The organism is Polyangium jinanense (genome assembly GCF_028435365.1).
Genome location: NZ_JAGTJJ010000027.1, coordinates 1 through 115,343, shown reverse-complemented (window position 1 = coordinate 115,343; position 115,343 = coordinate 1). Strand labels below are relative to the sequence as shown.

The window sequence follows — 115,343 nt, the reverse complement described above, 5'->3', positions numbered from 1 at the left end:
GGCGCTGGCAGCGCGGGCAGAAGGGGCTCGTGCGGCCGGCGATCGTGAGGGTGCGGATCGGAGTGCCGCAGCGTGGACAAGGTTCGGAGGCGCGGCCGTAGACGAGGAACGGGTTCGGCGCGTCGGTCCGATCCGAGAGGTAGACGATCTCGTCGTCGCGTTCGTGCGCAGCGAGCGCGTGCGTGATCGTCGCGAGGATGCCGTCGGCGAGCGCTTCGACTTCGGCAGGCGTGAGCGAGTCGGCCGCGCGGGAAGGATGCACGCGGGCGCGGAAGAGGGCCTCGGTCGCATGGATGTTGCCGAGCCCGGCGAGGACGGTCTGATCGAGCAGGACGTTCTTGATCGGTCGCGGCGTACCGGCGATTCGCGCAGCGAGGCGAGACGCGTCGAGGCCGTCGCGCAGCGGATCGGGGCCGAGGGACGAGACGATCCTCGCGAACGCATCGCGGGGCACGATCTCCAGCCGTCCGAGCATCCGCATGTCGACGTAGTCGAGCACGCAGCCGTCGTGCAAAAAGAGGCGCGCGCGGCCGTGGCGCGGAGGTTCGTCGCCCACGCGAGAGCGCCACTTGCCCGTCATGCCGAGGTGGCAGGCGAGGCCCGTTCCCGCGTCGAACGAGAGCAAAAGCTGCTTGCCCACGCGCTCGATCCGTTCGAGCGAGCGACCCGCGAGGGCCTCCGCGAACGTGGCCGGCGTGGTTTTTCCTTTCAGAACGGGCGTCGCGTCGGCCTCGGCGCGCTCGATGCGCGCACCTTCGAGGATCCGGCGGAGCGCGCGCGCCTGGTGCTCGACCTCGGGCAGCTCGGGCATGGTTCGTCGGAACGAACTTAGGGACCGAGGAGCACGTAGCCAGCCGCGGAGAGGATCAAATCGAGCACGATCACCGCGAGCGAGGCGTTCACCACGGCCCGCGTGGTCGCCCAGCCGACGCCCTCGCTGCCGCCGTGCGTGGTGAGCCCCGAGTGGCCCGCGACGACCGGGATCGCGGCGCCGTAGGCCAGGCACTTCGCCAGGCCCACGACGAGGTCGCCCGTGTCGACGAGGTGCAGGTTGAAGAACGTCCTCGGGTTGACATCGAACATCATGTACGCGGTGAGCATGCCCGTCAGCATCGCCACGCCCGCCGCCCAGATGACGAGGCAGATGGTCATGACGAGGCTCGCGAGGAACCGCGGCTTGATGAGGTAGTCGATCGGGTCGGCCGCGCACATGCGCAGCGCGTCGACCTGCTCGGTGACGACCATCGAGCCGATCTCGGCCGCGATGCCCGCGCCGACGCGCGTGGCCAGCATGAGCGCGCTGATCGTGGCCGCGAGATCACGGACGAGCAGCTCCAGGTACGAGGCGCCGACCATGCTGAACTCGGGCAGGATGCGCTTCACCTGAAGGCCGCCCTGGAGGACCAGGATCATTCCGATGAAGCCCATCACCACGGTCAAGAAGACGACCGAGCGGTTGCCGATCTCGAACATCTGCCGCACGACGGCGCCGAAGTCCGGACGGCCGCGGACGCAGTAGTAGAGCGTCCGGATGAACACGGAGGCGATCTCGAGGCCCATGCCCACGAAGTGGATCGCCTGCGCGCCGACCACGGCGGCGATCGACGTGTCCGGCGCTTCGGCGGCCTGATCGATGCCACTCGGCGGCGCGGGTTCGTCGTGGGTCTTCGCCGCGCTCACGTGCCTCAGTCCAGCGTGAAGGAGACGAAGTAGTCGAGGACGAAGATGCCCGCGGCCGAGGCCACGACGGTCGCGTTGACGGCCCGTCCGACGCCCGGCGCGCCGCCCTTCACGCCGAGCCCGTACTGGCAGCTCGACAGCGCGATCACGATGCCGAAGACGATGCTCTTGATGAGGCCACTCGTGACGTCGCTCAAGCCGAGGAGGCCGCTCGTGAGGCCGTTGTAAAACGTCTTCGGCTCGACGCCGAGCAGGCCGAGGCCGCCGTATGCGGCGCCGAGCAGCGCGAGCGTGTCGGCGAAGATCGTGGACAGGAAGAGCGTGGTCACCATCGCGACGAAGCGCGGCGCGATGAGGAACGCGATGGGATCGATCGCGAGCACGCGCAGCGCGTCGATCTGCTCGGTGACGACCATGGTGCCGAGCTCGGCGGTGTTGTTCGCGCCGACGCGTCCGTTGATCATGAGCGCGGTGAGCAGCGGCGCGATCTCGCGCAGGATGCCGAAGCCCGCGCCCCAGCCGAGCAGGCCCTGCGCGCCGAGGCGCACGACGAGCGGAGCCGCCTGGATGACCATGATCGCGCCTGTGAAGAGCGCCGTGACGATCACGATCGGGATCGATTTCACGCCCATCCGGTAGAGGTTTCGGAGGGTCTCGGCGCGATCGATGCGGAAGGTGACGAGCCTGCGGAGGATCTGGTAGCCGAGCAGGCCCATGCCTCCGACGGTGGCCGCCGCGCTGAGAAAACCGCCGCCGATCTCCTCGAGGAGCCCCACGTCGGAAGGCGGAGGCGAGGACGCAGACGGGGGTTTCTTCGGGGGCATTCGCGAGGGCGAGCTTACCCCAGGCCGCCCGTCCGCGGATCACGAAGCACGGCGTCTTGTGCGTCGCACGAGCCACCCGGCGAGCGCAGTGGCGACGAACGCGAGGGTGGCGAAGGCCACGACGAGGCGGGTTTTGCCGCGAAACAGAGGCTTCTGCGTCATTTGACGCGCTGCGCGACCCGCGTCGAGGACGGCCGCGGTTTGGCGGCGATCGAGGCGCGCGTCCTCAGGAATGAGCGCGCGGAGTGCCTCGCGCGCGGCCGTGTATGCGGCGGCGTCCGTGGGAAAAGGCGTGGCTTCGTCGAGGTCGACCTCGTCGAGCGCGCGAGGAAGCAGGCGTGTGGTGATCGCATCGGCCTCGACTGGATGTGCGCTCCGCGCGAGCGCGAGGTAACCCGCGTCCTGGATGCCACGGCGCAAAAGCTTCAACCGCATCGAAGGGAAGACGCCGTCGAAGCCGGCCGAGTGGTGCGCGAAGCGGCCCATCTGTTTGCCCGGGTAGACGAGCACGCCGTCGCCGAGCGCGCTGTCGCCGTCGTCGTTGTGGAAGGTCTCGGCGACGATGAAGGGATCGATCGGGCCGCGGCCGCCGCGGTTACTGTCGTTCCAGAACGTGGTCTCCCAGAGGAACCAGCGGCCCGTGGGCCGCGTGGCCGCGATCCAGGCGTCCGCGAGCAAGCTCGTGGCGGGCGCGTCGAGCATGAGTGGTCCCGAGTGAGGGAGTTTTCCGTTGTAGACCCACACGTCGCGGCCTTGATCGCGGGTGCCGAGCGCCGCGTCTTGCTGGAAGGTCTGCGACGGCAAGAGGACGAGGTCGACCTTCTGGTGGCGCGGATCCTCGGCGCAGGAGTGCGCCACGCGCACGCGCTTCTGCGCGAGCGAGCGCGCGAGGAGCGAGCGCCACGTAGGGCCACGCGGGCTCTCGCACTGCTCGTCGATCGCGTAGAGGAAGATGTCTTCGATCACGTCCGGGATCTTCGGGACGAGGGCCTCGATCGCGCGGAGTTTGTCGGGATGCGGATCACCGAGCGTGCCGTAGGCGCCGAGCGTGACGGCCGCCTTCGGGATGCCTTCTCCCGGGCCCGTGTAGCCGTGTTCGTTCGTGTACAAAGCACCCGTGAGCGCGGGGCGGAGACGCTCGAGGTCGGCCTCGCTGCGGATCGATCCGAGCGCGTCGACGTGGTGCCGATGCAGGAGCTGGAAGAGTTGTTTCTCGGCGGGTTCGAGGGCGCCGATGCGCTGGACGAGGTTTCGTGGCTCGTAGTAGGCGAGGAAGCTCGTGGCGCGGTAGGGGAGCTCGGCGCTCGCGACGTCGAGCACCACGGGCAAACGCGAGAGAGCGCCGCCTGCGTGGGTCACGACGAGTTCGGTCGTGTAGGGGCCGGGTGGTGTGCTCGTGGGGACCTCGACGTCGATCCAGATCGCGCCGCGGGATCGAGGTTGGATCCGCAGAGGGTAGGGGAGCCAAGAAGGCGCGTGCTCCACGGGGACGAGCGCGTCGGGCACGGCGCCGAGCACGTCCTCGTCCGGAGGTCGTGACGAAGGGGTCCAGCCGAGCGACTCACCCGCGTGGCGATCGTTGCGGGATCGCGCGGTGATCTCGACGTAGGACTCGATGAAACGATCGACGCGGACCGGCGCGCGCGGCGGCGCGAGCTCCACGGTGACGGCGTCGAGTGGTGTGTCGCCGGCCTCGATGAACACCTGGATCGCGACCACCTCGCCGCGGAGCGCTGCGAGCTCGATCGGGCGATCCGCGCCGCCGAGCGCATGCCCCCGCGTGATCGCTCGATCGAGATCGGGCCCTTCGCGCCGCACGCGCACGCCGTCGTCCACCACGACGACGCGGGGCCCACCGGCCGCCGCCGCGGTCGCGAGGAAGAGGAGCGCGAGGGCCGACGCCGCGCTCGCCCCGTGCTTCATGCGTGCACCGACCTCGCGCGCTCGAGCGCCGCGAGCAGGGTCTCCGCGCTTCGATCCCAGCCGGGCGGCGCAGCACGCGTGAGCTCATCCTCGTCCCACGCGCGGCTCGTCGCTTGCTCGATCGCCGCCGCGAGCGCAGCCGCGTCGCGCGCGGGCACGAGCAGGCCCGTGCGCTCGTGCGAGACGACGTCGGGGATGCCGCCCACGCGCGTCGCGACGACAGGTCGGCCCGCGGCGAGCGCTTCGAGCACGACGTTGGGCGTGCCCTCGTTCCAGCTCGGGAGCACGAGCGCATCGGAGGCGGCGAGGAACTGCGCGACCTCCTCGGCCGGACGCGCGCCGGCGACGAGCAGGGGCAAGCCCGCGTCGCGCTTCTCTTCGAGCGTCTTGCGCATCGAGCCATCACCCACGAGCGCGACCGTGAACTGCTTCGGGGCGCGTGCTTCGAGCGACGCGAGCGCATCGCAGAGCTCGTGCAGGCCCTTCTCTTGTTCGAGCCTTCCGACGTAGACGAGCACCTTCGAACGCGGATCGAGCCCGAGCGCCGCGCGCGCCTCGGCGCGGCTTCGCGGCTGGAAGAGCGCGCGATCGACGCCGTTCGGGACGAGCGTCACACGATCGCGCGGCGCGCCGAGCGCGGCGAGGGCGTCGAGCATCGGACGGCTCACGCCGATCACCGCGCCCGCGCGGCGCAGCGTCGCGTGCACGAGCGCGCGCACGGACGGCCAGCGCGCGATCACGTTCACGTCGGTGCCGTGCGCCTTCACGGCGTACGGCAGGCCGAGGGCGCGGGCGAGGTGCTGCGCGGCCCACGCGTCGGGGAAGAGGAACGCGCCGAGCACGACGTCGAAGCGGCGGCGCAGCGCGGCGAGGTGCGGGACGAGGCCCGCGAGATAGAGCGGCCCGTTCACGCCGGAGAGCCACGGACCTGCGAGCGGCAGGTACGGCGCGCGCGGGTGCACGACGGGCAGGCCGTCGATCGTGTCCTCCGCGGGCACGCGACATAACTTTCCGACCCGGGCGCGATCGCCAATCAGCGAAGCGCCGGGCACCCAGGGCACGACGCCGAGCACCTTTACGTCCGCGAGGCGCGACAGCGCGGCGAGCTGCCTGCGCTGGAATGGGCACGCGAGCGGCTCCACCCGATTGGGGAAAATCCGCGTCACGGCGAGGACACGCAGCCGCCCGCCTTCACCAGTGGAAAAATGGGTTGTCCCGAGCAACACCTACCAGCATTGCATGCGAATTCGCGTTCGCAACTCGCATGTTCGTGAACTCGGATTCGCTGGATCCGCCCGCCCGGGGCACCCTGCAATCGGACTCGGATTTCGCCCGATTGAAAAGGAGTCACGTTGTGGGATGCTGGCCGCGTCGTGGTCTGGGGCCGGGCCTTTCGGGTTCGAGCTCTTCTCGTGGCTTTTCGGGGGGCTTTGGATGGATGATTGGGGACCCGAGTCGGGGCGCGGCGGCGTGATCCTTCGGACGCTCGCCGAACGTCCCTTCTGTTCGATCGTGATTCCGTGTTACAATGAAGAGGAGCACATCGAGCGGGTCGTGCATGCGGCGGCCGGACAACGATATCCAGCCGATCGCCTGGAGATCTTCGTCGTCGACGGCCGCTCCCTCGACAGGACGCGGGACATCGTGCGCGCGCTCGCTGACGAGGATCCCCGGATCATCCTGCTCGACAATCCCCAGCGCCTCCAGGCCGCGGCCATGAACATGGCGATCAAGCGCTCCCGCGGGGACGTGATCGTGCGCATGGACGCCCACGCCGATTACGATCCCGGCTACGTGGCCGCGTCCGTCGCGGCGCTTCGGCGGACGGGGGCGCTCAATGTGGGCGGCGCCATGCGGCCGCGGGCGAAGACCACGTTTCAGAAGGCGCTCTGCGCGGCGCTCGGGAGCCCGCTCGGCGTGGGCGGATCGGCGTCCCGCGACCCGCATCGCGAGGGATACGTCGAGAGCGTGTGGTGCGGGGCCTTCCGCCGCGAGGCCTTCGAGCTCGCGGGCCTCTTCGACCCGGACGCGCGGACGAACGAGGACGCGGAGCTGAACCAGCGGATCCTGGAGCGCGGCGGGCGCATCTACCAGTCGCGCGACATCGTGGGTCATTATTATCCGCGGTCATCGTTTCCCACGTTGTTCCAGCAATATTTCAATTACGGCGCGGGGCGCGCACGGACGATCCTCAGGCGAGGATTGCCGCCGTCGATCCGGCCCTTGATCCCGTTCGCGACGCTGGTCACGTTCACCGTGCTCGCGGCGCTCGCGGCCTTTTATCCGCCGGCGAGGCCGGTCCTCGGCGCGGCCGTGTCCGTGTATACGCTGGCCATTTTCGCGGCGGCGGCGTGGGCTTCGCGGCGCGGCGACGGGCGCCTGGTTTTCCTCGTGGCAGCGATGTTTCCCGTGATGCACCTCGCGCACGGGCTCGGCTTCGCGGTCGGGCTCGCGCGGTATGCGCAGGAGCCATTGCGGGACGCGGAGCCGGAGCGGCTGACGGCTCGATAGAGTGCCGAACGGCTCGGGACGAACAGGAGGCGCATGCTGGGTCTTTTCCCCGCAGGAGGGCTCGCCGTCACGGACGCGACGGCGTCGGTCACAGTCGAGCAAAGCGCGGTCACGGGTATCACGCCCACGGGCGGTTATGGCATCGCGCTGACGAGCGTGGACGGCGCGGCGAGGATCGTCTCGCGCGCCACCCGCGCGGCCTTTTTGCTCGACATTTCCGGGCGTTACGGGCGTGCGCTGGCGGCGACGCGGGGCGCCTTGTCCCCGCAGGACATCGCGGGCACGGCGGTGACGCGGCTCGATGTCGTGACCTCGCCCCGCACGGCCTTTTCTTTCTCCGCGGACGGCCTGCTCGCGTCGCGGCTCGGCCTCCGCGCCACGAATGATCTGACGGCGCGGGATCCTTTTCTCCAGGGAAGGGTCATTTACACGCTCGGGAGCCGCGTCGGATTCACCGCGACCACGACGCCGCGGTCATATGCGCGTTTCGAGGCGGGATACACGCAAGCGGGCGCCGTCGCCGCGGATCACCCCGAGGCCGTGGGGCTCGATAGCCACGCGGTCCTCGGGAGCGCGTCGTTTTCGTGGCTCGCCGGCCGTCGATTCCGCCTCGGGCCCATCGTGCGGGCAGGCTACACCCATTTCGAGCACGCACTGCTCGACGTGGACCTCACGCGCGGGCCGGCGGACATCACCACCGTCTCGGGCCTCGCATCCGCGACGTTCGAGATTTCCCGGCGGATCCGGGGTGCCGCTGCGCTCGGGATGACGGTCGCGAGTCCGCCGACGTTCCTCAAGGACGAGTCCTCGAGCGTGATCGCGCCGGACGCGCGGATCGACGCGCGATATGCCGGGCGCGGATACGGGATTGTCGGGACGTACGGATTTTCGTACTCGTCGCTCGGCCCGCGAATCGGGTTCGGGGCGCAGCACGCGGCGGGGCTCGAAATGTGGAGCCGGCCGCGGGGAGGGCGGGAGTTCCGGAGCGTGATCGCCCGCTGGATCCTGCGCTTCCGCCACGGAGAGGCGCCCCTCGCGACGCAGCCGAGGCTCGGATTGCCGGCGGGAACACCGCTGCCCGAGGGCAAATTCGTAACGACGGCAGTGGCCGCAGGCGGCTCACTCGGAATCCCGCTGGCGACGGGGCTCATCCTGACGGGCGGGGTCGATCTCGAGCTCATCAACATGCGCTTCGAGCCGGACCCAACGGGCGCGTCGGCGCCGACGTTCCGGACGATGGTGACGGTGGCAATCTCGGCGATCGGCTCGACGGATCCGATGCGGCGCATGCCGCGGGATCCGGACCTGCAGGACCAGGAAGCGCGGCCAGCGGTACTCGATGAGGAGGAGGCGCGCGCGGCAGGCGGGGCGGCGGGGCGGAAGGGGACGACGGAGGAGGACGAAGACGCGTTCTACGAGGAGTGACGAATATGTAGTGCAACTTGCGAAACTGGGTGGATCGAGACCTGGATCGACACAGTTGCGTGAGGCGCCGGGTGCGATCCAAGTGTCGAGTGACCCTCGCACGTGAGGCGCGAGGTGCGATCGAGGTCTAGATCGACCCAGTTGCGTGACGCGCCGGGTGCGATCGAGGTCTCGATCGACCCGGTTGCGTGAGGCGCAAGGTGCGATCCAGGCGTCGAGTGACCCCGTTGCGCGAGGCGCTAGGGGCGATCCAGGCGGGGATCGAGGCCGTCGCGCCGGGGCGCTGCCCCGGACCCCGCGGGGGCTGTCCGCCCCTCGACCCGGACCAGGCACGGCCTGGACCGAGGGTGGAAGAACTGCGCGATGCGCAGTTCTTCCAACGGGCCCGTTGGAAGACCAGGGACAGCGTTGCCGATCGAAAGGTCAGCGCGGCGGTCTCGGTTGGCAGGGCCTTCGCTGGTCTTGACTCGGCCCGTTCGATGAACTGCGCATTGCGCAGTTCATCGACCAACGGTCCAGCGCTTGCGCTGGTCCGGGTCCAGGGGCGGATAGCCCCGGTGGGGCCTGGGGCAACGCCCCAGCGCAGCGGCCCCAGCCGAGATTCAGCGCGCTCCAATCCGGAGGAGCACCACCTTCACCGTATCGAGCAAAATCGACAGGTCGAACCACACCGACAGCGTCTTGATGTAGAACAGGTCGTGCTGGAGCTTTTCGAGCTGGTCCTCGGTCGTCGCTCCGTAATGGTAGCGGACCTGGGCATAACCCGTCAGGCCCGGCTTGACGAAGAGCCGCTGCCGGAAGAAGGGAATCGCTTTTTCGAGCTCCTCCGTGAAGTTCGGCCGCTCCGGCCGCGGACCGACCAGGCTCATGTCGCCGGCGAGCACGTTCCAGAGCTGCGGCAGCTCGTCGAGACGGGTCTTGCGAATGAACCGGCCCACACGCGTCACGCGCGGATCGTCCTCCGATGCCCAGCGCGCTTTTCCATCGGCCTCCGCGTCCGTGCGCATCGAGCGGAACTTGTAAATGGTGAAGGGCCGGCCGTAGACGCCGGCACGCACCTGCGAATAAAGGACCGGGCCCGCCGAGTCGAGCTTGATCGCGAGCGCCGTGAGCAGCATCAGCGGAGAGGCGAGCACGAGGCCGAGCGAGGCGCAGACGACGTCGAGAATACGCTTGCCGAGGAGCGTCCGCTTCGCGACGCGGAACCCGTGCGCGAACACGAGCTGGCTCGGGCGTAATTCACGGACGAAGATTTTGCCCGTGATGCGCTCGTAGAACTCCACGCCTTCCTCGATCTCGATGCCCCGGAATTTGAGCTCGAGAAGCGCATCGATGGGCAATTTGCCCCGGCGATCCGCGGCGCAGACGATGATGTGCCGGACGCCGTGAGCCGCGGCGATGCGCGGCAATTCGTCGTACGTGCCGAGGACGTCGGGGGCGGCGCGGCCCGGGTCGCCCTCCTGCACGAGCCGGCCGACGAAACGCATGCCGCCGGTGTCGTGGGTCCGGGCGCCCGTGATCACCGCGTCCGCGAGCGGTCCCGAGCCGAGGACCAGGGTCCGCTTGCAGAGCCGATCACTCGCCGCGGCACGCGCGAGCCCGGTGCGAAAGAGGGGCAAGACGAGCGCGCCTGCCGCGAGCCCGAGCGCCACGGCGCCGAAGCGCTCGCCCGCGTCGTCCGAAAAACCCTGGAAGACGAGCCAGAGCAGGAGCACCGAGACGGCGAGGGCCCGCGCGACTTTCCAGGCCAGGGTACGGAGGTCGCGAATGGGCGAAGGTCCGTAAAGGCCATGGTAATAGAGCGACGCCTGCGCCACGAGCGTGATCGCCGCGGCGTCGAGCACGCGGGAGAGCGTGGCGACGTCACGATACCCCTCGATCGCCGCCGCACCCGCGCAGACGAGCGATACGAGCAGGGCCGCCTCGACGAACCATACGATGGCACGGCGTCGCGACCGAAATAGCTCGAGCATGTTGCCCCCCAGCAATGGAGGGCCCACACGCATCCGAGCCTGCGCGTCGCACCCCCCAAGCTCCCCAAAACCCCGTCAACGCTTGGGGGCTTCGCCCGGACGAGCCGAGCTACGCCCCCAAACCCCCGGGGTCCCCCGGGTGACCGGGTGAGCCCCGGCGATGCTGTGTGACAGGACTTACGTTAGCTCCTGGTCACGCGAGGTGCCAGGGGGGCGGGTTGTCACTCGGCGACGCCGTTCGTCCCGTCGTGACTCGTGCCGTTCGTGTCGTTCGTGCCATGCGCGCCGTTCGTCTCGAGCGGCGGGGGCGGGACCGTGCCTTCCTCGGCCTCGGCGAAGGCCTCGATCGCCACGACGCGCTCGTCGCCGTCGACGTTCATGAGGCGCACGCCCTGGGCATTGCGGCCGGTCTCGCGGATCTCGCTGGCCTTGGTGCGCAGGGTTTGTCCACGATCCGTCACGAGCATGATCTGATCCGCCGGCGACACCATGGCGACGCCGACGACCGGACCATTACGCTCGCTCGCGTCGATGAGGATGACGCCCTTGCCGCCGCGGCTCTGGAGGCGGAACTCCTCGAGCGGCGTGCGCTTGCCATACCCACGCTCGCAGACCGCGAGGACCCGATCACGCCCGCCGTCCGTGACGCAGAGGCCGACCACGAAATCGCCCTCGTTGAGCTCGATGCCCTTCACGCCCATGGTGGCGCGGCCCGTCGGGCGGACCTCCTCCTCGGCGAAGCGGATCGACATGCCCTTGTGCGTGGCGATGAGGAACTCGCGGCTGCCGTCGGTGATCGCCGCGGAGAGGAGCTGATCGTCCTCCTCGATGCGCACGCCGATGATGCCCTTGTCGCGGAAGTTCTCGTACTCCTCGAGCGCGGTCTTCTTGATCTGGCCGCGCCGCGTGAGCGTGACGACGAACCAGCCGGTCTCGATGCGCGGGACGGGCGTGATGGCGGTGATCTTCTCGCCCTGCTCCATCCCGACGAAGTTCACGATCGCCCGGCCCTTGGCGTTTCGCGCCGCGCTCGGGATCTCGTAGACCTTCTTGACGTAGACCTTGCCCTTGTCGCTGAAGAAGAAGACGTAGCTGTGCGTGGAGGCGACGAAGAGCTGGCTCACCCAGTCCTCGTCCCGCGCCTCCATGCCGACCATGCCCTTGCCGCCGCGGCGCTGGGCCCGGTACGTCGTGACGGGCGTGCGCTTGACGTAGCCCAGGTGGGAGATGGTGACGACCATGTCCTCCTCCTGGATGAGGTCCTCGACCTGGATCTCGGCCTCGGTCGGGACGATCTCGGTGCGGCGCACGTCGTTGTAGCGGCTCTTGATGTCCTCGAGCTCGCCCACGATGACGTCCATGAGCTTGCGCTCGTCGGCGAGGATGCCGGTGAGGCGGGTGATCTCCTCGACGATCTCGCCGTACTCGCGGGCGAGCTTTTCGCGCTCGAGGCCCGTGAGGCGCGAGAGGCGCATCTCGAGGATGGCCTTGGCCTGACGCTCGGAGAGGAAGTAGTCGCCGCGTCCGTCGGCGTCTTTGCACTCGGGCTCGGGGCGGCCCGCGCGGCGCAGGAAGTCGCCGAAGCCACGCAACGGGAGCTTCTGCAGGCGATCACGCGCCTCTTCGGGATCCTGCGAGGAGCGGATGGTGGTGACGATGACGTCGACGTCGGTCGTCGCCATGCCGAGGCCCTCGACGAGCTCGCGCTGCGCTTCGGCCTGGCGGAGCTCGTAGCGCGTGCGCCGCGTGACGACCTCGCGCCGGTGCTCGACGAAGTGCGCGAGCGTTTCCTTGAGGCCCAGGACGGCGGGGCGGCCGTTGGCGATCGAGAGGTTGATGACGCCGAACGTCGATTGCAGGTCCGTGAGGCGGTAGAGCTGGTTCTGGACGACCTGGGGGAAGACGTCCTTCTTGAGCTCGACGACGACCCGCATGCCCTCGCGGTCGCTCTCGTCGCGCACCTCGGAGATGCCCTCGATGCGCTTTTCCTTGATGCACTCGGCGATCTTGGCGACGAGCTTGGCCTTGTTGACCTGGTAGGGGATCTCGGTGACGATGATCTGCTCGCGATCGCCCTTCAAGGTCTTCTCGACGATGCAGCGGCCGCGCATGACGATGGTGCCGCGTCCCGTGCGATACGCCTGGTCGATGCCGCTCTTGCCGTAGATGAGGCCGCCCGTGGGGAAATCGGGGCCCTTCACGTGCTGCATCAGGTCATCGACGGTCGCGTCGGGGTTCCTGATGAGCAGGACCGTGGCGTCGATGATCTCGCCGAGGTTGTGCGGCGGGATGTTCGTCGCCATGCCGACCGCGATGCCGCCCGAGCCATTGACGAGGAGCTGGGGGAACTTCGCCGGCAGGACCGTGGGCTCGAGCTCGGAGTCGTCGTAGTTCGGGGCGAAATCGACGGTCTCTTTTTCGATGTCGGTGAGGAGCTCGGTCGCGACGCGGGCGAGGCGCGACTCCGTGTAGCGCATGGCCGCGGCCGAGTCGCCGTCGATGGAGCCGAAGTTTCCCTGTCCGTCGATGAGCGGATACCGGAGGCTGAACGGCTGCGCCATGCGGACGAGCGCGTCGTACACGGCCATATCCCCGTGCGGGTGATACTTGCCGAGCACGTCGCCGACGACGCGCGCGCATTTCTTGTGCGACCCGCTCGGGCCGATCTTCTGCTCGTGCATCGAGTAGAGGATCCGGCGGTGCACCGGCTTGAGCCCGTCGCGCACGTCGGGGATGGCGCGACCGATGATCACGCTCATCGCGTAATCGAGGTAGCTGTTCCTGAGCTCGTCCTGGATGCTGACGGGGATCTTCTGCTGGATGTTCGAGGTATCTTCCATACCGCCGCTCGGGCCTGGGCCTGGCGCACGCGGAGGCCCGGAAAAAGCCTCGTCTCACGCCGGCCGGAGGACGCTCTCAGGTAGTATACGACCCGTGAACCTGCAATCAGGTTCGAGGGTTTTGTGCCCAGGAATCGGTGCGTCGCGGCGCTGGCTCGGTCGGTCCGTCTGGGCCGTCCGCGAAGAGGCTCAAGGCGTGAGCGTGCAAGTGGCCGTGCTGACCGCGCCGGGGGCGATCTCGGCGGTGCACGTGGCGGTCACAGCCACAGCGCCCGCAGCGTCGCGGCCGACGAGCTTGATGTCCGCGTAGGCGCCGGGGGCGATCGGCGTGAAGCGGATGGGCTTGCTGCAATCGATGGCGTCGGCCTCGAGATCGCCGGGCGCGCCGAGGACGGCATCGTACGTCACGACGTTCTCCTTCACGCACGAGGTGCCGGCAGCCGCGAGGACGTCCGCGAGGGAGAGGTCGAGCGCGCCGTCCTTGCTCAGCGGATCGCAGAGCGCATGGACCACGAGGCCTTCCACGGCGAGCGCCGTGCAGGAGGCGCCCCACGTGACGGGTCCGCCGGCCACGGCACGCGCCTCGACGCGGAAGCCGTAGCTCTGGCCAGGCTTGATGTTCTGCGTGTACGGCGCAGGCGCAGGGCTCGTGCAGGGGAGGTTCACGAGCGGGGCGAGGGCCGGATCGGTCGGGCGCACGTCGAAGCTCGCGACGTCGCCGGTGATCACGGGGTTGCCCAGCGGATCGAGCGAGGCCTGCGTGCACGTGAGCTCGAGGCCGGGGATGGCGCTCGTGCCGGCGAGGGTGGCGCGGGGATTGACGAGAACGCCGGTCTCGGTGGAGAGCGGCGCAAGCTCCTCGCACGTCTTCGGCGTGGAGCGGACGTTCTTCTGCGCGGTGAGGTCCTCGCAGAAGGTGGACCAGACCGGCGCGACGGTGCCCGCGGCCGGCGCGGCGCGGCGGACCATGCTGCGGCTGCCGGAGGAGCTGCCGCCGATGGGCGTGAGCTCCGCGGCGGGGACGTCGTAGCCGTCGATCTGGACGCGGTAGGCGTGGCCGACGAGGATCTGCCGGAAGATGACGCTCGCCGTGCAGGTGATGGGCGGCGACGAGGGGAGCGGGAAGGGCGCGGACACGTCGGTGACGTCGAGGACGGTGGCCACGTAGCTCTGCATGGCGCCGCTCGCAGCGGAGCAAGGCACGTCGCCCAGGAAGAGGCTCGGGTCGACCACGATGCTGGTCGGCACGGTCGTCGTGGCGTCGAGATCGATGTCGGTGTCGGACGTCTCGTCGCACGCCGTGCTCGCGAGGGCGAGGGCGACGAGCGGCACGAGCGCGAGGGTCCGGCGGCGCATGGGGCCGGCGTAGCCGATGGACCGGCTCGATGCCAGGCAAAACACACGAGCTCGCCGCGCGCCCGCCCCGGGCGTCCGCCGCGACGCTCGGGGTGCGGGTGGACGGCCCGCCCCAATCGTGATCTGCTCGATCGCGGGCGCGCGCCGTGATCTCCGCGCGCGGTCCTGCCCTTTCAGGAGGAGCGATGGCGGTTCGGAGGAGCGCTACACGTGGGCTCTTCGTCGTACTTTCAGGGGCGGCCGGGTGCCAGGTTCTGGGCGGCATCCCGGACGAGCTCTCGCTCGGGGCAGGCGGCGGAGGCACGGGCGCGGCGCCGGCGATGTGCGTGCGCGACGAGATCCCCGCGCCGCCGATGGTGGCGGGCGGGAGCGGCGAGGGGGAGTTCGTCGTGGCGCTCCGCACGATCGACATGGAAAAAGGCCTGAACGACGCGCTGCCCGGGCTGAACCTCGACGGGTTGTGCTCGTGCACCGAGGACAAGCGCGGGTGCGGGTCGGTCGATCCGTCGGACGACAAAGGGTATTGCGACGACGACAGCGGTCACGACGCCGCGAGTTACGCGCTCTTCGGCGCGCTCGCGTACATCCTCAATGTGGAGAGCATGTCGAGCTTCCTGCGCGGGCTCGTCGAGTCCGGGCAGTGGAGCGTGCTCGTCCGCGTGCGAGGCTACAGCGGGGGGAGCGACGACGATCAGGTGGAGGTCGGCTGGTACGGGAGCCTCGGGCTCTCGGCGTCGCCGGCGTGGCAAGGCGCGGATGCGTGGTCGATCCGGCAGGAGTTTCTCGCGCCGATCCCGATGGATCCGTACGCGCCGCAGTTCGTCGACGGCGCTGCGTACGTGACGGGCGGCAAGCTCGTCGCCCGGCTGCCCCAAGCTCCGCTCGTGATCTCGGACGGCGCGCTCGCGTCGATGCAGGCGGCGCTGTCGAACCTGGTGCTCGTGGCGCGCATCGATCGGACGGCGGGTGGGCTGTACCAGCTGCGCGAGGGCAGGATCGGCGCGAAGTTGCCCGTGTCTGCGCTGTTCCCCACGCTCGCGAGCTTCCGCGACACGAAGGGAAACCCGCTCTGCACGGATGCGACGCTCTACCCGGCGACGCGGCAGATCACGTGTCGCGCGGCCGACGTGCTGCTCACCGACGCGACCGACAAGGACACGCCCTGCGAGGCGCTGTCGTTCGGCATGAACTTCGAGGCGGACGCGGCCATGCTCGGGCCGGTGATGCCGTCCCCGCCGAGCTCCGGTGGATGCCCGGTGGAGACCGATCCCATCACCGACGCATGCAGCAACCTGTGAACGAGCGTGTGATCAGCGGCCGGGCGTAACGAGCGTCGCGGCCGCGATCGCCTTCCAGTCGATCCCCGCGGGCAAGCGGCCCTCGGCGCGCTCGGGCCTGCCGCCGCCGCGCCCGCCCGCCGCGATCGCCGCGCGTTTCAGGAAGGCGCCGCAGTCGAAGTCGCTCGAGGGGCCACGCGCCGCGAGCACGATCGTGCCGCCGTCGGCCTCGCCCGCGAGCAGCGCGACGAGATCTCCTTCGGCCGTGATGCGCCCGGCCACCGCGCGCACGAGGTCGAGCGAAGCATCGTCGATGACGCCGATCACCGCTCGCTCGCCCCGCGCCCGCGTCTCTTTCACGAGCGCCTCGGCGATCGCCCCGGCCACGCGTCCTCGCACGCGTCCGAGCGCCTGACGCGCCTCGTCGAGCTCGCGACGCAGCTTCTCGATGCCCGCGGGCACGTCGTCCGGACCGCAGGTGAGATCGCGGGCGAGCGCGCGCACGACGTCCGCCTCGCGGGAGAGCTTCGTCCGGGCCCGCACGCCCGCGGAGAACGTGACGCGCATCTTGCCCTTGTACCGCTCGAGCCCGTCGATGCGAACGAAGCCGACCTGCGCGGTGTTCGTGCAGTGCGTGCCGCCGCAGGGGGAGACGTCGAAGTCGCCGATCGCGACGACACGCACGTTCTCGTGCACCTTGGGCTGCCTTCGCAGCGGGAGCGCGCGGAGCTCGTCCTCGGAGGGGAAAAACGCGCGGATCGGAGCGTCGTCGTCGATGACGGCGTTGACGAGAGCCTCGGCCTCGGCGACGGCGCGCTCGTCGAGGGCGGCGACGTCGAGGTCGATCGTGCACGCGCTTTCGCCGAGGCGCGAGGAGACGGTCTCGGCGCGGGCGACGTCGGCGAGCGCGCGCGAGAGCATGTGCTGCCCGGTGTGCTGCGCCATGTGGATGAGGCGGCGCGGCTTGTCGATCGAGCCCGAGACCTCGGCGCCGATCGCGGGCAGCGGGCCTTCGAGCACGTGATGGATGCGGCCCTCGTCGTCGACCTGCACGTCGACGACGGCGGCCTCGTCGAGGCGGCCGCGATCGGCCATCTGCCCGCCGGACTCGGGGTAAAACGCGGTGCGATCGAGCAGCACGCTCGGGCGGCCGGCGTGCGTCTCGTGGGCGATGACGACGCCGCGGAACGAGAAGAGCTTCGCGTCGTCGTGGTAGAGCGGCGAAGAGCGAGGTGTGGCCAAGGCCGAGGGGCTCCTACGGGCGGGACGCGGGGAGGACGTGATCACGCAGGATGTCGGGCAGGAGCCGGAGCTGGCCGCAGTGCGCGTCGCCGTCCGAGCCCGCGTATCCGCGGAGGAAGAAGTGGTTCTGATCGTGGGCGCGCGAGAGGCCGAACGGATCCTGCGCGGGCGGCGTGGCCGGGACGTCGGCGCCGATCTCGCGCAGGAGGAACGTGCCCGTCTCCAGCGTGGAGGCGTAGTCGGGCGTGGGGACGGCCGTGTGCGTGACGAAGAGGAGAGGTCCGCCGTTCGCCGCGGCGCGCGCGAAGGACGAGAAGGGCGCAAGCTCCGTGGGATCGGGCATCTTGGCGCCGGACGTGTAGCTCGCGTAGAGCGAGTCGAGCAGGATGACGGCGTCGACGTCGTCGCGACCTCCCGCGAGGATCCGCGAGATCGCGCCGTAGCCCGCGCTCCACGACGAGAGGACGATGCTGCGCGGGCGAGCGGCAGGGTTTTTCGTGGCGAGCGCGACCTCGCGGCTGATCGCCGAGAGCATCGCGTCGAACGTGCCTTCGGATTCGAACGTGCTCTTGTAGCCGCTCGACAGCGTGCCCGTGTCGAGCCCGGCGATCACGAGGCCGAGGCCGAGGGGCGCGAGCTGCTTGCGGATGGGCTCGGTGCCGTGGAAGTGGACGAGCAGATCGAAGCCGCCGTCGGGCGGGACGGTGAGGCTCGAAGGGACGAGCATGCGGCCGAGCGGGAGCGGTCGCCAGCCGAGGTAGTCGCCGAAGCCGTTGTCCGGGAAATCGCAGCCGCCGCGAGGCGCGGCCTCCGAGACGAGCGCCGCGGGCTTGCCAGGCGCGCCGCTCGGAAGCGGCGACATCGTGAGCGTGGACTCGGCGCCCTCGGACGTTTCCGTGTTCTTCGCATCCGCGCCCTCGTCCTCGCTGCGCGCGGCGGAGCCGATCACCACGATGGCGGCGCAGAGGCCGACCACCGCGAGATCGCGGAGCCAGTGGGGCGTCGTGCCCTTGCTCAGAAGCCGGGATCCGTGACTTTGGGTACCCACGTCGTGCTCGTCGGTGCCCCGGTGGGCTTTGTGGTCGCGGTCGTCGTGGCAGGGGGCTTCGTCGCGCCCGTGCCTTTCGTCGTGCCCGCGGGTTTGTCGTCTCGTTTCGTCGTCGCTTCGGGGTTCGGATCGGCGGACGGGAGATCGTTGATGTCGAGAACCGTGCCTCCGCCCGTGCTCGCCGAGGGCGCTGGAGCCGCAGCGGTCTGCGCGGCCTGCGTGGGGGCGGGCGGGCTCGGCGGCGTGGGCGACACGTTTCCGCCTGCGTTCCCCGCTGCCGCCCGCGGTTCCATCGTGGTGCGCAGGAACATGAACGTGCCCGCGAGCGAGAGCGCGGTCACCGCGCCGACGGCCATGAAGAGCCCCGCACGCTTGTTCTTTTGCGGCGGCGTCGACGGCACGAGCGAACCCGACATTGCTCCGCCCGCGTACGATTCGGGCGACGGCGGGATGATCGAGGTCGAGGAGTTCCGCGGCATGCTCGTCGGGAAGCTCGTGAGCGCCGAGTTCATCCGCGTGATCGCGATGTCCGAGACCGCCTCGTGCACGTGCGGCTGCGCGGCGCCCGGCGACATCCCGATGCCCGCGGCGCGCTCGTCGGCGGCGCGCACGGCGTCACGCAGCGCAGCACGTCGCTTCTGGCCCCGATCGCCCATCACCGAACGCGTGAACGCGCCGATGTCGTCGTCGACGACCGATGCGCCGGACAAGGCGAGGACACGCTCGAGGGCCGCGTCGAGCTCCAGCATCGTCTGGTAGCGCTCGTTCGGATCCTTCTTCAGGCAGGTGAGCAGCACGCGCTCGAGCTCGACGGGGAAGCTCGGGTTTTTCATGCGCGGCGGGAGCAGCGGGCGCGAGATGATGTTCTTCATCGTCGCGAGATCGTTCTCGCCGAGGAACGGGTGCAGGCCCGTCGTGAGCCGGTAGAGCACGATGCCCATCGCGAAGATGTCGGTGCGCCGATCGACCTTCTGCCCAAGGGCCTGCTCGGGCGACATGTACGGCACTTTGCCCTTGAGCTGCCCCGCCGTCGTCTCGCCGCCCGCGCGGCCGAGGGCCTTCGCCACGCCGAAATCGACGAGCTTCACGATGCCGTCGTACGAGACGAGGATGTTCTGCGGCGAGACGTCGCGATGCACCAGGTTGAGGAGCTGATCGTCATCGTTGCGTAGCTCGTGCGCGCCGTGCAGGCCCGCGCAGGCCTGGCGGACGATGCGGAGCGCGATGCGCTGCGGCACGGGGACGTTGCTACGCTTGGCGGTCTTCGTGATGACGCTGAGCGCCTCGCCGTCGACCCACTCCATGACGATGTAGATCGTCTCGTCCTGCTCGCCGACGTCGAGGATCTCCGCGACGTTCGGGTGATGGATGCGCGCCGCGAGCGAGGCCTCGTCGAGGAACATCTGCTCGAACTGCGGGTCGTCCGAGAGCGACGGGAGCATCGTCTTGATGGCCACCGTCTTCTGAAACCCACGCGAGCCCTTCTGCCGCGCCGCCCAGACCGTGGCCATGCCTCCCTGTGCGATCGGCAGGAGCAGCTCGTAGCGGCCGAGCACCATCCCTGGGGAGAGGTTCTCTTGTTGGGTCATCGGAAGGCCCAGCAAGCGCCATGAACACGGCGCCGATGCGTCATCCTAGCATCCAGGCCGCATTCTCCGCCACGAACGCGCAAAAGGGCCGTTCGAGGCGTTGCCGACGATCAGGGCGTGCCGAGGGGGAGGGTGCGGAGGGCCTCGCAGGATCGAGGCCCTCGAGGGCGCGGAGATCAGGAGCCGGGCGGAACGGCCATGCCGAAGAGAGCCTGGTAGATCTGGCTCAGCTTCTGATGCGACTCACCCGTGAGCATGTCCTTGCCGTAGGGGAGCGTGAAGGGCGTGACGCCGGCGGCCTTGGAGCAGGTGAACCACACCACGAGGTCGGTGTTCGGCTGGCCCGGACGAACGAACGAGACGCCCATGCCAGGCGCCGTCGTGCAATTGTTCGCGCCGGCCTGGAAGCTGTCCTCGTCGCCGAAGAGGTCGAGGAGGTCGTTCTTCATGTCCTCGTTCGTGACGGGCGTCTGGGCCACGATCGCGAGGCCGTTCCAGAGCGGGACCTGCTGCTGCGCGGCCGGCTGCTGGGTCTGGCCGCCGGGAAGGAGGCCCGGCGGGATGAGGCCCGGAGCCGCCTGGTTCAGGCCTTGAAGGAGCTGCTGCCCCGCAGCCTGCATCTCGGGCGGGATGGGCAGGCCCGGGATGCCCGGGAGCGCGCCCGGCGTCGCCGGCGTCGCGGCGACGGGCGGCGGCGGCGCGGTCAGGCGCAGCACGGTGATTTGCGCCTGGTCCATCTGATCGAAGGGCGCCGTGCGAGAGGCACAGCCCGCCGAGAGGGGGGCGACGAAGAGGGCAAGACCGAGAAAGGTGCGGAGACTCGAGTTCATCGTTTCTACCTCGCTTAGTACCACGGTTTGACGGACGGGGGGCAAGCCCAGTCGTCGGCAACGTGCTGAAACGTCGCGCGGCGCTCTCGACCTCGGACCACAGCCGGCGTATGGTCTGCCGAGCGCTCACGGGCGCCCCGACGTGATGGAACCGGAAATCGAGCTCGAACGATTCGCCGCGTTATGTGCGGAGGTCGAGGCTGGGACGCCCCTCGAGGAGGTTTTGCGCGTCGAGGCGCTGTCCGCCGAGGCGTGGGGCGTGAGCCGCAACGCCTGGATGGAGCGAATGTCGCGCGAGCCAGAGGCGACGCGCAACGCGCTGGAGGCCCGCTACAAGGCAGCCTTCGAAGCGCGGTCGCGGGCCATCGAGGCCCGCAAGGCGCGCGCCGGAGCCGGTGGCGGCGAGGACGAGCCGACGCCGCCGCGCGCGCACTCGGTGCCGCTCGGGCTCATGGACACCGTGCCCATGTTGCCGACGGCCGATCCGGAGCAGCTCCTCGCGAGGCTCCGCGCGCGAAGGGCCGCCGCCGCAGCAGCGGCCGGCGAGGGCGCGACGCCGCTGGCGCCGACGGTGACCGGCGCGCCTGCCGTGAAGGGGCCGCCGCCGCCGCCGAGAGAGAGCGCGCCGGGCGCAAAGGTGCCGCCGGACGAGCACACGCCGCCGATGCGGGCGCGCGTCGCGACGATTCCGGATCCGCTTCCGGCGCGGCAGACGCAGCCCATGCCGGCGACGCCCAGCAGGCCCGCGCTCCCGTTCCAGGCCGCGCCGCCCGCGCCGCTTCCGCCGCCTCCTCCTCCCAAGCAGTCGTCGCCGGGCATGATGGCCGCGGTCCTGCCGCCGCCCGCGCCGCCTCCCAAGCCGATCGGTGCGGCCCCGCAGCAGCCGCAGCAGCCCGCGGGGTACGGATATCCGCCGGCGCCCGGATCACCGGCCGCAGCCGGACCTGCGAGCACGGGGGCGCCGGTGTCGAGCTCGTCGTACTCGCAGCGCCCGACGCCCGTTCCCATGCCGCCGACGGTGCCGCAGCCGATGACGCTCGCGGGTTTCCCGGCGGTCGCCCAGGGCCCGCAGCTCAGCCTCGAACGGTACGCGGCGTTCGCCGCGGAGATCGCGGTGAACCCCGCGGCGCTCGCCGAGATCCGTGCGAAGTACGGGCTCACGGACACGGCGCACACGGCCGAGACCGAGGCCTGGCAGCGGCGCTTCGCGGCGGATCGCGAGACGTACGTGCGGTATGCGACGCTGTACCAGCACTACCGCGACTGGTTCGCGGCGCGCGGGCCGCGCTGAGCTAGCAGCCTGTGGAATGATCGTCGCGAGCGCCCCGAAGCTAGGGCGACACCGCGAGGAATCCTGAAGGATTTCGAGCGATGTCGACGGACGATTCGGGGCGCGCAGCAGATAAGTCCACAGGCTGCTAGCGCGCCGAGACCAGTTGACGTAGCAGGGCGCGGAGCTTCGGGAGGTCGAACGGCTTCTCGAGCTGGGGGTTTCGAACCTCCTCGAGGAAGGCCCGCATGCGCGGCGTGAACGCGCCGCCCGTCACGAAGACGAGGCGCGCGGCGACGTCGGGCGCGCGCTGGCGCAGCGCCTCGTGCACGTCCACGCCTGTCACGTCGGGCATCATCAGGTCGCAGAGGATCGCGTCGAACGACGGGTCCTTTTCGAGGAGCGCGAGCGCGTCGCGGCCGCTCGTCGAGACCACGACGTCGTGCTCGTCGGCGAGGAACATCTTGAGCGCGTTCGCGAGCGGCGCCTCGTCGTCGATCACGAGCACGCGGCCGCGGCGGGGCTTGGCCTCGGGGGGCTTTGGCTTCATGGGTGGCTTCTGGGCGAGGTTCGGCTCGTCGGCGCGGATCGCGCGCGCGCCGTCGACGGTTTTTCCGGCCGCGGCGCCGGGCGGGAGGACGACACGAAAGATCGTCTCGCCGGGTCTCGATGCAAGCTCGATCGTGCCGCCGAGGCGCGTGACGATTCCCTGGCAGATCCACAGCCCGAGGCCCGTGCCCACGCCCGCGGGCTTCGTCGTGAAGAAGGGATCAAAAATCTGCGCTTTGACATCGTCGGGGATGCCCGGCCCCGAGTCCATCACCTCGACGACCACGCGTCCTGCGTCGCCGATGTAGGTGCGCAGCCGGATCAGGTTCGCCGCCGCGTTTCCTTCGGGCAGCGCCTGCGCCGCGTTGACGAGCAGGTTCACGAAGACCTGGCCGAGCCGCGCCTCGTTGGCGTCGACGAGCGGCACGTCGTCGTACTCCTTCACGAGGCGCGCGCGGTGGCGGATCTCGCCGAAGACCATGTTGAGCGACGTGTCGAGCACGCGGCGCACGTCGGTCGGCGCGATCTCGCCGTCGTCCGCGCGGGAGAACGTTCGCAAGTCACGCACGATGCTGCGCATGCGCTCGGCTGCCTCGCGCGCGCCGTCGATCGCCGCTTCGAGCTCCACGGCGAGCTGCGTGATCTCGCCCGGGCTGAGATCCACCGCGCGCTCCAGGGCTTCGACGCGTCGCTTCAATGCGGGCAGCGCCTCCGCGGTCGCGACCGCGAGCTGCGTGAGCACGTAGGCGAGGGGGCTGTTGATCTCGTGCGCCACCCCGGCCGCGAGCGTGCCGACCGCCGCCATGCGCTCGGCTTGCACGAGGCGCGCTTGCATCTGCTTGCGCTCAGTCAGATCGCGCGCGATGCCGAGGATCGCCGGCGCGCCGTCGTAGTCGACGTGCAGGCTCACGACCTCCGCGTGCACGATGGATCCATCGCGACGGAGCAGCCGGTACTCCTGCGGCGAGACCGACGTGCCACGCTCGACCTCGGTGTGGTGTTGGTCCTGCGTGGAGCGATCCTCGGGGTGCACCGAGTCTCGCGCGAGGCGCCCGATGAGCTCGCCCGCGCGCTCGTAACCGAGGTACGTGACGAGCGCCGGGTTTGCATAGATCCACCGGCCTTGACGCACCACGCCGATGGCGTCGGGCGCGTGCTCGATCAGCGCGCGAAACCTTGCCTCCGAGCGCTTCAGCGCTTCTTCGGCGGCTTGCTTCTCCGTCACGTCCTCGACGAGGGCCGCGACGCCGATCACCACGCCCTGCGCGTCGACGAGCGCCGTGGCAGACCACTCGCCGCAGATGATCCGGCCATCCTTCCGTCGGTTCTCGTTGCGGCTCCGCTCGACGCCCGTCTGCTCGAGGAGACCGTCCCAAAGCGCGCTGACGAAAGGCCAAGCGCTGTCGGGCACGATGAAGCCCGGCTCGCGCTTGCCGATGGCCTCCTCCTCGGTGTAGCCGAAGATCCGCGTCGCCGACGGGTTCCACTCGAGCACCTCGAAGCGCGTGTTCCACACGATCACGCCGAGGGGGCTGCGCTTGACGTAGAGCGCGTGGCGCTGCTCGCTCTCGCGCAGCGCGGAGAGCGCGCGGTTTCGATCCGTGAGGTCCTCGACCACGCCCATGCCGCCGATGACGGCGCCGCTCGCATTCCGCAGCGGGCAAAGCCGCATCGAGACCCACACGACGGCGTCGCTCGTGGTCGCCTGGTAGCGGCCCTCGTACGTGCTCGACTCGCCTGCGAGGGCACGCTCGATCGAGGGCAGCACGGTGCGATCGCGCAGCCCGTGCATGTCGAGGGACGTGAGCCGCTCGTTCGTCGTCTGGAGGAGCTGCACGAAGCGCGCGTTCCACGTGGTGAGCCGGAGCTCCCGGTCGTACAGGAACACGCCGACGGGCGCCTGTTCGAAGAGCGTGCGGTAACGCTCCTCGGATTCACGCAGGGCCTCGCTGGTTTCGTTCATCTAGAACCCCGACGCGTGTGCGTCGTGCTGCGCCAGCATGCCAAAAGGCGAAGCCTTACGGACGGAAAAAGGCGTCCACCCCTCCCGTTGTGGCGAGGGGGTGACGCCTTTTCGTCTCGGATCAGCGTACGCGCGTTTTTACGCGTGCCGGCGAGGGGTCCGAACGTCCGGTCAGGACGCCTGTTCGGTCTTCGGGGCCTTCTCGGCCTTGGTCTTCTTCCGCGCCTCGGCGTCCAGCAGGCCAATACGCGCCTTCTGGCCGCGCTTGATCCGCTTCTTCTTCAGCGGCGTGGAGAGCCACTCGTGCCGCAACCGGATGTTCCACTTCGGGGTGTTCGCCATGTCTGTCCTCGGGGAGCGCGGGACGGTAGCGAAACCCCCCGCAGAGTCAAGTCCTTCTTACCTGAACGGACCCGGATCAGTCCGGGATCTTCACGAGGTCCACCTCGAGGCGGATCGGCGGATCCCCCTCGCGGGCCTCGACGAGCTTGTCCCACGGAAAAAAGCCCGGCTTCTCCACGGTGATCCGGTGCTTGCCCGGGGGCAGGGCGACGCCGCGTTTCGCCACGAACGCGAGCGCCCCGATGTACATGTCGTCGATCGTGACCGACGCGTCCGGGGCGTTGCCCTTCACCCGCAAGGAGACTGTGGCCGGCGTGCTCGGCGCGCACGCGGCTGCGAGGAGGGACCACCCGACGAGGGCCGCAAGGACCCCGCGTTTCGCGCTCGTTTGCATCATTCCCACTCGATCGTGGCCGGAGGCTTCGACGAGACATCGTACACGACGCGGTTCACGCCGCGGACCTCGTTGATGATCCGCGCGCTCGTTCGTCCGAGCACCTCGTGCGGGATCCGCGCCCAGTCGGCCGTCATGCCGTCCTTCGACTCCACGGCGCGAAGCGCGATCACCTCGTCGTACGTGCGTTCGTCGCCCATCACGCCGACGGTGCGCACGGGCAAGAGCACGCAGAAGCTCTGCCAGATCTTGTCGTAGAGCCCCGCCTCGCGGATCTCCTCCTCGAAGATCGCGTCGGCCTCGCGCAGGACATGCAAGCGCTCCTCCGTGAGCGTGCCGAGGCAACGCACGGCGAGGCCCGGGCCGGGGAAGGGGTGGCGCCAGAGCAGGTGGTGCGGGATGCCCATCGTCGCGCCGACCGCGCGCACCTCGTCCTTGAAGAGCTCGCGCAGAGGCTCGACGAGGCCGAGCTTCATGCGCTCGGGCAAGCCGCCGACGTTGTGGTGGCTCTTGATCACCGCGCTCGGGCCTTTCGCCGAGACGCTCTCGATCACATCAGGGTAGAGCGTGCCCTGCACGAGGAAGCGGCAATCCTCGATCTTCTTCGCCTCTTCCTCGAAGACCTCGATGAAGACGCGGCCGATCGTCTTGCGCTTCTGCTCGGGATCCGTGACGCCGGAGAGCGCGTCGAGGAAGCGTGCGCGCGCGTCAACATGCACGAGCCGAAGGTGGTAGTGGTCGCCGAACATCTTCACGACCTGCTCGGCCTCGCCTTTCCGGAGGAGGCCGTTGTCGACGAAGATGCAGACGAGCCGGTCGCCGAGCGCGCGGTGGCAAAGGATCGCGGCGACGGAGGAGTCGACGCCGCCCGAGAGGCCACACACGGCGCTCGCGGCGGGGCCGACTTTCTGGCGGATCACCTCGACGGACTCCTCGACGAACGAGGCCGGGGTCCACGTGGGCTCGAGGCCGCAGACGTCGAAGAGGAACGCTTCGAGCAGGTCCTTGCCGCGGCGCGTGTGCGCGACCTCGGGGTGGAACTGCAGGCCGTAGATGTGGCGCTCGTCGTCGGCGATCGCGGCGAACGGCGTCGTGTCGGTCGTGCCGAGCGTGGAGAAGCCCGGCGGGAGCTCGACGACCTTGTCGCCGTGGCTCATCCAGACATCGAGAACGTCGCCGTCGTTGAACCGGCTGAAGACGCCGGCGGCGCGGGTCGTGCGGACGAGCGCCGGCCCGTATTCGCCCTCGGTGCCGCGCTCGACCTTGCCGCCGAGCAGATGCGAGAGGAGCTGCATGCCGTAGCAGATGCCGAGGATCGGGATGCCGACGGAGAAGAGCTCGGCAGAGATGTGCGGGGCGCCTTCGCCGTAGACGCTCGAGGGGCCGCCCGAGAGGATGATGCCGCGGGGGGCGAGCTCGCGGATGCGCTCGATCGGTAGGTCGTAGCGGTAGACCTCGCAGTACACGGAGGCCTCGCGGATCCGGCGGGCGATGAGCTGGGTGTATTGCGAACCGAAATCCAGGATCAGGACGAGGTCCCGTCGGCCAGTGAGCATGGTCGCCGCGCTAGCACTTTTCGCGAGAGGGGGCGAGTCGGAGAGGGGACGAAGGAGCTAGATGGGAATGGGCGTCGGGACGAACGAGGTCATCCCCGGCGGAACGGGGACGTCGGGGTGTTTCTCCAGGACGGCCGCGAGGGCCTTGGCGAGCCGCTCGCCGTCCGCCGGATCGCTGCCGCGCGCCGAGTAGAAGACCGCGTATTTTCCGGCGAGAGCAGGCGGCGCGGGGCCGCCGTCCGCGGCGAGCGCGACGGAGAGGCGCACGACAGCGCGATCCTTTGCGCAAACGAGGGTGAGGACGCCGTCCTGAACCGCGAGGATTTCGCGCACCGTAAAGCCGTCGAGTGTGCTGCCGGGCGCGAGGGGGGCGACGAGGGCGAGCTCGGCAGGGCCGGCGGGGCGGGGCGGGGGCGCGGGTTGGGAAGAGATGACGGAGGGCGGCGAGGCGTCGGTCGGGGCGTCGCTGCCGCGGGAGCAGGCGGGGAGGGCGAGGAGCAGGGCAGGGAGGACGAGCGAGCCAGGCCGGATCACGAGGGGCGAGGGTATCATCCCGGTGTAGGCTGAAGCTCGCATGGATCGCGCGGGCTTCGTGGCTTTGCTTTTCTGTGTGTCGACCGTTTCGGCTTGCGAAAGCCCACCCGCGTCTGCGCCCGCTGCGGCGTCCGCGCCCGCTGCGGCGTCCGCGCCCGTTTCCGCTTCCGCGCCTGCTTCCGCTTCTGCGTCTGCACCCGCTCCCGCGCTCACGTCCGCCTCCGCCATCGTCGACCTGCCCATTCCCGGCCATCCCGCCGCCGTCGTCTCGCTCCCGGTCGGCACCACGTCCAAACGGCCCGTGATCATCGCGGCGCACGGCAATTACGATCGCCCCGAATGGCAATGCGACGTCTGGCGCTCGCTGCTCGGTGCCCGCGCGAATCACGTCTTCGTCCTGTGCCCGCGCGGCGTGCGCAGGCCGGATTCTCCTTCCCCCGACGACGTGCGTTTCACCTACGAAAACAATGCCGCGCTGGAGCGCGAAATCGACGCTGGCCTTGCGGCGCTTTCTGCCACGTACCCCGATTTCGTCGATCCGGGACCGGTCGTCCATGCGGGGTTTTCGCTGGGCGCGATCCAGGGCGTGGCCATCGCGGGACGACGCCCCGAACGTTCGCCGCGGCTCGTCCTGATCGAGGGCGGACACGCGGCCTGGAAGCCCGAGGTCGTGAGCGCATTCGCGAAGATCGAGGGCGCGCGTGTGCTGTTCGTGTGCTCGCAGAGCGGGTGCGCCGCGGATGCGCGGTGGGCGGCGTCGCGGCTGGAGAAAGCTGGGGCCAAGACGAAGATTGCGAAAAGCTCGGACGTGGGGCACCGCTACGATGGGCCGGTCGCGGAGACCACACGTTCCGCGCTGGAATGGGTGTTCGAGGGGGATCCGCGGTTCGAGGTCAAAGCAAAGGCCGCCGCTCCCCGGCCGTGATGTTCCACGAACAGCGTTTGGCCGCTCATCGCGCTGGTAAAACCAAGAGGGAATTGGTAGCGTGTCGCGGCCATGGGGAAGCTGACAGACAAGGTTGCTATCATCACGGGCGCTTCGGGGGGTATCGGGACGGCGACGGCCGCGCTGTTTTCGCGCGAGGGAGCCAAGCTCGTGCTGGTCGGTCGCGACGAGGCGCGGTTGCGGCAGGCCGCGGAAGGGTGTGATCCTGCGCGGACGCGCACGGTCGTGGCCGACGTCCGAAAGAACGAAGACACGGAGCGATACGTCGACACGGCGATCCAGGCGTTCGGCGGGGTCGACGTACTCTTCGCGAATGCGGGGTACGAGGGGAAGATCGCGCCGATCGTGGACCTCGACGTGTCGGTGCTCGACGACCTTCATGCGATTCACGTGCGGGGGACGTTCCTGGGCATGCAAAAGGTCATTCCGCGTATGCTGGAGCGGGGCGGGGGGAGCATCGTGGTGGTGTCGTCGACGGCGGCCATCACGTCGTTCCCGGGGTGCGCCGCGTATGCGGCGAGCAAAGCCGCGCTGCTCGCGCTCGTGCGCACGGCGGCGTCGGAGCTCGCGCCCCAGAACATCCGGGTCAATGCGATGGTCCCGGGCGGCGTCGACAACCGCATGATGATGGCGTTCACGGAGCAAATGGCCCCGGGCCACGCCGAGGAGCTGCGGGCGGGCTATCGGCAGATGATCCCGGCGCGTCGCGTCGCCACGAATGAAGAAATGTCGAAGCTCGCGCTGTTCCTCGCGTCGGACGATTCGAGTTATTGCCACGGAGCGAGCTTCGTGGCGGATGGCGGGATGACGGTCGTTTGAGGGGACGGGTGCGGGCGGGCCGTTCGTGAGGGGCTGCCCGCCTCGAGCTTTGCCGCCGCGCTCTCGTCCAGAATCCCCTTGATCCCTTCGACCCCCCTCCCGTACCCTCCGCTGCCATGATTGCCCCGCCCGATTCGACCGCTTCGACGATGCTGGTCGCCCTCTCCACCACGATCGGCGCGCTCAACGCCGCTGTCGAGCTCGACGTCGACCGCACCCCGGACGACCGTGAATTCTTCGCCGTCGAGCGGGAAGCCTTGAAGCCCTTTTTCGATACCCTGTTCGCGGCCGAGCGCGAGGCGACTTCGTATTCGCTCCTCGTGATGCAGGCCAAACAGGCGCGTGTACAGCTCGGCGATACCATTCTCGATCGGGGCGTCAGCCGGGCCAAGGCGCGGATGAAGGTCGAGCTCAAGGGATCGGCGATGGAGGAGGGCGCCGATCACGTCTTCGGGACCGACGTCAGCGACATCATTCAAGCCGAGCGGGCCAAGGAGCCGGGCCTCGTGCTCCAGGCCGTCGGCAAGTTCGCGCAGGTCCCGAGCTTTCCGGGCAAGGCCGAAATGGAGGCCGACTTGACGGGGCGCGCAACGCGACAGCAGCAGAACTTCGTCGACCGGGACGCGGCCGCCGTGAAGGCAGCGTCCCTCACCAGCGCGGTCAAGGTCGCGGTCGCCGCCGGCTCCGACGCGCTGTATAAGTTGGAGAAGCGCCTCCTCGACCGATTCCCCCGCCAGACGCAGTACGTGAAGGCCTTCTTCTACGACGCCGCGCCTTCCCGGAAGAAAGCCGAGCCCCCCACGAACACCTGAGAGGGTGCTGCCGCAGCGTAGCGCCGGGGTTTCACCCCGGACCCGACGAGGGGCTGTCCGCCCCTCGACCCGGACCAGGGCCAGCCCTGGACCTCTGATGCATCGACCGCGATGCGGTCGATGCACAAGCGCATGGGTTGCACGCGCGACGCCTGTGGAACACCCTCTGAGCCCCGGGCTCATCTACGTGCCAGCGTACGGACGATCCTGCGCGGCCGGGATGCCCCACGTGCCAGCGTACGGACGATCCTGCGCGGCCGGGATGCCCCACGTGCCAGCGTACGGACGATCCTGCGCCGCCCAACCCTCCCATCCTCGAGCGTGCGGGCGATGGCGAGGCGTGGAGCCCCCGCGCCCGGCGCCAGCCGCGGTCACGCCCCTTCGCTGCTCGGCGGGCGCGGCAAGAAGATTCGCGCCATCGGCAGCTCGACAGCCTCGAACGGCGGGATGCGGGCCGTCGCGTGCTCGTCGTACGACGCGATGTTCACCCATAGACCGTCGCGCAGCTCGAAGACCTCCAGAATGCGCGCCGCGGGATCCACGATCCAGTACCAGCGCACGCCATATCGCGCATAAAGGTTTTTCTTGGTCACCCGATCGTGCGGCTCGTTCGAGGGCGACAGCACCTCACAGATCCAGTCGGGGACGACCGGAATCGGGAGGACATCCGGATCGGGCAGCCGCTCGCGACGGACGCCGAAGAGGTCCGGGCGCACGATGTCGTGCCGGCCGAGCGCGACGTCCACATCGAGGAAAATCCACCAGCCGCCGGGGCCGCCGAAGCCGTCGTCGTCGTGGAACGGTTTCCCAATGAACACGCGCAGGGTCCCCTGCACGTTCGAGTGCCTGGGGCGCGGCGACGGCAGCGTCACCAGGCTGCCCCCGATGATCTCGGCCTTCTGGTCCTCGGGCAGAGCCAGCAGATCCTCGTACGTCGCGAACTTCCGAGCAGCGTCCATGGTGCCGTCGCCGATCCTAGCAGATCCCACCCCAGCCGCGCGCGCCCGTCCGTAACCGTTTTTCCCGTGCAAGCTGGCCGGTCCTCGCTCCCTCGGCTATCCTCTGCAACGATGTGTCGCCTCTTCGGCGTCGTTTCGAGGCACGTCGAACCTCACCCCGAGCCCCTCGCTACGGCTCCAAAAAGCCTCGCGGCGCTCTCGCCCGAGCACCCGCACGGATGGGGGATCGCCGCCCATGACGGCAAATCCTGGGCGATCCACAAGAGCCCCACCTGCGCCCACGCAGACCCGGCGTTCCGCGCCGTGGCCTCGAATGCCCGCGGGCGTGTCGTCCTCGCCCACGTCCGCAAAGCCACGGTCGGAAAAACCGGCCTCGACAATACCCATCCGTTCCGCCGGGACGCCTGGGTCTTCGCGCACAACGGCACCATTTCCGACGTCGCGTGGCTCGAACGGCGCACCTCGCAATCACGCAAGCGGGAAATCGCGGGGGACACGGACAGCGAGCGGTTCTTCGCATTCCTGATGACCACGCTCGACGAGGTCGGCGCCACGCACGGAAGCCGACGTGCGTCGAGCGACGCGACCCACCACGCGATCGCCCGGGCCATCGAGGCCGCGACGGACAGGCCCCGGTTCGGCGCCGTCAATTTCCTTTTGAGTGATGGGGACGTGCTTTATGCCCATCGCTTTGGCCGGAGCTTGTTCGTCTCCTCCGACGCGGACGTCGTCCGCATTGCGTCGGAGGTCCCGCACGAAGGCGCCTGGCAAGAGGTCCCCGAGCGCTCTCTCCTCTGCATCGACCGCATCGCGGCCTTTGCACCAGACGTCCAGGGCTGTGCGCTGCGAAGGGGGGCGGATAGCTACAAACTAATTTCCCCGCATCGACTGCGCTTCGCGCAGTCGATGCCCAGAGGTCCAGGGCTGTGCCCTGGTCCGGGTCGAGGGGCGGACAGCCCCTCGTCGGGTCCGGGGTGAAACCCCGGCGCTACGCCCTCAGGGCTGCTGAGGCTCGGGCGCCTCGGCCGGCGGCGGCGCCTGTGTGCCGGGGAGCTCAAAACTCCGCGGCGCCTCGTACTCGGGCGGCGGGCCTCCGGGCAGCGGCTTCGGCTTCGGCGGGCTGCAGCACGCGCCCGCGGCGAACACGACGAGCGACGCGAGCACGGGGACGAACCAGGTCCTCATATCTTGGTCCCCTTCTTCTTGATGTTCGTCGGCGGAGGCGGGGTCACGGGGCCCTCGTGCTCGTTCCCGGGCGGCAGGCCGAACGGGCTCGGGGGCGCGGACGTATCGGGCGAACCGTCGATCTTCTGGCGCAGATCGGTGGGTTTGGCAGGAGGCGCCTCCGGGGCCGGGTCGTATTTGGCGCCCTCGGCGCCGGGGGCGCCCATCGGGATCATCGTGGCTGCGGGCGCGGCGCTCGCCGGCCCCTCGTCGTCGTGAGAGCCGCAACCGAGCCACGTGGGCACGGTAAAGGACAGGAGGAGGAACCAGGCGGGGATACCGCGCGGGCGAGCCGACACGAGCCCACGCTAGCACGCCCTTGGCCTTGTGAGGGCAGCCGCGTTAGGTTTCGACGCCGTGGAGAGCACCGCAATCCAGACCGAAGAGCTCATCGAGCTCGCAAAGCGCGCCCGAAAGGCCGCGCGTACGCTTTCGACTGCGTCGCGCGAGGCCAAGGATCGCGCGCTCGTCGCGATCGCGGAGGCGCTGCGCGCGCAGGCCGCCGAGGGCTCGCCCCTGCGCATCGCGAACGCCGAGGACATCGAGACCGCGCGCCTCGCGGGGCTCGCCGCCGCGCTCGTCGATCGGTTGATCCTCGACGAACAGCGCATCCTCGACATCGCCGCGGCCGTCACGCAGATCGCCTCGTTCGAGGATCCCGTGGGCGAGGTGCTCGGCATGAAGCAGCGCCCGAACGGCCTCAGCGTGGGTCAGGTGCGCATCCCGCTCGGCGTGATCGCGATGATCTACGAGGCGCGTCCGAACGTGACGGTCGACGCGGCCGCGCTCTGCTTGAAGAGCGGCAACGCCGTGCTCTTGCGCGGCGGCAAGGAAGCGTCGCGATCGAACGCGGCGCTCGGCGAGCTCGTGCGGAACGCGGTCGCGTCCGCCGGTCTGCCTGCGGACGCCGTGCAGATCGTTCCGTCCGGTGATCGCGAGGGGATTCGCGAGCTCGTGCGGCTCACGGGGATGATCGATCTCGTGATCCCGCGCGGCGGCGAGGGGCTCATCCGCTTCGTGACCGAGCACGCCCGCGTGCCGGTCATCCAGCACTACAAGGGGGTTTGTCACCTCTACGTCGACGAGGGCGCCGATCTCAACATGGCGCTCCGGCTCGTGGAGAACGGCAAGCTCAGCCGGCCCGGCGTCTGCAACGCGCTCGAGGGCTTGCTCGTGCACGAGAGCGTGGCGCTCGCGTTCTTGCCGCGGGTCGGAAAGCTCGCGGCGCAGGGGCTCGAGATCCGCGGCGATCAGGCCACACGCGCGGTGCTCCCGTCGGCCAAACCCGCATCGCCCGAGGATTATGGGCAGGAGTTCCTCGCCCCGATCCTTGCGGTTCGGATCGTCGGCTCGCTCGACGAGGCGCTCGATCACATCGCGCAGTACGGCTCGAACCACACCGAGGCGATCTGCACGCGGAGCTACGAGCGGGCGCAGCGTTTCTCCCGGGCCGTCGACGCGAGCTGCGTGATCGTCAACGCGTCCACGCGCTTCAACGACGGCGGCGAGCTCGGTCTCGGCGCGGAGATCGGCATCTCGACGACGAAGCTCCATGCCTATGGACCGATGGGGCTCGAGAGCCTCACCGCGAAGAAGTGGATCGTCTTCGGCGAGGGGCAAATTCGGTAATCCCGGAGTGAGGTAAAACTTGGCAACGAAGAAGCGATCGGACGGCGGGGGCGAGTCGCCCAAGCCGGCTCGCAGCAAGACAGCGGCGACGAAGACGACGAAGACGACGAAGACGGGCGCGGCGCGTCCGGCGCGCGACGTGGATCCGGGCGAGGGCTCGGGCGAGCGGGACACGCACGTGGCGCCGTCCGTCGTGAAGGCGGCGGTGAAGGCGGCGAAGAAGTCGGCCCGGCCGAAGCTCCGCGCCTCGCACGCGAGCGGGCAGGCGGTGCGCGCGCCCGGTGGCGCCAAGACCACGAAGCGGCCAGGGCTGCCGCGGCGCAAGTCGGAAGGCGAGCTCCGCGGCAAGGGCGCGCCCGGCGTGAAGAAGGCGCCGCTGGCGGCGCCCAAGCGAGCGGCCGGACGCAAGGCACCCATCCCGGAGACGGCTTCTCCGGCGCGCGAGCTCGCGGTCGCGGTGGCGACCGCCGGCCTCGACAAGAAGGCGCTCGGCGTGGAGATCCTCGACGTGCGCGGGCGCGTCGATTACGCGGATTTCCTGGTGCTCATGACGGGCCGGAGTGATCGGCACGTCGGCTCGATCGCGCAGGGGATCGAGGAGGAGCTCGGCAAGAAGAAGATCGCGCCGATCTCGGTCGAGGGTATGTCCGCGGCCACGTGGGTGCTGCTCGACTACGGCGACGTCGTCGTGCACGTCTTCCAGGAGGACGCGCGGCAGCTCTACGACATCGAGGGCCTGTGGATGGACGCGAGCCGCGTGGCCGTGCCCGAAGGCGCGCCGGGCGCGCGGCCTGCCTCGTCGCCGGTGAACCGCGCGCAAGCGGACGCGGGCGAGGGGTTCGGTGACGACGAGGCCGAGGATCGGAGCGAGGAAGAGTAGAGCCGGATCGTATGCGTATCGTCGTCGTCGCCGTGGGCCGCGTGAAGGACAAACCGCTCCGCGCGGCGCTCGACGACTACCTCGGCCGCGTGCGCCGGTACATGCCTTGTGACGAGATCGAGCTCGAGGATGCGCCGCCCGCGCGCCTCGTCGAGCTCTTCGCGAAGAAGACCGACGGCTCGACGACGATCGCGCTCGAGGTGATGGGACGCGCGCTCGACAGCCCCTCGTTCGCCCGGACGATCGAGCGCGCCGGATCCCGCGGCAAGGGTGTGGTCTCGTTCCTGATCGGCGGCGCCGACGGCATCCCCCCGGAGACGTCGCGCGCCGCGCACGATCGGCTGAGCCTCTCGACGCTCACGTTTCCGCACAGGCTCGCGCGGCTCGTGCTCGTGGAGCAGATCTACCGCGCGATGACGATCCTGCGCGGCGAGCCGTACGCCCACTGATCGAGGCGTTTTTCTAGACCGCTTTCGGCTTCTCTTTGCTCTTCCGGTACGCCTCGCGCTGGGCCTCCGTCGGCTTCTTGCCGAAGACGAAGGCGAGGCCGATCGAGAGCGCGTAGAGGACCAGCATCGGCACGGCCATCACGATCTGGCTCGTGATGTCGGGCGGCGTGACGACGGCCGCGATGATGAACGAGAGCAGGACGAACCAGCGGCCGAATCGGATGAGCTGCAAGTAATTGACGATGCCCGCGAGCGACAGGAACAAGATGAGCAGCGGGATCTCGAAGACGATCCCGAACGCGAGCAGCATCCGGGTCACGAAGTCGATGTACTCGCCCAGCATCACGGTCGGCGTGATCGTCACGCCCTGGCCGCCGCCGACGGTGCCGGCGAGGCCGAGGAAGTAGTTGAACGTGATGGGGAAGGCGACGCGCCAGCCGAAATAACAGCCGCCCACGAAGAGCCCCGACGCCGAGAGCACGAAGGGGATCACGAAGCGTTTTTCGCGCGCGTAGAGCCCGGGCGCGACGAAGGCCCAGAGCTGGTAGAAGATGACCGGCGCGCTGAGCACGATCGAGCCGAGCAGCGAGAGCTGGAAGTACCCGATGAACGCGGCCTGGGGCGACTCGAAGTGCAACGTGGCCTGGTTCGGCAGGCCCTGCGCCGTCCACGCGCCCTTGAACGGGCGCGAGATGATGTCGAGCAGGGGATCGCGGTACTCCCAGGTGAGCACGCAGCAGATCAGGAACGCGACGAAGCAATAGACCAGGCGCTTGCGGAGCTCGTCGAGGTGCTCCCAGAACGTCATGGGAGTGCCCTCTTCGTCCTCGATCGGAGCGGGCGCCGCGTCCTTGACCGCCTTCGCCTTGGAATCACTCATGACGCCGCGCTCGGCTCCTTCGTGACGACCCGGCTCGTCGGATCGTCGGTCGCCACGACACCCAGCGGAAGGTGGGCGAGGGGCTCGGGCTGCCCATCCACGTACGGGGCCGCGTCGTCGGGCATCGCGTCGTACGCGTCGCAGCCTACCCGCGGATACTCGCGCTCGCGTAAGATCTCGACCGTCTCAGCGCTCGGCAGAGGCGCGCTCGCCGCGGCAGCCGTCACGGTCGCAGCCGCGGTCGCGGGAGAGGTCGTGGCGGCGGTCGGGACGGCGAGCTTCTCCAGGCCGTCGAGCACGTTCACGTTCGAGAGCGCGCGGATCTCCTGGATGCTGCGGTCGATGCCCTCTTCGCGGAGGAGCTGGTCGATGCCGCTCTGCGCTCGGAGGTCCGTGCTCATGCGGCGGATGCGCGTGACCCACTGACCGGCCGTCCGCATCATGCTCGGCAAGTGCCGCGGGCCCACCACCACGATGGCCACGAGCACGACCACGACCATCTCGCCGAAGCTCAATCCGAACACGCGAGCAAGCTAGCGCGCCGTGGGTTCGGAATCCACCGGGAGACGCCTCCCTCCTCCCTTCCGCACGAGCGGCCGCGCGAGCTGACCACACGCCGCCCCCACGTCGCCCCCGCCCGAATACCGCACGATCGTGCCCACCCCGCGCCCGAGCAGGACCGCGCGGAAAGCCTCGAGGCGGGTCGAAGGCTGGAACGGATCCGGCTCGGTGCCGTCCGTGATCGCGTTGTAAGGGATCAAGCTGAGCCGCGGCCTCTGCCCATGCGCCGCGGCAAAGGACAGGCACAGATCCGCGAGCGCCGCGGCATCCTCGTCCGCGTCGTTTCGACCGGCGAGCAGCGTGTACGCGAACATCGGCGATCGGCCCGTCGCCCGCGCGTGCTCCCCCGCAGCCGCGAGCACCTCTTCGAGCGGATGCGCGTTTTCGATGGGCATGAGCGCGCGCCGCTGCCCCGGCCGCGCCGAGCCGAGCGAGACGCCGAGCCGCACCGCGGGCACCTCGCGGAGCAGCGTGCGGATCCCGGTCGGCAAGCCCGAGGTGCACACCGTGATGTTGCGCATGTCGATGGCGAGCGCGCTCGGCTCGCTCATCACGCGGATCGCGTGGATCACACGTTCGATGTTCGCCATGGGCTCGCCCATGCCCTGGAAGAGCACGCCGTGCACGCGCGGCCGGATCCCGGCGGCGACGAGGTTTGCCGGCGGATCGTTTGCGAGCTCCTCGCGCACGCGGCGCACCTGCTCGACGATCTCCCACGGCTCGAGGTTGCGGCCGAGGCCCATGCGGCCCGTCGCGCAGAACGCGCACGCGAGCGCGCAGCCGACCTGCGAGGACACGCAGACGGAGAAGCGGCCCGGGTGCTCGAGGGGGATGCGCACGGTCTCGATGATGGCCCCGTCGTGCAGGCGGAAGGCGTACTTGACGAACGGATCGAGCGCGCTCGCGGCGCGGCTCTCGATGTGGATCGTGGGCACGTGCCCGGCTTCGCGGGCGGCGTCGAGCGCGGCGCGCCGGATCGTCGCGGGCGAGCGCTCGGGCAAACCGCCCGTTCGATGCACGAGCGAAACGATCCGCCGCGCGTCCGTCACGTCGATGTTGCAAACGCGGGCGAGCTCGTCGGGGAGAATGGCCTGGAGGGCGAGGGGCACGGCGGCATCGTTCTAGTCGAGCGGGACCCTGGACGCACCCGTCTCGTTCTCCCCATCCTCCGCGGATCCTGCTACCCTCCTTGTCGATGATGGATCCGAAGCGCGATGGCCCCTCGATGATGCTCGCGCCGTCCGCCCGGGGGGGAGCCGCGCTCTCGTTTCCTCCCGCGGATCCGCCTCGCCGGTTCCCGCCCGTCGATCAGCACGTCGTCGTCCCCGAGAAGACGCGCGACGAGATGATACGCGGCCGGAAGATCATCGCCCAGCCCGCGCTCGAGCCCCACGGTGACGCACACGCGAACCTCGGCGCCGTGATCCGCTTGCACGTCCGCGAGGGGTATCGCGCCTCGATCGATCTGCTCACGCGGGTCTCGGAGGGATCGAACTTCGCGACGGACCTGTCGATCCGTCGCGACGGCACGGATCCCGCGACGGGCAGGAGGCACCTCGAAGAGGTTTCGTTCGAGATCGTGAACGAGCAGGCGCCGGGCGTGGTGCGCGAGAAGGCCGAGGACCTCGCGGAGCGAGGCGTCCGCCGCGTGTTCGCGATCCACGTGAAGCGTGGCGAGGTCTGCGAGTGGTCGCGCGAGATGGCCGCGTTCGTGCCGCTCGACCTCGACGGAATGATCGAGGATCCCTGTTTCATACGGCCGATCCAGGTGCGCGCGCTGCTCGACGGCGCGGTCGCGGAGCGCGAGGCCGCGCGGGCGCTCGAGCGCAAGGGGAACCCGGAGATCCTGGCGATCAAGCAAAGCGCGGAAGAGAAGGGCCGCGAGGAGGGCCGCGAGGAGGGCCGCGAAGAGGGCCGCCGCGAGATGCTGCTCGAAGTCCTGCGCGAGCGCTTCGGCGAGCTCCCGGAGGCCATGCAGGCGCGCGTCGCGACCGCGACCGGCGCGACCTTGTCCCGGTGGGCGAAACGCTCCTACGCGGCGAGCTCGCTCGACGACGTGTTCGTCGAGGTCGAGGAGGACAGCGGACCGGTTCGTCGCTGAGCATCCGCGCCCTCTTCCTTCCCGCCGTGCATGGGTCTACCGTCGCCCCCGCATGGCCCGCTGCCGCGCCCTCTTGCTCGCCGTCGCCTCGGCCGCCCTCACGGCGCTGCCGGCCGGTGATGCGTGGAGCTCCCCCGAGGACGTGTACGGCTTCGGCCCGCGCTCCATGGCGATGGGCGGCACCGGCGCCGCGCTCGGCCGCGGCTTCGAGGCCGTCTGGAGCAACCCCGCGCTTCTCAGCCTCGAGCATCGACGTGAGCTCACGATCGGCCTGCTCGGCTCGGTCTTCGACCTCCGCGCACCCGAGCGCCTGAGCTACGACAAACTCGCGGGCGGCTTCATCGGCGCGGTCTTGCCCGTGCCGTTCGCTGGGGTCTTGAAGGACCGCATCACCATCGGCCTCGGCTTCTTCACGCCCTTCGACCTCATCGTCCGCGGCCGCATCCTCTACCCCGAGACCAAGCAGTTCCCGCTCGCGGATCGCACGGCCTCCGTCGCAGTTCAGGTCGGGCTCGGCGTCGACGTCGGTTATGGCGTGCGGATCGGCGGCGGCTTCGCGGCGCTCGCGGCGCTCACCGGCTCCGTCCTCGTCGCCACCGACGCCTCCGGCCGCATCGGCACCGTCGTCGAGGACACGCTCGTCGCGAGCTACGGCCCCATCCTCGGCGCGAGCTACGAGCGTGGCGCCTACCGCGTCGGGCTCACCTACCGCGGCGAGCTCGTCGGGCGCTTCAACGTCGTCATCGAGGTGAAGGATCTCGGCCAGATCGTCGTGCCTCCGCTCAACATCGCAGGCCTCGCGCAGTACGATCCCGCGCAGATCGCACTCGAAGTCGCGCGCGTCCGCGGCCCGTGGCGCGTCACCGCGGGCGCGACGTACAAGCGCTGGTCGGCCTATCCCGGCCCCGCCGAGGCCACCGTCCGTTGCCCCGCGATCGACCCGTCCACGGGCGCGCCGCCCGAGGAACCTTGCGGCGCCCTCACGCCTGCGCCGCTCGGGTACACGGACACGTTCGTTCCGCGCGTCGGCGTCGAGCGTGTCCTCTCGCCGAAGAAGTCCGTCTCCATGATGCTCCGCGCCGGCTACTTCCTCGAGCTCTCGCCCTCGCCTGCGCAGACGACCGCCGCGAACATCTACGAGAACACCCGCAGCGTCTTCGGCCTCGGCTACGGGCTCGAGCTCACCGCGCCCTTTCCGAACCTGCGCTTCGATCTCGCCGGGCAGGTGCAGGTCCTCCATCCTCGCGCGCACGACAAGGCCGCGGACGTGCCTGCCACGAATCCCGGCGCGCCTTCCGTGCGCACGAGCGGCGTCGTCGTCGCCGGCGCGGCCACCGTGGGGGTCGGGTTCTGATGACGAAACACGCGCGCTCGCTCCTGCCCGCGCTCGCCGCGGCGTGGCTCCTCGTGGCGCCCGAGGCGCACGCAAGCGCGCCCGGCACCTACGGCATGGGCTCACGCGCCGGCGCGCTCTCCGGCGCGGTCACCGCCGACGCCGCGGACTTCTCGGGCTGCTTTTACAACCCCGCCGGCCTCGTCTCCGCGCCCGGGCTCGAGCTCTCCCTCGGCTACGTCTACGCGGACAATCGCCTCCGCATCAACGGCAAGGACAACGACGTCGCCGACGTCCACGGCCTCATGGCGGGCATCGTCGCGCCTGGCAAGATCCTCTCGGTCCCGTTCGCGTTCGGCATCGCCACGTACATCCCCGACAACGGCCTGTCCCGCATCCGCGCCCTTCGCCAGGAGACGCCGCGCTGGGAGCTCTACAACGACCGGCCCACCATCCTGTTCCTCTCGGTCCACCTCGCCGTCCGTCCGCTCCCGTGGCTCGAGCTCGGCGGCGGACTCGCCTTCCTCGCCGCCACGCGCGGCCGCTTCGGCATCCGCGGCGAGGCCGACGTTTTGAGCCCCTACGACTCGCAGCTCTCCCACGAGGTCGACGCCGATCTCACCTCGATCCGCTATCCCATCGCCGGCGCGCGCGTAAAACTCGGCCGCTTCGGCTACCTCGGCGTCGCCTACCGTGGACAAACCAAGCTCGACCTCGCGCTCCAGGCGAACCTCGAAGGCATCGTCGACTTCGCCGGCGTCGACGTCCCGCTCCGCTACACCCTCGAGACGCGCACGCTCGACGCCTTCCAGCCGCAGCAGGTCGTCCTCGGTTTGTCCTTCCAGGCCGTGCCCCGCCTCCGCGCGAACTTCGATCTCGGCTGGGTGAACTGGTCGGCCTATGAGAGCCCGACCCCCCGGACCTCCGCCCACCTCGAAGCCGAGCCCCCGCCCGGCGTAGGCGTCGAGCTGCCCGAGGATCCCAAGCCCGTCGTGATCGTCCCGCCCGCGTTCCAGGACCGCTTCGTCCCGCGCCTCGGTGTCGAGTACGTCCTCGCCTTCGGCGCCGAGCGGCGTGTGTCGGGGCGCGACGCGCCTGCCAAGGCCGTCGAGATCCCCTTGCGCGCCGGCTACGCCTACGAGCGCTCGCCCGTGCCGCCGCAGGAGGGCCCGACGAACTTCGTCGACGCCGATCGGCACACGATCTCCCTCGGCGCGGGCCTCGTCCTCAACGCGCCGTTTTCCGTCCTCCGCGGCGCGCTCCGCCTCGACACACACGTGGCCCTCTCCGTGCTGCCCGAGCGCATCACGCAGAAGGCGAACCCCGCCGATTTCGTCGGAGACTACCGGGCCGATGGCACCATGATCGCGGGCGGCGCCACGCTCACCGCTTCGTTTTGAGGGCATACCGATGCGCACGGAACACCCGGGTTCGTTCCTCCTCGCCCTCGCGCTCCTGTCCGGCTGCGCCACGCTCGCCGACACCGAGACCGGCGGGGAGAACCTGCCGAACGCAGCCGCCGGCCCGTTCCGCGCCCTTCGCACGGGCGAGCTCGGCAACCTGCGCTCCGCGCCGAATGCCCTCGCAGACGACGAGACCTTTCCCCGCGATCCCGCCGTCCTCGACGCCGACGGAGATCCCGCGACGCCCGCCGTCTTCGGCTACTTCTCGATGAACCCCGAGGTGCCGGGCGAGGAACCCGATCTCACGGCGCCGTCCGGCGCCATCGTCCGGTACGGCGCCGAGGACGGCCGCTCCTTCGATCGCGCGCCGCTCGTGGTGCTCACGCCCGAGGCGCCGTGGGAAGGCGGGACCGTCGGCGCGCCGTCGGTCGTCCGCGTGGGCGACGAGATCTTCCTGTACTACGCCGCGGCCGGCGGCATCGGGCTCGCGCGGAGCCTCGACGGCAGCGTTTTCGCGCGGGTGCCCGGCGCTGTCCTCGGGCCCGACGCGTCCGGCTGGGAAGCCGGCGCCGTGCCGCGCAGCCCGGGTGTGGTCGTGCTCGACGACGGCTCGTTCCGGCTCTTTTACGAGGTCCCGGGGCCTGGCGACGCGGCGCGCATCGGCGAGGCGCGCTCCGACGACGGCGTCACCTGGACCCGCGTCGGCGACGGCCCCGCGCTCGCGCCCGCGCCGGCCGGGGAGGGGGCCGAGCCTCCTTACGACGGCGCCTGGGTCGGTGCGCCCGCGCCCGTGCTCGCCCGATCAGCCGAGGGCCGCCCGATTCTGCGCGTGTATTACGCCGCCCGGGACAGCCTCGGCCGGGCCGTCGTGGGTCTCGCCGCGCGATTCGATCCGGGCAGCGAAAAGTCCCTGGAGCGCGCCGCGAGCCCCGTGTTCGGCAGCGGCAGCTCGCTCGGACCGCACGAGCCCTGCGTCCTCGTACGCCCTGGCCATACATTGCTTTTTTCGACGCAACGCGCGGGTCGTACGAAGAGCGCCAATTATCCGGCGGTGGCTGCCGGCGTGGCGCCGGCCGACGTGTCCTTGCCCGCCCCTTGAAACCGAAAGCCCCCGGGCGCGCTTCTTTACTTTGGGCTCGCTGCGTGATGTAACGTCGAGGCGAGTGAGAGAGCCCTCTCCACGTGTCGGTTTGGACCGACGTCTGGGGACCGCGCCACGGAAGCGAGATGTTGGAAGGAGACCAGATCACTCCCAAGATGCGGCTCTCGAGGCACCTCGGGCAGGAGGGCAAATCCCAGGTTTGGGTCGCCGAGCACGTGGGCTTCGGCAAGGATGTCGCCGTCAAGCTCATGGGGCGCGCCTTGTCGCGCAACTCCTCGCCCCTCCACCGCTTCCAGCGCGAGGCGGACGTCGCGACGCGGCAGATCAAGAGCCCGCACGTCGCGCAGATCCTCGAGCACGGCCTCACGCGCACGGGCATGCCCTACCTCGTGATGGAGCTGCTCCAAGGGGAAGACCTCGGCAGCCGCATCGCGAAGACCGGCCCGATGTCCCCCAAAGACGCCGTGCGCCTCGTCGCGCAGCTCGCCAAGGGCCTCGGCAAGGCGCATCTCCTCGGCCTCGTCCACCGGAACCTGAAGCCCGGCAACATCTTCCTCACCGAGGGCGAGAACGGCGATTTCGAGGCCAAGGTTCTGGACCTCGGCCTCTCGGTCCGCGCGGGCATCTCCTCGATGGGCCGGACCACGAGCGACGCGACGCACATGATCTCGCCCGAGTTCATGAGCCCGGAGCAGATCTTCGGCCAGAAGGACGTCGATTTCCGCGCCGACCTCTGGGCTCTCGCGGTCCTCGCGTATTTCGCGCTCAGCGGCCGCGTCCCCTTCAGCGGCGCGAACCTCGAGGGCTTCGGCAACGCCATCGAAGAGGGCCGGTTCGAGCCGGTCACCACGCTCGTGCCCGGCCTCCCGAGCGCCGTCGACTCCTTCTTCGCCAAGGCCCTTCAGCGCGATCCCACCGCGCGCTACTCCGCGGCCAAGGAGGTCGCCGACGAGTTCGAGCGCGCGCTTGGCGTCGAGGCCGAGGAGCGCACGAGCCGCACCTCGTTCCCGCTCGTCACGAATCGCAGCTCGTCGCCGGGATCGCGGCCGTTCGGATCGAGCACGACCACGGGCTCGATGCGCCGGCCCAAGCTTTCCTCGCTCAAGGAGATCTCCGATCGCATCCCGGCCGAGGTCCGGGATGCGGCGTTGCGCCCGCCGGAGGTCCTGCCCGTCACGGTTGCGCCGGACGAATCCCGCAAGAGCTCGGCGCTCCTGATCGTCCTGCTCGCCCTGCTCGGGATCGGGACCATCGTGGCCGGGCTGTCGCTCCTCTCGGGCGACACCTCGCCGCCCCCGCGCACGGCGCCGACCGCGCATCCCTGAACGGCCGTTACCGGATCTCGTACCGCGACGAACCGCGTTTTCCCACGGGCAGCGCGTTCACGAGCCGGATCATCGTCCAGACCGTGCCGGCGATCTTCCGGAGCTTCGACTGCCCCACGCGCTCCTGGTAGTCGATGGGCATCTCCACAACCCGGTAGCCGCATTTCGCCGGGAAAAGCAGCGTGTCGATGGGCAGCGCGTCGCCTTCGCCGTCGAAATCGAACGCGCGCACCATGCTCGATCGATACGCCCGCATGCCGCTGTGCACGTCGCAGGTCGGGATGCCGTGCATCAGGTGCGCGAGGGCCGCGAACGAGCGGTTCGCCAGGTAGTTCGGCAGCGGCATGGCCGCGGGCCGCGTGCGCGTGCGGGCGCAGTTCACCACGTCCACACCCTCTTCCTCGACGAGCTTGCGCAGCACCGGGATGTACTCGGCCGGGTACGTGAAGTCGCAGTCGAGGTAGATCAAGAGATCGCTCTCGACCGCGGCGCTGTACATGAGCAGCTCCATCGCCGGCCCGTGCCCGCGCGGCGGGATTTGCCTGAGCACGCGCGCCCCGAGCCTTGCTGCGATCTCGGGCGTCCGGTCCGTCGAGCTGTCGACGCAGAGGATCTTGGCGTCGGGCGCGACCTTGCGGATCTCGCCCATCATCGCCTCGATGCTGTCCTCCTCGTTCATCGTCAACATGCCGACGGTCAGGCTGAGCTTGCGCGCCTTCGGCGGCTTGCGGGCGACGTACACGTTCTGGAAGGACAAAAGCTCCGGCGCGCGCGCCGCCACCACGTCCTCCACCGGGCGCACGAGCCCCTGGTAGAGCTTGTACGGCAAGGACTTGCGCAGGCTCTCCGGATCGGGATTCCCGCCCGGCGCGATCGCCCGTTGCGTGGAGAGCACCACGTCCTTCGCGGCGCGCACGAGCATCGGGTTCTGCTCCATCCGCAGCACCTCGAGCCCCGCGCGCTCCAGCATCTGCCGGCCCGTCTCGCGCGTGAAGAAGCGCAGGTGCGAGTCGTCGAGGATCCCGCTCTGCGTGTACTCGAACTTCCCGGCGAGCAGGCCCAGCCGCACCGTCCACGCCGCCACGTTCGGCAACGACACGATCACGTGCCCCCCGTCCTCCAGGTACGGGAGCAACCTCCGGATCACCGCGATCGGATCGGTGACGTGCTCCAGCATGTCGGCGAAGAGGAGGAGGTCGAAACTCCGGCCGGCGAGGCCCTTCTTCACGGCCTCGTCGCTGGTCACGTCGAGGGCGAGCACCTCGTCGAGCCGCGCCTTGGCTCGCTCGATCGAGGCCGGGACGATCTCGATCCCGGTCACGTGCGCTCCGCGCTTCTTCGCGGCCTCGCCGTTCAGGCCCACCCCGCAGCCCACGTCGAGCACCCGGCGCGGCCGGCCGATGGCGTCCACGAGCGCCATGTTCTGCTCCTCGACGACGTACTTCGTGTTCGTCGCGCCCTCGGCGGGGGAAGTGCCGTTTGCCGTCACGGCGGGGCTACTTAGCACGGCTCGCCCAGGCCGCGTTGAACTCGCGGATCGTCTCGTCGGTCTTCGGGTTGTGCAGCATCTTCCGCAGGATGGCCGGCGGCACCGTCACTACGTGCGCCCCGTGCGCGAGCGCCTCGTTCACGTCGAGGATGTGCCGGATCGACCCCACGATGATCTTCGCCCCGAGGTTTTCCCTGTCGAGCTGCGCCCGCGTCTCCGCGATGACGGGCCGCACGTCGTAGCCCATGTCCCGCACCCGACCGCTGAAGATCGACACGTACGTCCCGCCTGCGAGCGCCGCCAGGTAGGCCTGGTTGAAGCTCATGATGCACGTCACGTTCGTCTCGATGCCCTGCGACGCGAGCGCGTGCGTCACGCGCAGGCCCGCCTCGCCGAACGGCACCTTGATGACGATCCGGCCTGGCGCCCACGTGTGGTAGCGGTGGGCCTCTTCCATCATCGCGCCCTCGGACTCGCTCACGAGCTCGACGGAGACCGGGCCCTTCGAGGCGGCGACGACCTCGCGGATGCGCTGCTCGAGGTCCACCGCCCCGGCTTCCCGCGCGAGGATGAGCGGGTTCGTCGTGACCCCGGCGATCACCCCCCACGCGAAGATGTCCTTGATCTCCTTGGGATCCGAGCTGTCGAGAAAGAGCATGTACACTCCGAGCTGCGCGCCCGGCGGGCGCCGGGGGCCGCGGAGCATAGATCAGCCCGGCGCCGTGGCGAGCAGATCTCTGAGGCGCCGGGCGAGCTCGTCGAAGCGGCTCGCCGACGCGTCCGGCCGGATGAGCGGGATGTCGTCAAAACCCCCGCGCACCGGGCACATTTCGCAGCGCCCCCACTCGAACAAAAGCCCCGCGCGAAGCCCCGCCCCGCGCGCCGCCAGCACGTCCACCGCCGCGTCGCCGACCATCCACGAGCGTGCCGGATCGAGCCTGAGCTCCTCCACGAGCGAGAGCAGCATCCCCGGCTTCGGCTTGCGGCACGCGCAGTCCGTGGCGAGCGAGGGATCCCCGCCCGGCCCTCCTTCCGGGTGATGCAGGCAGGCGCGCACCGCCTCGATGCGGATGCCCTCGCGGGCGAGCGTGTCGACGAGCGCCTGGTTCGTGCGGGTGATGGCGCTCTCGGGGATCTGGCCCTTCGCCGCGCCTGGCTGGTTCGTGGCCATGGCCAGGACGAACCCCGCGTCTTGCAGGAGAGCGAGCCCTTGCACGACGCCGGGCAGGAAGCGGACGTGATCGGGGTGGAAGGCGCTCACCACGGCGCCGAGCTCGGGGTCGCGGACGAAGTCGATGAGCGTCCCGTCGCGGTCGAGGATCACGCCGGGGCGCGCGGGCCCGTTCATGCCTCGGCCACCATCTGCCGCAGCCGCTCGCAGATCAGGTGGTGATAGACCTCGTGGAACCCCTCGACGTGCGGCGTCGACGTGTGCCCGCCCGAGGTCCGCGGGACGATGATCGACGCGTCGGCCATCTGCCGGAGCGCGCCGCCGTCGTAGCCCACGAGCGCGACCACCTTGCCGCCGTGCTTCTTCACGAAGTCGGCCGCGGCGACCAGGTTCTGCGACCAGGGCCCGGCCTTGTCCGCGCCCGAGCCGCCGTGGACGCTCAGGCAAACGAGCACGTCGCCCGGGCCCATCGAGCCGTCGAGCTGCTCGAGAAAAATCCGGTTGAACCCCACGTCGTTCGTGAGCGCGCTGATCAGGGCCGCGTTGTCGCAGAGCGAGCGGCACTTGAAGCGTTTTTTCCCTTCCGCCCAGGTGAACTTCGCGATGTCGCAGGCGAGGTGGCTTGCGTTCGCGGCGCTGCCGCCGTTGCCGCAGGTGTAGATGGTGCGGTCGTTTTTCCAGGCGTCGAAGAGGATGTCGATGACGGCCGTGAGGTCATCTCGGCTCGTGCCGAGGGCGATCTCGGCCGTCTCGCGCAGGTAGGTGTCGACGAAATCGTGGGTGGACGGCATGGGGGAGTCGTTCTAGCGCAGAGCTTGGACCCTGGGGAGGGGCGAGCCGTCCTGGCTTCACAGGTTGATCTGCATCCCGAACTCCACGACGCGCCCCGGCGGTAGCCCGAAGTACGCGGTCGCGGGCCTTGCGTTCCGGGAAATGAAGGCGAAGAGGCCTTTTCGCCATCGCATCATCTTCGACCGCCCCGTGGGCAGGAGCGTCTCGCGGCCGAGGTAATAACTCGTGCGTTTCAGCTCGATGACGAGCCCGTGCGCCTTGCAGGCGAGCAGCACGCTCGGCACGTGGGGCGTCTGCATGAAGCCGTAACGCGCCCGCACCCGATAAAAGCCGTTTCCCTTGTCGATGATGCTGATGCGCTCCTCGGGCGGGATCTCGGGGACGCGCTCGTTCGTCACCGAGAGCAGGACGACCTGCTCGTGGAGGACCTGGTTGTGCTTGAAATGGTGGAGCAGGACGGGCGGCGTCCCGTGCGGGTTCGAGGCCATGAAGACGGCGGTCCCGTGCACGCGGAACGGCTTGATTCGGGCCACGTCGTGCAGAAATTGATCGAGCGGCAGGAGATCGGCCTTGAAGGCCTCGCCGAGGATGCGCCGCCCCGTCTTCCAGGTCGTCATCACCGTGAAGATGCCGAGGGCCATGGCGACGGGGAACCAGCCGCCGTGGAAGAATTTGGCCGCATTTGCCGTGAAAAACGATAGATCGATGATCAGGAAGGTCAGCACCGGCGGCAAGGCCTTCCACAGCGGCCAGCCCCAGCGCCGCGTGACGACCACGAAATACACGACCGTCGTGATGGTCATCGTGGCCGTGACCGCGATGCCGTAGGCCGCTGCGAGCGCGCTCGACGTCTTGAAGAGCAGGACGAGGAACACACAGGCCACGAGGAGCGCGCGGTTGATCTCGGGGATGTAGATCTGCCCTTCGGTGTGCTTCGACGTATGCACGATCGTCACACGCGGAAAATACCCGAGCTGGACCGCCTGCTGCGTCAGCGAGAACGCCCCGGAAATCAAGGCCTGCGATGCGACGATCGTGGCCGCGGTGGCGATGGCGATCGTCGGATAGAGGGCCCAGGAGGGGACGAGGGCGTAAAAGGGATTCGCCGCGCCTTCGGGGTGCTGGAGCAAAAACGCACCCTGCCCAAAATAATTGAGCAGGAGCGCGGGCCAGACGACGGCGAACCAGACCCTTCGGATCGGCCCGCGGCCGAAATGGCCCATGTCCGCGTAAAGCGCCTCGCAACCCGTGATGCAGAGGACCACGGCGCCGAGCAGCAAAAAACCGTGGCCTCGGTGCTCCAGGAAAAAATGGACGCCATACCGGGGGTCCACGGCGGCGAGCACGCTCCGATTGACGAGGATCCAGCGAAGCCCGAGGGTCGCGATGGTCAAAAACCAGACGAGCGTGACGATCCCGAAGACATTGCCGATGTTCCCCGTGCCCCGCTTCTGCACGAGGAAAAGCCCGATCAGAATGGCGACCGTGAGCGGCACGATGAGGGGCTTCAGCGGGTGATACGCGACCTCGAGCCCCTCCATGGCCGAGAGCACCGAGATGGCCGGCGTGATGACGCCCTCGCCATAAAGTAGCGACGCTCCGAGCAGGACGAGCAGGACGAGCGGCCCCGTCCCTGGCCCTTTCCGCGGCGGCACGAGCGCGAGCAATGCCATCGTCCCGCCCGATCCATGGTTGTCGGCTTTCAGGATGAACCCGAGGTATTTGACCGACACCACCATCAGGAGCGTCCAGAACACGAGCGAGAGAATCCCGAGGATGTTCTCCGGCGTGGGCTCGACCCGGTGCGAGGCGGCCGGGCTGAAGCATTCCTTGATGGCGTAAAGCGGGCTCGTGCCGATATCACCGAAGACGATGCCGAGCGCGCCGAGGAGCAGAGCCGCGCGGGGGGCATGGGCCACGTGCGCGCCGGGCTGAGCAGCCCTCGAGAGTTCGTCTGTCATCGTGGCCAGTAGGTAAGGCCATCGGAGCGGAGAGGCGAGCGAGCGATGGACGGGAATGACGCGGACGTATGCCCGTCACGGATTGGATGTGTCCTCGACGGGCCCCCTACATCCAAGCCCCCGCTCCCGCCTCCGCTCCCGCTGCACCAAATACCTCGAATGCGGCCCCGTGCGGCCAGGGGAAAAGATGGCGGACGAAGCTCAACTCGATCGGTCCCCCGGTGGGCCTCTGCGGCTCGGGGCCTTTCTCCGATCGAGCGGCGAGCGGATCCTCCGTGAATGGGTCGACCGCGTCCGCGCCTTGCCAGCCGCGCAGGCATTGCCAGACGGCCTCTTGCGGGATCACCTCCCGCACATCCTCGAAGCGCTCGCCTGTGCCCTCGACCCAAACGGGCACGCGGGCTGCCCCAAGCAAGAACGCGCCCCGGACATTCACGCCCTCGCGCGGCTCGAAGTGGGGTTCGATCTGCGGGAGGTGGTGACCGAATATGCCATACTCCGCCGCTGCGTCCTCGAGCTCTGGGCCGAGGAGGCCGGGGATCTCGCGCCCATCTGCGACGTCCTGGCCTTCGATCGGGCCATCGACGAGGCGGCCTTTGCGGCCGTCGCGACATACACCGCCGCGCGCGAGCGGACCCTGCGCGCGCTCGACGCCATGTCCAACGCGGCGCTGAACAGCCAGGGCATCCAGAATTTTCTCCAGAGCTTCCTCGTCGCATTGCGTGAAACTTCGCCGGTCGTCGATTCCGCCGCGATTTACGTGGTCGAGGGGGAGGACCTCGTCGTCCGCGCGGCCCTGGGTCCTGCGCAGGAGGCGTCGCTGGGGACGCGGGTCGCTCGCGGCGAATGCCTGGCGGGCCGCGCCCTGCTCGCGGCAGCTCCGATCGACAGCGTCGATACCCGCGGCGATCCGCGCGTGAGCGCGGCGATCGACAAGGAAAAAGTTTGCTCGGCGTACGCGGTCCCGCTCGAGATTGGGGGCTGCGTCGCGGCCGTGATCGTGATCGGAGCCGCGACGGCGCGGGCCCTCTCCGACGAGGATCGGCTCATCGTGCGCACGCTCGCGGCGCGCGCGGCCGCGATCCTGGCGCTCAAGCAGAGCCACGACGAGACCTGCGCCGCCCTCGCCATGCTCGCGACGTTCATGGAATCCTCGCCCCTCGGCCTCGCCTTTCTCGATTCCGATCTGCGCGTCATGCGGGTCAACACGGCCATGGCCGAGCTCCAAAGGAGGCGACTCGAAGAGTATCCGGGGCAGCCTTTTTGCAAATTCGTGCCCCCGCCGATCGTCGAGGAGACCGAAAGGATCCTGAAGCAGGTGGTCGCGACGGGAAAGCCCCTCCTCGGGCGAGAGGTCGTCGCGGAATGGCCGCCTGGCAGCGGCCAGCGGGTGGGATTCAGCAGTTATTTTCCGGTCCGCGGCCCCGACGACACGATCCTCGGCCTCGGCGTCGTCGTGCAGGACATCACCGACCAGAAGGCCGCCGAACAGGCGCTCCGGCAGAGCCAGGTCGCGCTCCTGGAGAGCGAGCAGCGGCTCCGGCTCGTCGTCGACAGCTTGCCGTACCTCATCAACTTCGTCGGCGCGGACGAGCGGTATCGGCTGAACAACAAGGCCTACGAGGTCTGGTTCGGCGAGCCGCCGGCATCGCTCCAGGGAAAACGTGTCGTCGAGGTGATCGGCGAAGAGAATTACCGATGGCTCAAACCGCTCATCGATCGCGCGCTCCGCGGCGAGACGGTCGAGCGCGAATTACCTTTCGTGTTCCGGGGCGGGCGCCGGGGATTCATTCATCTCGTGCTCGTCCCGCAGCTCTCGGCCGAGGGCCGCGTCCTCGGCTACGTATCGCTCGCCACGGACATCTCGGAGCGAAAGCGACGCGAATCGGAGGATCGGAGCCGCCTGGAATTCGAGCAACAGCTCATCGGGATCGTATCGCACGATCTCCGCAATCCGCTCACCGCGATCACGCTCGCAGCCACGGTGCTGCTGCGCCGCGAGGATCTCGACGAGCGCGCCACGAAGACGGCGGCGCGGATCCTATCCTCGGCGGAGCGCGCCATTCGCTTGATCCACGATCTGCTCGATTTCACGGCCGCGCGTCTCGGCCGAGGGATCCCGATCGCGCCCCGTGAAGCCGATTTTCATGCGGTCGTGGCGGGCGTGCTCGACGAGGTGCATGTCGCCTTCCCGGAGCGAGTCTTTCGCGCGGAGCACGTGGGCGATGGTCGGGGTGTCTTCGATACGGACAGGGTCGCGCAGGTGGTCACGAACATCACGAGCAATGCCGTGCAATATGGGACGCCCGGGACGGCGGTGACGGTGCGGACCGAGGGGACGGTGAATGAGCTCGCGCTCGCGGTGCACAACTGGGGGCCCGCGATTCCCGATGCGATCCGGCCGGGTCTGTTCGCGCCGATGCAACGAGGCGACGTGCCAGGGGATCCGCGGGGCCGGAGTGTGGGCCTCGGGCTCTACATTGTGAAAGCGATTGTGGAGGCTCATGGCGGCCGGATCGAGGTGCGCTCGACGGATGAAGAGGGGACGACGTTCGTTGTGTGGATCCCGAGGCGAGCGAAGGTCACAGGGGGGCCGGCTCTTCCGGAGAAAACGTGAGCGTGCGGTCATCGAGCGGGGGCGGGGGCGGAGGCGGAGGCGGGGGCGGAGGCGGAGGCGCGTGCGCGTGCGCTTGCGCGTGCGCGTGCGCGTGCGCTTGAGCGTGCGCTTGAGCGTGCGCTTGCGCGTGTGCGTGCGCTTGGGGAACGGTATGCAGGGGTTCCACTCGGGGACGGCGAGCGTACCGTCGTGCTCGGCCTCTTCAAGGCCAAGCCGTGCTCCCCGTCCTCGCGCTTCGCGCTGCGGGCGGGTCCGCGCGGTGCTGCGCAGCCTTGAAAAGGCCTGCGCGCGACGGTGTGGGACGGGGGTCCCGGCGATTGGGCCGTCGGGCGGAGGAATCATCCATGCTGAAGATCTACGAAGTCGTTTTGGCCATGGCGGGGGACGCGGCAAGCATTGCAGGACAGATTGAGCGAAAGGATTCGGATCTGGCGCGGCAAATGCGTAGGGCCATGCATAGCGTCGCGTTGAACGCGGCAGAAGGCATGGGCAACCACGCCGGAAACAAGCGACAGCGCTACTCCTCCGCACTCGGGTCGGCAAGGGAGGTGCTGGCCTGCGTCCAGGTCGCCCAGGCCATGCGCTATATCGGCAACGTCGACGCAAAGGTCCTCGACCGAATGGACCACGTCATCGCCACCCTCACCCGCCTCGTCTACCGCCGCGCCTCGTAAGAGAAGCCTCTCTCGCCCCTCTCCCGGGACGGGAGAGGGGTTGGGGGTGAGGGACTTTCAGCCCAGGATCACAGCTCCCATTCCAACGCCCCTCGCCCCATTCGCGGCGGATCGTGGGTTCTCCGCCGACGAACCAATCCGCTCTTTTCCAATTGCCTCCGGCCGCAATCCATGAGACAAAGCAAGCGACGCCAGCCGGCGCACCTAACACCGACCGGCGTCTCCCCACAACCCCGACCAAACCGGAGTCATGAGTATGGCTACGATACAGCTCCATTCGCCGCCGGCAAACTTTACGGCGGCGCACGCCCTGCTTGGGCGCCTTTACCTGGAACACCGCGATTTCCTGCGCCGCCTTCTTCTTGGACAGGCCATCCCTCCCCGCGACGTGGCGACGTGGACGACGTCGTGCAGGAAATCTTCATCACGGCCTGGCGACGCCTCGAATGTCTTGTCACGCCGGAGCAGGCGCGCCCTTGGCTCCTGATGATCGGGCTCAACCGTGCGCGCAATCATCGAAAGCTGGCGCGTTGCGAACGGGAGGTTCTCGCGGGCCTTTCGGATGACTTTCCCGAGCGGGAGGACGAAGCGGAGTCGACGGAGGCGCTCGTGCTGGCGACGTACGGGCTCTTCCGGCTCAAGCGATTCCTCTTGAGGATCGGCCCGCGCATCCGTGCGGTCGTGGTGCCTTACCTGGAAGGCCGTTCGATCCGGGAGATCGCCGAAGCGCTCGGCATTAAGACGAAGACCGCCTACGCCCGCATCTCCCTCGCCCGACGGCACCTGCAAACGCTCGCGCTCGCCTGATCCGCCTGCGCACGCGCAAGCGCACGCGCACGCGCAAGCGCACGCGCCTCCGCCTCCGCCTCCGCCTCCGCGCCTCGCGGAGAGCGGCCATCGCTTGCCCTCTCCTCGGAGCCCAAATGTGCCGCGAGGCTGCAATCGGTGCCGCTCGCATGCGATCGATCTCGAAATCAACTACCGCCTGAGCGCATTGCATGCTCGAATGCACGCATGCGCTACCTTTCCGGTCGACGCTCTCTCTTTCTCCCCGTCGCAACCTGCCTTCTCGCCGTCGCATGCAGCAGCCCCGACGATGACAGGCCGCCGAATACCTCCGACGACGCGGGGACCGAACCTATCGATCCGACACCCGCCGAGAACCTCGCCCTCGTATGCAAACCGGGCTCCGCTTCGTCCTCGCCGCTCGACATCCCGGCGAATACCCTGACGAAGATCGACGTCGACACGACCGGCATCCGCGGAGACACGCTCATGTTCCTCCACGAGGGCAAGGTGGTCCTCGCCTCGCCCAAGGCCGAGCCCGGCTCCGAGCCGGCGGACGTGATGCGCAGCCCCGTCATGACCTTCGACCTCGCGGCGCGCGCCTGGTCGACGACACCCACGATGTTCGGGGCGTCGTTGTCGGGGGCCATTCAGGCGGCGTTCGCGCCGGACGCCGCGTACGTGTTCACGAAGAAATACGAGACGTCGACGTTGCTCGAAAAGGTCGATCTCGCGACGTTCACGAATACCGCGGTCGGTGATGAGACGTGGAAGGCCGCCGTGACGCCGACGTGGGCGGCGTTTCGCGACTACGGCAGTCCGTTCGGATCCATCGTCGACGCGAATCTCGTGTGGGACTCCGCGCACGCGGAAGTGTTGCTTCTCGGCGGACAGGCGCCCGGCGCAGCCCTTGGGACGTTCGGGAGCTTTACGTTTGATCCCAAGGCCAACACCTGGCGGGCGTCGCCACGAGGCACGGACATCGCGCGCAGCCTTTTTACCGATCTGGAAACGACCTCGAACAAGCTCCGGCTCGTCGTCGCGCGCGCCCGCGCCGCGTGGCATCGCGGTTTGCCGCCGAGCGATCTCGCCATGTGGGTCCAGACCGACGTCGTCCCGGCGTGGCAGGGGCTCGACGCCGAGCTCAAAGGGCTGAAGGACCGCGTGGCCGCGCTCGGTGGCAAGTCCGGGCTCGATGAGCAAAGCATCACGATGGGCAAGACCAGATTCGACGAAGCTGTCACGGCCTATACGGCCGGCACGGAGGCGCTCGCCGGCGCGCTCGCCGGCGAGACGCTCACCGCGCTCGATCGTGTCGCCCTCAAGGTTCGAGAAGCCGCATGGGCCCTCGCCCCCGAGCCGCCTCCGCGCTTGGCTGCCTCCGTCGCCGTGTTGCCGGATTGCAGCGGCCTCGTCCTTTTTGGTGGAACCCACGGGGATTTCGCGACGGCCGACACCTGGATCTACGACTTCGCCTCCCAGCGATACCGGCAGCTTTGGCCCGAGCGCTCGCCGAGCCCGCGCCAGGGCGCCCGCTTCATCGGCATGACGGGCGGTCGCGCGCTGCTCGTCGGGGGCAACACGTTCCGCCGGAAGATCGAACCACAAAACCCGGACGAGAAGCTCCCGACCGAGGCGTGGCTCTTCGACGCGACGACAATGCAGTGGTCCTTCGTCGCGAGCGTGCCCGCGGAGGAGGAGGCGTCCATGATGCGCATCGTCGGCGCGACGCACGTCGGAGGCGATACGATGCTCGCGGTCGCGAACGGCGGTTCGGAGTACCCGAGTTTGCAGCGATCGAGCACGTGGGCGCTCCGCCTCGATCCGAATACGCTCGACGCAGAAGCCACGGCCACGAAAGGCGTCGACCCCGGCACCTCGTTCTCACGCGCCGAAGCCGCGAGCGGTTGGTCGCCGGCGTGGTACGACGAAGCGCCGCGTGATCCGGAAGGCACGTTCGGCGCGTGGATCGACGGATTGCCCGAGAACGTCTGGACGGCGCTGCCGACCGTGGAGCGCCCCAATACCTCACGTTCCTGGGGCAGCACGATTTTCGACGAGAAGAATCATCAGCTCCTGCACTGGACCGGCGGCCACCAGTCCGACCCGACGAATACCGTGCAACATCTCCACCTCGAGACCGGCCGCTACAGCATCGGGCACGTCGCGGAGGCCCTGTCCATCGGCAATACGTTCAGCGGGCGCCCCGACTGCAACAACCACACGTACAACGCGGTCGCGCTCGATCCCGTGTCCGGTCTGCTCATCGCGCCGCACCGCGCAGGCACGCACGTGTATGATCCTGCGCTCGGAGACTGGGTCGATTTCGTTCCGACGCAGCCCTTCGGCTACGACCTCTACTCCGTCAAGACGGCATCAACCCCCGTCGGCGTCGTGGCGTGGACGGGGGGTCCGTCGGCCGGCGGATTCTTCGGAAAATTCGTCGCCGACAAGCACGCGTGGGAAGCTCTTCCGGTCATGGGCACCTTTGCCTCCCTGGTCGGTGGTGACGAGAGTGGAATGGTCTACGACTCGAAGCGCAATCGCATGCTCATGTTCGCCGCGCAGGGATACGAGGACGCCGGCGGGCAGGTCTGGGCCTACGACTTCGCTTCCGCGAACGCGACGGCGCTCGAGCCGACGAACCGCGCCTTCATCGACAACAGCCCCTCGTCACAAGCCCTCAACCGTGTTCGCGAGATGGTCTACATCGAGGCCCTGGATCTCGTGCTCTTCGTGCAGATGTGGGTCGACAACCAGCAGGTTGGCTACGACGTCGCGAACAATCGCTGGGTGAAGACGAGCCTCGCGCGGCACGCGAGCCAGCAGTTCGGCAGCGTCGACTGCGGCATCGCCTTCGATGCGACGCGCAGTCGACTCTATTCGCTCTGCAACTACGCCGAGAATTTCGTGATGCGCGCGGTCCCCGCGAACATCACCACGACGCCGCTCTGAGGGGGGCGCTCGAGTACTCAGAAGTGAGCGTTCGCGTCTTCAGCTGCCGCGGTGGAGGCGTTCGATGATCGCCTCCGCCCGCGCGAGCGCATCGCCGTAGGCGTTCGGCGGAAGAGCGCCGTCGATTTTCCAACGCGGTGCGCTGCCGCGAGCGCGGTCGGCCTTCTTCTTCACTCCACGACCGCCGGCCGAGGCCGCGTCGCACATCGCATTCCAGTGCTGAAGGCTCTCGGCCATGAAGAAGAAGCCCTCTTCGTGCGAGTAGTAGAGGACGACGGCGTCGTCGTCCGGAGCCTCGAGGAAGACGAGCACGCCGACGTAGTCGCCATCCGATCCGGCGATGGGGAAGAACGGCGCGTCGAATCGGGAGCCGACGAGTTCGTCCCAGTCAGGATCGGCGCTCAGCCAATCGAAGTTCGACATGTCGAGCGACGTGTTGCCCTTGGGCGTCAGCGCTTCCCCGTACTCGGCGAAGAAGTCCTCCGAACGTTCGCCCTGGGGGTTCTGCAGCGCGGCCGCGAGCGACGGAGAGACCGCGGCGACCGCATCGAGCGGTCGTGGCAGCACGCTCAATGCGTCGCGCTTCGCAGATTCGCGCGCCTCGTTGGCCGCGCGTTCTTGGCGTACGAGCTCGGGCTCGGGGATGTCGATCATGTGCTCGAGTCGGTAGTAGAGCCGTGCCTGCTCTTTCGCATCGCCGATCTCGGCGAAGTGATCGAACCATTCGCGAAGCGCGCCCCGCGCCTCCTCGATGAGCGCACTCGGATCCTCGAACGCGTCGGGCGTCGTCTTCATGCCGAACAAGAGCGTCCGGTCCCCGTGGAAGAAGCTGCGTAACGCAAGCAGGTCGTCGATGGCGGTGATCGTCCGCGACGGCGGGCGAGCCTCTTCGATCATCCGCATCGCCCAGCTTTGCATTTTCTCTTTTGAGATGGCCACGCGGAGAATGTCCCACCGCAACGGCCATCGTGCACTCGCGATGGTGGAAATCCGTCGTGGAGGATCCTTGGGGCCACCGCGCCGGGGCGCTGCCCCGGCCCCCGCGGGGCCCGGGGCAGCGCCCCGGCGTGGCGGCAGGAATCAGCGGACGATCACGCGCACCGGAGAGCCGGGCAGACCTTGCAGCCCCACCCGCACCGGCTTCTTGGACACGAGTTCGAAGCTGTAGCGCCGCAGCAGCGTCCCCAGGACCAGCTTCATCTCGTACAGCGCAAAGGCGGCCCCGATGCAGCGCCGATTCCCGCCGCCAAACGGCAGGAATTCGAAGGGGGAATAGGTTCGCTCCAGGAATCGCTCGGGACGAAACACCGCAGACTCCGGAAATACCTTGGGATCGTGGTGGGCCCAGATGATTTGCGCGAACACGCCTGAGCCCGCCGGCAAGTCGTAGCCCGCGATCTGCATCGGCGCATTCAATTTGCGTCCCACCCCCGGGCTGGGCGGGCGCAGGCGCAGCGTCTCGTTGATCACCGCTTCCAGATACGGCGCCTTGGCCAGCGCCTCGGGATCCGGATCCGCGCCCAGCGCCGTAAGCTCGTCCTGCAGCCGGCGCAACACGGCGGGCGCGTTTCCGAGAAAATAGAGCACCCAGGTGAGCGCGCCCGCGGTCGTGGTGTGCCCCGCGAAGAGCAGCGTGTGCAGCTGCTCGAAGATTTGCAGGTCGCTCAGCGCCGTCCCGTCTTCCTGGCGGGCTTCCAGGAGCAGACTCAGGATATCGGTGCGCTCGGCGGGCTCGGCGCGGCGGCGGGCGAGCTCCGGATCGAGGAAGCTGCGCAGGTCCTGGGTCGCGCGCACCCTGCGCGCCCACGGGCCGAAGCCCCCGAACTCCCGGCGCAGCCAGGGAATCATGAGGGTGATGTTCAGGCCCAAGGAGAAGCTCTCGCGCAGCGCCTCGAGCAGCTTCTCGAGGCGCGCCACTTCCGCCGGTGCAGTGACTCCGAACACGAGGTGGATGATCGTCTGCAGCGAGATCTTGTGCATGAGGTCCTGCGCCACGATCTCTCGGCCCGGCCTGAGGTCCCGGGAGTGCTGCAGGCTGAGGTCGCAGATCTGCTTCCCATAGAGGCGCATGCGCTGCCCGTGAAATGGCGGCATGAGCAGCTTGCGCATGGCCGTGTGCCGCGCGCCCGAGAGCACGAACAGCGACGACTCTCCCATCGCCGCGGTGAAGCTCTCGGCCAGCATCTGATCGAGGGCCTCCGGCGGCACCGCGAACACGGAGCGCAGACCCTCCACGCTGCCGGTGGCCAGCACCGGTTTGCCGTTCATCTTCGGGCACGACATCGGATCGCCGTAGCGCTCCCGCAAGCGCAGCGTGTAGCCGATCGGGTCCATGATCCCCTGTATGTTCACCAGGATGTTGTTGGTGGGGCCTTTGGGCAAAGTGGTCATGGGGCGCGTCCCTTCCAAAGTCGCCAGCGAAACGGTAGGGTAGAATCGGGGGATAGGACACCCGAACGGTTCCACAGCTGTCAAGCCTTTTGTGACCCGGTCCCCTTCGAGTTGACGTAATCGGCTTTCAGCGCGTTTCCTACGTAAGAGCCGCAGCGCGCCGGCACTGAGAGCGTCACGGCGACAGGACCGGCAGGACGATCGCCGAGGGCGCCTCGCGCGAGCGCGCGATCGTCTGGGTGGCGGCCACGTAATCGGACTCCTTCGCCGCAAAGATGCTGTCCACGTAGCGCTGCGGATTGCGATCAATGACCGGGAACCAGGTGCTCTGCACCTGCACCATGATCCGGTGCCCCTTGCGGAACGTGTGGGCGCGGGTTTGCAGGTCGATGGCATAACGCAGCACCTTGCCGGGCGGGATGGGCGCGGGCTTGGCGAAGCTGTCGCGGAAGCGCCCGCGCAGGACCCTGCTCGCGACCATGAGCTGATAGCCGCGCATGTCGGCGTCCGGCTCGGCGGGTTTTTCACCGTCCGCCTGCGGCTCGGGCGGAGGCATTGGATCGCCCTCCGGGTAGACGTCGATGAGCTTCACGATCCAGTCGCTGTCCGTGCCCGACGTCGACGCGAAAAGCTCGGCGACGATATCGCCGGCCACCGTGAGATCCGCGTCGAGCGGGCCCGTCGAGAAGCTCAGCACATCGGGCCGATGATCGACGAAGCGCTGGTCCTCTACCATCCACGTCCGCCACTGGCTGCCCGTGAGGAGCGGCTGGATCGGGCGAGGGACAAAGGGCACCGGGTTCTGCGGATCGGAGACGTAGCTGTCGGCGGCGCCCCGGCCCGTCTCCGTGGGCGGCTCGAACGACAAGGCCCGGCCCGCGCGCAGGTAGAGCTTTTTCTTGGTGACGCCGGCCTCGGGCGGCCAGCGATCGAAGGTGCGCCAGCGGTTCGTGCCGGTCTCGAAGATCGTCGCCTCGGGCTGGTCCTCGGTGGGTTTGTCGTGGAGCCAGTGGGCGAGCCAGGGGACCACGATTTTGTCCCGGTAATGCACGCCGGTGTCGCTGCCGAAATCCACGGGTCCGAGCTTGCGCCCGGGGCTGCCCCATCCGCCGTGGTTCCAGGGGCCCACGACGAGGTGGTTCTTGCGCGCGGCGTCGCTCTTCTCCAGCGTCGCGTAGATGCCGAAGGGCCCGTAAAAATCCTCCTGATCCCACCAGCCCGCGACGTTGAGGATGGGGATCGTCGCCTTGCGCAGGTGCGACACGATCGCGCGCCGCTCGAGGAACGCGTCCAGGTTCGGGTGCGCGACGAAATCGTTCCAGGTCGGCATCTTGCCGTGGAAATGGCGCGCGTCGACGTTGGCGAGCGGCCCGAGGTCGAGGAAAAAATCGTAGAGATCGGAGCGGCCGTACGAGAAGACCGTGTTCGCCTCCTTGCTCGTCTCCATCCTGGCGACGTACTCGAAGCCGTAGGCCAGCCGGAATGCGCCGTTGTGGCGGAAGTCGTCGCCGGTGAACTCGTCGGCGGGAGAGGCCTCCTCGACGATCACTCGCAATGCGGGGTGCGGCTCGAGCAGGGCCATGGTGGCCGTCCAGGCGCCGTACGAGGTGCCCATCATCCCCACGCGGCCATTGTTGCCGGGCACGTTCTTCACGAACCATTCGATGGAGTCGTGCGCGTCGGTGGCGTCGTCCACGCCGCGCGGGTCGGCCGGGTCGTGCGGCGGCGGGGTGATGACGAACGTCCCCTCGGAGCCGAAGCGCCCGCGGCAGTTCTGGGCCGCGATGATGTAGCCGTCCGCGCGGAGCGCGTCTACCCCGGGGTTTTCCAGGTCAGAGGCGTCCTCGGGGATGCCATAAGGCGAGCGAATGAAGAGCACGGGCAATGGCTTCTTCGCGTCGACGGGCGAGAAGATCACCGTCTCGAGCTTCACCCCGTCACGCATGGGGACCATCGCCTTCGTCATCGTGAAAGCGGGGCGCCTGGGCGCAGGCGCGGGCGCGGGGTTGTCGGCCCGGGCGGGCGTGGGGGGGTTTTCCGCGGGCTTCGCGCTGGAGGGTGGATTCGCGCTCGCGCACGCGAGGGCGAGGAGCGGGGCGAGGAGGGGGGCGGCCTGGCGCTCGGGCGGAGTGTAGCATGCCACAGGCATCCACCTCGCTCGTGGGGCTACGCAGGCGGCGTCGGCCCTCAAGCCTCCTTCGGCCGACGGATCGCGAGCACGATCCCCACCACGAGGAGCACCGCGAAGATCAAGAGGAACGCCATGTTGAACACGATGCAGCTTTCGTTGATCGTCGAGAGCGGCGTGAACTCGGCGAGGAAGCGGCCCGCGTCGAGCTTGCTTTCGCTCTCGAAGTCGAGCCCGCGCGCGGCGAACTCGGACGGCGGCTTTTCGAGCTGGTCTTCGGCCGCCGGGATATCGATCACCTCGCCGGTCTTGAGGTTCACCGCCTCGTTGAACGGCTGCGGGTAATCCGTGTAGACCCAGTCGCCTTTGCGGTACTGCGCGCCGTTCATGACCGTTCCGGCCGACTCGTTCACTCCGCAAAGAGGGCAGAAGGGAAACGTGCCCCGTCGGTACTTCGTGATGCTGACGCCGTACTTGTCGACACGGAAGGCGCGACCATCGTCGATCTGCAGGAGCGCGAAGTCGTGCTGACGCTCGAACGACATCGACGCGCCATGGGCGCGCACGCCTCCGGCGCCGAGCCAGTAGTAGATGCTGACGATGATCCAGAGGCCCGCTGTTGCTCCCGCGACCGCCCGGAACCACTTCGGAATACGCTGTGCCGACATCGGCGCGACCATAGACGGGGCCGTTCGGTTCGACAAGCCGTGTGCGCGCCGCTGACTCGCGTCTGCCACCGAGTCGACCGTCCCATTGTCGCTAGAAGGGGGCGTCTTCGGGCGATCTGTTCACTCCCGAGCGGGTCGGTCTTGATCGCCGAGACCGCTTTGCGCTTCCAACCGCGGCTCACAGGGCGTCGGGGGTGCCCATGACGCGGCGCTCGAGGAAGACGAGGCCGATGCCCCAGACGAGGTAGAGCGCGACCGCGGTAAAGAACTGCCAGGGCGCGCCGTCGAAGTGGCGCTGCACCACCATCACGAAGCCGACGACGGGCGGGGCGACGAGGAGCGGCAGGAAGATGCCGTAGTAGAAGCCGTAGACGCGGCGGCTACGCGGGCGGTCGACGGGGAGGCGCTCGCCGGTCTGGATCGTGGCGGTCTGCCAGGTGAGGACGAAGGGCAGGCCGCGCTGCTTCTCGGGGCCGAGGAAGCGCAGGCGCTCGCGACGGACCGGCGCGACCGGCAGGAAGGCGACGGTCAGCCACAAGGTCATGGTCAGGGCGCCGCCGGGGCCGCGGTGGTGCGGGTCGAGGTAGCGCAGGCCGAAGCCGTTGAAGCTGAGGGCGCTCTCGAAGAGGCCGGGATTGGCGAGGGCGAAGCGCTCGAGGAAGCCGCGGGTCTCGGTGGTCTCGTTGCGCGGCGGGCGGGTCCGGCGCCAGGCCTGGAAGAGGCGGAGCGCGCCGAAAGACGAGAGGGCGATGAGCACGACCAGGCCGATGCTCACCGGCAGAGCGGTATCGTCGACGACCAGCCTGCCGGCCGCGTACTCGACGGCGAGGCCGACGGCGGCGAAGCACAGCGGGAAGGTGACGAAGAGGGCGATGACGAGGCTCGCGAAGAGGCGCCACATGGGCGCACGGTACTCGATGAACCCACCCGGCGGCAGGCCGGTCTTAGCCGCGCGGACCGCTTGCGTCGCGCGGCGCCGTCGCGAGCTTCGTGCCGCAGAACGGGCAGAACGCGATCGCGGGGCCATACGTCCGCTGATAACCCCCCATGCCGGACGAGCCCTGCTCGAGATCGGCGAGCCAGAAGCCCGTTGCATCCTCGCGCACGAATCCGTAGTTGCGTGCGTCGGCAAAGGCTTTGCACGAGCATCCCGTCACGACCTTCGTCACCGTCTCACCTCTCAGCTCGGCCATATCACGACGAGGATGCCTTCGTCGACGGCGGTTTGAATGGCCCGCGCTGGCGCCGCGAGCACGCACGCGTCTTGCGAGCCGGTCGGAAGCTCGACGAAGCGTAGGTCCGACCCGCGCGCCTCGCACAGCGTGTTCAGGAGCCCCAGCACCGGCTCCACCGTGATCCAATCCGTGGTGTTGCCGGCGATGATCTCGTAGGTGCAATCCGGCAAGAACGCGCGCAGCCTGTACGCGTCGCGCAACTGATCGGGGTCGTTTACCGGTCGATACGCGTCCTCGTCGTCGTCCTCGTCGTCGTCATCGTCATCGAAGAACTCATGGTGTGGCACCTCCTCGAAGAGGACGTCGTCGAGCACCGGCGACACGAGTCGCGCCAAGCGAGCGAGCACGCGGTCGTAGTGATTCGGGTACTCGTCGGTCTCCTTCGCGAAGAGGGCTGTACGCGAGCCGAGGACGTTTTCGATCGTGACCGCACGAAGCTCCCCGTCGGTGAGCTCGGGGAGAAGCCCGACGTTGTGCGCGTAGCGCGCAAGCGCGCCGGGCTCGGGAAACTTCACGAGCGGCGCGACGAGCGGGGCCATCCGAGGGTCTTCCACCATCTCGGCGATGGCGACCGCGTACGCGCGATCGAGCTCCGCGAGCTGCTCGAGCGCGTGAAAGCGGACGTAGTATTGCTCGGTCTCGTCCGTGACCGCGACCGTGAGAGCGGCGAGCACGTCCCCGCGAAGCTCGGGGTGAGCCGCGAGCACCTCACGCGCGCCATCTCTCAGCTCACGCACCGCGAGGAACGGATTCGCGAGCAGCGCGCGCCGCGCATCGTCGGGCTCCGGCTCGGAGGGCTCGGTGCGTGCGCCTTGCCCCGCACCGCACCGCGCAGCATACGTCTGTCGTGCTTCGTCGTCGACGACGGCCGACGCGAAGAGTGCGTCGAGCGTGAGCGAAGCGCATCGCGGATCGGAGGCGATCGTTCGAGCCAGCGCCGCGCGCGCCGCGCGGGGAATGGACTCGTCGGCAAGGCAGCTCTCTAGCCAAGAGACGATCTTCGGCCCGATCGAATCGTCGCAAAGCAAAGCGCACACGCGATACCCATAGGCCGTGCCGGCATCGCTGCCTTCCGCTTCTGGCACACGCGAGAGGGCGCGCGTCACGTCATCGAGGACCGCCACGTCCCCCCGACGCAGACGATACGCGACGAGCCCCTGCGGCGCGTGCTGCGACGAGTAGTGATCGATCGCGGGGCCCACGCAGGCCAGCGGGAGACCGAGACGCGGCGAGCGGCCGGGGATGGGCGAAACGGCCGCAAACACGAAGGGTTCGCCGTCGATGCATTCGAGCGGAGTGCGTGGCGTCTCGTCAGTTGAATCCATCGGTTCTCTCGTCGGTTCGCTCACGAACGGCTCGTCTGCACGAAACTACCATCTGTGGCCAAATTTCGGAGTTCGGATGTTAGGTCAACGCTGACGGCGGGGTGATTTTGCTTGCTTCGGCTACCCCGTCAGCAGGACGCAGAACCATCGGGTTACGACGGCTGAAGGCCTCCGGAATCCGAAGCGGAAGCGGAAGCGGGAGCGGGAGCGGAAGCGGCAAGCGCCCCCGCCCTCTACCTCTTCAACCTGGCCTTGTTCAGGTTGCCGACTTCTTCCGCGGCCCGTTGGCCATAGAAGTTTACCACCGTTTGCAGCTCGGCGGCCAGGTCGGGCATTCGTTCCCCCATGGACGACAGCACGCCGGAGCAGGCGCGTCCGTGGCTCGTGGTGATCGGGCTCAACCATGCGCGCAATCATCGAAAGCTTTCGATTCCTCGAGAAGGTGGGGGCGCGCGTTCGAGCCGTGATGATTCCGTACCTGGAGGGGCGTTCCATCCAGGAGATCGCCGAATCGCTCGGGCTGAAGACGAAGACCGTTCACGGTCGCCTGCGCCTCGCCCGGGAGCGCTTGAAGGCGTTGTCGCTCGCGTGACATCGGCTCCCGTTCCCTCTTCCGGCAGCGGAACCGGGGAAAAAGAAGCGTTTCGACCCGTCTTCGCCAGATATCGGTTTCCCGATCCGGCGTTCGACCCTTCCTCGACGAAAAAACGGTTCCCTGAATCGCTTCGCGACGCGTCTTTTGTGCGGAAGGCCTCTCCCAAATTTGCCGCGGAAGGGTCGCCTGCGAAACGATGGTCTTCCAAATCTCCTTCTGACCCGTCCGCGGCGCGTCGAGGAGAGGCGCGGTCCGGCAAGGAAGGGTCGCGGCGCCGCTGAGCCTTCCGTTTTTTGTAAAGGAAGGGTCGAGCGACAAAAAAACGGAACCGTTTTTTCGGCGAGGAAGGGTCGTCCGGCGGTTCGACCTTCCGATATCGGCGCCAGACGGGTCGGCGTGCGGTTTGGGTGGAAAGTTGCCCCGCGTGCATACTTTCGGTGACCAGGCTCGCATGCGTCGCCCTGGGGCCCTCTTCTTGCTCGCGCTCCTCCTCGTCCTGTGTGTGCCGTCTCTCGTCCGCGCGGAGATCCGCGTCTGTGTGCGGCTCCCGGGGCACCCGAAGATGGACCAGTGGGCCCTGTCGGGGAGCGCGACCGTGATGACCCAGAGCTGGCAGGTCTTCACGGCCAAGACCAACGGCCTCACGACCTTCGCCTATGACCCTTGGGCGCCGCCAGAAAACGTCCGGTTCTTGCCGCCGCCCTACAACAAGCTGCAATGTCCGAAGCCGCCGCCGCGTCCGAAGCCGGCGCCGTCGAAGAGCGCGCCGAAGGACCCGGCCGAGGAGAACAAGGCGGGAGCGGCGCCGGCCGCCGAAGCCTCGGAGTCGCCGAAGCCGGCGCCCCAGGCGGCGAAGGACGAACAGGTGGAGGTCGTGCCGCCGGGCGTGAAGAAGATGCCGGAGCGCCCGCCGGAGAAGCCGCGGCCCGCGCCGCCTCCGCCCGAGGGCGTGCTGTCGAACGAGCCGCTGTTGCCGTCGACGTCGACCTTGCCGAAGAAGGACGATGTGCACCCGCCGAAGTGCGTGGACGAGCATTGCACGCTGGTGGATCGGGGCGGGGCGCTGCCGGAGCGCGTGTTTCGTCCTGGGGCGCCGGTGTCCAGTGTGGCGTCGTGCGAGCAGACGAAGGAGGGATGCAAGGGCAACGGCAAGGGCACGGGCGACGGCGAAGGCGACGGCGAGGAGAAGACCACTGCCGAGCAGCTCGCGGAAGAGCTCGCCTTCCTCGCGGCGATGGTCGACGGGAACTTGAACGAGGACACGAAGCAGGCCGACGGCAAGCGCTCCGGGATCATCGGCGGCCAGAACCCGGACGGCTTCGACAACCCCGTAGCCCAGACCGTCGCGAGCCTCATCGCGCTTTCGGCCGCTGGGAAAGCGGAGGCGAGGGCGTTTTTCAAGAAGCTACGGCAAGCGGCGAAAAACAAGACGCGGCTCGTGCTCACGGAGGCGGATCTCAGTGAGGACATGGCCAAGCTCTTGAGCAACAGCAAGGTCGGGCCGGCGATCGCGGATACGCTGCACAGCCTCGGCGCGATTGGCCCGTACAAGCTCATGGGCAAGTTCACGAAGGGCCGGGGAGGCCAGTGGGAGGCGCACCACATCTTCGAGACGGCGAAGATGAGGGACTTCGGGTTCGACCCGAAGGACGGGCCATGTGTGCTCTTGACGAAGGAGCAGCACATCGCGATAGGGAAGCAACTGAGGGAGGCGACGAAGCGTCTTCCGGAGGATTTGAAGAAATCGGACGTGTGGAAGATGTACCAGAAGGTCTACAAGGACAGTCCGCACTGGCTCAAGGCTATCGAATCGTATTTCGCGGACTGAACGAGCTTGTCGTACTTGCGGGAGGACGGACCAACCAACATGAGAACCAAGGTTCGATTCTTCGAGAACACCGCCGATATCCCAGATCCGAAGCGATCCATTCTGGAACCAGCAGGCTGCGGGCCCGAGGTGGCCGAGGTGACGGACGACGACATTCAGGGCATGCGCTTCGCCTACCTCGTCGTCGAGCTCTATAGCGACGACCCGCGGCTCCCCATCCTGCAAGGGCGCTTCCAGGCGCTCGGCCTCGAGCCGCTCGAGCGTCGCTGGGACGAGTACACCGAGGAGGAGCTCGACGCGGCGCGCCTGCTCATCATGTCGTACGACAACAACGAGACGGTCTTCGGAGGGCCGCGATTGGGCACGACGTACGACATGTCCGAGGCTTGTCCGCGCTGCGGCGCGGGGGCCCGGCAGACGTCGGCGATGTTCATCGACGGCGAAGATTTGCCCAAACTCGAAGGTCGACGCGCGTCCGCGACCTACTACAAAGACATGCTCGTCGACGAGAAGCTCGCCGGCACGCTCGCGGAGAGTGGCCTAACCGGGATCTCCTTCCGCGGCGTCTTTGCCGCCTTCGAGGAGAAGGGCCCCATAGAGCTCCCGTGGCGGCAGATCTGCGCGGCGCACACCTTGCCTCGCATGTCGCCGCGTTCGACCGGGATCGAACCCTACAAGCCGTGCGCTTGCGGGCGGAGCAGCTTCACGAACCCTGCAGAGGTCCCTATGCGCCTCGCCTACCGCGCCACGGACGTCGCCGATATCCGCGACGTGAACGTGACCTGGGAATGGTACGGCGAGGTGAAGTTCAACGGCGACGTGAGCAAAGCCGTGTTCCCCTGTCCCCTGTTCCTCGTCACCCCCAAGGTCCGCCGCATCTTCCTCGATGCAGGCGTCACCGGATTCGACTGGATCCCGATCCGCGTCGAAGAGAGCTAGAAGCGCTCGCGCCGGCGTCCGGGCTCGGCGGAGACGCCATCAGGCCGTATTTCGTGAACGTCACAAGTGCGCAGGCCCTCCCGGATAAAACGTGATCGTGCGGCCACCCGTCGGCTGCACGTGGCGCGCGTTGTCCGGGAAGACCGAGATGAACCGGCCGATTTGCTCGGCCGAGGCGAGGATCGGCCTCTCCATGAGGATCCATTGCACGTGCTCGCTGCAATCGGGCGTCGTGAGAGAGCCGTCGTACCGATAGAAGCCGCCGCGGTCGCCGAGGAGCACGTCGGCGAGGCCCTCGGTCTGGAGACAGGTCCCTTCGCCTTCCTTCTGGGGCAGGTGCGTGAAGAGCGGGGCCAGGAACGCATTTTCCTCGGGGCCGACGTCGATCATGACGGCCACGACCACGCGCCGCGGAGGCCGATGAATCGCACGCGGGGGAGACGGCGCGAGGCGGAATGAGGTTCCCGTTATGGGCGCTCGGTCGCTGGGGTCGAGATCCGAGTTTTTCGAGAATGCATGCCTCGCCGTGTGGAGGTACCCTCTCGAAAGGGGGACCCTCATGCGACACGCTTTTCTCGTTCCCGCGCTCATCGTCCTTGGCGGATGCGCCGCGTCGCGCCCGCTCGTCGACATCGACCATTCCGAGCTCGTCGATCTCACGTACACCTTCGACGAGCACACGCTCTACTGGCCGAACGCACCGAGCGCGTTCGAGCTGCAAAAGCTCGCCTACGGACGGACGCAGGCGGGGTACTTCTACGCGGCGAACGCATTCTGCACGCCGGAGCACGGCGGGACGCACATGGACGCGCCGATCCACTTCGCCGAGGGAAAGATGACCGCGGCGGAGGTCCCACTCGCGCGGCTCATCGCTCCCGCCGTCGTCATCGATGTCGCCGCGAAAGCAGCGGAGAACCCCGACTACCGGCTCACCGCCGCCGACGTTCTTGCGTGGGAGTCGCGGCATGAGCCCATCACGCCCGGGACCATCGTGCTCTTGCGCACCGGCTGGGGGAAACGTTATCCCAATCGAAAAGCCTATTTCGGGGATGATACGCCGGGCGCGATCGACAAGCTTCATTTCCCCTCGTATGGGGAGGACGCGGCGCGTCTGCTCATCGGCGAGCGGCATGTCGCCGCCATCGGCGTCGATACGGCGAGCATCGATCACGGCCCGTCGCGTGATTTCATCGTCCACAGGATTGCCAGCGAGGCCGAGGTGCCGGGGTTCGAGAACCTCGCGAACCTCGATCGCGTGCCCGAGCGCGGTGCGTGGGTGATCGCGTTGCCCATGAAAATCGCGCACGGGACAGGCGGACCGCTGCGGATCGTGGCGCTTTTGCGGAAGTGATCCATCCGATCTCCGAACGGCGGCCCTTGCGCCACGTCGAGACCTGGTCTACGGGGCGGGTGCCATGGCAAACCGCCCCGCCCGCTCCTCCGCCACGATCGATTGGCCAAAGAGCGTCGTGCCCACCGAGCCCGCGTTCCTGAACCTTCGTTTTGCGGCGGACGCCGACGGGATCACGCGATCCGAGGTCGAGTCGAGCGTGCTTCATCTGCTCGACGAGGTATCCCAGCACGGCGGCATGTCGGGCGGCGCGTCCTTTGTCTGGTCCAGTGGCCACGATGTGGAGTGCTCCGTGGAGGGCCTCATCCTGCCGCCCAAGGCGAGCACGTGGCTCCGGACGCAGCTCCGAAGCCAATGGCATAAAGCGCTCGTCGAGCTCCGCCTGTATCAGGAGCTCGCGACCGTGCGCGCCGAGCCGCCGCCGCGTGGCGCCGCCCCGAAAGAGCGTGCCGCGGGAGTCGCCGAGGCATCGGCGCTCGGCGCCTATGAGCCTCTCGGCCTTCGCCATCCCGAGACGCAGGAGGTGCTCGTGTTTCCTTGCGTCGAGATCGTGGTGCTGGCGGCCGGGGAAAACGCGATCGTGCGCGCGGCGGTCCGCGAATTCGGCGCGCGCTGGCTCGCGCGATTCCCGGACACGGGCCTTCTCTCGAAGGGGGGAGACCACAAGGCATATCGTGCGTCGAGCGTGGCGCAGGCCGAAGCGTCGTGGTCCTCCCATTTCGACGCGAAGAATCGGCGGGTCATGGGTGTGCATTCGCTTGCCGCCGGAAAAAACGTGCGCTCCCCCGAGCCCCCGGCGCTCGTCGGGCAGCTCATGGCCGAAGGCGCCGCGGTGCGCGGGTACCTCCCGATCGCATGGGCGTCGCGCCCTTCCGAGCTTGCGACCCTCGTGGACGAGCTCTGCGGAGGCCTCGACCTCACCTCCGGTTGGTGCGGCATTTCCCAGTACCTCGGCCCCGACGGAGACGCGCGGCGATGGCTCGAAGACCAATGGGGACCCCTGCGCGAACGAGGGCTTCCGAGTTATGCTTCATGGAGCCGCGACTTTCCCGGGATCACCGTGGGAGAGCCGTACATGTACACGATCTGGGCCAATCAACCGTTCCTCTTCCACATCGGGTGGATCACGTTGCTCGGGCGTGATTTCGCGAAGCAAATGAACAAGGAGCTCGCTTCGCTCGCGCCGTCCGTGGAGATGGCCTCTCTGCCGGGCGGCGTCGTTCGAATCCGCACCGGCGACGCGCCGAACGCGGGGGGCACCCTCGACGATGGCCGCGAGCTTCGTGTCCGTGAGCGCGTCGGACGCGCGCTGCAATCGCTGCGCCTTCCGGACGACGATCTCGAGCACGTCTGCGTCGGGGCGCTCTCCGACGAAGAGAACCGCGCCTATCATCTGCGCTTCTTCGGCGCGTGAGGACTCGAAGCCGCTTCGCTGGGGCTTTGCCCCAGGCCCCACCGGGGCTATCCGCCCCTGGACCCGGACCAGCGCAAGCGCTGGACTCGGGGTCGATGAACTGCGCGATGCGCAGTTCATCGAACGGGATGGGTCAGGACCGGCGACTGCCACCGGCCTGCTGGAAAAACTGCGCGTTGCGCAGTTTTTCCACCTGAGGTCCAGGGCTTGCCCTGGTTCGGGTCGAGGGGCGAACAGCCCCCGCGGGGCCCGGGGCAGCGCCCCGGCTCCACGTCCCATGCTCAGATGCCCCGGAGGCGTGCTAGCGTCGCCGCCATGCGCGCCCGCTTCTCGACCTTCCTGGCATTCTCCCTCCTCGGCTGCGGCGCGGCCCCGGCCACGGGCCCCGCCACGCCTTCCGATGCATCCACCGCCGCCACGTCCCCGAGTGCGGCTGCGCTCCCTCCGTGGAGCGCGGCACCGACGCCCTCCACGCCCGCCGTACCCGCGCCGGTTGCCGTGTCCACGCTCCCGGCGGTGCCGCATCCCGAGACGCGGCCGCTCGCGGTGGATGTCGCGTCTCTGCCGCGGATCCAGGGGGTCACCATTTCCCCGGACGGCCAGCAGATTGCCTATGTGGTGAAAGAAACGCGGTTCAATCCGGAAGCACAACCCTCGGACAGCGATACCTCCGGCGGTTGGAAGTCCGAGGCGCAGCTCTGGGTGGTGGGGCGCGCGGGCGGCGCGCCCAGGCAGCTCACGCGGGCCGACAAACCGGTCGGAGACCCGAAATGGTTGCCCGATAGCCGCGCCATCGCGTTCGTGCGCTCGAATGGCGGCGGACGCAAGATCCACGTCCTGCCGGTCGACGGCGGCGAGGCCGAGGTGCTGGATGTCGGCGAGCTCGAATTCGAGGATTACGAGCTCGCGCCCGACGGCCGCTCCATCGCCTTCACTGCCGCGCCGCCGCTCACCGCGGCCGAGAAGGAGGCCGCGTGGCGCAGCGGTGGTGTGGTCGACGAGGCCGCCCGCCACCGAGCGTCACAGCTCTGGGTCCTGGAACGAGGCGGCAAGGCCCCACGGCGTGTCACCACGGGCCAGGAGAACGTGCTCGCGTTCCGCTGGTCGCCGGACGGGCGGAGGTTCGCGGTGATCACCTCGCCTTCGTCGGAACCCCACGACGCGGCGATGCGGCAATCGGCGCGGATCCTCAGCGCCGCTGATGGCACCGTCGTCCGTGATCTGACCCGGGAGCCGCGACCGCTGGGGAGCGTCGCCTGGTCGCCGGATGGGCGTTACGTGGCCGTGCACAGCGGGAAGAACACGCTCTCGCTACTCAATGCGCTCAATGTGTACGAGGCCGAGAGCGGGCGGTCCTGGGACGTGGTGGACAAGCTCGACGCCACGATTGGAAGCTTCGCCTGGTCGGGGGATGGCCGGAACCTGACCCTGGTCGTCGCCGAGCGGACCGGGACCAAGCTCGTGCGCGTCCCCGCTGCGGGCGGTAGCGCCACCCAGCTCGGCCGGACGACGCGCCTGCTTGGGCCCCTGGGTACCACGGACCGATCGGGGCGCTTTGCGACGGCGCTCTCGTCCACGCCGACCGATCCCCAAGCGCCGACGGTGGTCGACCTGCAGACCGGCGCCCTGCAGGTGGTCGCGCCGCAATCGAATCGGATCGCGGGGTGGACGGTCGCGAAGACCGAGGTGGTGCGGTGGAAAAACGCGGATGGCACCGAGATCGAGGGGCTTCTCACGATCTCGCCGCATGCGGGCGCGGGCCCGGCGCCGCTGCTCGTCGCTCCGCATGGCGGGCCCGACGATGTGAGCCAGGACGGGTTCAATCCCTTCGTGCAGTACATGGCGGCGCGCGGCTACTCCGTCCTGCGCCCGAACTACCGCGGCAGCTTCGGTTATGGCCAGGCCTTCTACGCGGCCAACCGGGGCCGCCTGGGCGAGGTCGAGCTCGCCGACATCGAGAGCGGCGTGGACGCGCTCATCGCCTCCGGACGCGCCGATCCGCAGCGCCTCTATTATGGGGGTTGGTCCTGGGGAGGGTACGTCACCGCATGGACCATCGGTCACACGCGCCGGTATCGCGCCGCGATGGTCGGCGCGGGCGTCGTCGACGTGGTGGCGCAGTACGCCGGATCCGACATCAACCACGGCGCTGCCGCGCAATGGGAGTTCCGCGGCGATCCCTGGAAGCAGCCCGAGGAGTTTGCCGATTCGAATCCGCTGCGCTGGGTGAGCAAGGTCGTCACCCCGACCTTGATCGCGCACGGCGATGAGGATTCGCGCGTGCCCCCCATCAATGGCTTGCTCCTCTACCGCGCGCTCACCGACATCGGCTGCGAGGTGCGGTTCCACCGCTACCCCCGCGAGCCACACGGCTTCGGGGAGCCGGCCCACCAGGTGCACCTGTGGACCACCTGGGCAGCGTGGTACGCGGCGCACTGACCGGGGATCGTGGATGTTGCGCGGCGCGTAATTTCGGTTGACAGCTGCGCTTACATGTTTCCAGATCGCGCCGCAATGAGCGCAGCCTCGGCTCTCCTGCGCGAGGCTCGCCAACATCCTGCGAGGAAACTGGCATGTCTACGGTCAGGCGAGCGTCGCGCTTCCTTGGGTTCATGAGTCGAACGCGGCCGCGCACGGAGCGGGTCGCGTTGTGCGTGGCGCTGATGGGCGCCTCGCTCGGATGTACGAACGAGCAGCGGCCCGACGACGGCGCGCAGGCCGCTGCGACGCCCCCGCACCCGGCCTCCGCGGCGGGGCAGCTCGGGCTCGGCGATGTCATGCGGCGTGTCCACTTCGCGTTTCGCCCTGAAGGCGATTCGTTCCAGGGGGGGCACACCACGTATGCGGTGCGCGCGGATGCGCGCTCGTTCGCGGTCGCGCCGTATCGACCCGCGGCGGATGGGCCCGCGCGTGAGGGGGTCAAAGCCGCTGCGTTCGTCGCCACTCTGACGTCGATCGAGCGCGCCGGCGTGTCCGTTCTCGGCGCGGGCAGCGCGCGGGCGGACCTCGATCCGAGCTCGCGCGTCGCCGTCACGCGCGGCGACGTCGTCGAGCACCTCGAGAACACCGAGGAGGGCGTCGAGCAGAGCTTTTCCTTCGCGACGAAGCCCGAGGGACGCGGGGATCTCGAGGTCCGGATCGCGGTGTCGGGGGAGGTCTTCACGCAGGAAACCGAGACGGGGCTTCATTTCGTGGATCCCGAGACGGGGCTCGGCGTGCGGTATGGCGTCGCGACGTGGATCGACGCGCGCGGGCAGAAGACCGCGGTGCCCATCGACTTCGAGGCGGGGCACATCGTCTTGCGTGTCCCGGAGCGCGCGCTCGACGAGAGCGTTTTTCCGGCGGTGCTCGATCCCGTCATCGGACCCGAGATCGGGATCGACGGGGCCATCCAGGGCGGAGCTGCCGGGACCCAAACCGAGTCGGCCATCGCCTTCGGCGGTGGGAATTACCTCGTCGTCTGGCGTGACGCACGTGCGGGTACGGATGACCTTTATGGTGTTCGCGTCTCGAGCACGGGTACGATCCTCGATACCTCCGGGATCGTGATCTCCAATGCCGCTGGCATCCAGCAGAAGCCCGACATTGCCTACGATGGAACGAACTGGATGGTCACGTGGACCGACCAGCGGGAAGACCCTCAGGGGGACATCTACGCCGCCCGCGTGAGCAGCAGCGGCGCCGTGCTCGATCCCGGCGGGATCCCGGTTGCCACGGCGGATGTGGCGGGCGGGGAGGGGCCGGCGGCCGTCGCGTTCGGCAGCACGCACCATCTCGTCGCCTACAGGCGGAGCTACGACCTCTATGGTCGTTTGATCGCGCCCGATGGGACGATGACCCCGGAGTTCACGTTCGCGTCCAGCAACAATATCTACCTCGACGACATCAGCATCGCGTTCAACGGGGCGAACTATCTGGTGGCGTTCGACAACATCGACGCGAGCACCAGCTACGTCCACGGCCGCCGCGTCTCGCCCTCGGGCACGGTGCTCGACGCGTCGAACCTCACGATTTGCGCCTATTGCAGTACGAGCGACCTCGACGTCGCTTCCGATGGCACGAACTGGTTTGCCGTGTGGCGGGCGGACAGCGGCATCCGCGGCCAGCGCATCACGAATGCGGGCGCGGTGCTCGACACGATCTCCGGCAAATACCTCGCGGACTCGGCCATCGGCCTCTCGGTGGCCTTCGCGGGCAATGGCTATGGCGTGTTCGGGACGACGAGCAGCGAAATCTACGGGCTCTTCGTCGATTTGCTCGGCAACGTGACGATCCCGAAGACGGCCCTCGTCGCCGAGCCCGGCTCGAGCTCGATGGCGGCGGCGGCACACGACGGGACGAACTTCTTCCTCGCCTTCACGGATACGCGGCTGTCGAACTCGTACAGCCCGTCGGACGTGTTCGGGCTGCGCGTCTCGAACGCGCTCACCAAGGTCGACGCGACGAGCCAGCTCGTCTCTCGCGCGGCGAACGCGGAGACGCGCCCCGCCGTGGCCTACAACGGGACGAATTACCTCGCGGTCTGGGAGGACCGGCGCCCGGGCACGACGACGGACATCTATGGCGCCCGCTTGACGACAAGCGGCGCGGTGCTCGATCCGAGCGGGATCGCGATTTCGCAGGCCACGGGCAGCGAATCCTATCCCTCGATCGCCTCGCTCGGCGGCGATTGGCTGGTCGCCTGGAACGATACCCGCGCCGGCAACGACGACATCTACGCCGCGCGCGTCAGCGGCGCCGGGAGCGTGCTGGATCCGTCAGGCGTGCCGATCAGGACCGCCACGGGCAGCCAGAGCAACCCCGCGGTCTCGTCCGACGGGACGAACTGGCTCGTGACCTGGTACGACTCCGCCAACGCCGAGATCTGGGCGAGCCGCGTCTCCCCGGCCGCGACGGTGCTCGATGCCTCGGGAATTCAAATTTCGACGGGCGGCGGCTGGATGCCCGCGGTGGGCTACAATGGGACGAACTACCTCGTCGCATGGTCGAGGCCCGGAGCGATGGGGTACGACATCGCGGCGGCGCGCCTGACGCCGGCCGGCGTCGTGCTCGACACGGGCAATTTCGCCATCAACGTCGCAGCCGCCTCCGGGAGCGAGAACAACGCCTCCGTCACGTCGAATGGTGTCGACTGGCTGGTCACGTGGGACAATAGCGCCGACGTTCGTGGTGCGCGGGTGGGGAGCACCGGCGCCGTGCTCGATCCTATGGGGATCGGCATCTCCACGGCGGCGAACACGCAACGCGCGGCGCGAGCGATCTGGGACGGCACGCAGTACTGGGTCGTCTGGCAAGACGACCGCGCGGTGAGTGGCCGCCAAGACATTTACGGCGCGCGCCTCACGCCCGGCGGGGTCGTGACGGATACGACGGGCATCGTCCTCGCGAATGATCCGGCGCAAAACGAGCTCGCCCCCGCGATTGCCGCAGGGCCTTCCAAGGAGGCGTTGCTCGTCTACCAGCACTTCGACACCGCGCAGCCTTATGGCGCCGATCGGGTCTGGGCGCGTCTCGTCACGGACCCGACGCTCGGCGTGAATGGCGTATCGTGCCAGACCGGCGCCACGTGTGAGAGCGGCGCGTGCGTCGACGGGGTCTGCTGCGACACGGCATGCAATGGCACCTGCGTGGCGTGCACGGCGGCGAAGAAGGGCGCGGGCGTCGACGGCGCGTGTGGTCCCGTGGCCACGGGCGCGGATCCGGATAGCGAATGCGCGGAGCAAGGCGCGAGCACCTGCGGCACGACGGGGAGCTGCAATGGCGCGGGCGCGTGTGCGATGCACGCCCAGGGTACGTCGTGCGGAGCGGTCTGCGTGGGGGACGCCGCGCAATCGAATGCGTGCAACGGAACGGGCACGTGCACCGCCGCGGGTGCATCCACGAACTGCGCGCCGTACGCCTGCGTGGCGGGCGCGTGCAACACGACCTGCGCCGCGGATGGCGATTGCGCGGCGGGGAACGTGTGCGTTGCCGGCGTCTGCGGCAAGCTCGCGCCGAACGGCGCCGCGTGCTCGAGTGATGTCTGGTGTCAATCGGGCGCGTGCGTCGACGGTGTCTGCTGCAACACGGCATGCACCGGGCTCTGCGAGGCCTGCACCGCGGCGAAGAAGGGCGTCGGCGCGGACGGCGTGTGCGGGCCGATCGCGAGCGGGACGGACCCCGAGAACGAATGCGCGCTCGAAGCCGCCGGGAGCTGCGGGCAGAACGGCCAATGCAACGGCGCGGGGGCCTGTCAGCTCCACCCCCAGGGGACCTCCTGCGGGGCCTCGCTTTGCCAGGGGACCGTGGTCAAGGGGCAGATCTGCGATGGTATGGGCCAGTGCGTGACCGATCCGGCGGGGAAGGATTGCGCGCCCTATGTCTGCTCGGCGGGATCGTGCAAGAACCCGTGCACGAACGACAACGAGTGCCTGTCCGGCAACATCTGTCTGGCCGGGGCCTGCAAGCCTCCGGGGATGCCGGGAGTCCCCTGCGCGGCCGGCGCCGATTGCAGCTCGGGCTTTTGTGTGGACGGCGTTTGCTGCGATACGGCCTGCGAGGGATCCTGCGAGGCCTGCACGGCCGCCAAGAAGGGGCAGGGGGCCGACGGGCAGTGCGCGCCCATCAAGACGGGCACGGATCCCGACGACGAGTGCGCGGCGCAGCCGCCTTCGAGCTGCGGGCTCGATGGTCAATGCAACGGGGCCGGCGCCTGCTCGCTTTATGCGGCGGGTACGCAGTGCGCGGCAGGCTCGTGCATGGGCACCACGCAGGCGAACCCTTCGCAATGCGACGGAAGCGGCACGTGCGCCCCGGGTACGCAGATGAGCTGCGTGGAAGGATATGCGTGCGTCGGGAACAAGTGCGCGACGAGCTGCACGGACGACACGGCGTGCGCCGCGGGGTACGTGTGCAACGTCGCGATGAAATGGTGTGAGCCCATGATGCAGAGCGGCTCGAGCAGCAGCTCCGGTACCGGCGGCGGCGCCAGCAGCAGCTCCGGTACCGGCGGCTCCGGTGGCGGCGTGGGCGGCATGGGCGGCTCCGGGGGCGGCGTGGGCGGCTCCGGGGGCGGCGTAGGCGGCTTCGGTGGTGGCGCTTCCTCCGGCTCCGGCGGGCGCGATTCCACGGGCGATGAAGGTTGCGGATGCAAGGTGGCGGGTGCGCCCCGCGCGAGGTCCCTCGCGCCGAGTGCGCTGATTGCGCTGGCCCTGGGAATCGCTTTCCGCAGGCGTTCCCGTGGGACCCGCGCGGGCTCGCCCAGGACCCGCACGGGCAGCGCTCTTCGGTAGTTTTGCCGGCCAAGACGGCAGCGCCGGACGTTTCAATCGGCACGGGTGTCCCCGTTGCCAGCGTGAACCAGACCTCCACGGTCTTGCCACCGGTCCGCTGGAAGAACTGCGCATCGCGCAGTTCTTCCACCCTCGGTCCAGGCCGTGCCTGGTTCGGGTCGAGGGGCGAACAGCCCCCGCGGGGTCCGGGGCAGCGCCCCGGCGCAGCGGGCAGAGGGAAGGCAGGGGCGCTCAGAGCACGCCGTCGACCACGTCGAGGACCTCGGTGTCGGTCAGGGCGCGGTCGAAGATGCGCAGGTCCTCGTAGGACGCCGGGATCGTGTGGAAGTCGGTGTAGAATGCCGGGAGGCGCCGACCGATGCGGAACGACTGGAGCCCGTCGAGGTTCGTGGGCTCCCAGCCTCCCGTGTTGCTCCAGGCGGCAAACTGGCCGTCGATGTAGAGCGAGACCATGCCTCCCTCGCGGACGTAGGCGAGGTGGTGCCATTGCCCGTCGTTCACGGGGAGGGAAGGGTCCGAGACCAACGAGACGTAGTTCTTGCCGTAGGGGTCCTCGCAAAGCTCGACCGTGACCCTTCCGTCGCCGCCCAGGTACACGGAGATGAAGTTCCCCTTCGCGTCCTTCATCCGGTTGCCGAGAATCTCGCCTCGAAGGCCGCTGCCGCTGAACGTCGTCTTGTACCAGTGGCTGATCGTGAAGTCGGCGGTCCCGAAGGCCACGGATTTGCCGAAGTCGACGTATCCACGGTAGTCGGTGGTGCTCGTGGGCACGATCGTGAGCACGTTCGAGCCGAAGGGGCCCGCCGTTCGCGTGGCATGGTCGCCGAGGGTCCCGTCGAAGACGCCGGCTTCGTCGTACGCGACGGCGCCGTCCTCCTCGTCGAAATACCAGCGATGCGCGTAGGGCGCCGCGACGATCGCCGAGGCAGCGGACGGGAAGGCGAGGAAAGCGAAGGACAGCGCGAGGGACACACGCAGACGCGTGAGGCTTCGAGGCTGCATGAAGAATCTCTCCTGGAAAGATGTCCGAAATCGCCGGGCAGAGGCGCCACGGCGGCGACCAGGATAGAAGAAATGCCTCCCGGAGACGAGGGCAACCTGACCGATTCCGTGCGGGCGGACGCGAAAAAGGGCTCCAGAGCGCGGACGCTCGGGAGCCCTGGGGTGGCATTGCTGTAGTTTTGCGTCAGGACTCGGGCGGCGGCATCGCGAAGGTCGCTTCGCGGGTGATATCGGCGCCGGCACCGACCTTGAACGTGCCAAGGTCGATCTTGTTGCCGACGGCGTCCCCGTTCTCCTTCACGAGGACGATCGACGCGTGATAATTGTCCACGGGCAGCTCGATGCTCGACTCGAACTGGTCGCACGGCACCCGAATCTGCGCGACAAACTCCTCCTTGTCGTTGCGGATGTCGATCAACGCCCCCGTCGCATCGTACGCCACGCAGTAGTTCGGGGCTCGCTGGTTGCTGATCGTCCATTTCGCGGTAAAATGACCCGTGTCGCGCTCGGCCGTACCCCCTTCGTCACCCCCGCAGCCAAAGAGCAGGACCGAGGCAACGCATGCCGCGGCGTGAACCAGGTAGCGTCGGATCATGAGTCGATCTCCTTTCGCTCGCAGACGAAACGTCAGCAACGGCAGTGCCAGGGAGACAGAAACCGCACTGCACGCTTTTCGTTCGTCCCGACCAAACGACACGCGTCTGCACGAGCGAGCGCACCGAGCCCATCGCCGAGCGGACGCGGCAGCGTAGCGCCCCGGGGTTTCACCCCGGACCCCGACCAGGGGTTGTCCACCCCTGGACCCGGACCAGCGCAAGCGCTGGACTCGGGGTCGATGAACTGCGCGATGCGCAGTTCATCGAACAGGCGAGGTCAAGACCAACGATGACCCTGCCAACGGGCAACGTGCCCGTCGCCAGCGTGGTATCTCATGACAGGCTCCTTGGAGGGCACGATCGAGGCATAGCAGGGACATGACACCACGAAATGCCCTTCACGCGCCGCATATTCGCCGGGCCGACCTCGGAGGTGCTGTCCGGCGCCTGCAGGCGCCAGCCATCACCTGCGGAGCAGCGCCAAAATCCCGACGATCAGGGCCGCGATCAGCACGGCGACGGCAATCGCTCGCCCCGGCGACCTTCGTTGCACCTCGGGCGCACGCTTTTCCGCCGCGGCGCCTCCGCCCGCCGCGCCCTTCGCCTGCTCCTTTTGCGCGAGCGCCTCTCGTTTTGCCGCCTCGTCCACCGGGACGAGCATTTCCTCCGTGAGATCCGCGCCTTCAGGCAAGAGCGGCAGGAGCGCTTCGAGCATCTCGCCGGCATCCCGATACCGAAGCTCCTTGTCCGGCGACATGGCCCGCGCGACGACGGCCTGGATCGCGGGCGACACCCAGGGCGCCACCTCCGCGAGGGAGGGCGGGGGCCCGCTGACCAGCCGGCTCAAGAGCTCGAGCAGCGATTTCGCGTCCGCGTGGGGCGGTTTTCCCGCGAGCAATGCATACAGCGTCACGCCCATCGAATACACGTCGCTCCGCGCGTCGACGTGCTTGGCGCCTTCGAGCTGCTCGGGCGCCATGTAGAGCGGCGTCCCGACGATCTGGCCGCTGTCCGTCATCGACCTGGAAGGCGCCGTCAGGCCCTTCGGCGCGCCCGCGGGGGCGCGGCGGATCTTGGCGACCCCGAAATCGAGCACCTTGACCACCAGCGCCCCCCCGTCCTGCCGCGACAGGAAGAGGTTCTGCGGCTTGACGTCGCGATGCACGACGCCCGCTGCGTGGGCCACGGCGAGCCCCTTGCACGCCTGCGCGGCGACGCGGAGCGCCACGTCGGGCGAGAGCGCGCCGACGCGATCGAGGAGCGCGCCGAGGTCCTCCCCGGAGAGCAGCTCCATCACCTGGTACGGCACCTGGACATCCGGGTCCTGCGCGAGCTCGACGAGGCGCGGCACGTGCGGCGATTCGAGCGCGCCCACGATGCGCGCCTCCTGCACGAAGCGGAGCAGTTCCGGATCTTCCTTCGCGAAGGGACGCGCGTGCATCCATTTGATCGCGACCCGCTCGTTCCCGGAGAGCGAGCGCGCCTCGTAGACGGTCCCCATGCCGCCATGGCCGATGGCGCGGAGGATCTCGAACCTTTCCTGGAGCTTACGGCCGATCAACCCTTCCAGGATAGGCGCACGCCCGGCGCGCGAGCAACCGGCTCCGGCGACCCGTCGTCGTTCATCCCTTCGCGCGAAGGAGAGGGACCTGCGCGGCGAGCCAGCGGCGGGCCTCTGCCTCGGTAGCGTGGAACGCCATGGCAGGGGTGTGGTGGGCGAGGACCCGGACGCTGCGGCTGATGAGCTCCAGCGTGATCCGGAGGTAAAACGTGGTGCCGTAGATGGCGGAGGCGATCTTCGTCGGGTGCGCCTGGACGAATTCGGTGACGTGCTTGCGGGCCGGGGTGGTGAGATCTCCCGAGGCACTCATGTCGAGCAGGATCAGGAGGTACCCGAACTCGTCGACGGTCGCCTGGTAGACGGAGACGAGCGTTTGCATCTCCGTGAGCGAAGTGTTGCCGCGAATCGAGACATGCACGATGGGCCCCTCCCGCTGCACCCGGTGGGGGCCCATCTCGACAGGCGGGTAGGGGGCACGCTCGACGGTCATGCGAGCGGAACGATAGGCACGGACGAGAAAAATGTCGCGCCCGACGAGCGCGCGAGGTGGGAGGCGCTGCGCTACACGCGTGTCTCCGGCCCCGGCGGGCGCGGGCCGACGATGCCACGCTTCATGAGAAACTGGACCGCGAAGGCCACGATCACCGCGCCGAGGATCGCCGGGATGATCGGGATCCGCGCGATCGTGGGGCCGACGGGGCCGATGAGCAGGGAGCCGATCCAGCTGCCGAGCAGGCCCGCCACCATCGCGCCAGCCCAGCCGTACGGCAGGCGGCCGGGTACGATGCGATCGGCGACCCAGCCGACGAGCGCGGCAATGGCCAGGGTGACGAGCACGCCGAGCACGCTGAACGTCGCCCAGATGCCCAGCACCAGGCCGGCAACGATCAGCAACATGACGAACAGGAATCCGAACGGCATGGGGACGCGTCGGAGCAAGACGCGAGCCGTCGGCCGTCGGGGCCGAGCGGGCGGGGCCTGGGTGTGTCAGACGCGCGCGGCTTTGCCGAAGAAATACTGGAAGGGGACGTGGCTGCGGGCGGCCCAGGAGTCCTCGTTGTGGAGGGCGCCGGGGAAGGCGAAATAGAGCAGGTCCTTGCCGAACTCGTAGCCCTTCGTGAGGAGCTGATCGCGCATGGCCGTGGTGCGCTCGTAGTTGTCGCGCGGCCAGCCGCTGTCGATGTAGAAACGCACATTCCGCTTGGGCTCGGATGCCACGCGCTCGATGAGGTCGTCCTGGTAGCCGAACGTGCTCGACAGGCAGGCCGCCTTGCCGAAAACGTGCGGGTAATGCCAGCCCAGGAAAAACGAGACCACGCCGCCGAGCGAGGAGCCCATCACGGCCGTGTTCTGCGGGTCGGTCAGGGTGCGCAGGCGCGCGTCGATGAACGGTTTGAGCTGGTTCACCATGAAATCGCCGTACCGCTCGTACCCGGGCTTCGTGTACTCGTACATGCGGTCCTTGGCGTAGATGCCGACGACGATGACCTTGTCGATGAGGTTCATCGAATGGAGGAGCTCGACGTTCTCGTCGACGCGCCACTCGTTGCCGCCGAAAGCCTCGTCCCCGAAGAAGAGGTTCGTCCCGTCGTGCATGTAGAGCACGGGATACCGCTTCAAGCTGTTCTCGTCGTAGCCCGGAGGAAAGTAGACCCGGACGAGGTGATTCGCCTCCACGTCGCCCTCCGGAATCCGGACGACCGGGGAAAACGTGCCCCGTGCGGGACAGAAGAAGTGCGGATAACACCGGCGAATCGTGGTGTCGATCGTGGTGGCGAGGTAATTGTCGCCCTGCGACCAAGTGAAGCCGCCGTCCTCGCCTTCGAGGCCGGGTTTGAAGTAGAAGTACTTCTGGTCGGAGTCGATCGCGAACTCCGTGATCGTGCGATCGTCGCTGACATACGTGGGCTCGACGGACCGATTCCAGTCGAATTCCGTCCGGAGCACGACGCGCCCCCGCGTCACGGGATAAAAGACCTGAATTTTGGCGTGACCCATCCGCCGATTATCAGCGAGCGGGGAGGGCGTGTAAACATGTTCTTGGCGCTTGCCTCGCTGGGGCGTTGCCCCAGGCCCCACCAGGGGCTATCCGCCCCTGGACCCGGACCAGCCAGGGGCTGGACCCGGGGTCGATGAACTGCGCGATGCGCAGTTCATCGAACAGGCCAGGTCAAGACCAACGACGACCCTGCCCACCACGGACGATTCAACTGGCAACGTGACCGCCAGCGTGAAACGCACCTTCATGGTCTTGCCACCGGCGCCTTGGAAGAACTGCGCATCGCGCAGTTCTTCCACAAAAGGTCCAGCGCTTGCGCTGGTCCGGGTCGAGGGGCGGACAGCCCCCGCGGGGTCCGGGGCAGCGCCCCGGCGAAGCGCCTCCCGGATGAGACCAATGCTCAGCTGGAGGTCACAGGGGGCCGACCGTGCAGAGCCCCTCGCCGTTGAGGTGGCCCATTGACGCTGACGATGCGAGCATGAAGGACAGGAGGTCCTGCGAGGCGAGCGGCACGCTCCCGGGGTTGTAGACGATTGGCTTGCCCTCGGCGTCTACGAGTGGCATTCCGTCGAGTCCCTTCAGGTCCGACAACGCCTGTGTCGCGAGATCCTCGAGCGAAATTTCCTTGTCGGCCCCGGCGGCTGCCGCGAACGCGTCGAAGCGGAGCGATGCCTCCTCGGTGCCGAGCGTGTCCCAGAAGAGATGGTCGAGGTGAATCGTGATTTCCGCCTCGGTCGTCGTGTTGCTCCGGATGACCACTCCGTCTGTCCCGTCGAGCCCGTTCGTGCAATTCGTATTCCGGGTCGGGTTCGAGAGGCCCCAGGCGAATGTGTAGGTATCACCGGCTCTGGTCGCCGTCCCTTCCATCCAATAATTGAATTTTCCGTCGATCATGGCTTGCACGTCGGCCTGGGCGACGCTGCCGAGGGCCATGGCGCTCGCGTCGGGCGCGGCGATCTCGTAGCCGAACCGATCCCAGCGCCTCGCCTCGAGCGCTTCGAACACCGGCAAGGACGCGTCTCCGGCGTGGAGATCGGCTACCCACCACCCTTTCGATTCGATTGCCACTGCGCCGTCCGCGCGGTGCAGGTCCAGCCCCCCGAACGAGACGAGCACCTTCGAAAACTGCATGGTCCATCCATCCGCGAAGGCAATCGTCTCGCCCTCCTCCTCGACCGGGAACCCCGTCTTCGCCGCGTCCTCGCCCGTGATCCGGACGGCGAGCGCGCCCGCGCCGCTCGAGGCGTCCTCCCCGTCGCAGCCCATCACGATTGCAGAGAAAAGAGAAAGGACGAACCCGATCATCGTTTTCATCGTCATGTCCTCCGATTGGACGCGCCGAGGGGCGGCAGATCCGCCTCACTGCGCACCGCGCGTCTCCGCCGAGAATGCGGAAAAACTCCGGGCGCCCAGGAACCAGGCCGTTCGCACCTGGCTCTCGGGCGTGATCACGAACCGCCCTGCCGCGTTTTTCTCCGTCAGCCGGTCGAAATGGGCGCCGTTGAACCAGGCGCTCGGGTGGATCACGATCCCCACGATAGTGCCGTCGCCGAGCGACACGTCGAGGGGAATGCCGTCGACGCTGCGCTTCGTGCCCTCCTCCTCGATGTCGAGCCCCCCCTCGAAGGGGATGACGAGCCCGTCCTTCTCCGCCACGCCGATCACGTATGCGTGATGGCCGTGCAAGGCGGCGCCGTCGCCCCCGATCGACGCGCGTGGCGGATCGAGCCGGATCGACAGGGAACGCGCGCGCCCCTCCGTCCCTGGCACGGGGCCGATACGGACGCCGCCGGGGTCGAGCACGTCGAAGGCGCGCTGATCCAACCATTCCCCCTTCACCTCGCCGCCGTCGAAATGCTGGTCCCCTGCGTGGGCATGCGCGTCAGGGACCACCACGTCCCACAGCATGCCGGACAAAGATTTGCCCCTCGGCGCCACGAGCCCCGCGAGCGGCGGCGGATTCTCGTGGACGTACACGGGCCCGATTGCCACAAGGGCCTCCCCGAGCTCGACCTTCCAGCCGGTGCTCGTCTCGAATGAGCCGATCGGGAGCCCCGGCTTCGACGCCGCGCCGAGCTGCATCTCGAATTCGATCGCGCGCCCGCCGGTTCCGCTCGGCAGATCGCAGCCGGCAGAGCCGAGTCCCCCGAAGGCGAAGAGCGCGAACGCGAAACGAGGGTCGAAGTTCATCGCAGAGCCTCCTCCTCGCCCTTCGCCGCCTCCAGATGGAAACGAATCGTCCCCAGGATCTGCCGCGGCGGCGCTGCCGCGAAATGCGGGTGCGCGAGCCGCGAAGCCGGCGCGTCGGGCAAGCTGAAATTCGACGGGTAATTGAACTCGGCCGCTCGGTTGCGCCGATCGAGCACGTTCGTCGCCTCGATTCCCACCTCGACGAAGCGATACCGGAGGCGCGCCGCGATATCGACCGTGAAGATCTCGTGGCCGAACTGCTCGAGCGGCAGGGGCCGCGGCGCCACGTACGTCGTTCCGAGCGCGCCCGTGGCGCGGAGGCGCACGCCCGAGATCTGGAGGTCCTTGCGGAGCGAGGTATCCAGCCGCGCCACCCAGCGGGGGATGTAGGGGAGCCGCTTGCCGCTGGTGATCGCATACCACGGCGCGCCCGCCTCGGGCAGGTGGGCCTCCGCGTACGTCAAGCTCCCCTGCGTGTCGATGCCCGCGCGTGAAGTGAGCCGCCCGGAGATTGACGCGCCGAACCGGTTCGACGTCCCCACGAGGACATTACGCCCGCGCGCCGCGTCGAATACGAGATCCCGATCCACGCGCGTAAAATAAGCGAGCGCTCGCGCAGAGACGTCGAGCGTCTTCCCCTCGGATCGCTCGAAGACCACGCCCGTCTCGAAAGCGTGGACCCGGGCAAACGGCGCGCTCTCGCCGTCCGAGAGCGCTTGCGCGTCGCTCGAACGCGATCCGGCGCCGTAACTCGTCATCCACGCGAGCCCCCTCGCGAGGCTGATCTCCAAGGAAGCGCGGGGCCCGAGCGTGATCCCGAAGGCCTCGATGGTATCCGACGGCTCCCGCGAACCGCTGCGATCCTTCTCGGGCTTGTTCCGATCCTCGACCACGAAGCCGAATGTATCGAGCCGGATCCCGCCGCGGAGCGTGAGCCACGACGCGGGCCGGAGCTTGCCCGCCGCGTATCCCGCGATGTTCGTGAGCGCGAGGCCGCTCTCGAAATCCACACGGTACGGCACACCGCCCACCCGCCGGAGCCTCCGCTGCAGGGTGTCGCCCCGATCGTGCCGCGCGAAATAACCGAGCTCCAGCGATTGCCTATGTCCCCACGCGTCCGCGGCCCTCGTAAAACTCCCCCGCGCGCCGAACGTCGTCGCATCGTAGATCTGCTCTGTCCCGTCCCCGCGCTGCGGTTCGCCCGAGGGACGCATGTCCGTGACGAACCCCGTGAAGTTCTCGCGGAGCCGGGTCTTTCGGATCGTGGCGAAGACCTGGTGCGCATGTTCCTCGCGCGTGCCCTTGTGCTCGAATCGGAGGGATGCGTCGAGCCGCGCCGTCGCGCCGCCCTGGTTCGGGTCGTAGGTGCAGAAGAACTGGCTGTCGTGGTCTTTGGGGCAATCGAGCCTGCGTGCCTCGAAATCGTCCTGACGCACCACACCCGCGCCGTCGAAGCGTGTCGTGTACGCCGAGACGAGCGCGACGAGCCGCCCGTCGCCGAAACGGTGCTCGTATTGCGCCATCGAGCGGGCCGCCGTGCTCGCGCGGTTCCGCCCGAACCCGTCGCTGTCGGTCACGGAAAGGCCGACGAACGTCCCGCGCGGCGCGCCCCCGGGGCCCCACAGCAGGAGGAGGCGCTTCGTATCGAACGAGCCGAGACCCGCCTGCACGACGAGCCCCCGCTCTGCGAGCCCGAGCGTGTACGCGACCGACCCGGCGACCGCGAAATCACCCTGGCGTGGGTCGAAGGGGCCTTCCACCACGCGCAGTTCCTCCACGAGCTCCGGGATCACGAAATGCGTATCGGCGTATCCGTGACCGTGCGCGTTCGATGGCTCGTTCAGCGGGATGCCGCCCACGGACATCTCGAGGTCTTGCCCCTCGGCCGCGCTGAAGCCCCGCAGAAAGATCGCCGACGGGTGCCCCTCGCCGCCATGGTTTTGCAGGAGAAACCCGGGCGCGAGCGTCAGCAATTGCTCGGCCGAGCGCCGCGGCACGTCGGCGAGTTGCCCCACGCGGATGCGGTGATCCCCGGCCGCGCTGGGCGGCGGCGGCCGTGACGAACCGAGCACGACCACCTCGCCGGGCGGCTCCCCAGGCTCGTCTGGCCTGCTCGTCGCCGGCTTTTTCGTCTCGCTGATGGGCTCATTCGAGGCCGCATTCTTGCGCGGCGGCCCCACGTACACGCCGGCCGGCGCGTTTGTCGCGAGGGGCGCGTCCTTCGCCGGCGGCGAGAGCTCGTCCGCGGACGCGAGCCCCGGCGCGCAGGCAAGCACCACCGGCACGAACCGGCGCGCGCAGCACCTCGCGACACGAGCCCACATCGGGGCCTGTCCTTTCCCAGACGAACCGAGGGTCACGGTGGGTGGTCTGTACTGCTAAAGCATCTGAGTTGCAACAACAATCTGCGCGTGATAGGAACGAGCGGATGCTCGACCGGTTTTTTCATACGAAACGTGCTGGTTTGTCGCGCCTCGGGTTCGTCCTTTCCGCGCTCGTGGGGGCGGCGTGTGGTCCCGACGGCGAAGCCGCGGGTCCCGCGGCGGCTGTCGAAGCCCGCCACCCCTCTTGGCGCCGCGCGCGGGTGGCCGTCGCGGATGGCGTTTCGGGCGCGCTCTCGATCTTCGACGTCGCAGAGGACGCGTGGATGGCTGCGCTCCCAGGGGACGGCCCCGTATCGATGCACGCGACGGAGTCCGGCGATTTCGCGGTGCTGATCTCCTCCGGGCGGGGCGAAGGGCATTTCTTGCGCGCGGGTGTGTCCGTCGCGCCGCACGACGACCACCTCCACATCTATAAATTCGAGCCGAGCCTGCACGAGCTCACGATCGAGGGCGCGGCGCCGGGGGCCGTCCTCTCCAGCGCGGGGCAGGTCGCGCTTTTCTTCGAGGGATCGGCGGCGGACGGAGCACCTGCGCAAGCCGCCGTGGTCTCGGAGGAGGCGCTCCGGATTCGTGGCGAGACGCCGGTGCCGAAGTGGTTCGTCGCAGAGGCGCCCCATCGCGGGGCGGCGGCGGCCGTGGAGGGAGGCGCCCTCGTCACGCGCCCCCTTCCGGGCGACCCGGAAGGGCGAGCCGAGGGCGTCTCGTTCGTGAACGACAGCGGCAGCGCGGAGGTGATCCTGCCGAGCTGCCCCGCGCTTTCGGGGGCGGCACCCGTCGAACGCCGCGTGGCCTTCGCATGCGAGGACGGTGTGCTCGTCGTGGAGCCATCCGAGGGCGGCGAGGGCATGATCGGCACCAAGTGGCCATATCCCGGAGACGGCCCTGCGTGCGCTCTCGTGGGGCATGGCCCGAGCGGCATCGTCGTCGGCAATCTCGGCCCTGCGGCCGTGTTTCGTATCGATGCAGGCACGGGAGCCTCGGCGCGCTTCGACGTGGGCGCAGAGACGTGCCTCTTCGGGATCGAGCCGCGCGGCGAGGCGCTTTTCGCCTTAACGAGCGATGGCGCCCTTCGGCGGATCGAGCTCGCGACAGGTGCGATTACAATGCTCGACGGCATCGTTCCGCCGTTCGCCTGCGAGGGGCAGGGGCCGAGGCACGGGCTCGCGCTCATGCCCGATCGGGTATTCGTGACGGCACCCGGCTCGGGTGAGGTCCTGGAGATCGACGCCGAGCCGCTCGTGATGGTCGAGCGGCACGTCCTCGGAGGCGCGCCGAGCGGGATCGTGGTGCTTGGGCTCGACGCGAGGAACATCGACCTCGCGCCCGGCGCGCACTGAGGATCCGCTCAGTGGCAATGGTCCACGTGGCAATCCATCGAGCAGCAATCCTCGGGCTTCTGGCAAGGCCCGCCCGCGGGTGAGCAGGCGCTCGGATCACGGCAGAAGCCGAGCGTCCCGAGCGCCGCGTCGAATGGCTCGCACGTCTCGCCTTGGGCGCACTCGGCACTCGCGCAGCAGAACTTCTTGCACGTGCCGTAACAATGCAACGTCGGCGCGCAGAAGGGGCCGCTGGCATTGTTACACGCCTCGCCCTCCTTGGCCTCGTTCGGGGGCGGGTAACAAGAGAACCCTGGCTTGCCCTGTTTTTCCCCGAAGTCGCAGGCTTCGCCCGCACCCATGCACCCCGCGTTCGTCAGCGGATTGCACGTCGCCGTGCCCGTGAAGCACGCAGGCGTGATGGATCCGCCGGATCCGCCGCCTCCGCCACCCTCGCCGCCTGCTCCGCCTGTCCCGCCCTGGCCGCCGCCGGCGCCGCCCTGGCCGCCTGTCCCGCCCTGCCCACCGCCGCCGCCCTGGCCATTGCTTCCACCGTCCTCGCAGCCGAAGGCGCCCATCACGAGGGACGCGATCAGCATCCACCTGAGAATTCGCATGACACTCCTTTGGAAAAGAAAAAGGGCGCGGACGTCACCAACGCTGGCAGAGAGGGCCGCGCGTGGAGGAGGGAGACGTCCGCGTCCGGGGCAGACCCTAGCAGGCCGATGTTACAGTTGCAACTATGATGCTGTTGCTGGAGCGCGATCACGAGCCCTTGTCGTAGGTCGTCGCGACGAGCACGACGCGGGTGAGGCCGAGCTCCTGGATCGGCGGCGATCGATGCACCGCCGCCCGTTCATGGTCCGGATAACGCTCCCCTTTGAGAAGCACGACGTCGCCTGCGTTGGCCCGGCGAATCTTGCTGGCATCACGCACGATCCGCCGATTGGCCTCCGCGGGGGAAGGCGGCGCGAGATCGAGCTCTTCCCGGCATACGGCGTCCTCCGGCAACCACTCCGTTCCGGGGCCAAGGTACGTGGTGACGAGGCGCAGGCGCACGTAATCCACGTGGAACTTGCGGCATTGATCGTTGCGTACGGCTCCGAAAAACACCTGGATGCGCGGCACGCCTGAGAGAGCCGCGAAGAGCTGGAGCAGGCGCCCGACATCCGCGCGGAGCGGGCTCGCCTCGTCCGCGGGATCGAACAGCCGGCCCTCTTTTATCTCCGCGGCGTCGAAGATCCCCTCGAAGTCGTCCTTGCGGCTGGCCCGCGCCGCGATTTCGGGGCCGAGGTCGGGTGGGAGGAGGCGCGCCCAAATGGCGACGTTCACGGAGGGATCGTGGATGGACGTGAGGACGTCGCTATCACCGCCGATGCGGAACGAGCCGTCCTCGGGAGCCACGAGGCGCGAAGAGGAAGGGAGAGAGGCGTGCTGGAGCATGGGAAGCCCTCCATCTACCGCGCTGTTTGTAAGATGCAACAAAATTGCAACTGCATACTCAAGGGCCAAGCTCGTCGACCTCGTCGACCAGCGTGACCTCGCGCGCGTCTTCCGCCGTCACGACTTCGCCGTGCACGGCGCGGCAGGTGATGGATGCCACACGCCCGCGCGCGGCTTCTGCCGACGGGACCACGAGGACCGCGCGATCCCCCACGCGGAGCAGGTGGTCGCCGCGGTCGAGCACGCGGTCGGCGCTGATGGCGTACTGCGCCGCGAACGACAAAAGCGCCCCGGTCTCCGCGTCGCTGACGTCGTAGTCGAGGACGAGCCCCTCGGGATCGAGGTGAAAGAGGCGGACCGTGAGCTCCAGGTGAAACCCCCCCTGCGGCCCGGAGACGATCTCCACGGAGCCGTCCGGCGGGATCGGGACGAAATCGACCCGCCCCGCGCCCAGCTCGATCCGCGGGGGCTCCGCCGTGACGGGAGGCGCGGCCTCGTCCGTCCCGCACCCGCCCGTGACGAGCGAGAGCGCGAGCGAAAGGACGCCGAGATGGAGGCGAACGGTTGGATGCTCTTGTAACATGATGTCAATTACATTAGCATCTGCGGGCATGAGCAGAAAGCGCTTCGTGTGTGCGACGATGCTTGCGTGGGGTTGGCTCGCCGGTTGTGGGCCTGCGGAGGGAGAACCGACCGCGGGTGGGTCCACTCCGTCCGCGCCCATCGTCGGCGATTTCGTGTTCGAGGAGGTCTACTGGCCAGGCTCGCCCGGCGCGGCCGGGGAGCATTACTTCCACGATCAGTTCCTGGAGCTCTCCAACGCGGCGAATGGCACGTTGTACGCAGACGGGCTCCTGATCGGCGACGTGTACGGGCCCGCCGGGGAGATCAACCCGGGGCAGGAGGCGTCGCCTTTCGCCTCGGATACCGAGCACGTGTACCTGAACAGCGTCTGGCAAATCCCGGGGAGCGGGCAGGAACACCCCGTGCCGGCGGGAGCCAGCCTGATCATCGCGCAGGACGGGACGAACCATCAACCCGACAGCACGATCGACCTCACGGACGCCGATTTCGAGACGTACAACGAGCGCGACGACATGAAGGACACTGACTGGCCGCTCGCGCCGAACCTCGTCCGTGTGCATTTCACGGGGGGGTTCGACTGGCTCTTGCCGGTGTTCGGCGCGGCGGTGGTGATCTTCCGGGCCGACGACCCGGCGACGCTCGAGCGTGTCGACATCCCCGGCGCGAGTGAGCTCGGCCCGCGTATCAAGGTGCCGAACGCACTCGTCATCGACGCCTTCGAGGCGCTCCAGGACGAAAAGAGCGGTGCTTACAAGCGTGTGCCCGCGGCGCTCGACAAGGGGTTCGTCTTCGCATCCGGGACCTACACCGGCGAGAGTGCACGGCGGCGGGTCGTCGCCGAGAAAGACGGCAGGAAGGTCCTCGCGGACACGGAAGACAGCGGCGCCGATTTCGAGATCATCGCGGCCCCGGCGCCGCGCGCCTTCTGACGTTCACGCCGGCAGCGCCCAGCACGCGACCGTGCCAGCCGCGTCGATCCCGGCGAGGTGATCGTGATTCGGCCGGAAGCCGAGCTTGCTCACCCGATCCCGAAGGAACGCAAAGCCGAGCGGCTCCGCGCCGCGACGCGGATCCCAGACGAGCACGCCCGTGTCCTGCGCACCCGAGGCGAGGATCGTCCCGCGCCTTTGAAAGCAGAGATCCGTGACGAGCCCGAGGTGTCCGGAGAGCAGGATCGGCTCCGTACCCTCGGGGCCTTTGCCCCCGAAATCCCATATCGTGACGATCGCCTCGCCTCCCGTGGCGAGCAACGTCGAATCCGCCGACCACGCGAGCGCCTTCGGCTTGCTGCGATACCCCTCCATGAACGAGTCCTTGCCGGAGGGCAATCGCCAGAAGTGGATGCTGCAATCCTGCCCGCCGCAAGCGATCACGCGGTCGTCCGGGCTCCACGCGAGCGAGATGATCGAGCCCTTCCAGGCGTGGTGCTTCGACTTGCCGCCCGCGGCGATACGAAAGACGCGGATGCCGCCATAACAAGAGGTCGCGAGGTCGCTCCCCTTGCGGGAGAACACAAGGCCCGTCACCGTGCTCTCGTGGGGCTCGGTCTCGAGGAGCGGCGCGCCCTCGGCGGTCCACAATCGCACGGTTTTTCCGGACGCCGTCGCGAGCTTCTTCCCATCGGGGCACCACGCGACGCGCTCGACCCACGCGCTCGTGCCCGGGAGCTTCGCGACGAGCGCGCCGTCGCTTCCGCTCCACAGCCGCGCCGTCCCGTCTTGCCCGGCCGTGGCGAGGAGGCGCTTCGTCGGGGAAAACGCGAGATCGAGCACCCCGCCCGGGTGCGCCGCGATCGATTGCAAGACCGCCCCGGTCCGCCCGTCGAAGAGGCGCACCAGGCCCGAAGCCGAGCCCACGGCGCAAACGAGCGCGTCGCTGGACCACGACAAACACGTCGCCCAGTCGTCGACCTCCCCCGACCAAACGAGCGGCATCTCGTGCTTCGCGGGCCGCTTCTCCACTTCGCTCAGGTGAGGCATCGCGAAAAACCCTCCGTGAGCGCGGCACGATCGAGGTTTCTCCCGATGAACACGAGGTCGCTCGAGCGCTCTGCGTCGCCCCAGGGCTTTTCCGGCTTGCCGTCGAAGAGCATGTGGACGCCCTGGAAGACGAACCGTTTGTCCTCGCCCGCGATGCTCAGGATCCCCTTCATCCGGAAGATGTCCGAGCCCTTCTCGCGCAGGAGCTCGCCGAGCCACGCTTCGAGTTTGGCGCGGTCCACCACACGATCCGAATGAATGCCGACCGAGGTGACGGTCTCGTCGTGCGTGTGCCCCGCCGCGAAGGTCTTCTCGGCGACCGGCACGATCCGCTCGCCGCCGGACGCGAGCGAGAGGGAAAACTCTTCGGGCAAGTGCTGCGTCGCGAGCACATGAGGACCGGAGCGGGGCACCTCGATGACGAAGCCTTTCCGCCCGGGAGTCGTGAGATCGAGCCGAAACGGGCGCAGCTCAGGGCCGATCGTGCCGCCCGATCGCGTGCGGCACGGCTCGTCCGAGAACACGCGCATCGCCGCCTCCGCCGCGTGACCGAGCTCCGCGTCGTCCGTGCTGGCGATCGGGATCAAGGCCACATCCATCGTCGGATCGGGCCCGTCGTCGAGCCAAAGCTCCGTCGTGCCCTCCGGAAGGAGGTACACACCGAGCCATTCGAAAGGATACTCCGGTTCGAGGAACGTCGGCTTCTTCTGGAGCGCGCGCTCGAGGTCGAACCCGCCGACGTCGAGCACCACGTCGAGCGGCACGGATGCGGTCACCGTGCGGTGCACCTCGGCCATCGCGTTCATCGAGCGGATACGTTTTTCCAGACGATCGAGCTCCGGGGAGGAGACGAGGTCCGTCTTGTTCAGGAGGATGACGTCCCCGAAGGCGATCTGCTCCTTGCATTCGTCGCTCTCGTCGAGGTGCAGCGCGACGTGCTTCGCGTCCACGACCGTCACGATCCCGTCGAGCGCGAATTGCTCCGACACCTCCTCGTCCACGAAGAACGTCTGCGCCACGGGCCCTGGATCGGCCATTCCGGTCGTCTCGACGATGACCCGATCGAACTTGTCGCGCCGCTTCGCGAGGCTCTCGAGGATGCGGATCAGGTCGCCGCGCACGGTGCAGCAGATGCACCCGTTGTTCATCTCGAAAATTTCCTCGTCCGCCTGGATGACGAGGGCCTGGTCGATGCCGATCTCGCCGAACTCGTTCTCGATCACCGCGATACGACGACCGTGGTTTTCCGTGAGGATCCGGTTCAGGAGCGTGGTCTTGCCCGCGCCGAGAAACCCCGTGAGCACGGTGACGGGGATTCGACCATCCTTCCGCGTGGGTATCATGTTTCGAATGGTTCTCCGTGGGTGAATCGTGATTCGTTGTTCAGCCGCCCGTCAGCGCTCCGCTGCCGAGGATCAAGCCGAGGCCGATGCTCGAGGCGCCGGCGGCGAGGGTGATGCCGCGGCGAACCGCCGGGGAGGCACGCTTCGACAAACCGAGGGGAAACGAGAGCAGCGCGGTCGAGACGCCCATCCCGAGCACGGTGCCCGCGCAGAAGGCGAGCAGATAAAGAATGGCGCCGCGCACGGACGGGATGGTCGTGAGCGCGAGGAGTGCGATGCCCGCCGAGCCCGCGAGCCCATGTACGATTCCCGCGGCGAGCGGCCGGAAAACCGAGCGGTGTTTCATCCGTGGTTTGCCCTCGACGCCAGGCGCGCGGCTCGTCATGTGCAGGAGCCCGAGCCCGATGAGCATCACGGCCACCGAGAGCTCCGCGGCACGCTCGAACGAGGCGGGGACACGCAGCCCGAGCGCGACGATCGCGAGCCCGAGGCCGAGGAACGTGAGGGAATGCCCCAAGCCCCAGAGCGCCGCGGTGCGGAGGGCGCCCCCCAAACCACGCTCGCGCTCGAGCATGGCGGCGACGACGACGAGGTGATCGGCGTCGACGGCGTGCCGCGCGCCGAGGAGCATGCCCACGCCGAGGGTGAGAGGGAGGCTCATGAATACGGTCAATCGAGAGGGTCGAGGGTGAGGAGCAAGCGGGGCGCCTCCGCGCCCGTCTCCGGCGGCGATCGGTGGACGGCGCCGCGCCGCTCATGGCCCGGGAATCCCTTTCCCTTGAGGAAACCGACGTCGCCCGGTTTCATCCGACGAACCAAGGCGCCGGGGCGCAGGAGCCCCGACTCCTCGGCGCTGCTCGTGCGGGGGGCCGCCTCGAGAGGGAGGACGGCGAGGTTCGTCATGAGGACGCTCCCGGGCGCACCGGCAGGATCGGCGCCCAGACGAGCTTCGCGAGCAGCTCGTCGCTCACGAGCACCCCGCGGTCCGAGAAGACGAGCACGTTGCGCGGTTCGCCGTCGTGGTCCTCGGCGACGAAGAGGATCCCGCGCCCCTCGCCGTTGTATCCAAGCTGCACGATCGCGTTCTCGAGCCAGCGCCCGCCGCCGTCGAGCGTGAGGTCGTGGGGGAGGGTGTAAAAACCCTCCGAAGGCAGCCGTTTCAGCGACTCGGCCCAGCTCACGGAGCGGAGCACGTAGGTGGGTTTGCCCCAGAACCAGCGATTCCGGCGGTTCTGACCGGGGCGAACCACGAAGGCGACGCCGTCCTCGACGCCGACGTACACGAGGACACCGGCAGGGATCGCCTCCTCCTGGCCAGGGTAGGGCTTCGTGGTCCGGTAGAGGCCGGGCTCCGGCTGCTTGATCATGATGGGCGCTTCTATATTGCAAACGCATCATAGTTGCAACTATAGTTCGACATGGACTGCAACACGCAACATGAGCACGAGGATCTCTGCCAGCGCGCGGAGCGCCACCTTCACGAGGCGGGCTTCTCGCCGATCGCCGGCGCGCCGGCGGGAGGGCTCTCCATGCGGCGTATCGCCGTGGACTCGACGCTCACCCTCGCGTACGAGCCGGCCGCGGGCCTCCTCAGGCTCTCGGTGTCGTTCGTCCGCGGCGCGGCCACACGAGGAATCTTCCAGGGCGGGCGCGCCGAGCTCCGGATCTTCGCCACGTCCTCGCTCCTCGGCCTGCTCTGCTGGATCACATCGTCGCACGACGAACTCTCGGCGTTCGAAGCAGACGCATGGCTCGAGCAGATCGTCTCGCTCTGCCCAGCGACGTACGTCGTGCTCGCCTCGCGCGGCCCCGAGGAGAGCCTCGCACTCGTCATGCCGCAGGAGGCCAGCGTGATGCTACAGTAACATGTGCATGAGGCAGAGGATGCTTCATCTGGGAGGCGCTGCGCTGGGGCGTTGCCCCAGGCCCCACCAGGGGCTATCCGCCCCTGGACCCGGACCAGCGCAAGCGCTGGACCCGGGTTCGAAGAACTGCGCGATGCGCAGTTCATCGAACAGCCGAGTCAAGACCAGGAGCGACCCTGCCCGTCAAGACCGCCGCGCTGCCATTTCGACCGGCACACCGTCCACGGTCTTGCCACCGGCCCGTTGGAAGAACTGCGCACCGCGCAGTTCTTCCACCACGAGTCCAGGGCTTGCCCTGGTTCGGGTCGAGGGGCGAACAGCCCCCGCGGGGTCCGGGGCAGCGCCCCGGCGCGGCGGCCATGCTCAGGACTCGTCAGAACTCCGCGACTCGCCCGCCCATCATCACCTTGCGGACCCCGTTGATGACGACGTTGATGTCTGCCAGAGGGTCGCCCTCGACCGCGATGATGTCGGCGTAGTAGCCCACCGCGACCTTTCCGATCTCGTTCTGCGCGCCGATGCTCTCGGCTCCATGAATGGTGGCGGCACGGATCGCGTCGAGCGGGGTCATCCCGGCCTGCACGAGCCAGGCGAGCTCCTTTGTATTTTCGCCGAAGCCGGTGAACACGGCGTCCGAGCCCATTGCGATCTTCACGCCCACCAGGTGCGCCTGGGCCGCGCTCGCGAGGTTGTCCTGGATATAGGCGTCGAACTTCGCCTCCAGGTCGGGGGCGTAGCCGAAGAACGCGAGGTTGTCCTTGTAATATCGGTTGTGATCGATGGTCGGCACGTAGATCGTCCCCCTGTCGATCATGTTGCCGCAGTCCACCGTGTCGAGGCCCTCCGGGTGCTCGATCGAGTCCGGGCCGGCCATGATGGCGAGCTTGGCCGTGTCCTGGTGGTATGCGTGGATCGCGATGGGCAACCCCTCCTCGTGGGATGTGTCGACCAGCAGCTTGAGCTCGTCGAACGTGAACGTCGGCGTGCAATCGAGCGTCTGGTCGGTGCACTTGTCGGCCCATACTTTCACGAGATCGGCGCCGCGCAGCACCTGGAGATGCACCCAGTTCTTCAATTCCTCGGCGGGGACCGAGGCCGGGTACTTGTAATTGGAGATTCCGCCGATGGAGTTGTACATCCGCGGTCCCAGCGTCTTGCCGGACATGATCTCGGCGCGCAGGGGGTTCAGGATGAAGTCGCGGCCTCCCTTGTCGATCGCGGTGGTGACGCCGGTCTTGAGCGTCGCCAGAGCGGCGCCGCGGGCCAGGTCCATGAGCTTGTAGACGTTGTTGTTCATCAGCCAGGTGACACGGGTCCACGGGAGCGTGCCCGGCTCCTGGTCGGTCTGGTAAGAGAAGTGAACATGTGCGTCGACGAGCCCGGGGAGCCCGGTGTACGCCGTCCAGTCGGTGACGCTGGCTCCGCACGGAATCTGCTTTTCGTCCGTGCCGACGTAGCTGATCCGATCTTCGTGGATCACGACGATCGCCTTGTCGATGACCGAGCCATCCTCGGGATTGACGAGCTTGCCAAACCGAATGGCCTTGTCGCTGGTCATGCATTCACCGCCGCCGGTGCCGCCGGTGCCACCGGTGCTGCCTGTGCTGCCTGTGCCGCCGGTGCCGCCGTTACCGCCTGTGCTGCCGGTGCCGCCGGTGCCTCCGGTACCGCCGGCGGCGCCTGTGCCGCCGGTGGGGTTCTCATTTCCCGAGCCGCAATGAACCGTCGCAAGGATGGTGAAAGCCAAGCAAGCTGTTCGAAAAGCCATTTTCCGCATGAGAGGCTCCTGATCTGTTCAAGAACGTCGTCTACCCCGCGACTCCGCAGCGCGGTCCGGTCCTGGCTCCGAGGCTGGGACGGGCTGCGGGAATAAGCACGTCCCGGGCCAGCCGCACGAGGGCCGGCGACGCGGCCGAGCCTCGAGGACGTCGGGCGGCGCACGCGGATCGCCGGGCCGGTTTTTTGTGGCACGATCTGTGCCATTTGCGCGAATTGCGCAACGGCCGCATGGGCAAGGTTCGTATTGACGCCCCCAAAGTGAACACGCTCCTCGGTGCTTTCACGCGGCGCTCGTCTGCCAGCGGAGCACCTTGAGCGCGACGGCGACTTCTACGCGGTTATGCTCGTCGAGTGGTCGCGGGAGGAGCTCCTCGGCGCGGGCGAGCCGGCGGAGCAGGGTATTGCGATGGGTGTGGAGGCGAGTCGCTGTGCGGGAGGCGTTGCATCCTTCGTCGAGGAAAGTCAATAATGCGCTCCTGAGCTCGGGGCTCGCCGATTCCAGGTCACCGAGCGTGTGCTTGACGAATTGGTCCGCGCCCTCGGGATCCTGCGTGACCAAGGAGACGAGCCGGACCATCTCGAAGCTGACGACGCGCTGATCGGAGCCCAGGCGGGCGATCATGCGCTGGGTGGTGAGGGCGTCGAGGTGGCTCCGACGAAATCCCTCGATTTTGCGGCTCTTGGAGCCGATCGCAATGCGGACGCCTTGCAGTTGTCGTGTCGCTGTGCGCAATCGCTCGATGTCGGGTTCGGCTTCTCCTGGCACCCAGACCCACAGGGTCGCCGCGCTGGCTACGACGATGAGGGGGCGTTGTGCGCCGGCGGTGCGGGCCAGGGCATCGGCCGCGCTTTCGAGGGAGCCGAGGTCGGACTCGATTTCTTCGCTCCAGACGACGGCAGCTCGGTGCGTCTGGTCGAGCTCGTACCCGAGCCGCCGGGAAGCGTGTTGGGGGCTGATTGGCGCGCCATCTAGGATCAGCGCGACGACTTCGCGGCGCTCGGCGTGGGTGCCGCGGGTCAGCTCGTCGCGCTCCGCGTTCATCTGGGCCGAGATGCCCGCGATCGTCGCGTCGAGGAAGGAAGAAATGGAGCGGGCCGAGATGTCGAGCAGCTCGCGTAGCTCGTCGGGATCGGAGGTCAGCTCGAAGGCAATCGACATCCACCGGAGCCAGGCCGCGTTTTGCCCGGTACGATAGGCGTGCAGGGCGGACTCGGTCGCCCCACGGCGCACGAGGTCACGCGCCATGCCGAGCGACTCGGCGCCGACGTGAGGCGCGACCGGCGCTCCCGGGTCATGCAGGTTTGCCGCCGCCCAGTGGAAGAAGTACGCGCGGTACGTTCTGCGCGTGGCCGCCGCGAGCACCGGGTCATCGGCGATGACCTTCATGTTCTCGATGGATAACGTCGCCCTGTCGAGCTCCTCGAGCCACTCGTGGGGCGTGTTCAGGGCCATCTCGGCGCCGCGTCGGATCAACTCGCGCACACGTTTCGACGGGCGTGGCCACGGCCACACGTCCGGCTTGTCATCACGCTGGTGCATACTGCACCAATTCTAACGTGTTTTGATGCAGTGTGCACCTTGCCGCACGCGGCCTCGTCCTCCACGTTCGTGTCGTCGGCATGCCTTGGGGCTCGCCGACGTGAACCCCCGCAGTGGGGGCCGCCCAAAAGAGCGAGGAGAGAGGGCTTCGTGAGGTTCCTTCTTGCGTTTCTTTTTGTTTTCGGCTGCGCTTCGCAGGAGCCACTGGAAGGGCAGGGCTGGTGCAGGGAAATGCCCGACCCCGATGAATCGTGGGACAAGGACTGTTCGGGCGAGCATGATTGGAACGGTTGCGACGACTGCAACCCGTGCACGTGGGACGCATGGTGCGACCCGGATGATTGGGACGCCTGGATCCCCGAATGGTGCCGGGATGTGGCCACGCTCGGGCGTGCTGTCTGCGTGCACTTCGATCGGACGACGCCGGACGGGCAGCTCAACGACTGCTTTCCGATCGCGCCAGTGACGGACGTTCGTGCGGGGAAATGTTGCGCTGGGAGATGCGTGGATAACGGGTCGGAGTGCGAGACGGACCCGGTTTCACATTGATGCCCGAGAGCCGGGTAGCCTCTCGCGCGTTTGACAAGATACCGGCCGGTCGGTATCTTCGTGGTGTGTCAACAGCGTATGTAGCCTACGGGGCGTTGGGGCTCGCGATCGCGCTCGAGGTCGTGGGCACGACGTTCCTGCAGAAGTCGGAGCAGTTCACCAAGCCGATTCCAACCGCAATCATGGCCGCCTGCTACTTGGGCGCATTTTACTTTCTGTCGCATGCACTCAAGAGCATACCCATAGGTATTGCCTACGCGATCTGGAGCGGTCTCGGCATCGTCCTCATTTCGACGGTGGGCTACGTCGTGTTCCGCCAGCGTCTGGACCTGGCAGCAGTGATTGGACTCGGCTTCATCGTCGCCGGGGTCGTCATCGTCAACATCTTCTCCAGTTCGGTGACTCACTGAGGGAGACGCAGCAGGCGGAACGCGTCCCCGGTATCAGGCGAGGACCCGTAGCGCGCGGCGGTAGTACACGGTCCGGCGCGAGAGCCCCCGGTAACCGCCATTGATGCGGTACGTGATTTTCTTGAAGTCGCCCCGGTCCGCGAGGGCATTCAGCTTGCGGGTCTTCCAGTACCACCCTGCAATGCGGAAGCCCACGTGGATACGGGCGGCGAGCTTCGGATTCTTTTCCAGGTCGATCCGGAGGGCCTTGCCCGCCGCGCGGTAGTTGCTGCGCCCCGTGATCTGGATCGGGCCCCGGCCCTTGTAACGCCTGCCGTCCCCGGGGCGGGTATTCCCGAGATCTTTGCGTCCCTCGTACGCATCGCCGGACGCGAGCTCCTCGAAATACACGAGCTCGCCGCTCTCGTGCGCGAGCTGTGCGAGGAAAGCCGCCATTCGCTTTTTCGTGTTGATGCCGAACTCCTTCATGGCCTTGTTGAGGTGCGGCAAGCATTTCCGAGCCCGCGCCGCCGAGAGGTTCGGCATGATGGCGCGGAGCTCGGCCAGGGTGAGCCTGCCCCGCGTCGTGCCCTTCTTCGCGGGCGCGGCTTGCACGGCCTTCACGAGCGCGCCGGCAGGCTTCGCCACGCCCGCCTCGGTGTTTTTCGCCGGAATTTCGGCCTGCGACGCAAGGACGAGCGCCACGGGGGACGCTTGTTCGCGCGTGACGGCCATGACGGCCGTTCCATCGCTGGAATGCGCTTTCAGCGTGTGGCGCCCGGGATGCACGACGGGCAACGAGAAGGAGCCGTCCTGCGCGGAGGTCGTGGCAATCGTGGGCGCGCCGCGGCGGGAAATCGTCACGGTGGCCCCGGCGAGCGGGCGGTTTTTCTCGTCGACCACATTGCCCACGATTTCCTGGACCGGCATTGCCGGCGAAGGTACGAGCCCGCTTTCCACCGCGAGGTCCGCCTTCGCAGCCAAGAAGCCACGACGACGCCCAGAGAGCCGCGCAGGCTTCGCCTCCTGGGCCCACTGCCGCAGGCTCGCGAGCACGTCCGCCGTGATGCGCACGCCCGAGTTCAAGAGGACGTTGCCGTAAGGGCCGCTCGTGTGAATCGCGATCACGGCGCGCGTCCCGTCCGGGCGCGTGAGCCATACCGGGGCGCCGCTCTGCCCGCGGAAGGTGTCGATGTCGTACTGAACGATGCGGGCCCCGATGCCTTTCAGCGCGCGCGCTTGATAATACATGCGTGTCGCGGCGTCACGATCCGTCGGATATCCCGCGATGTTGACTTGCGCGCCCTTGAGCTCCGCGGTGGACAGGACCTCGGGTACGAAAAAGCCCTCGTTCAACTGGACCGGCTTGTCGAGCAGGATCACGCCGTAATCGTACTCCGAGGATTGGTCTTCGAGCCACCCGGACACCAAGCGAAAGCGCTTCGACACGACGGATCCGAAGGGCCGCCGAGCACCGTCGAGCGCCGGAATCACCTCGATCGACGACGCCCACCCGCCCATCGCATCGCAATCGTACACGCAATGCCCCGCCGTGACGACGATACGGGGATCGATGAGCCATCCGGTGCCGACATACAGCCCACCATTGACGCCGGTGATCCGGAGGGCGCAGATCGCCCGGTAAGGAGCGTCCTCGGGTCGCGGGACCCGGACCCGATCATCCGGACCGATCACGATGAACTGGGGGCCCTGGACCGCATGCATGCGTGAAGCCTCCGTGGCCTCCCGCGGAGCGTCGGCGTCGGCGTCGATTGATTGCAAGACCGGGGCCCCGCTGCCGGCGAGGCGCGGGGGAAGGAGAAATTTGTCGGGCGGGCTCGTGGCCGCGGCATCGAGGGCCCTCGGCCGCTGATACCCCGGCACGTATTCGAGGAGGCTCGCAGGTCTCTCGACGGCGGCCGCCTCGGTCGAGCCCGTGCACGAGCGGCGCTCCCGTTCGCTCGCGTGAGATTCGTGGCCGCCGGTCACGCGGCCTGCCTCGTTCGCCGATGCTCTCCTTTCGTTCATGATGCTCCCCCCTTCCTTTATGGACGCGCTCTCCTCTCCCCGGGCCGGCGCGACGCAGGGACCCGAAACGATGGATTCTCCGCGCGAACGCCGGGCCGATCCCGCCTCCGCGGAGGTCGATCTCCTCCGCCGCCGCGAAGGCCCCCGCGGCGGGCTCGCGTCATTGATGCGGCCGCAGGACACGGCCACGGTCGGCTCGTCCGTGTCGAATGAGATCGTGCTGAGCCCATTGACGTCGGTCCGCGCCCACCGCCCGCGCCGCTCGGCGACCACGGTCTTCATGAGCTCCAGCGTCTCCGGGTGCGGGTGCCGGCGGCTCTTCTCGCCGGCGCAGACACCGAGCAGCGGCGGGTGCCCCATGATGTCGACGAGCTCGGCGCTGATCCCGTTGTGGCTCCCGTGGTGCGAGAGCTTGACGAAATCGTACGGCGAATGCTCCCGGATGGCCTTCGTGAGCGCGCGCATCCCGGCGAGGATCGTCCGATCCTTCGTCTGCGGATCCGCGAGTTGCATGTCCCCCGTGAAGAGGAGTTTTTTCTCGCGGTATTCGAGGAGCAACACCGAGCTCTGGAGGTTCACGAAATTCGACACCCGCGGCATCCCGGCCGCCTCCGTCCCCTCGGGCTCCTCGCGCTCGGCCGCGAAGCTTTCGGCATACCTCCGATAGACGGAGAGCTCGCGCGCCTCGCCCGATTCCTCGCTCCCGCCCGGCGCGGCGACCTCGAGCGCCCTTTGAATCTCGGTGCGCAAGGCATCGAGGTTGCCCGCGATGCCCTCGGCACAGGCGGCCACGTGCCGCCCGCTCGGGCCGAGGATCTTCAAGGTGACGCCGCCCTCCGCGAGCGCCTCCACGAGCGGCCGCAGCGCCGGGTCGTCGCTCCCCTTGAAATGCAGAACCCGCGTCCCGTTCCGGGTGAGCGTCTCCAGCATCTCGCGGTATTCGGTTTCGAGGCTCTGCGCGGACTCGATGAACGCGCTCTCCTCGGCCGGCGACTCACCCTCCAGGGGCTCCTCGCGCAGCGCCTCCGCAATGCGCAGCGCCGCTTTCGACGCCTCGGTTCCGGTCTCTCGCGTGGTGCTCCCCCAGGCGAGGTCCGGATCGGGCACGAGTGCCCATTCGGCGACGAGGTGCCCGTCGCGCACGAGCCGCGGCAGGCACCCGATGTGGTCCTGATGCGCGTGCGAAATGAGGAGGAGGGTCACCTGGGACGCGTCTCCCCGCGTGGGCAGGAGCGGCCGGAGTTGCTCCTGGATCGCGAGGTGACCGCCTTTGCGACGAGCATTGCCCGGGTGCGCCCCGTCGATCAGCACGGAGACCGTGCCGAACCGGCAGAGCACGGCATCGCCGTATTGCTCGGCTCCCACGTCGAGCAACGTGATCGTGAATGGGTTTTGCGCGCCCCTTCGCATGGCCGACCCTCCCTCCGAATTCGCCTCGGCGCTACCGCGCCCCGCCCTTCTGGATCCGCTTCGCCAGCGCCACCGCCTTCGCGCGGGGCAAGATCACCTCGAAGTGCATCTCGTCCTTGCGGCGGCGGTAGTTGCCTCCCCAGCGAAGGCCGTACTTCTTGCAAAGCGCGTTGATCGTCTTGCGCTGGGCCGCGCTGAACGTGCCCTTGCGCCCCAGCGGGTGCTTCGGCGCGTTCAGATCGATGGCGATGCCGGCCGCGTGGAACGAGGGCCGCTTCGAGCCGCGGATGTTGCGATTCGCGTGCCCCCAGCACCAGCCCTTGCGGAGCTTCTCCACCTTCTGGTGGAATTCCTTGGCGAAGCCGATGAGCAGCGGGGCGATGATCGCGCGGACCGGCAGGGATACATTCGTACCCGGGACGCGATACGTCTTCACCCCGATGCGTTTCGCGGGGCCCACGCTGAATCCATTGATGGACCGTGGCTTTGCCCGCCCGGCTTCGAGGCTCGACTTGCCCGCCGCGACGCTCGTCTCCACGCCCTCCCAGACGTCTTCGTCGTCCTCGTGGGCATGCGTGTCCCAATCCTCGGGCGGCGCCGTGCCCTCGGAGGGATCGACCTCCTCCAGCACGACGGGCTCCTCTTCGAGCCTTTCGTCCAGTTGCTCGGCGACGAATCCTTTGGCGATCCGAAGAGCGGACTTTCCCTTTTGACCTCTCACGGCCATACGGCACCCCCTTTCCCATTTCCGAATGTTGTGTCCGGGCTTCATAGCGCAATGGGCGCTGCCCGAAAATCATGCGCGCGCCTTCATGGACGCCGAGCTGCGCGGGGGCAGCGCTCCTCGAAAGGCGTGAGGTCGATCCCGGAGCTTTCCTCGATCCACGTGAGATGCGCGGGGATCGACGTGTAGATGGCCTTCCCCGCGCAGGGATCGGCCGGGTCCATGTCCGTGCTCGGAGCCATGCGGCTCGAAACGCCGAACGCGCGCCACGTGCCATCCGGAAGCTCGAGATATGCGGGGCCGCCCGAGTCGCCCGTGCAGGCGCCTCTTTCGCGGCTGCCGACGAGGACCTCCCGCGCTTCGGCCTGGGTCCCGTGAACGGGCACGACGACCCACCGTTTCAGGCCGCCGCCGGGCTCGTCTTCGCCGGCGGCCCCGAATCCGACCAGAATGGCCGTGGCCCCGGGGACGAGGTGCTCGGCAGCCTCGCACACGGAAAGGACGGGCGCGATCGGGACGTCGTCCACGGCCTCGCGGAGGAGACAAAAAGCCACGTCGGCGCCCTGGATCCGTTCATGGTCCGGATGGCCCATGCAGCGGTCGACGGCCACCGTGCGGACGGCGTGATCACGCGCCTCCCCGAGGGAAAACGAAGCGGGCGTGCCGCGGGCGAGGCAATGTGCTGCCGTGGTCACGAGCCGCGGATGCACGAGCGTGCCGTCGCATCGCCCGGACGATACCGCGGTCGGCCATTCTCCCGGGGCCGCGATCTGCCCGCCGACGATGGCCGTAGGAGCTTCACGCGCCCCGTCCTCGGGGCCACGCGTGCACGCGTGGACGAAAACCAGGCAGGCGGGGGCGAGGCGCCGGGCCATTTCTCGTCACGTCATCGAGGCTCACCGCAGTTTCCGCGGGCGCAACATTCGCTCGGGCCGGGGTGGAAGGTGCTGCTCGTGAAGCAGGCGACGGCCGGGATATTGCAGCGGATGTGGCACTGGGTCCACGGCCGGAGCCAGCTGCCGGCCCCGCAGTCGTGCTCCCTGTAACACGCGTCGTGGATGTCGCAGCAACGCCCCTTCGGACCGCAGCTCGTCGGCCCGCGGATCGCCGACGGCAAGTCACAACCCCAGTTGTCGTAGTAATAATGGATCGCGCGGGACACCTGGGCCTGGATGAGGGCGGCCCCGACGATCGCGCGGTCGACCGTCGGCAGCTCGGCGTCCATTTGCGCGGACGCGGTCTGCGGTTGCGTCGACGTGTCCCCGTCTGTCCCCGTCGGGAACGACGTGTACGTGACGAGGGTACTCTGCGGCCCGATAGCCTGGAAATCGGCTCGGAGCTGCAACGCCCCGGTCTGGCTGCGGATGTCGACGCGCACCTGGGTCGCATCCATCTGGGTACCTTGCGCCACGCTGTCCTCGTCGAGCGTGACGGTCACCGTCTGTCGTGATTCCCCTGAATTCGCGCGGTCGGGGGGCTTCTTTTCACACCCCGCCGCGATGGCCCCGAGCGTGATGAGCATTGCGGCCAGCGTTCGGATGTTTATTCTTCCACGTCGGGTCATCGTTCCTCCTCGCGTCCGCGCGTCTTGGGTTACGAGGGAAACGTAATGGTCCGTCCCGCGAGGTCCAAGAGGACGCCTTGCCGCGCGCGCCCCCGGCTCCAATTTCATCACGACGCCAGGCGCGAGGAGGGGCATCATGAGTGACCGTACGGAATCTGATTTTTGTGGATCCTTGCTCGTGGGTGAGGTGATTTCGGGGAAACCTCGGGCGGCGCTCGTCCGAGGGGCGAAATGGAACCCCGGGGATCGCATCGAGGTGTGCTTTCTGGACGGCGTCCCCTCGGTCCAGGAAAGGGTGAAAACCTTCGCCAAGGAGTGGACCGCGCTCGGCCTCGCGAACCTCCGGTTCGTCTTCCGCCGCAAACCCGCGGCCACCCCGATCCGGATCTCCTTCAAGTACCAGGGACACTGGTCGGCCATCGGAAAGGAGTGTTTGGCGTCGCCCTTCACCGACGCGACGCAGCCGACGATGAACTTCGGCGGATTCGACGAGGAAACGCCCGACGAGATGATGCGCGCCGTCGTTCTCCACGAATTCGGCCATGCTCTCGGCCTCACGCACGAGCACATGAGCCCTGCCGCGGGCATCCACTGGAACGAGGAGCAGGTCTACGCCGACCTCTCCGGCCCGCCCAACCACTGGAGCCGGGAGATCATCCGGAAAAACATCTTCGAGGTGCGTGAGGATACGAATTATACGGAATTCGATCCCTCCTCGATCATGCTCTACCGGATCAAGAAGAGCTGGAACTTCGATGGGCTCGAAGTCGGCTGGAACAACGACCTCTCGCCGACGGACAGGGCGTTCATCCGGCAGCAGTATCCGTGATCGATGCACCGAGGGGAGGGCGATCGTCATGGCCAAGAACGATTGGGCCATCGTGGTGGGCATCTGGCGTTACCCCGGGCTGCACCTGGATCTGCGGGGCCCCGAGAACGATGCGAAGGCGTTTTACGCGTGGGTGACCGATCCGCGCGGCGGCGACGTTCCGGCCTCGCAAGCCCGGCTGATCCTCTCCTCCGATTTCATTCCCCCCGAGCCGAGGAGCGCCGCCGTCGCCCAGCCGAACGAGGTCACCGTCGCCGGCGCTGTCACGACGATCCTCGACGAGGTGCAGGCAAAGGCGGAGGACAATGGGCCGCAGGCGAGGCGGCTTTACCTGTACGTCTCCGGTCATGGTTGCCAGATGCTCGAGTACGGGACCATCGACGCGAACGTTCTTTTGACGGCGAACGCGACGACGCGCAAATTCAACCATGCGAACATCCCCAGGCTCGTCCGGGCGTGCGTCGTCAATCCCGCGCTTTTCAAGCAGGTCGTCGTTTTCATGGACTGCTGCGCGACGCCGGGCCCGCAGACCCCAACGGATCCATCCGGTTGCACGAGGGAGCAACCCGCGGGCGGCTCGGAGACGCAGCTCGTGTTCATGCACGCGGCCAAATCCGACCGGGAGGCGCGTGAGCTCGACTTCGACGGCAAGCCGATGGGCGTGTTCACCCGGGCGCTCCTCATGGGCCTTCGCGGCGGCGCGAGCGACGAGCAGGGGAACCTCACGGCCGGAGCGCTCGCCAATTACCTGCACGCCAACATGCGGAAGCTCCTCCCCGTGGAGATGCGGGCGAACCCCAATCCGAGCATCGGCAAGGAGCCGTATACGCCTTTCGACGATCCCCAGGTGACGAAACTCCTCCTCGCGCGCGCGCCGCAGGCGAGGTTCAAGCTCGTGATCCACGTCTGGCCGGAACTGGTCGGCGAAGAGCTCGTCGTGCTCGACGGCGACCTTCGACCGGTCGTCCGGCAGACGCCCCGGAGCGAGCGCGTCGAGCTCGACCTCCCCGCGGGGTTTTACCTTGCGCGAATCGGCGGACGCTCGGAGGTGTTGGAGTTGCCCGGATATAGCCCCAGCGGGGCAGCGGAGATCAACTTCGCGAAGGGCTACAGGGAAGCGCGCGTCCACGACCGGCTGGCCTTCGCGTTTGCGAATCCCGGAATCGATTATTTCCTCGTCGACGGGGCGTTCGAGGCCCATCCCATCGAGCCGACCCGAGGCGGGGAGCACGTGGTGGAGATGAAACGGGCTGGGCTCTTCAAGCTCCAGGCGCGCACGGGATCTCTCCTCAATTACGTTTACCTCGTGGTGTCGGGCGACGCCGGCGCCGACCCCAAGACCATCCGCGTCACGTGGGACGACGGCACGCTTCAGGGGGAGCCAGCCATTGGTGGACCGACGCTGAGGATGCCGCTCGTCGAGCTCGTCAACCTGGCGGACGAGAGGTTTTTCATGTCGCCCGCGCCGCTCGAAAACACGGCCTCTCCGGAGGCGTACCGCGCGCAGGCGAGGCGCGAGAGCCGCGTCCCCGGTGTGAAGATGGGGAAGGGCAGCGAGTTTTTCCTCGGCGTGCGCGACGCTCCACCCCCGGGGCCCTTCCCGATGCCTCCCGCCGCGCATCCTGCGGCCGGGCTCTCGCTGCGTGACGCCGAAGGGCGTGTGCTCGTCGATTTCGAGCGCCAATCGAAGCGTGGTCCCGGGACCGACGGGCCGTGGGCGACCTGCAATGTCGAGCTCGATCCCGGCGTCTACCGCCTCTCCGTGGAGACGCCGCATGGCACGTTGAGCCAGACCGTCGTCACGACGCGCGAGCGTCAAACCCAGGTCTTCCTCCTCCTTCGGAATTACAGCGACGGCCCCGGCGGCCGGCGCGCCGATCTGCAGGGCGCGGCCGTTTTCCTCGGTCAGACATCCTTCGAGCCCAAACGACCCGCGCTGCGCACGACGGAGCTAGTCCGCCTCGCGTTTCGAGAGCGCCGAGCCGCAGGCAACGCAGAGATGCTGGCGAATGTGATCGAGACGAGCCGCGAAGACCCGATGCTCCGCCTCCTCGGCGCGTATCTGCTGCTCGCCCTCGGTGAGCCGAGCGAGGAGCACACTTCAATCTTGAAGAAGGCGCTCGCCGCTCTGCGCAGACAGCTCGGCGAGCATCCCGATGTGGAGGCCCTCGCATTGCGCATCCAAGGTGCGCGGGCCCCACGGAAGCGATTCTCGGTGCCGCCGATGTTGGTCGAGAGCTGGCTCGCGATCCGTGACGCGAGCCGTTCGCCCACGGGCCTGATTGCCGCCCCGTCGCTGCTCGCGCGCGTCGAGAAACGGCTCTGGGGCTTCGGGCCGGCGCTCGTGTGGCAGGAGCCCGCGCGCGGACGCAGGAGGTGATTCCAGCCGCCTTCCAACCATGATATCGTCGCGTCCATGCGACGACGCACCCTCGGCGTTTGTGGCCTCGTGCTCCTCACCGCGTTGTTCTGGGCAGGTGCTGCGCGCGCCGATATCCTGCCGGAGCCCGAGCGCCCGACCGACTGGGACGAGCACCCCGCGCCCACGCCCGAGGTGCCGCTCGAGGATGCGCTGGCGCGTCGGCTCTTGCCCTTGCTCGCCCTCGGGATGGCCGGAGGGACGGCGCTCGTCGCGGCGCAGCGCGGGCGCGCCCTTGCTCGCGCGGGGCGGCGATGAAGTCGTACCCGGGCGACGGGCGCTTCGTGGTGGACGGCAATCCGGAGGAGATCGCCGGCGAACGGAGGGTGCTCTGGAAGTTCACGCGGCTCTGGCACAGGAACATCCAGCCGGGCCTCTCGCCGAAGGACGAATACTGGCTGCACGGGACCGATCGGCAATCCGGCGCGCGCGTGCAAGTCCATCCGCGGGGATACCCGTTCGACTGGAGGCACGACCTTGCGACCGAGACCGTTGCCCGGACCGTGCAATCGCTCGCGCTCCCGTACACGGTGCCCGTGCTCTATGTCGGTCCGGGCGTCGTCTTCGCGGAGCCGCCGCCCGCGCGGCCCTGGCCGTCCCTGGGGATCGAGGCCGCGGCGGCGTGCGCGCTCCAGGCGTGTGAGGTCGCGGCGCGGCTGCATGCGCGCGGGTGCGGCCCCCTGGTGTTCGGCCCGTCGCACCTGCGGCTCGTCGAGGAGAATGGGCATTGGCAGATTCGTTGGCTCGTCCCGGGCGTCGAGGATGTCGACTTGCTCGAGGCGCTCGAGCTCGCCGAGGACCACGAACGAGAGTCCGACCATCCGCGCTGGAGTTGGTCGATCGATCCGATCCAGCACGACCTCTGGCAGATCGCTTGTTTCTTTTTCTCGTTGCTCGCCATGGGCCGTTCGGCTGGAGAAACCCTCGATCCTGCCCCTGGCGAGGCATTCCAGACGCTCGTGCGCATGCGCGAGGAGGGGCCTGAGGCCGCCGGAATCAAGGACGCCGCTTCCCTGGCCAGCCTCTTCGCCGTCCTCGCCCGCGTGCCGTCCTCCCGCATCCAGGGGTTTCCCGTCGTGCGGACCTTGCCCCGGCTTTATCCCGACTGGGACGTGGTCATCGCCGACGGCGAGGCGCTCTTGCAATCCGATGCGCTGCGAGACGGCTATCGGGACTACGTAAAACTCCCCCTCGCGGCCGCCTATCACCAGCGCGCGAGCCGCGCCTGGGCCCGGGGCGAACACGGAGCGGCGCTCGCCGACGTGAATCGGGCCCTCGAGCTCGACAACCACGCGCCCTACCACACGACCCGCGCCGTGCTGCTCGACGCCCTGAATCGCCGCGACGAGGCGCGCGCCGCGGTGGCCATGGCCTTCACGGTGGATGCGGAGGGCAAGGAACGAGGGTTCTGGACCCCCGACGAGCAAGTGGCCCGGGAGAAGGCCAGGGACGTGGATCGGGCGCGCGCGCACCTGACGCGGGGCCTGTTTGCTTTGCGTGCGGGGTCGCTCGACGAGGCCGAGGCGGATCTGCGCCGGGCCGAGGAGCTTGCGCCGAGCGCGCTCTCCACGCGAGCGCTCGCCGCGGTGGCGCGCGCTCGTTCGTGATGACGTGACGGGCCCGTGGCGGCCCCCTGCTCGGGGGACTCAGCGCGGCACGAGCCAGGCGTCGAACGGCTCGTAGTACGAGCCGCCGGGGACTTCGTTGTCGGCGCGATAGAGATCGAAGTCCGCGGGGAGCATGGCGTGGTCGGGGCTCGAGAAGCCGCGGATCTCCCAGACCGAGTGCTTGTTCGGGGCGTTTCCGAAATCGAACGGTTTCATGCCCGCCGCGAAGGAGATGTTCTCGAAGCGTAGCCAGTCACGGATGCAGTCGGGATCGTTCGGGTCGTCATCCTTGGCAGCGTCGGGGCAGGCCTCCTGGAACGTGCGGCTGACGCCGACCGGGCGCGTCCCCGTGAAGGTCAAGTTCCGGAAGGTCGCCGGAATCGTCTGCACGAAGACGTAGGACAGAATGGTGACGCTCTCGAGCGTGACGTCGACCATGCGCGGGCGATCGGTCGCGGGGATGGCTTTGATCGCGACGCTGTCGAGCCCGTTGTCGACGATCGTGACGCCGTCGAACTCGAACGGGTTGCCATAGGCGCCCCAGTGGATGCCGTAGCCTCCGTTCGACCAGAACTCGTTGTTCGTGTACGGGGCCTGGATGTGCTCGTCGTCGTTGTGCCACACCATCGCGCCGTGCCCGCCGCTGTTATGGGTCACGTTGCCGGTAAAGGTGAAGTCGTCCGGGCGCCCCGACCCCCCCTCGGTCCAACCGAACCCGGCGACGTCCGAGCCACTGCCCTCCCAGCCGATACCGACGGCGACGCAGTCGCGGGCGCCCGAGCCCTCGCCGCCGCTGTGCTCGAACCCGGCCAGGCGATGCTCGATGCGCAGGCAAGCCCCTTCCTCGTCGCGCTTCGCCGCGCCCACCTTCGCCGCGAGGACGTGATCGAAGACGATGCCGTGGGGCGCGCTCTCCGCCCGATCAGCGCAGCGCGTACCGCAGCCGTTCGTGTCGTAGAACATCGAGAACCCAGGGCCATACGCGTCGTAGCCGGCGACGTCCGAGACCTCGATGCCGTGGGACTTCTCGATCACGACGAAGCCCTTCTGCCCGCCCCAGATCGCGGCGTGGCGCACGAAGGACGGGTCGGACGCTTCCTTTTGCGCGCCGAAATAAAGGGCAGCCCGGCGCGCGGGCCCGCCGCATTTCTCAGGCCCGAGCCACCGGAGCTCGACGCTGTCGAGCTGCGCGATCCCCTGCTCCAGGACCATGATGTGCGCGTGGCTGGTGTCGTCCGCCGACCGGATGACGACGTTTCGGGTCAGGTTCGCGGCCTCTCCCCGCCGCATGCAATCGCTGCAGCCGTCGTGCGCGTAGCTCGGCTCGGCCTCGAGGGTGACCGTGTTGCCCTCCACGGCCGCGATCTTCGCCTCATCGAACTGGCTCGCCCAGGTCTCGCCCGCGCTGCGCGGCACCGTCGGCGTGAGCGTGACGCGGTCCCCCACCTGCCATCCTGACGCGTCGTCGACGGTGAAGGTCAGGTCCGCCGGGCCTGCCCCGTCCGTCAGCCGACCCCAGGCGCGCTTCTCCTGGCCCGCAGCCAGCAGGCGACCGCTCCCTGCCACCCAGAGCCCGATGTCACCGTCGACGATCTGGATCGGGGTCTCGACCGAGGTCGACCCATCGTCGCCCGCCTCGACGGACGGGGTGCCCTGGTAGCCCTCGTCTTTCATGCCGGTGAAGATGATCTCGGCGGTCACGCCGGCCGGGATCCGCCCCTCCGGGGTCCCGTAGTCCACGGTCCCCGCGACGACGAGGTTTCCGTGCATGGTGAGGGTCGCCGAGACCTTGCGCGAGGCGGCGAGCGTCCCGCCGGCCTCGACGCGGAGCGTGTGCGCTTCGGCCGCGCAATCCACGACGACCGTCATCCCGTCGGGGATGACGAGATCGGTCGTGGCGTCCGGTGTCACGCCGCCCCACACCTTCGGGTCGCAGAAGGAGCACGCGTCCCCTTCGCAGGCCGCCGCAATGCTCGGGGGATCCTTGATGGCGCCGGGGTCGTCGCCTCCACATGCGACGAGGGCGAACGGCATGACGAGCAGCGCGATGGTGAGCCCTGTCAAAGCAAGACGACGTCCTCTCATGGCGAGTTCTCCTGGCAGGCGGTGAGGTCCGGCTCGAGCTCGGCCGGCGCGACGTCGCGCAGCCCCTGACGCTGCGCGGCCGAGAACTCCCCGCAGACGCTCTGCCAGGCGTTCGCAAGGAGGGTGTGATGGTTGGGCGCGAGCGTACCGCCCTCGGCGAGGAACGTGGCCTCACGCCGGAAGAAGCGGCGGAAGAGCGCCTCGCGCGTCGCCACGTCCACGTGGAGGAGGGGCACGGCGAGCAGGCGCACGGGGCCCTGCGCGGTGCCGAAGTCGTCGGCGAGGGCCCCGCGTGACTCTTCCCAGCTCCCCAGGAGGTGGAAAAAGGTCATGGTGGACGGTCCTTGCCCGGCGTCCTCCGCGACCAGGAGGACGTCGCGCCAATTGAGTGGTCGCTCGCCATTTGAAAAACCTCGCCCAGGGTTGACGGCGATCTGCGCGACCCACCAAGAGAGCGCCTGCGCCATCGCATGCGGCACCGCCTCGGCGAGCCCGGCCTCGAAGAAGGCGAAGCCCACCTCGTAGGGGAAGGCCGGGCCGCCGTCGGGGAAGCCGTTGTCCGCGCCTTCGTAGCCGCCGTGCGCACGCTGCCAGGCCCATAGCTTCACCGCGGCGTAGCGGAGAAGCTCGATTCGGCCCTGGTGGTCCCCCTCCTGGATGAGGAGCTCTTTGCCGATCTGGATCGCCGCCGATTGGAAGGCGAGCGCGTCGGCGAGTGTCCCCGGATCGGCGAGCGCCGCTTCGGTGCTGGCGAGGAGTCCGTCTCCACGCGTGAACCAGCCCGGATCGATCTTGCGCGGGAGCCAGCGCAGCCAGGTCGGCACTTCGACCGGGCTCGGGAGCTGCGAGGTATCGAGCGAGGCGAGCGCATCCCAGGCGGGCTCGGCGGGGAGGCCGTCAGGGAAGAGGACCGCGCCGAGCGCGTCGTCGTCGGCAAGGACCGCGTCATATCCGGCCCCCGCTTCGCCATGCATGCCGGGCCCAGGCTGAAACGGCGGATCGTGGACCCGCCCCACGGGGGCAACCGGCAGGGAGCGGATATAACTCGCGATTGCTGCGGCTTCCTCGGGGGAAAACAGGTGGTGCTCCGCGCGCGCCTGGATGCTGTGGTTCGAGAAGGCAAAGACGGCGAGATCCGCGCCGTCGTCGGCGTGGCAGCGGGCGCAGGTCGGGCCGCCGTCGCGTGAGGTGGTCGTGAAGTAGGTGCGTCCCCGCTCGACGGCCGCGGGATCGGGGAGGGGAGCGGTCCACGTGGCCGGGTCGTCCCACGGGAGCTCGAGTTCGACCTGGTTCACAGGGTCGTCGGGCGCGCGGATTGCCAAGCCGAGGACGCGGAAGCCCGAGACGTCGGGCACCTGGCGGGCATACCTGAAGGCAATCCGGTTTTTGCCGGTCTTCACCGCGCCGGCAGCGAGCGGGATCGTGCCGCGTCCCGTACCGCCGAAGGGGCGGCGGAGCCCCAGGCCCGACGCGCCGAGGTCGATCGGCGCCCCGTCGTTCACCGCAACAAACGCGGCCTCACCCGCGACGATGTTGTCCGCCGTCACCTCGAGCGAAAGGGTCGGGCGCGTCGAAAGCGCGGCCGGGACCTCGAGGGTGACCGTGACCTCGGTCCCCGGCGCGCCGAGGATCTCGAGCGGGAATGCATGCGGTTCGGCCACGGGATCCCGTCCGCCAGAGGGTTCGCCGCATCCGGCGCTCGCCATTACGAGCCATCCGAGCAGTGCGGTGCTCAGGCGGATCCTGGGGATCGAACGCATTTAGGTATCTAATACGCTGTTCGCCGGGGAGTCAATCGTCATCCGTGCGCGGATCGACCACAAAAATGATCGGGTTGGTGCAATAAAACTTCAATCCGCCGAGAACTCGGTTCCGCTTGCGGAGGCGGAGGCGGAGGCGGAGGCGGAAACGCAAACGCAAACGCAAACGCAAACGCAGGCGATCAGGCGAGCGCGAGCCTTTGCAGGTGCCGTCGGGCGAGGGAGATGCGGGCGTAGGCGGTCTTCGTCTTGATGCCGAGCGCTTCGGCGATCTCCCGGATCGAACGGCCTTCCAGGTACGGCACGACCACCGCACGGATGCGCGGGCCGATCTTCAAGAGGAAGCGCTTCAGCCGGAACAGCCCGTACGTCGCCTGCAAGAGCATATCGGGCGACGACGCGTCGTCCTGCTCCTGCTCGGGACATTCCTCCGCGAGCCCCGTGAAGACCTCTCGCTCATGACGCGCGAGCTTTCGATAATTGCTCGCACGGTTGAGCCCGATCACCACGAGCCACGGCCGGGCCTGCTCCGGCGTGACCAGACATTCGAGGCGTCGCCACGCCGTGACGAAGACCTCCTGGACGACATCGTCCACATCACCGGAGGGGAAGGCCTGCTTGAGAAGCAGGCGGCGAAGGAAATCGCGGTGTTCGAGGTAAAGGCGGCCGAGCAAGGCGTGCGACGCCGTAAAGTTTGCCGGCGGCGGATGGAGCGGTATCGTTGTCATACTCATGACTCCGGTTCGGTCGGGGTTGTGGGGAGACGCCGGTCGGTGTTCTAGCGCCGGCTGGCGTCGCTTGTTTTGTTCCACAAATCAGGGCGAAACTCAACGACCAAATGTGGAATTGGTTCGTCGCGGGAAAAGTCACGATCCGACCTGAATGGGGCGAGGGGGGTTGGAATGGGAGCCGTGATCCCGAGCAGAAATTCCCTTACCCCCAACCCCTCTCCCGGCCCGGGAGCTGAGCATTGGTCTCATCTTGGGAGGCGCTGCGCTGGGGCGTTGCCCCAGGCCCCACCGGGGCTATCCGCCCCTGGACCAGGACCCGTGCAAGCGCTGGACCCGGGGTCGATGAACTGCGCGATGCGCAGTTCATCGCAGCGCCTTTCACCCCCTCTCCGCCGCGCGGGCAGGTCCCTCGGCCTCCGTCATCGGTCTTCGACCCCGTTCCCGCAAGTCGCGGGACCTCCGGATCGGTGTGGGAACCCGTTCGCGCAGGTCCCGGGACCTCCCGGATCGATGTTGCGCTCCGTTCG

Annotated in this window: 98 protein-coding genes (1 of these 98 running past the window's edge); 35 read left to right on the top strand and 63 right to left on the bottom strand. The window is 68.4% G+C overall.

Annotated elements, in window-relative coordinates; translation table 11 throughout:
* The 5 genes in view from mutM to KEG57_RS32800 are tightly spaced (at most 39 nt apart) and all read right to left on the bottom strand, a layout consistent with a single transcriptional unit that may run on beyond the window.
* On the bottom strand, positions 1-811 hold the 5' portion of the coding sequence (gene mutM, locus KEG57_RS32820) for a bifunctional DNA-formamidopyrimidine glycosylase/DNA-(apurinic or apyrimidinic site) lyase (RefSeq protein ID WP_272424072.1). The gene continues 32 nt to the left of window position 1, outside the view; the window shows 811 of its 843 coding nt (coding positions 1-811); its start codon is at positions 809-811; its stop codon lies beyond the left edge, outside the window.
* Between the two features lie 17 nt (positions 812-828).
* Positions 829-1,680, bottom strand: a complete 852-nt coding sequence (locus KEG57_RS32815) for an MlaE family ABC transporter permease (protein ID WP_272424073.1) — start codon at positions 1,678-1,680, stop codon at positions 829-831.
* A gap of 5 nt (positions 1,681-1,685) precedes the next feature.
* Positions 1,686-2,504, bottom strand: coding sequence for an MlaE family ABC transporter permease (locus KEG57_RS32810; RefSeq protein WP_272459175.1), 819 nt, complete (start codon positions 2,502-2,504; stop codon positions 1,686-1,688).
* Positions 2,505-2,543: 39 nt separating this feature from the next.
* Positions 2,544-4,427: a DUF4091 domain-containing protein gene (locus KEG57_RS32805; protein ID WP_272459174.1), complete on the bottom strand. Its 1,884-nt coding sequence runs from the start codon at positions 4,425-4,427 to the stop codon at positions 2,544-2,546.
* Entirely contained in the window at positions 4,424-5,593 is a 1,170-nt protein-coding gene (locus KEG57_RS32800) for a glycosyltransferase (RefSeq protein WP_272459173.1), read from the bottom strand. The genes KEG57_RS32805 and KEG57_RS32800 overlap by 4 nt, the downstream gene beginning before the upstream one ends.
* Positions 5,594-5,861: 268 nt before the next feature.
* Here KEG57_RS32800 and KEG57_RS32795 point away from each other — a divergent pair, with 268 nt between their 5' ends.
* Both KEG57_RS32795 and KEG57_RS32790 read left to right on the top strand, forming a co-directional pair.
* Positions 5,862-6,938, top strand: coding sequence for a glycosyltransferase family 2 protein (locus KEG57_RS32795; RefSeq protein WP_272424079.1), 1,077 nt, complete (start codon positions 5,862-5,864; stop codon positions 6,936-6,938).
* A gap of 33 nt (positions 6,939-6,971) precedes the next feature.
* Positions 6,972-8,363 carry a hypothetical protein gene (locus KEG57_RS32790; RefSeq protein WP_272459172.1) on the top strand — a complete coding sequence of 464 codons (1,392 nt, stop codon included), beginning with the start codon at positions 6,972-6,974 and terminating at the stop codon, positions 8,361-8,363.
* A gap of 602 nt (positions 8,364-8,965) precedes the next feature.
* On the opposite strand, the gene KEG57_RS32785 is transcribed toward KEG57_RS32790, so the two are convergent.
* From KEG57_RS32785 to KEG57_RS32775, 3 genes are all read right to left on the bottom strand, one after another.
* Entirely contained in the window at positions 8,966-10,336 is a 1,371-nt protein-coding gene (locus KEG57_RS32785) for a TIGR03013 family XrtA/PEP-CTERM system glycosyltransferase (RefSeq protein ID WP_272424083.1), read from the bottom strand.
* A gap of 221 nt (positions 10,337-10,557) precedes the next feature.
* On the bottom strand, positions 10,558-13,176 hold the full coding sequence (gene gyrA, locus KEG57_RS32780) for a DNA gyrase subunit A (protein ID WP_272459171.1): 2,619 nt from the start codon (positions 13,174-13,176) through the stop codon (positions 10,558-10,560).
* Positions 13,177-13,365: 189 nt separating this feature from the next.
* Complete coding sequence (locus tag KEG57_RS32775; protein ID WP_272459170.1) at positions 13,366-14,532, bottom strand: hypothetical protein; 1,167 nt, start codon at positions 14,530-14,532, stop codon at positions 13,366-13,368.
* A 185-nt stretch (positions 14,533-14,717) separates the two neighbouring features.
* Here KEG57_RS32775 and KEG57_RS32770 point away from each other — a divergent pair, with 185 nt between their 5' ends.
* On the top strand, positions 14,718-15,830 hold the full coding sequence (locus KEG57_RS32770; RefSeq protein WP_272424087.1) for a hypothetical protein: 1,113 nt from the start codon (positions 14,718-14,720) through the stop codon (positions 15,828-15,830).
* Positions 15,831-15,842: 12 nt separating this feature from the next.
* Here KEG57_RS32770 and KEG57_RS32765 read toward each other — a convergent pair whose 3' ends face one another.
* From KEG57_RS32765 to KEG57_RS32750, 4 genes are all read right to left on the bottom strand, one after another.
* Positions 15,843-17,051 carry an alanyl-tRNA editing protein gene (locus tag KEG57_RS32765; RefSeq protein ID WP_272424088.1) on the bottom strand — a complete coding sequence of 403 codons (1,209 nt, stop codon included), beginning with the start codon at positions 17,049-17,051 and terminating at the stop codon, positions 15,843-15,845.
* Between the two features lie 13 nt (positions 17,052-17,064).
* Complete coding sequence (locus tag KEG57_RS32760; protein ID WP_272424090.1) at positions 17,065-18,099, bottom strand: hypothetical protein; 1,035 nt, start codon at positions 18,097-18,099, stop codon at positions 17,065-17,067.
* Positions 18,066-19,688, bottom strand: a complete 1,623-nt coding sequence (locus KEG57_RS32755; protein ID WP_272424092.1) for a serine/threonine-protein kinase — start codon at positions 19,686-19,688, stop codon at positions 18,066-18,068. The genes KEG57_RS32760 and KEG57_RS32755 overlap by 34 nt, the downstream gene beginning before the upstream one ends.
* A 176-nt stretch (positions 19,689-19,864) precedes the next feature.
* Positions 19,865-20,518 (bottom strand): hypothetical protein, encoded by a 654-nt coding sequence (locus KEG57_RS32750; RefSeq protein WP_272424094.1) that lies wholly within the window; start codon positions 20,516-20,518, stop codon positions 19,865-19,867.
* A gap of 142 nt (positions 20,519-20,660) precedes the next feature.
* On the opposite strand from KEG57_RS32750, the gene KEG57_RS32745 reads away from it, so the two are divergent.
* The gene (locus KEG57_RS32745) at positions 20,661-21,809 is read left to right on the top strand and encodes a hypothetical protein (RefSeq protein WP_272459169.1); all 1,149 of its coding nucleotides are present in this window, start codon (positions 20,661-20,663) and stop codon (positions 21,807-21,809) included.
* A gap of 127 nt (positions 21,810-21,936) precedes the next feature.
* Here the strand turns inward: KEG57_RS32745 and KEG57_RS32740 are convergent, their stop codons facing one another.
* From KEG57_RS32740 to KEG57_RS32720, 5 genes are all read right to left on the bottom strand, one after another.
* Entirely contained in the window at positions 21,937-24,300 is a 2,364-nt protein-coding gene (locus KEG57_RS32740) for a hybrid sensor histidine kinase/response regulator (protein ID WP_272424097.1), read from the bottom strand.
* A 171-nt stretch (positions 24,301-24,471) separates the two neighbouring features.
* The gene (locus KEG57_RS32735) at positions 24,472-24,642 is read right to left on the bottom strand and encodes a hypothetical protein (protein ID WP_272424098.1); all 171 of its coding nucleotides are present in this window, start codon (positions 24,640-24,642) and stop codon (positions 24,472-24,474) included.
* A 76-nt stretch (positions 24,643-24,718) separates the two neighbouring features.
* A complete protein-coding gene (locus KEG57_RS32730; RefSeq protein WP_272459168.1) occupies positions 24,719-25,039 on the bottom strand; it encodes a PEGA domain-containing protein in 321 nt (106 codons plus the stop codon).
* Positions 25,036-26,592, bottom strand: coding sequence for a glutamine-hydrolyzing GMP synthase (guaA, locus tag KEG57_RS32725; RefSeq protein WP_272424101.1), 1,557 nt, complete (start codon positions 26,590-26,592; stop codon positions 25,036-25,038). The genes KEG57_RS32730 and guaA overlap by 4 nt, the downstream gene beginning before the upstream one ends.
* Before the next feature lie 57 nt (positions 26,593-26,649).
* Complete coding sequence (locus KEG57_RS32720) at positions 26,650-27,126, bottom strand: hypothetical protein (protein ID WP_272459167.1); 477 nt, start codon at positions 27,124-27,126, stop codon at positions 26,650-26,652.
* A 76-nt stretch (positions 27,127-27,202) separates the two neighbouring features.
* On the opposite strand from KEG57_RS32720, the gene KEG57_RS32715 reads away from it, so the two are divergent.
* The 3 genes from KEG57_RS32715 to KEG57_RS32705 all read left to right on the top strand — a co-directional run bounded on the left by KEG57_RS32715 (position 27,203) and on the right by KEG57_RS32705 (position 29,703).
* Entirely contained in the window at positions 27,203-28,051 is an 849-nt protein-coding gene (locus KEG57_RS32715; protein ID WP_272424104.1) for an alpha/beta hydrolase, read from the top strand.
* 72 nt (positions 28,052-28,123) lie between these two features.
* Positions 28,124-28,891, top strand: coding sequence for an SDR family NAD(P)-dependent oxidoreductase (locus KEG57_RS32710; RefSeq protein ID WP_272459166.1), 768 nt, complete (start codon positions 28,124-28,126; stop codon positions 28,889-28,891).
* Positions 28,892-29,007: 116 nt separating this feature from the next.
* Positions 29,008-29,703, top strand: coding sequence for a hypothetical protein (locus KEG57_RS32705; protein ID WP_272459165.1), 696 nt, complete (start codon positions 29,008-29,010; stop codon positions 29,701-29,703).
* Between the two features lie 371 nt (positions 29,704-30,074).
* Here KEG57_RS32705 and KEG57_RS32700 read toward each other — a convergent pair whose 3' ends face one another.
* A complete protein-coding gene (locus KEG57_RS32700) occupies positions 30,075-30,662 on the bottom strand; it encodes a Uma2 family endonuclease (protein ID WP_272459164.1) in 588 nt (195 codons plus the stop codon).
* A gap of 111 nt (positions 30,663-30,773) precedes the next feature.
* Here KEG57_RS32700 and KEG57_RS32695 point away from each other — a divergent pair, with 111 nt between their 5' ends.
* Positions 30,774-31,640 (top strand): class II glutamine amidotransferase, encoded by an 867-nt coding sequence (locus tag KEG57_RS32695; RefSeq protein ID WP_272459163.1) that lies wholly within the window; start codon positions 30,774-30,776, stop codon positions 31,638-31,640.
* An 18-nt stretch (positions 31,641-31,658) separates the two neighbouring features.
* On the opposite strand, the gene KEG57_RS32690 is transcribed toward KEG57_RS32695, so the two are convergent.
* Together KEG57_RS32690 and KEG57_RS32685 are read right to left on the bottom strand one after the other, a co-directional pair.
* A complete protein-coding gene (locus tag KEG57_RS32690; protein WP_272459162.1) occupies positions 31,659-31,847 on the bottom strand; it encodes a hypothetical protein in 189 nt (62 codons plus the stop codon).
* Positions 31,844-32,185, bottom strand: a complete 342-nt coding sequence (locus KEG57_RS32685) for a hypothetical protein (protein ID WP_272459161.1) — start codon at positions 32,183-32,185, stop codon at positions 31,844-31,846. Before KEG57_RS32685 ends, KEG57_RS32690 begins: the two co-directional genes overlap by 4 nt.
* Before the next feature lie 58 nt (positions 32,186-32,243).
* On the opposite strand from KEG57_RS32685, the gene KEG57_RS32680 reads away from it, so the two are divergent.
* From KEG57_RS32680 to KEG57_RS32670, 3 genes are read left to right on the top strand one after another with little or no spacing between them, the layout of a single operon-like run.
* The gene (locus tag KEG57_RS32680) at positions 32,244-33,515 is read left to right on the top strand and encodes a glutamate-5-semialdehyde dehydrogenase (RefSeq protein WP_272459160.1); all 1,272 of its coding nucleotides are present in this window, start codon (positions 32,244-32,246) and stop codon (positions 33,513-33,515) included.
* A gap of 19 nt (positions 33,516-33,534) precedes the next feature.
* The gene (gene rsfS, locus KEG57_RS32675; RefSeq protein WP_272424118.1) at positions 33,535-34,395 is read left to right on the top strand and encodes a ribosome silencing factor; all 861 of its coding nucleotides are present in this window, start codon (positions 33,535-33,537) and stop codon (positions 34,393-34,395) included.
* Between the two features lie 11 nt (positions 34,396-34,406).
* Positions 34,407-34,844: a 23S rRNA (pseudouridine(1915)-N(3))-methyltransferase RlmH gene (locus tag KEG57_RS32670; protein WP_272424120.1), complete on the top strand. Its 438-nt coding sequence runs from the start codon at positions 34,407-34,409 to the stop codon at positions 34,842-34,844.
* Positions 34,845-34,857: 13 nt separating this feature from the next.
* On the opposite strand, the gene tatC is transcribed toward KEG57_RS32670, so the two are convergent.
* From tatC to KEG57_RS32655, 3 genes are read right to left on the bottom strand one after another with little or no spacing between them, the layout of a single operon-like run.
* Positions 34,858-35,724 (bottom strand): twin-arginine translocase subunit TatC, encoded by an 867-nt coding sequence (tatC, locus tag KEG57_RS32665; protein ID WP_272424121.1) that lies wholly within the window; start codon positions 35,722-35,724, stop codon positions 34,858-34,860.
* Entirely contained in the window at positions 35,721-36,248 is a 528-nt protein-coding gene (gene tatB, locus KEG57_RS32660) for a Sec-independent protein translocase protein TatB (RefSeq protein ID WP_272424122.1), read from the bottom strand. Before tatB ends, tatC begins: the two co-directional genes overlap by 4 nt.
* Before the next feature lie 9 nt (positions 36,249-36,257).
* A complete protein-coding gene (locus KEG57_RS32655; protein ID WP_272424123.1) occupies positions 36,258-37,394 on the bottom strand; it encodes a radical SAM protein in 1,137 nt (378 codons plus the stop codon).
* A gap of 86 nt (positions 37,395-37,480) precedes the next feature.
* On the opposite strand from KEG57_RS32655, the gene KEG57_RS32650 reads away from it, so the two are divergent.
* From KEG57_RS32650 to KEG57_RS32630, 5 genes are all read left to right on the top strand, one after another.
* The gene (locus tag KEG57_RS32650; protein ID WP_272424124.1) at positions 37,481-38,386 is read left to right on the top strand and encodes a PDDEXK family nuclease; all 906 of its coding nucleotides are present in this window, start codon (positions 37,481-37,483) and stop codon (positions 38,384-38,386) included.
* Between the two features lie 52 nt (positions 38,387-38,438).
* Positions 38,439-39,740 carry an OmpP1/FadL family transporter gene (locus tag KEG57_RS32645; RefSeq protein ID WP_272459159.1) on the top strand — a complete coding sequence of 434 codons (1,302 nt, stop codon included), beginning with the start codon at positions 38,439-38,441 and terminating at the stop codon, positions 39,738-39,740.
* Positions 39,740-41,119 (top strand): OmpP1/FadL family transporter, encoded by a 1,380-nt coding sequence (locus KEG57_RS32640; protein WP_272424126.1) that lies wholly within the window; start codon positions 39,740-39,742, stop codon positions 41,117-41,119. Before KEG57_RS32645 ends, KEG57_RS32640 begins: the two co-directional genes overlap by 1 nt.
* A gap of 10 nt (positions 41,120-41,129) precedes the next feature.
* The gene (locus KEG57_RS32635; RefSeq protein WP_272424127.1) at positions 41,130-42,221 is read left to right on the top strand and encodes a glycoside hydrolase family protein; all 1,092 of its coding nucleotides are present in this window, start codon (positions 41,130-41,132) and stop codon (positions 42,219-42,221) included.
* A 128-nt stretch (positions 42,222-42,349) separates the two neighbouring features.
* Positions 42,350-43,549, top strand: a complete 1,200-nt coding sequence (locus KEG57_RS32630; RefSeq protein WP_272424128.1) for a serine/threonine-protein kinase — start codon at positions 42,350-42,352, stop codon at positions 43,547-43,549.
* A 7-nt stretch (positions 43,550-43,556) separates the two neighbouring features.
* On the opposite strand, the gene KEG57_RS32625 is transcribed toward KEG57_RS32630, so the two are convergent.
* The 5 genes from KEG57_RS32625 to KEG57_RS32605 are packed head-to-tail and all read right to left on the bottom strand — an operon-like array spanning position 43,557 to position 48,962.
* Positions 43,557-45,038: a methyltransferase domain-containing protein gene (locus KEG57_RS32625; protein WP_272424130.1), complete on the bottom strand. Its 1,482-nt coding sequence runs from the start codon at positions 45,036-45,038 to the stop codon at positions 43,557-43,559.
* Positions 45,039-45,045: 7 nt separating this feature from the next.
* Positions 45,046-45,696, bottom strand: a complete 651-nt coding sequence (locus KEG57_RS32620) for a transaldolase family protein (RefSeq protein ID WP_272424132.1) — start codon at positions 45,694-45,696, stop codon at positions 45,046-45,048.
* 51 nt (positions 45,697-45,747) lie between these two features.
* Positions 45,748-46,386 (bottom strand): D-glycero-alpha-D-manno-heptose-1,7-bisphosphate 7-phosphatase, encoded by a 639-nt coding sequence (locus tag KEG57_RS32615; RefSeq protein ID WP_272424133.1) that lies wholly within the window; start codon positions 46,384-46,386, stop codon positions 45,748-45,750.
* On the bottom strand, positions 46,383-47,000 hold the full coding sequence (locus KEG57_RS32610; protein ID WP_272424134.1) for a D-sedoheptulose-7-phosphate isomerase: 618 nt from the start codon (positions 46,998-47,000) through the stop codon (positions 46,383-46,385). Before KEG57_RS32610 ends, KEG57_RS32615 begins: the two co-directional genes overlap by 4 nt.
* 57 nt (positions 47,001-47,057) lie before the next feature.
* A complete protein-coding gene (locus KEG57_RS32605; protein WP_272424136.1) occupies positions 47,058-48,962 on the bottom strand; it encodes a potassium transporter Kup in 1,905 nt (634 codons plus the stop codon).
* 187 nt (positions 48,963-49,149) lie between these two features.
* Here KEG57_RS32605 and KEG57_RS32600 point away from each other — a divergent pair, with 187 nt between their 5' ends.
* The 4 genes from KEG57_RS32600 to KEG57_RS32585 all read left to right on the top strand — a co-directional run bounded on the left by KEG57_RS32600 (position 49,150) and on the right by KEG57_RS32585 (position 55,994).
* On the top strand, positions 49,150-51,579 hold the full coding sequence (locus KEG57_RS32600) for a PAS domain-containing protein (RefSeq protein WP_272424138.1): 2,430 nt from the start codon (positions 49,150-49,152) through the stop codon (positions 51,577-51,579).
* A 344-nt stretch (positions 51,580-51,923) separates the two neighbouring features.
* Positions 51,924-52,253: a four helix bundle protein gene (locus KEG57_RS32595; RefSeq protein WP_272424139.1), complete on the top strand. Its 330-nt coding sequence runs from the start codon at positions 51,924-51,926 to the stop codon at positions 52,251-52,253.
* Between the two features lie 396 nt (positions 52,254-52,649).
* Complete coding sequence (locus tag KEG57_RS55785) at positions 52,650-53,060, top strand: RNA polymerase sigma factor (protein ID WP_272424141.1); 411 nt, start codon at positions 52,650-52,652, stop codon at positions 53,058-53,060.
* Positions 53,061-53,267: 207 nt separating this feature from the next.
* Complete coding sequence (locus tag KEG57_RS32585) at positions 53,268-55,994, top strand: Kelch repeat-containing protein (RefSeq protein WP_272459158.1); 2,727 nt, start codon at positions 53,268-53,270, stop codon at positions 55,992-55,994.
* A gap of 39 nt (positions 55,995-56,033) precedes the next feature.
* Here KEG57_RS32585 and KEG57_RS32580 read toward each other — a convergent pair whose 3' ends face one another.
* The 8 genes from KEG57_RS32580 to KEG57_RS32545 all read right to left on the bottom strand — a co-directional run bounded on the left by KEG57_RS32580 (position 56,034) and on the right by KEG57_RS32545 (position 64,142).
* On the bottom strand, positions 56,034-56,933 hold the full coding sequence (locus tag KEG57_RS32580; RefSeq protein ID WP_272424143.1) for a hypothetical protein: 900 nt from the start codon (positions 56,931-56,933) through the stop codon (positions 56,034-56,036).
* A 141-nt stretch (positions 56,934-57,074) separates the two neighbouring features.
* On the bottom strand, positions 57,075-58,385 hold the full coding sequence (locus KEG57_RS32575) for a cytochrome P450 (RefSeq protein ID WP_272424144.1): 1,311 nt from the start codon (positions 58,383-58,385) through the stop codon (positions 57,075-57,077).
* A gap of 175 nt (positions 58,386-58,560) precedes the next feature.
* On the bottom strand, positions 58,561-60,351 hold the full coding sequence (locus KEG57_RS32570) for a CocE/NonD family hydrolase (protein ID WP_272459157.1): 1,791 nt from the start codon (positions 60,349-60,351) through the stop codon (positions 58,561-58,563).
* A 221-nt stretch (positions 60,352-60,572) separates the two neighbouring features.
* Positions 60,573-61,181, bottom strand: a complete 609-nt coding sequence (locus KEG57_RS32565) for a hypothetical protein (RefSeq protein WP_272424147.1) — start codon at positions 61,179-61,181, stop codon at positions 60,573-60,575.
* Between the two features lie 178 nt (positions 61,182-61,359).
* Positions 61,360-62,082 carry a hypothetical protein gene (locus KEG57_RS32560; RefSeq protein WP_272424148.1) on the bottom strand — a complete coding sequence of 241 codons (723 nt, stop codon included), beginning with the start codon at positions 62,080-62,082 and terminating at the stop codon, positions 61,360-61,362.
* 43 nt (positions 62,083-62,125) lie between these two features.
* Complete coding sequence (locus KEG57_RS32555; protein WP_272424150.1) at positions 62,126-62,350, bottom strand: hypothetical protein; 225 nt, start codon at positions 62,348-62,350, stop codon at positions 62,126-62,128.
* Positions 62,351-62,361: 11 nt separating this feature from the next.
* A complete protein-coding gene (locus KEG57_RS32550) occupies positions 62,362-63,741 on the bottom strand; it encodes a hypothetical protein (RefSeq protein ID WP_272424151.1) in 1,380 nt (459 codons plus the stop codon).
* Positions 63,742-63,974: 233 nt separating this feature from the next.
* On the bottom strand, positions 63,975-64,142 hold the full coding sequence (locus KEG57_RS32545; RefSeq protein ID WP_272424154.1) for a hypothetical protein: 168 nt from the start codon (positions 64,140-64,142) through the stop codon (positions 63,975-63,977).
* Between the two features lie 2 nt (positions 64,143-64,144).
* Between KEG57_RS32545 and KEG57_RS32540 the strand changes: the two genes are divergently transcribed.
* The 3 genes from KEG57_RS32540 to KEG57_RS32530 all read left to right on the top strand — a co-directional run bounded on the left by KEG57_RS32540 (position 64,145) and on the right by KEG57_RS32530 (position 67,103).
* Positions 64,145-64,333, top strand: coding sequence for a sigma factor-like helix-turn-helix DNA-binding protein (locus KEG57_RS32540; RefSeq protein ID WP_272424156.1), 189 nt, complete (start codon positions 64,145-64,147; stop codon positions 64,331-64,333).
* A gap of 454 nt (positions 64,334-64,787) precedes the next feature.
* A complete protein-coding gene (locus KEG57_RS32535; RefSeq protein WP_272424159.1) occupies positions 64,788-66,164 on the top strand; it encodes a hypothetical protein in 1,377 nt (458 codons plus the stop codon).
* A gap of 39 nt (positions 66,165-66,203) precedes the next feature.
* Positions 66,204-67,103, top strand: a complete 900-nt coding sequence (locus KEG57_RS32530) for a hypothetical protein (RefSeq protein ID WP_272424160.1) — start codon at positions 66,204-66,206, stop codon at positions 67,101-67,103.
* A gap of 60 nt (positions 67,104-67,163) precedes the next feature.
* On the opposite strand, the gene KEG57_RS32525 is transcribed toward KEG57_RS32530, so the two are convergent.
* Positions 67,164-67,664: a carbonic anhydrase family protein gene (locus KEG57_RS32525; RefSeq protein ID WP_272424161.1), complete on the bottom strand. Its 501-nt coding sequence runs from the start codon at positions 67,662-67,664 to the stop codon at positions 67,164-67,166.
* Here KEG57_RS32525 and KEG57_RS32520 point away from each other — a divergent pair.
* The 4 genes from KEG57_RS32520 (at position 67,663) to KEG57_RS32505 (ending at position 77,139) form a co-directional block, all read left to right on the top strand.
* Positions 67,663-68,454 (top strand): cyclase family protein, encoded by a 792-nt coding sequence (locus KEG57_RS32520; protein WP_272459156.1) that lies wholly within the window; start codon positions 67,663-67,665, stop codon positions 68,452-68,454. The two genes, KEG57_RS32525 and KEG57_RS32520, sit on opposite strands and share 2 nt — an antisense overlap.
* Positions 68,455-68,518: 64 nt before the next feature.
* The gene (locus tag KEG57_RS32515; protein ID WP_272459155.1) at positions 68,519-69,868 is read left to right on the top strand and encodes a type VI immunity family protein; all 1,350 of its coding nucleotides are present in this window, start codon (positions 68,519-68,521) and stop codon (positions 69,866-69,868) included.
* A 315-nt stretch (positions 69,869-70,183) separates the two neighbouring features.
* A complete protein-coding gene (locus KEG57_RS32510; RefSeq protein WP_272459154.1) occupies positions 70,184-72,307 on the top strand; it encodes a S9 family peptidase in 2,124 nt (707 codons plus the stop codon).
* Between the two features lie 173 nt (positions 72,308-72,480).
* On the top strand, positions 72,481-77,139 hold the full coding sequence (locus KEG57_RS32505; RefSeq protein ID WP_272459153.1) for a hypothetical protein: 4,659 nt from the start codon (positions 72,481-72,483) through the stop codon (positions 77,137-77,139).
* A gap of 231 nt (positions 77,140-77,370) precedes the next feature.
* Here KEG57_RS32505 and KEG57_RS32500 read toward each other — a convergent pair whose 3' ends face one another.
* From KEG57_RS32500 to KEG57_RS32460, 9 genes are all read right to left on the bottom strand, one after another.
* Positions 77,371-78,141 carry a LamG domain-containing protein gene (locus KEG57_RS32500; protein WP_272424171.1) on the bottom strand — a complete coding sequence of 257 codons (771 nt, stop codon included), beginning with the start codon at positions 78,139-78,141 and terminating at the stop codon, positions 77,371-77,373.
* Between the two features lie 184 nt (positions 78,142-78,325).
* Complete coding sequence (locus KEG57_RS32495; RefSeq protein WP_272424172.1) at positions 78,326-78,736, bottom strand: hypothetical protein; 411 nt, start codon at positions 78,734-78,736, stop codon at positions 78,326-78,328.
* A 464-nt stretch (positions 78,737-79,200) separates the two neighbouring features.
* On the bottom strand, positions 79,201-80,298 hold the full coding sequence (locus tag KEG57_RS32490) for a serine/threonine-protein kinase (RefSeq protein ID WP_272459152.1): 1,098 nt from the start codon (positions 80,296-80,298) through the stop codon (positions 79,201-79,203).
* Between the two features lie 61 nt (positions 80,299-80,359).
* Positions 80,360-80,788, bottom strand: coding sequence for a SpoIIAA family protein (locus KEG57_RS32485; protein WP_272459151.1), 429 nt, complete (start codon positions 80,786-80,788; stop codon positions 80,360-80,362).
* Between the two features lie 71 nt (positions 80,789-80,859).
* Positions 80,860-81,219 (bottom strand): GlsB/YeaQ/YmgE family stress response membrane protein, encoded by a 360-nt coding sequence (locus KEG57_RS32480; RefSeq protein WP_272424175.1) that lies wholly within the window; start codon positions 81,217-81,219, stop codon positions 80,860-80,862.
* 66 nt (positions 81,220-81,285) lie between these two features.
* Positions 81,286-82,296 (bottom strand): alpha/beta hydrolase, encoded by a 1,011-nt coding sequence (locus KEG57_RS32475; protein ID WP_272424176.1) that lies wholly within the window; start codon positions 82,294-82,296, stop codon positions 81,286-81,288.
* Between the two features lie 412 nt (positions 82,297-82,708).
* Positions 82,709-83,611: a hypothetical protein gene (locus KEG57_RS32470; protein WP_272459150.1), complete on the bottom strand. Its 903-nt coding sequence runs from the start codon at positions 83,609-83,611 to the stop codon at positions 82,709-82,711.
* Positions 83,612-83,656: 45 nt separating this feature from the next.
* On the bottom strand, positions 83,657-84,487 hold the full coding sequence (locus KEG57_RS32465) for a hypothetical protein (RefSeq protein ID WP_272459149.1): 831 nt from the start codon (positions 84,485-84,487) through the stop codon (positions 83,657-83,659).
* Positions 84,484-86,811, bottom strand: coding sequence for a TonB-dependent receptor (locus KEG57_RS32460; protein WP_272424180.1), 2,328 nt, complete (start codon positions 86,809-86,811; stop codon positions 84,484-84,486). Before KEG57_RS32460 ends, KEG57_RS32465 begins: the two co-directional genes overlap by 4 nt.
* Positions 86,812-86,915: 104 nt before the next feature.
* Between KEG57_RS32460 and KEG57_RS32455 the strand changes: the two genes are divergently transcribed.
* Entirely contained in the window at positions 86,916-88,208 is a 1,293-nt protein-coding gene (locus KEG57_RS32455; protein WP_272424181.1) for a YncE family protein, read from the top strand.
* 8 nt (positions 88,209-88,216) lie between these two features.
* Here the strand turns inward: KEG57_RS32455 and KEG57_RS32450 are convergent, their stop codons facing one another.
* The 3 genes from KEG57_RS32450 to KEG57_RS32440 all read right to left on the bottom strand — a co-directional run bounded on the left by KEG57_RS32450 (position 88,217) and on the right by KEG57_RS32440 (position 90,213).
* Positions 88,217-88,804: a hypothetical protein gene (locus KEG57_RS32450; RefSeq protein ID WP_272424183.1), complete on the bottom strand. Its 588-nt coding sequence runs from the start codon at positions 88,802-88,804 to the stop codon at positions 88,217-88,219.
* A 148-nt stretch (positions 88,805-88,952) separates the two neighbouring features.
* Positions 88,953-89,630 carry a DUF1826 domain-containing protein gene (locus tag KEG57_RS32445; RefSeq protein ID WP_272424185.1) on the bottom strand — a complete coding sequence of 226 codons (678 nt, stop codon included), beginning with the start codon at positions 89,628-89,630 and terminating at the stop codon, positions 88,953-88,955.
* A gap of 58 nt (positions 89,631-89,688) precedes the next feature.
* Complete coding sequence (locus KEG57_RS32440; protein ID WP_272424186.1) at positions 89,689-90,213, bottom strand: hypothetical protein; 525 nt, start codon at positions 90,211-90,213, stop codon at positions 89,689-89,691.
* Between the two features lie 28 nt (positions 90,214-90,241).
* Between KEG57_RS32440 and KEG57_RS32435 the strand changes: the two genes are divergently transcribed.
* Positions 90,242-91,144: a DUF4876 domain-containing protein gene (locus tag KEG57_RS32435; RefSeq protein ID WP_272424187.1), complete on the top strand. Its 903-nt coding sequence runs from the start codon at positions 90,242-90,244 to the stop codon at positions 91,142-91,144.
* A 3-nt stretch (positions 91,145-91,147) separates the two neighbouring features.
* On the opposite strand, the gene KEG57_RS32430 is transcribed toward KEG57_RS32435, so the two are convergent.
* From KEG57_RS32430 to KEG57_RS32410, 5 genes are read right to left on the bottom strand one after another with little or no spacing between them, the layout of a single operon-like run.
* Positions 91,148-92,194 (bottom strand): WD40 repeat domain-containing protein, encoded by a 1,047-nt coding sequence (locus KEG57_RS32430; protein ID WP_272424188.1) that lies wholly within the window; start codon positions 92,192-92,194, stop codon positions 91,148-91,150.
* Entirely contained in the window at positions 92,182-93,537 is a 1,356-nt protein-coding gene (locus KEG57_RS32425; protein ID WP_272424189.1) for a CobW family GTP-binding protein, read from the bottom strand. Before KEG57_RS32425 ends, KEG57_RS32430 begins: the two co-directional genes overlap by 13 nt.
* Positions 93,538-93,577: 40 nt before the next feature.
* A complete protein-coding gene (locus tag KEG57_RS32420) occupies positions 93,578-94,198 on the bottom strand; it encodes a hypothetical protein (protein ID WP_272424190.1) in 621 nt (206 codons plus the stop codon).
* Between the two features lie 8 nt (positions 94,199-94,206).
* A complete protein-coding gene (locus tag KEG57_RS32415; protein ID WP_272424192.1) occupies positions 94,207-94,440 on the bottom strand; it encodes a DUF1826 domain-containing protein in 234 nt (77 codons plus the stop codon).
* Positions 94,437-94,904: a hypothetical protein gene (locus KEG57_RS32410; protein ID WP_272424193.1), complete on the bottom strand. Its 468-nt coding sequence runs from the start codon at positions 94,902-94,904 to the stop codon at positions 94,437-94,439. The genes KEG57_RS32415 and KEG57_RS32410 overlap by 4 nt, the downstream gene beginning before the upstream one ends.
* Before the next feature lie 51 nt (positions 94,905-94,955).
* Between KEG57_RS32410 and KEG57_RS32405 the strand changes: the two genes are divergently transcribed.
* Positions 94,956-95,402: a hypothetical protein gene (locus KEG57_RS32405; protein WP_272424195.1), complete on the top strand. Its 447-nt coding sequence runs from the start codon at positions 94,956-94,958 to the stop codon at positions 95,400-95,402.
* 373 nt (positions 95,403-95,775) lie between these two features.
* Here the strand turns inward: KEG57_RS32405 and KEG57_RS32400 are convergent, their stop codons facing one another.
* Both KEG57_RS32400 and KEG57_RS32395 read right to left on the bottom strand, forming a co-directional pair.
* A complete protein-coding gene (locus KEG57_RS32400; protein WP_272424197.1) occupies positions 95,776-97,149 on the bottom strand; it encodes an amidohydrolase family protein in 1,374 nt (457 codons plus the stop codon).
* 312 nt (positions 97,150-97,461) lie between these two features.
* Positions 97,462-98,427, bottom strand: a complete 966-nt coding sequence (locus tag KEG57_RS32395; RefSeq protein WP_272459148.1) for a PucR family transcriptional regulator — start codon at positions 98,425-98,427, stop codon at positions 97,462-97,464.
* 938 nt (positions 98,428-99,365) lie between these two features.
* On the opposite strand from KEG57_RS32395, the gene KEG57_RS32390 reads away from it, so the two are divergent.
* Complete coding sequence (locus KEG57_RS32390; protein ID WP_272424200.1) at positions 99,366-99,680, top strand: DMT family transporter; 315 nt, start codon at positions 99,366-99,368, stop codon at positions 99,678-99,680.
* A 33-nt stretch (positions 99,681-99,713) separates the two neighbouring features.
* On the opposite strand, the gene KEG57_RS32385 is transcribed toward KEG57_RS32390, so the two are convergent.
* From KEG57_RS32385 to KEG57_RS32370, 4 genes are all read right to left on the bottom strand, one after another.
* Positions 99,714-103,097 (bottom strand): glycoside hydrolase family 19 protein, encoded by a 3,384-nt coding sequence (locus tag KEG57_RS32385; protein ID WP_272424202.1) that lies wholly within the window; start codon positions 103,095-103,097, stop codon positions 99,714-99,716.
* 31 nt (positions 103,098-103,128) lie between these two features.
* Entirely contained in the window at positions 103,129-103,824 is a 696-nt protein-coding gene (locus KEG57_RS32380; RefSeq protein ID WP_272424204.1) for a M15 family metallopeptidase, read from the bottom strand.
* Between the two features lie 83 nt (positions 103,825-103,907).
* Complete coding sequence (locus KEG57_RS32375) at positions 103,908-104,696, bottom strand: S1 family peptidase (RefSeq protein WP_272424205.1); 789 nt, start codon at positions 104,694-104,696, stop codon at positions 103,908-103,910.
* Between the two features lie 11 nt (positions 104,697-104,707).
* Complete coding sequence (locus KEG57_RS32370) at positions 104,708-105,343, bottom strand: hypothetical protein (protein ID WP_272459147.1); 636 nt, start codon at positions 105,341-105,343, stop codon at positions 104,708-104,710.
* 178 nt (positions 105,344-105,521) lie between these two features.
* On the opposite strand from KEG57_RS32370, the gene KEG57_RS32365 reads away from it, so the two are divergent.
* The 4 genes from KEG57_RS32365 to KEG57_RS32350 are packed head-to-tail and all read left to right on the top strand — an operon-like array spanning position 105,522 to position 110,240.
* Positions 105,522-106,214, top strand: coding sequence for a zinc metalloprotease (locus tag KEG57_RS32365; protein ID WP_272424209.1), 693 nt, complete (start codon positions 105,522-105,524; stop codon positions 106,212-106,214).
* A 28-nt stretch (positions 106,215-106,242) separates the two neighbouring features.
* The gene (locus KEG57_RS32360; RefSeq protein WP_272424210.1) at positions 106,243-108,594 is read left to right on the top strand and encodes a caspase family protein; all 2,352 of its coding nucleotides are present in this window, start codon (positions 106,243-106,245) and stop codon (positions 108,592-108,594) included.
* A 36-nt stretch (positions 108,595-108,630) separates the two neighbouring features.
* A complete protein-coding gene (locus KEG57_RS32355) occupies positions 108,631-108,891 on the top strand; it encodes a hypothetical protein (RefSeq protein WP_272424211.1) in 261 nt (86 codons plus the stop codon).
* On the top strand, positions 108,888-110,240 hold the full coding sequence (locus KEG57_RS32350) for a hypothetical protein (protein ID WP_272424212.1): 1,353 nt from the start codon (positions 108,888-108,890) through the stop codon (positions 110,238-110,240). Before KEG57_RS32355 ends, KEG57_RS32350 begins: the two co-directional genes overlap by 4 nt.
* 39 nt (positions 110,241-110,279) lie before the next feature.
* On the opposite strand, the gene KEG57_RS32345 is transcribed toward KEG57_RS32350, so the two are convergent.
* From KEG57_RS32345 to KEG57_RS32335, 3 genes are all read right to left on the bottom strand, one after another.
* The gene (locus KEG57_RS32345) at positions 110,280-112,325 is read right to left on the bottom strand and encodes a G8 domain-containing protein (protein WP_272424213.1); all 2,046 of its coding nucleotides are present in this window, start codon (positions 112,323-112,325) and stop codon (positions 110,280-110,282) included.
* Positions 112,322-113,986 (bottom strand): hypothetical protein, encoded by a 1,665-nt coding sequence (locus KEG57_RS32340; protein ID WP_272424214.1) that lies wholly within the window; start codon positions 113,984-113,986, stop codon positions 112,322-112,324. The genes KEG57_RS32345 and KEG57_RS32340 overlap by 4 nt, the downstream gene beginning before the upstream one ends.
* 281 nt (positions 113,987-114,267) lie before the next feature.
* Positions 114,268-114,813 carry an RNA polymerase sigma factor gene (locus KEG57_RS32335; RefSeq protein WP_272424216.1) on the bottom strand — a complete coding sequence of 182 codons (546 nt, stop codon included), beginning with the start codon at positions 114,811-114,813 and terminating at the stop codon, positions 114,268-114,270.
* Between the last annotated feature and the right edge of the window lie 530 nt (positions 114,814-115,343).

Bases quoted from the DNA above. Each gene is read 5' to 3' on its own strand.
- KEG57_RS32535 (WP_272424159.1), top strand. From the start codon at position 64,788: ATGCGTCGCCCTGGGGCCCTCTTCTTGCTCGCGCTCCTCCTCGTCCTG.
- KEG57_RS32475 (WP_272424176.1), bottom strand. From the start codon at position 82,296: ATGGGTCACGCCAAAATTCAGGTCTTTTATCCCGTGACGCGGGGGCGC.
- KEG57_RS32775 (WP_272459170.1), bottom strand. From the start codon at position 14,532: ATGCGCCGCCGGACCCTCGCGCTCGTGCCGCTCGTCGCCCTCGCCCTC.
- KEG57_RS32650 (WP_272424124.1), top strand. From the start codon at position 37,481: ATGATGGATCCGAAGCGCGATGGCCCCTCGATGATGCTCGCGCCGTCC.
- KEG57_RS32530 (WP_272424160.1), top strand. From the start codon at position 66,204: ATGAGAACCAAGGTTCGATTCTTCGAGAACACCGCCGATATCCCAGAT.
- KEG57_RS32755 (WP_272424092.1), bottom strand. From the start codon at position 19,688: ATGACCCAACAAGAGAACCTCTCCCCAGGGATGGTGCTCGGCCGCTAC.
- KEG57_RS32785 (WP_272424083.1), bottom strand. From the start codon at position 10,336: ATGCTCGAGCTATTTCGGTCGCGACGCCGTGCCATCGTATGGTTCGTC.
- KEG57_RS32380 (WP_272424204.1), bottom strand. From the start codon at position 103,824: ATGGCCGTGAGAGGTCAAAAGGGAAAGTCCGCTCTTCGGATCGCCAAA.
- KEG57_RS32670 (WP_272424120.1), top strand. From the start codon at position 34,407: ATGCGTATCGTCGTCGTCGCCGTGGGCCGCGTGAAGGACAAACCGCTC.
- KEG57_RS32395 (WP_272459148.1), bottom strand. From the start codon at position 98,427: ATGGCGCGTGACCTCGTGCGCCGTGGGGCGACCGAGTCCGCCCTGCAC.
- KEG57_RS32630 (WP_272424128.1), top strand. From the start codon at position 42,350: ATGTTGGAAGGAGACCAGATCACTCCCAAGATGCGGCTCTCGAGGCAC.
- KEG57_RS32770 (WP_272424087.1), top strand. From the start codon at position 14,718: ATGGCGGTTCGGAGGAGCGCTACACGTGGGCTCTTCGTCGTACTTTCA.
- KEG57_RS32450 (WP_272424183.1), bottom strand. From the start codon at position 88,804: ATGCGAATTCTCAGGTGGATGCTGATCGCGTCCCTCGTGATGGGCGCC.
- KEG57_RS32520 (WP_272459156.1), top strand. From the start codon at position 67,663: ATGCGACACGCTTTTCTCGTTCCCGCGCTCATCGTCCTTGGCGGATGC.
- KEG57_RS32710 (WP_272459166.1), top strand. From the start codon at position 28,124: ATGGGGAAGCTGACAGACAAGGTTGCTATCATCACGGGCGCTTCGGGG.
- KEG57_RS32740 (WP_272424097.1), bottom strand. From the start codon at position 24,300: ATGAACGAAACCAGCGAGGCCCTGCGTGAATCCGAGGAGCGTTACCGC.
- gyrA (WP_272459171.1), bottom strand. From the start codon at position 13,176: ATGGAAGATACCTCGAACATCCAGCAGAAGATCCCCGTCAGCATCCAG.
- KEG57_RS32615 (WP_272424133.1), bottom strand. From the start codon at position 46,386: ATGAACGGGCCCGCGCGCCCCGGCGTGATCCTCGACCGCGACGGGACG.
- KEG57_RS32640 (WP_272424126.1), top strand. From the start codon at position 39,740: ATGACGAAACACGCGCGCTCGCTCCTGCCCGCGCTCGCCGCGGCGTGG.
- KEG57_RS32515 (WP_272459155.1), top strand. From the start codon at position 68,519: ATGGCAAACCGCCCCGCCCGCTCCTCCGCCACGATCGATTGGCCAAAG.
- KEG57_RS32460 (WP_272424180.1), bottom strand. From the start codon at position 86,811: ATGTGGGCTCGTGTCGCGAGGTGCTGCGCGCGCCGGTTCGTGCCGGTG.
- KEG57_RS32610 (WP_272424134.1), bottom strand. From the start codon at position 47,000: ATGCCGTCCACCCACGATTTCGTCGACACCTACCTGCGCGAGACGGCC.
- KEG57_RS32645 (WP_272459159.1), top strand. From the start codon at position 38,439: ATGGCCCGCTGCCGCGCCCTCTTGCTCGCCGTCGCCTCGGCCGCCCTC.
- KEG57_RS32455 (WP_272424181.1), top strand. From the start codon at position 86,916: ATGCTCGACCGGTTTTTTCATACGAAACGTGCTGGTTTGTCGCGCCTC.
- KEG57_RS32635 (WP_272424127.1), top strand. From the start codon at position 41,130: ATGCGCACGGAACACCCGGGTTCGTTCCTCCTCGCCCTCGCGCTCCTG.
- KEG57_RS32730 (WP_272459168.1), bottom strand. From the start codon at position 25,039: ATGATGCAAACGAGCGCGAAACGCGGGGTCCTTGCGGCCCTCGTCGGG.
- KEG57_RS32690 (WP_272459162.1), bottom strand. From the start codon at position 31,847: ATGAGGACCTGGTTCGTCCCCGTGCTCGCGTCGCTCGTCGTGTTCGCC.
- KEG57_RS32365 (WP_272424209.1), top strand. From the start codon at position 105,522: ATGAGTGACCGTACGGAATCTGATTTTTGTGGATCCTTGCTCGTGGGT.
- KEG57_RS32510 (WP_272459154.1), top strand. From the start codon at position 70,184: ATGCGCGCCCGCTTCTCGACCTTCCTGGCATTCTCCCTCCTCGGCTGC.
- KEG57_RS32570 (WP_272459157.1), bottom strand. From the start codon at position 60,351: ATGACGAAGGCGATGGTCCCCATGCGTGACGGGGTGAAGCTCGAGACG.
- KEG57_RS32420 (WP_272424190.1), bottom strand. From the start codon at position 94,198: ATGAGCCTCCCTCTCACCCTCGGCGTGGGCATGCTCCTCGGCGCGCGG.
- tatC (WP_272424121.1), bottom strand. From the start codon at position 35,724: ATGAGTGATTCCAAGGCGAAGGCGGTCAAGGACGCGGCGCCCGCTCCG.
- KEG57_RS32435 (WP_272424187.1), top strand. From the start codon at position 90,242: ATGAGCAGAAAGCGCTTCGTGTGTGCGACGATGCTTGCGTGGGGTTGG.
- KEG57_RS32560 (WP_272424148.1), bottom strand. From the start codon at position 62,082: ATGTGGCGCCTCTTCGCGAGCCTCGTCATCGCCCTCTTCGTCACCTTC.
- KEG57_RS32600 (WP_272424138.1), top strand. From the start codon at position 49,150: ATGGCGGACGAAGCTCAACTCGATCGGTCCCCCGGTGGGCCTCTGCGG.
- KEG57_RS32350 (WP_272424212.1), top strand. From the start codon at position 108,888: ATGAAGTCGTACCCGGGCGACGGGCGCTTCGTGGTGGACGGCAATCCG.
- KEG57_RS32410 (WP_272424193.1), bottom strand. From the start codon at position 94,904: ATGATCAAGCAGCCGGAGCCCGGCCTCTACCGGACCACGAAGCCCTAC.
- KEG57_RS32805 (WP_272459174.1), bottom strand. From the start codon at position 4,427: ATGAAGCACGGGGCGAGCGCGGCGTCGGCCCTCGCGCTCCTCTTCCTC.
- KEG57_RS32525 (WP_272424161.1), bottom strand. From the start codon at position 67,664: ATGAGGGTCCCCCTTTCGAGAGGGTACCTCCACACGGCGAGGCATGCA.
- KEG57_RS32605 (WP_272424136.1), bottom strand. From the start codon at position 48,962: ATGACAGACGAACTCTCGAGGGCTGCTCAGCCCGGCGCGCACGTGGCC.
- KEG57_RS32620 (WP_272424132.1), bottom strand. From the start codon at position 45,696: ATGCTCTTTCTCGACAGCTCGGATCCCAAGGAGATCAAGGACATCTTC.
- KEG57_RS32445 (WP_272424185.1), bottom strand. From the start codon at position 89,630: ATGCTCCAGCACGCCTCTCTCCCTTCCTCTTCGCGCCTCGTGGCTCCC.
- KEG57_RS32425 (WP_272424189.1), bottom strand. From the start codon at position 93,537: ATGATACCCACGCGGAAGGATGGTCGAATCCCCGTCACCGTGCTCACG.
- KEG57_RS32495 (WP_272424172.1), bottom strand. From the start codon at position 78,736: ATGATCCGACGCTACCTGGTTCACGCCGCGGCATGCGTTGCCTCGGTC.
- KEG57_RS32700 (WP_272459164.1), bottom strand. From the start codon at position 30,662: ATGGACGCTGCTCGGAAGTTCGCGACGTACGAGGATCTGCTGGCTCTG.
- KEG57_RS32790 (WP_272459172.1), top strand. From the start codon at position 6,972: ATGCTGGGTCTTTTCCCCGCAGGAGGGCTCGCCGTCACGGACGCGACG.
- guaA (WP_272424101.1), bottom strand. From the start codon at position 26,592: ATGCTCACTGGCCGACGGGACCTCGTCCTGATCCTGGATTTCGGTTCG.
- KEG57_RS32355 (WP_272424211.1), top strand. From the start codon at position 108,631: ATGCGACGACGCACCCTCGGCGTTTGTGGCCTCGTGCTCCTCACCGCG.
- KEG57_RS32415 (WP_272424192.1), bottom strand. From the start codon at position 94,440: ATGACGAACCTCGCCGTCCTCCCTCTCGAGGCGGCCCCCCGCACGAGC.
- KEG57_RS32750 (WP_272424094.1), bottom strand. From the start codon at position 20,518: ATGAACTCGAGTCTCCGCACCTTTCTCGGTCTTGCCCTCTTCGTCGCC.
- KEG57_RS32810 (WP_272459175.1), bottom strand. From the start codon at position 2,504: ATGCCCCCGAAGAAACCCCCGTCTGCGTCCTCGCCTCCGCCTTCCGAC.
- KEG57_RS32440 (WP_272424186.1), bottom strand. From the start codon at position 90,213: ATGTTACAAGAGCATCCAACCGTTCGCCTCCATCTCGGCGTCCTTTCG.
- KEG57_RS32375 (WP_272424205.1), bottom strand. From the start codon at position 104,696: ATGGCCCGGCGCCTCGCCCCCGCCTGCCTGGTTTTCGTCCACGCGTGC.
- KEG57_RS32735 (WP_272424098.1), bottom strand. From the start codon at position 24,642: ATGGCGAACACCCCGAAGTGGAACATCCGGTTGCGGCACGAGTGGCTC.
- KEG57_RS32500 (WP_272424171.1), bottom strand. From the start codon at position 78,141: ATGCAGCCTCGAAGCCTCACGCGTCTGCGTGTGTCCCTCGCGCTGTCC.
- KEG57_RS32465 (WP_272459149.1), bottom strand. From the start codon at position 84,487: ATGAACTTCGACCCTCGTTTCGCGTTCGCGCTCTTCGCCTTCGGGGGA.
- KEG57_RS32345 (WP_272424213.1), bottom strand. From the start codon at position 112,325: ATGAGAGGACGTCGTCTTGCTTTGACAGGGCTCACCATCGCGCTGCTC.
- KEG57_RS32360 (WP_272424210.1), top strand. From the start codon at position 106,243: ATGGCCAAGAACGATTGGGCCATCGTGGTGGGCATCTGGCGTTACCCC.
- KEG57_RS32370 (WP_272459147.1), bottom strand. From the start codon at position 105,343: ATGCTCATCACGCTCGGGGCCATCGCGGCGGGGTGTGAAAAGAAGCCC.
- KEG57_RS32505 (WP_272459153.1), top strand. From the start codon at position 72,481: ATGAGTCGAACGCGGCCGCGCACGGAGCGGGTCGCGTTGTGCGTGGCG.
- KEG57_RS32550 (WP_272424151.1), bottom strand. From the start codon at position 63,741: ATGGATTCAACTGACGAGACGCCACGCACTCCGCTCGAATGCATCGAC.
- KEG57_RS32705 (WP_272459165.1), top strand. From the start codon at position 29,008: ATGATTGCCCCGCCCGATTCGACCGCTTCGACGATGCTGGTCGCCCTC.
- KEG57_RS32485 (WP_272459151.1), bottom strand. From the start codon at position 80,788: ATGACCGTCGAGCGTGCCCCCTACCCGCCTGTCGAGATGGGCCCCCAC.
- KEG57_RS32595 (WP_272424139.1), top strand. From the start codon at position 51,924: ATGCTGAAGATCTACGAAGTCGTTTTGGCCATGGCGGGGGACGCGGCA.
- KEG57_RS32575 (WP_272424144.1), bottom strand. From the start codon at position 58,385: ATGACCACTTTGCCCAAAGGCCCCACCAACAACATCCTGGTGAACATA.
- KEG57_RS32795 (WP_272424079.1), top strand. From the start codon at position 5,862: ATGGATGATTGGGGACCCGAGTCGGGGCGCGGCGGCGTGATCCTTCGG.
- KEG57_RS32540 (WP_272424156.1), top strand. From the start codon at position 64,145: ATGCGCGCAATCATCGAAAGCTTTCGATTCCTCGAGAAGGTGGGGGCG.
- KEG57_RS32480 (WP_272424175.1), bottom strand. From the start codon at position 81,219: ATGCCGTTCGGATTCCTGTTCGTCATGTTGCTGATCGTTGCCGGCCTG.
- KEG57_RS32335 (WP_272424216.1), bottom strand. From the start codon at position 114,813: ATGACAACGATACCGCTCCATCCGCCGCCGGCAAACTTTACGGCGTCG.
- KEG57_RS32585 (WP_272459158.1), top strand. From the start codon at position 53,268: ATGCGCTACCTTTCCGGTCGACGCTCTCTCTTTCTCCCCGTCGCAACC.
- KEG57_RS32430 (WP_272424188.1), bottom strand. From the start codon at position 92,194: ATGCCTCACCTGAGCGAAGTGGAGAAGCGGCCCGCGAAGCACGAGATG.
- KEG57_RS32405 (WP_272424195.1), top strand. From the start codon at position 94,956: ATGGACTGCAACACGCAACATGAGCACGAGGATCTCTGCCAGCGCGCG.
- KEG57_RS32565 (WP_272424147.1), bottom strand. From the start codon at position 61,181: ATGTCGGCACAGCGTATTCCGAAGTGGTTCCGGGCGGTCGCGGGAGCA.
- KEG57_RS32470 (WP_272459150.1), bottom strand. From the start codon at position 83,611: ATGAAAACGATGATCGGGTTCGTCCTTTCTCTTTTCTCTGCAATCGTG.
- KEG57_RS32695 (WP_272459163.1), top strand. From the start codon at position 30,774: ATGTGTCGCCTCTTCGGCGTCGTTTCGAGGCACGTCGAACCTCACCCC.
- KEG57_RS32385 (WP_272424202.1), bottom strand. From the start codon at position 103,097: ATGCGAAGGGGCGCGCAAAACCCATTCACGATCACGTTGCTCGACGTG.